The following is an 83,689-nucleotide window of genomic DNA, read 5'->3' as shown; positions in this document are numbered from 1 at the left end:
TTGATAAAGGAGGGAGTACCAAGAATCTAAAAATTATTTTAAATTCTCATAGTTCCCCTCTTTTGTAAAAGAGGGGTTAGGGGAGATTAATAAGAGGAGGTTTGCAAATCACAATTGGCTTTGAATGTAATTCTCAATACCTACACTTTCAGTTAAATCGAGTTGAGTGGTTGTCCAATCCCAATATTCTTCTTCTTTTTCAAGAATTTCTTGCACTAAATCACGAGTGACGTAATCTAAACTTTTTTCCGCCAAATCAACAGCAGCTTTGAGTGCTTCAATATTCTCTTTCACTTTGCGTACATCACAGTTTAAAACTTCAACTGTATGTTGACCGATGTAGAGTTTGCCCAAATGTTGTAGGTTGGGTAAGCCTTCTAAGAACAGAATACGCTCGATAATTTTATCGGCGTGTTTCATCTGACGAATCGATTCTTTATATTCAGCAGAACCGAGCTGTTCAATTCCCCAATCATTAAACATGCGTGAATGAAGGAAATATTGATTGATTGCAGTCAAGTGGTGATAGAGCACTTGATTGAGTTGGTTGATGACGTCTCGATTGCCTTTCATGGTCAAAGCTCCATTCAGTTGTGTGCCTTAAAACGTTAAGGCAATCCATATCACTATCTTAATCAAATTTATCAATAGTTTCGAGTAATTTATGGAACGGCAAATGAAAATCGCAATCAAAAACAATTGGTATATTTTTATTAACTTAGGGTCTAAATAAAAATAAACCCGCTTTGAGTCGAAGCGGGGGAGGAATATGATTCGAAGATCATGAATAAACTTATTATCGTTATTGAGGTTATTTACAAATATTAGGCGGCAATGGAAATACGTGCTGCAATTTCTGCCAATTCTTCATTGATAATACTTTTCGCTTCTGGTGCACAACGACCACAGCAAGTACCTAAATCTAAAAGATCACGAATTTCACGATAGCTCTCTGCACCATTAGCCACAGCATCTTTAATATCTTGATCTGTAATACCACGACACAAACAAATGTACATTAGAGTAAACCACAAAGTTAAATGCGATAACTAGTATTATTGATAATTATTACCATTTGTCAATAAAATTCATTTAAAAAAGGATTTATCTTGATTGAGTTTTTGAATAAAAAAATACCACCTGATCGGTGGTATTTTTGATTAATTTTTAAACATATTAAAAATCAATTATTTGCTTAATTTGCTTTAAATATGATTATTGATTAATAACGGCAATAGCATCCATTTCAACCAAAGCATTTTTCGGTAAAGCTGCAACACCTAAAGCTGCACGAGCTGGATAAGGTTGTGCAAAATATTCACCCATAATTTGATTGACCAACTGGAAATGTGAAAGGTCAGTAAGGAAAATATTCAATTTTGCAATATCAGTCAATGAACCACTAGCAGCTTCACAAACGGCTTTGATATTATCAAAAGAACGACGGATTTGTGCTTCAATGCCTTCTACAAGTTCCATGCTGTAAGGATCTAATCCAATTTGCCCTGAAAAATATAAGGTATTACCGACTAAAATAGCTTGTGAATAAGTACCAATTGCAGCAGGGGCATTCTCAGTGTGGATCACTTGACGGGACATTGATTTCTCCTTGATTTCAACTCATTTCATCATAATGGATGAAGGGGATACTTGAAAGCAGCATCGATTAAACTGATCAGTCAGCATGATTAACATGCTTTTGCTTTGATATTGTCATTAATCACAATAGGCATCAATAAGCGCTCAATGCGAGGGAAGCCAAATTGCATACGTAGCTCTCGAATGATTTGAGCAATCTGTTTGCGGTTATTCACAACAATATTGACATAAGTTTTGTCTTCGTGGGAGCGTACCGACTCGACCCCAGTTTTAGCTTTACGGCATAAATAAATCAGTTCTGAGATTTGTTCATCATTCAACACAAGGTCAATACTTAAGTAAGCATTGAAGTTCACGTCTTCTTCTTGTTCGAATGTCCATTGTAAAGACATGATGTTTTCAGGATGTAAGTGCTGTTCATGGATCAAGTTGTGGCAACGTTCGCGATGCACAATTAAACCACGACGAGATAAATGTCCTTGAATTTGATCGCCAAATACAGGGTTGCAACAATGTGCATATTTAACATCAACACCATCTGTACCTTGAATTAAGCGTTCAGAAACTGTGTGATCATTGGGTTGTGATTGAGCAAATAGGTGATTGGCAACCAATTGAGGTAATAAATCACCTACGGCAATTTGTTCAAACAAAGCATCTTTGTCTTGAATGTGACGCCATTGCAATAAATCAATCCAATCGGCTTCTGATAAATCTTTGACAGAACGATTAAACAATTTTAATGCACGATTTAAAGCTTGTTGCCCAACTAAGCGCTGTTCTTCTAAATCTTGATCTCGCAAAATATTTTGAATCGCACGACGGGCTTTTTGAGTATTGATAAAACTGAGCCAATCAGGATTTGGTGTGGCCAATACATCAGTAATGATTTCAATTACTTGACCACTGGCTAAAGGGGTTGAAAGTGGTTTGATTTCATTGTTAATCTTCGCCCCTACTGCATGGTTGCCAAGAAATAAACTGGCTGAATAAGCAAAATCAACAGCAGTTGCGCCTTGCGGAAGTTCATGTAATTGACCATGAGGGGTATACACCCAAATTTTTTCTTGATGTAAATAATCAAGCAAATCATTAAAGGTGGTTTTTGCACATTCGCCACCGACAAGAATGTCTAAATTCTTCATAGAGGCTTGAATTGCAGAACGACAGGCTTGAGGTGCATTTTCACCCAGTACCACGCCAAAGCGAGCTGCTTTGCGCATCAGCTCAGTTTGAATGGTTAATGACAGGGTTGTACGCTCACCTTTAAGCTTGATCATCAAAGATTGATTGCCGCCGGGTAATGGGCGACGAATATGATCTTCATAAGACAGCACTTGGAAATTTTCACGGAGTGCATCAACAAAGCGGTCACAATCGGCGATGCTTTGTAAAATGATTTCAAAAGCGTGGCTATGCGTCAATTCTTGTAGGTCAATTTCATTTTTAACAAAGTGACGTAATAACTCGATATTATTATTTTTCTTTTTAATACGACCAGCAATATTATAATTATTTAATAAATCAACGAGATTCTGTTCCCAAAGCGACTGATACTTACAGCGTTCTGGTTTGGTTTTGAGTAAGGATTCTTGAACATCGTTATACATATCAAGATCAAGATTCTGATAACACAAATGCTCTAAATTATCCGCCATTTCGTTCATACCGACCAAACGGGCCATTGGAACGAAAATATCAAAAGTTTCTTGTGCAATACGTGCGCGTTTATCTGGACGTAATGCACCTAGCGTCGTCATGTTGTGATAACGATCGGCGAGTTTGATAATGATTACACGTGGATCTTGTAGTGTGGCTTGCAAGATTTTACGAAAGGATGCGGCTTTATTATATTCTTTATCGCTTGAATGACTCAGTTTAGTCACGCCATCAACCAATTCAGCAACAGTTCGACCAAACTTTTCGGTAATGTCTTCTTTGGTAAAATCTGTATCCTCAATCACATCATGCAGAAGTGCTGCCATCAGTGTTTCAGGATCCATACGCATATGCGCCAGAATACAGCTCACTGCAATGGGGTGAAGAATATAAGGTTCACCACTTTTACGGGTAATACCATCGTGCGCAATATCAGCATAATCACAAGCTGCAAGAACCCGCTCGACATCGCTCGGTTTTAAGTAAGCGTCGATAATCACATTGAGCTGCTGCTTGGCTTGACTGACCTCTTGGCCTGGCATAAAACACCTATCATTAATTGCGAATTTGAACGATTTTTCCCAATCCTTTAATGAAAAGCATATTGAGTCACTTGTCAATTTCTAGAAATAAAAAATATCTATTTTTTTTAACAAATATTTAGGATTTTGTCGATGTGTTGGCAAAATTATTTACGATAAATTTGCAATAAAAAAGCCTAGTATAAAAACTAGGCTTTTTAAGAAAATTTAACTTATTGGAAAGAAAAACCTTCAAGATTGAGATTGTTTGCAGAAAGAGCAAGGTCAAGACTCGACGTTTGATAATCTTGATCACGTTGTTTCAAGATATCTTTAGTCACATGACCAATCGCAATTTCACGTAATGCAACAACAGTTGGTTTGTCATTGTCCCACTCAACAGTAGGTTCGATACCTTGACGTGCCAATTGACGCGCGCGTTTGCTTGCCACTAGTACAAGCTCAAAGCGGTTGTCCACATGGTCTAAACAATCTTCAACGGTTACGCGTGCCATAAGAATTCTCGTTTGAATACAAATTTTTTAAATAGACTGTGCAGTATAAAATGCTTTCACTTTAGACTCAAGTTTTAATCGACAGCGAACCTAAGATTGTGGTGTGATCAACTTTTCAATCAGGACCTGATGGCGACTGGCTTGTTGCTGTATTTTTAAACGATTGGCGTTAATTACAGACTCCAAATCGTGCAATGCCTTATTGAAGTCATCATTGATAATAATGTATTCAAAATTAACATATTGCTGCATATCTGCAACAGCACAGCTTAAACGATGCTCAATCACATCAACAGAATCTGTACCACGATTAGACAAACGCTGACGTAAGTCAAACTGTGTTGGAGGGAGAATAAAGATTTGTTTAGATTCAGGAAAAATCTTACGAACTTGTTCAGCACCTTGCCAGTCGATCTCTAAAAGTACATCATGACCTTTTGCTAACTGATCTTTTACTGTGGTTTGCGCTGTACCATAATAATTACCAAAAACTTCAGCATATTCGATAAAACCACCTTGATTGACTTGATCAAGAAAGTTTTCTTTTGAAGTAAAATGATAATGAACACCGTCGAGTTCGCCAGGTCGTTGACCACGAGTCGTATGAGAAACTGAAACATGCAAATTGCTGACACGTTCAAGTAGCGCTTTAACGAGAGATGTTTTGCCTGTTCCCGATGCCGCAGAAACGACAAACAATAGACCCGACATGATATTTTTCCTGATATGATAAAATATCTTCTCTATTTTAGAGTAGACGGCACACAAACAAAACAGTTTTTAACGGTTTTTATTTTTGTTTGTGCGTTATCGATTAAATTTATCCAAGCATTTAAGTGAGTATTGAGGGTTCTATGGAAATTGTATTGGCCAATCCGCGTGGATTTTGTGCAGGTGTAGATCGTGCAATTGCCATCGTCAATCGTGCGCTTGAATGTTTTAATCCGCCCATTTATGTACGCCATGAAGTTGTACATAACAAATTTGTGGTCGATGACTTACGTCAACGAGGGGCGATTTTTGTCGATGAACTCGATGAAGTTCCAGATGATAATATTGTTATTTTTAGCGCACATGGTGTTTCTAAAGCCGTACAACAAGAAGCGGAACGCCGTGGCTTAAAAGTTTTTGATGCAACATGCCCTTTGGTCACTAAAGTACATATTGAAGTGACCAAGTATGCACGTGAAGGTACAGAAGCCATTCTCATTGGCCATGAAGGACACCCAGAAGTCGAAGGGACGATGGGGCAGTATGATAAAAAAAGTGGCGGTGAAATTTACTTAGTTGAAGATGAAGAGGATGTGGCTTCTTTAACGGTCAATCACCCAGAAAAAGTGGCTTTTGTCACACAAACTACACTGTCTATAGACGATACTGCAAAAGTCATTGATGCTTTACGTGCAAAATTTCCCCAAATTCAAGGGCCACGTAAAGACGATATTTGCTATGCAACACAAAACCGCCAAGATGCTGTTCGGGATTTAGCGGAACAATGCGATGTAGTTTTGGTCGTAGGTTCACCGAACTCTTCTAATTCAAACCGATTGCGTGAGCTGGCTGAGCGTATGGGAAAACATGCATACCTTGTCGATAATGCAGATGAGCTTCAACAAGATTGGTTCAAAACGACAGATAAAATAGGGGTGACAGCAGGTGCTTCTGCACCTGAAATTCTGATTAAACAAGTGATTCAACGTCTACAAGAGTGGGGTGCAACAGCACCTCATGAGTTGAATGGACGTGAAGAAAATATTACATTTAGCTTACCTAAAGAGTTACGCATACAAGTCACGCAAGCTTAAATTTAATCTAATTTTTTTAAGCAGATAACTGAATTTTTCAGTTATCTGCTTTTTTATGCCACTTATCCAACTTGTATTGGTTTTGTAATGAATTGGTCTATGATTTTAAATAGGGTAAAGTTTTGTTGCGATGGAGTTGCGATGCGAAATAATCGAGGATTCACCTTAATTGAGTTGATGGTGACAATAGCTGTTTTAGCGATTATAGCTTCAATTGCAGCGCCTTCTTTTTCAGATCATATTGCTAAACAAAGTCTTGATAATAGTGGTATGGAAGTATTGTCCGCTCTAAATGAAGGGCGGAGTAAAGCCATAGCATTAAGAGCTGTAGTTGTGGTTTGCCCAAGTAAAGATAGTGCAGGTGCGAAAATCACTCCAGAACAATGTGTAACAAAGACAATATCTGGTGCCGATGGCGATAAATTTGTGGAGCAAAATAGAGTACTTCTTGCAAATATTATAGATAGTACTGGTGTGACATCAACAGTATCAGGAGTGGTTTTTTTACCTACAGGTAATGTTCGGAATGCACAAACCTTTACATTGTGTGCAAAGAACAAGTCTAAAAACATCGTTGTTGCCGCTACAGGTGCTTCTGATATTTTGGTAGGAACTTGTTAATGAAAATTATAAATAGACAGGCTGGTGTTGGTATGGTTGAAGTACTTGTTGCTTTAGTTTTACTTGCTTTAGGTGTTCTCGGTTTTACCGCTTTGCAGCTTAGAGCTGTAGAGGCAGGCGATGAAGCGTTGGTTCGATCGCAAGCTACACTTTTGTTGAGAGGTTTGAGTGAGAGCATTCGAGCAAATCCAGAAGGACAATCATTTTACCGTGCTAATGTGCAAGCTTATGCTGGAATAAGTACAAGTCCAAATACTAATAGAAGTTGCCTGGATGCTAATTGTACGCCACAGCAAATGGCCGCTTATGATGCATTTTTAGTGGCAAGATCTGCATTTAATGTTGGTGTAAATATCACTATGGCGGCTTGCCCAGGCACAACGAATAGACAATGTTTATTCGCAGGTTGGGGAGGGACTAAGTTTTCAGCTGGAGACTATAGCACTTGCATGAACTCTTCTGGAAAGTATGTGAATAATGCTCAATGCCTGATGATGGAGGCTTATTAATATGAAAAGCAAACTTCAACAAGGCTTCACCTTAATTGAGCTAATTATTGCTTTGGCATTAGGATTAATAATCAGTGCTGCTGCCTTGCAATTATTTGTCGGTGGTTTGATTACTACTCGATTACAACAAGCTAGTGCAGAATTGCAAGATAGTGGTGTTTTTGGCTTAGAGTATATGGCGCATGATATTCGCTTAACTAACTATGGAAATATTAGTCATCCTGAATTAAATGATACAACAAATTTAGGCGGGCTTGTTTTGACGAGTGGTCTTACAGGTAATGTTAATTTACCTATAGCTTTAGATACAAAATTTTTAACTACTTCTGGTGGTGTATCGAATGTTAATGCGAAAAGTGATCAATTAACTATATTATTTACAGCGCCTGAAGCTATGTTTAATTGTGAAGGTGCAGAAGTTGCAGCAGGTGAGTTTGTACTTCAGCGCTATTTTTTGAGAAAAGATGATAATGCAAAAAATGATACGGATTATGCATTAGCTTGCGATGCAAATAGACCACCAGCGAACACAATAGCGCAACTGACTGAAGTTGGTGATAATGGTAAAAGCCAAATTATTATGCCGAGAGTAGATCAATTAAGGTTTTATTTAGGTACTCAAAATGCTAATAAAACAAACTTGGCTTATTATACGATTAATCAATATAAAGCTGTAGCCAAAGCAGCAGCTACGGCAAATATTAAACCTCCAAGAATTGTTTCGATTAAAGTAGGTGCTTTAGTCCGTTCAAAAGATGATTTAAAAAATAAGCTCATTGATCCAACTAAGGCTATTCAGTTTTTAGATGGTGATGTAAGCCTTACAAACACAACTAATAAGTATTTACGAAGAGAATATACAACAACGATTGCTTTAAGAAATGCTATGGGGGAGCCTTTATGAAAACTATATCAAAAGCTACCTCACAAAAAGGAGCTACATTGATTGTTGTTTTATTTATGTTAATTCTTTTAACACTGGTTGGTGTTTTTGCAATTAGAACTGCGATGACAACACTAAATATTGCAACAAATACACAAGTAGGGCAACTCTTAAGTCAAACTGCAGATACGCCTTTAAATCAGGTTTATGCCTCAGATTTATCTAGAATGGTTGATTTAAGTGGTGTTGTTGGTTTTGCAATGCAAGATAGTAAACAAGAACCAGGTAAGGAGTATATTTTTTGCTACAAACCGACTTCAAAAGCAAAATTTGGAGCTTCTTTTAGTGTGGCAACACTTCGTCCTCCTGCAAGTAAAACTGCTAAAGCAACAGTTGCTTCGGGAGGAGCTGCGGCATTTTGTGATTTAACTAAAGATTTTGGTAGTAGTCGTGAAGCGGTTGTAACGCAAGTTTCAGTGAAAATACCAAACGATGCAACAGACTTGCCTGTAGGTGCTTTATTGGGGGAAGGGTCAGATGCAAGTGTGGGGGCACCTATTGCTAAAAATGTAGTTGAACAGCAAAGAATTAGAGTTACCACTACATCAATTTTTCCTGCATTTGCTAAGGATATAAAAGTTGCTCAGGCTTGTATCGGGGTAGATGGGGCGAATCCTGGTTATATTAGTGATAATACAAGTAAGGATACAAAAGGATTTAGAACTATCGCAAATTGCTTAGCGGATTTGGGAGTTCCTGTAAATAGCCAAACACAGGAATTCCATTTACAAACTTTGCTTACACAAACTGAAAAACCTTGAGATGTGGAGGACGGAAATGGATAAGTTAATTAAAAGAACCTCGCTAAGTAAAAAGGTTAAATATTTAAATGATCAAAAGTTAATAGCTTTTAGTTTTACTTTTGGTTGTACGATTTTACTTACTTCAAGTGTGGTTCAGGCAACAGATTTACAAATATATGCGGCACCTTCTGCAGGCCAAAAAACGATCGTTATGATGCTGGATACCTCTGGTAGTATGGGGTCGATGAGATCTCCGACAGATAGGGATGGAAACTTTCTTGGTGGGTATAGTTATGTTGATGATTACGGATTAACGACTTGCGGAACAAGTTCGCAAACAGCATTAGCAACATTAGTAACAAGTATATTAGGGCTTGTAAATAATACTGCTTATAGAGTTAGCTCAGGAACAACACCGAGTTATGATAGAAATTTTTGTTATGTTTCTGCGAGTAGTGCAAAGGGAAATAGTTTAGTTACCAATAGTGTTTCTGGATGTAATCCTCAAAAAGATGCAAAAGGTAATATAACGGGTTACCAGTGTTTTGATCGGTTGACTCGTTTAAAAGATGGGATGTTTAGTTTATTGGATAGTACTGACGAAGAAGCGAGAAAACTGCTTCAGGATAGCAGTACTAGTACGGCAAATTTATCAAATACATATATTGGTGCTGGAAATTTTTCGGCAAATGGTGATGGTCGGACTGCACAAATTTTAGTGCCAGCAAAGAAACTAGGTGAAGTTGGAAGTTCGCAAAGAATTGCTTTAAAAACAGCTATCGCTAAATTGGAAGCTCGAAATGGTACTCCTTCTGCACATGCTTATGCTGAAGCTGCGAGTTATTTGCTTGGTACAAATACTAATATGAGTTTACAGCGTTATTTTAAAATAAGTAATTCTAATTATTATGCGGAATGTGATTCATGGGATAGTGGTGGTAAGTGTAATGTGAATTGGAAGGGATGGTATTCTAATTTTAGCAGTTCAACTTCAAATACTAGATTAGGGGAATCGGGAAGTTTAAGTGGATATAATGGGAATTATTATTATGCGGATACAGAAGATTCGGGTTTTTCTAGTTCTGCAATAGATACTAAAACATCATCGAATACATATTCATCACCATTGCCAGCAGCCGATAAAAAAGCAAGTTGCGATGGTCAAGGTGTTTACTTTCTTTCTGATGGTGCTGCAAATAGTAGTAGCGATAATCGAGCATGGATGGTCATGCAGAAGTCATTAGATACTAAAGGCTCTTTATTTTCGTGTTCAAATGATCTACCTAATGCTGATTCTAGCAGTGCTTGGCGCTGTATGGGAGCATATTCTAAAGCATTGTTTGATCCTACTAAAAATCCAGTTCAGCGTTCGATTCAAACTGCATTTGTTGGCTTTGGGAGTACTTTTTTTACTGAAAATATTTTAACGGCAAACCAAGATACTAAAAATGCTTGTCGTTTAAGCTCTCGAGCGTATAAAGATGCAGCAACAGGTAAAGAACCAAATGATAAATGCTCACCAGGATATAGTGGGGCTTTATCTGTACCTAAGCCAACAGAAAGCACTTCAGGTACCGGACGAAGTGATGGGTATAATTATGATGGTGGGTTTGGTAATGGTGGATTTTTCCAAGCTTCTAGCTCATCAGATGTTACCAAAAGTGTAGTAGAATTTATTAATTCACTTGGAATAGTTCCACCTGATCCACTATCAACTGGAGCGATTTCTGTACCAGTAGATGCATTGAATCCAAATGGTTTTCAGCCTTATGGTTATTTGAGAGCATTAAAACCTGATCCAGGTAAAAACTATTTAATCTGGCAAGGAAATTTAAAAAAATACGGTATTAAAGGTGGTGCTTTAAAAGATGGTACTGTAACGGTTTTCAACGAGTTAGGTGCTTTAAATAAAAATACTAAAGATTTATGGAATGCTTCGAATTCTGCAGATTTAGGTTTAGTTGAGAATGGAGGCGTTTATTCAAAATTATCACTTCCTACTACAGCAAATCCAAATGCATTTAGACCATTGTTTACAGATGTATCTAGTGCAAGCAATGGTAACCTTGTAAAAATGTCTGTAAAAAATAGCAATCTATTGGCAGTGACAAATAGACCTATAGCAGATAGCGTTGCCTTATTAGATAAGTTTAATACACAAACAACAGTAAAAGATTTTTCACCATTGCTTAAGATTAAGTTGTTAAATTATCTAGGTTATGACTTGAATTTATCAACTACAACTTCATTACCAACTTCGTTAACATCTCCAAATTTGCCTTTTACTGCAATGGGAGGAAGTATTCATTCTTTGCCTGTTCAACTCACTTATTCTGGAGATTTGGATGAGTATGGTGATTTGACTTCAGCTCGTTCACAATCAGTTTTATATTCAAGTATGGAGGGTGGATTGCGGATTGTTGATGCAGTAACTGGAACAGAGCAAATGGTTTTTGTGCCTGCTGATATTTTATTGAATGATGATGCTTCTCGAGCCTTACGTAGAAGTGAATCTGGTGGTGCGACCTATGGTATTGATGGAACATGGGTTGCCGATGCTGCATATGAGTTTGGAGAAGGAGCTACTGCTGGGACAATGTCTGTTAAAGCAAAGCAGATGAATGTTTATGGCGGAATGAGAATGGGGGGAAATAGTTTTTATGGTTTAAATGTACTTGATCCTAAGAACCCTAAATTTTTATTTAGAATTGGACCTGATTTAGGTGGTAAATACGCTCGTATGGGGCAATCATGGTCTAAACCTGTTATTACGAATGTTCGCTATGGCGATAAAATCAAACGTGTCATGATTATCGGTGGTGGATATGATATCTGTTATGAAAACCCACGATTTAAATTAAACACAGCGAATCCAACGGAATATGGTGGTGCAGCATGCAAAAAGAACCAAGCAGACGGAAATGCTGTTTATATTATAGATGCAACGGATGGTACTATTTTATGGTCAATCAGTAATGCGGGAGCTGATACTAATGTCGTATCTATGACTCATAGTATTGTAAGTCGTATAAGTGCATTAGATCGTGATGGTGATGGTTTAGTGGATCATCTTTATTTTGGTGATTTAGGTGGGCAAGTGTTTAGAGCGGACCTGAATAATACTAAAGGAACGACAACTTCAGCTTTTGGTAAACGAGTGGTTCGTTTGGCAAATTTAGGCAGTACAACAATTTCTGCTGGAGATCAACCTAGGTTCTATCAAGCACCTACTCTAACGAAACACACGCAGGGAGCTGATACTTTTATTTTGGTTGGAATAGCTTCAGGTGACCGTAGTACTCCACTAGATGTTAGCCCTCTGACTGGTCGCGAAGGTATTTTACCTACAAATGCTTTAACTAATCGTCCAACAAATAATGTCTATGGGTTAATTGATCGTGACTTTAGTAATAAGGATTTAATGACAATAGGGGATAGTGATTTAAAAACTGTTGATTTAACACTAAGTAACTTAAAGAAAAATCCGCAGTCTTTATCTGGAACAATATCATCTAACTTTTTCCCATATAATAAAACAACAGGCCTACAAGGTTGGTATCGTTCACTTTCAAGCGATCCTACAGGAAATGATGTATCAGGTAGAACTTTGGGTGGTATGAAAGCTTTGGAAGATGGACCTATTGCCTTAACTAATTATTTATATGTGCCAGTTTATGACCCTGAAGGAACAGGGATAGTACAACAAGATCCTTGTAAACCACGTATTGTGGGAGAAACCAATACTCAACAATTTTGCTTACCATATGGCGTATGTTTAAAGTTGGATGGAAGCAAGGATGAAACTGAGGAGAGAAAAACTGGTTTCCAAATAGCAAATGGTAAGAACTTAAATATTTCTGGTGCGGGTATCCGAGGGATTACTTTAGGCCCTGATGATCCTGATCCTGATCCTAACCCTAAAAAAAATAGCTGTGGTGGCTTGACGATGGTAGGGAATCTGAAGGGCTTTGGTAAATGGGAATGTACACGTATTCTTAACCCTGTACGATGGTATGAAAAATATGTTTCAGCTAATTAAATCGGAAACTAAGTTGCCTACTATACAAGTTAGTAGGCAAAAAGGTCCTCAATTAGGTTTTACCTTAATTGAAGTCATGATTGTAGTCGTGATAATTGCTATTTTGGCTGCTATTGCTGTACCTGCTTATACTGAATATACCCGAAAGGCAGTCGCCTCGACTGCCCAGCAGGAAATACAGAAAATTGCTGAGCAATTGGAGCGTTACAAGGCTAAAAACTTTACTTATAAAGGCTTTGATCCTAATTATATATATGGTCAATCCTCAGCAATGAATGAAATCATATTACCTAAAGGTGCAAGCGGAGCAGATATCAAATATAGAATTACACTTCAAGACCCAGTTTCAGGAAAATTATTATCATCAACCGATGTTACTAATAGAGGAAGAAATTGGGCAATTAAAGCGGAAAGTACGGATGTGAAAAATTATAACTTATTGATGACAAGTGAAGGGCTTCGTTGTAAAACAACAGATAGTGTCACTTATATAGGTTGTTCAGGTACTAAAGTCATATCATGGTGACGCATATGAAACAAAAAGGATTTACATTAATTGAATTGTTAATTGTAGTTGTAATTATAGGAATTTTAGCGGCTATCGCTTATCCTTCATATCAAGGTTATACCATTAGGACAAATCGAGCTGATGTACAAAGCGAAATGCTAACAATAGGCCAGAGTTTAGCAAATTATAAAATGGCTAAAGGTACTTACAAGGATGCACAACTTGCAAATGGCTCATTTGAAGAAAATTACCCGAATACAGGAGTTGCTAATTATAAAGTTAAATTAGAAATTTCTGCTGATAATTTATCATGGTCTTTAACTGCTTCACCAATCTCAGGCTCTAAACAAGATGGGAATGGTTCGGTCTCTTTAAATAATCGGGATCAAAAGTGCTGGATTGAAGGTACTTCTTGTACTCCTTCCGCGGCTACAAACTGGAACACAAAATAAAAACAAATTCAAAATTGTGGATAAATAAATTTTGATCTTTCTTTCGTTGTAAAGATAACGTAAAATACTGCCCTCTATGAAAGGGGTTTGAAATGTATCGATGGTCGGTACAGGGATAATCCGTAAAAACTATAAGGTTCTATCATGGTTGTAATTCGTCTAGCACGCGGTGGTGCTAAAAAACGTCCGTTCTATCAAGTAATCGTAACTGATAGCCGTAATGCACGTGACGGTCGTTTCATCGAACGTATTGGTTTCTTTAACCCTACAGCTCAAGGTAAAGCAGAAAAACTTCGTTTAGATGCTGACCGTTTTGCTCATTGGATCGCTCAAGGCGCTCAACCGTCTGAACGTGTTGCTTCTTTAGCTGCTCAAGCTAAGAAAGCTGCTGCTACTGCATAATTAAATATTTAATTAGGCAGTAAGCCCATGACACCAGCACAGAATGTGCCCGAAGATCGTATTCAGATTGGACAGCTACGTTCAGCATATGGATTAAATGGGTGGCTCTGGGTCTATTCCAATACAGAACCTATGAGCAATATTTTTGACTATCTGCCTTGGTACATAGAAACCAAAGCAGGTTGGCAAACTATAGATGTAAAACGTTGGAAACCACATGGCAAAGGCTTGGTTGTTTCGTTGAAAGGTGTGAGTGATCGTACCGCAGCGGATAACTTAGTGGGTGCAAATGTTTGGATTTCAAAATCGCAACTGCCTCAAGCAGGTGTGGATGAGTATTACTGGTCAGATTTAAAAGGCTTAACAGTGTTAGGTCTAGATGATGAAGAACAGGAAGTAAATCTCGGTCAAATCCATGAACTATTTGAAACAGGTGCTAATGATGTGATGGTGGTTCGCGCAACCCCAGAAAGCATCGATAGCGAAGAGCGAATGATTCCATGGCATAAAGATGTGGTACAGCGTGTTGATCTCGAAGCTGGTCGTATCTACGTGAATTGGGGCGTAGATTACTAATCCTTAAAGGATGAACGCAGCAGGAAAATAGAGGAGTCTGCGATGTTTTTTGCAGTCATTACGCTTTTTCCTGAAATGTTTGAAGCGATTACAGCGTACGGAATTAGCGGGCGCGCAGCAAAACGTGAGCTTATACAAGTCCATTGTATCAACCCACGAGAGTTTGCAGAGGGTAACTACAAAAGAGTGGATGAACGTCCATTTGGTGGTGGTCCTGGTATGGTGATGATGGCTGAGCCTTTGGCAAAAGCAATTCACCGTGCTAAAAAGCTTGCAAAGCAAGCAGGTGCAGTTCATGTTCCTGTGGTGTATATGTCACCGCAAGGAAAGACCTTAAACGAAGCTGCAGTACAGCAATTTGTTGAATATGATGGATTGATTGTATTGTGCGGACGTTATGAAGGTGTTGATGAGCGTTTGATCCAAAAATATGTTGATCAAGAATGGTCAATAGGAGATTACGTATTATCAGGTGGAGAGTTACCTGCGATGGTTTTATTGGACAGTATTATTCGACGTTTGCCGAATACGATGTCAGATGAACAATCAGCGATACAAGACTCATTTGTGGATGGTCTTTTAGACTGCCCACAATATACCAAGCCAGATCATTTTGAAGGTTTGGATGTGCCCGAAATATTGAAATCAGGGCATCATGCAAATATTGAAAAATGGCGGTTTTTGCAGCGTTATCAACGCACTTTAGAACGCCGACCTGAGTTGGTTGAAAAAGTTGAGTTGACGAAGCAGCAAAAAAAATGGCTAAAAGATAAGTAAGGGTAAGCAAAATTTAATGATGTTTGCCTAAGCACAAAACGAGAAGCATTGCTTCGAGTTGGTATTTAAACAAAGCTTTAAATACTCTTTAATAGGCTTTTTATGCATTGAAGTGGTCAAGCATAGAGAGAAATATAATCGGGTTGATATGCGCTTAGCCTCTATCCCCAGCGGAATTCAGACCTCTTCTGAGCCGCAATATTGGAGATTCCCACAATGAGTGGTAAACATCCTTTAGTTCAAGCTGTTGAAAATGCACAGTTAAAACAAGACATTCCTGCTTTTGCACCTGGTGACACAGTTATCGTTCAGGTTAAAGTAAAAGAGGGTGATCGTGAACGTCTTCAAGCATTTGAAGGTGTTGTAATCGCGAAGAAAAATCGTGGTTTAAACTCTGCTTTCACTGTTCGTAAAATTTCTAGCGGTGTTGGTGTTGAACGTGTTTTCCAAACACATTCACCAGTTGTTGCTAAAATCGAAGTGAAACGTCGTGGTGACGTTCGTCGTGCTAAACTTTATTACCTACGTGAATTGTCAGGTAAAGCTGCACGTATTCGTGAAAAGTTACCAGCTCGTAAACAAGGTTAATTTTAACTTTGTTTTAAAGCAGAAAAATGCGCCATTTGGCGCATTTTTTTATGCCTATAAATTTTATAAGCCTTGTAATTTAAGGCGATTGGCGTGCTGACGATAAAGCGATACTGGATCTGGAGCAAACACATCACGTAATCCTAAAACAAGATTAATTTCATCGAGATGTGTGAGTTTGTAATCATCACGAATCACTTTACCAAAGTGTGTACTACAGCGTGGAACAACGCCGTCATTGTCTAAATTTCTGTATGCAATTGGTGCGAGAGTTGAAATAGCCATATCAATCACATCTAATACATTGGTGACTTGAGCTGTACCTGTCCAAGAGTAGTAATATCGTCCTTGATTTGAATAAGCACCATTTTGATCGCATGAACTGGCAAGTGCAGGGGTTGGATATTTCGCATTAAACTCAGCAGATCCTGCTTCACTAACCGATACTAAGCCTCGGTGCATATTGATGGTCGTATATGGATTATGGGATGCCCAAGTCAGGATAGGGCCAACTAAATGATCAACCATAATACTGGATATTGGATTAGTCACTGGATTTTCTAAGGTCATGTCTCCAATTCTCGATCCTCGGAATGTTGCACCTACACCTGTGAGTGAGGCAACATATTCTGGTTTGATGGCTTCAACATAACGTATTGTTGATCCTGCATGACTATGTCCAATCAAGTTAACTTTGGGTTTCCCTGTGATGGCAATAATTTCTTCGACTTGTCCAATCAATTGTTCTCCACGAATTTCAGAAGATTCAACTGGAGATACCTGAGTGGCAAATGTAGTTGCACCATGGCGAGCTAGATCGGGTAAAATTTGATAGAAATAATCCATACCAAATGACTCAAAGCCCAAGCGTTCAAAACCAAACATACCGTGAACGAAAGCAATAGGATATTGAGTTTTAGCATAGTCTGAGGTGGTCGAGGATGGTATGGCTTGTTGTATGACATTCAGCGCCGAAGCTGATTGTGTTGCTATACTCAATCCAATGATACTGATGAAAAGTAGTCCTTTTTTCATAGAAATTCTCACATTATTTATTTTAATTGAACAATAAAAATCTCACATTGTTTTGAATTAAACAGCATATTCTTTTTGATTTTATTCATTATTACATGTATTGAATTGTATCAAGAGCATGCTTCTGCAAGAGGTCTAATTTTTTATTGTTAAAAATATAGTATAGAAAAACTAAATAAAAATCTAAATGAAGCAGATAGGTGGTTGGTATTTGGTCAAGTTTTAAAAAACCAAATATTGCAGATCACAATATTTGGCTTTGATGTTTTTAGAAAGATTATAAGCCTTGAAGTTTAAGTCGATTGGCGTGTTGACGATAAACAGAAACAGGATCCGTAGAAAATAAGCCTCGAATTCCTAGGACTTGATTGACTTCATCAAGGTGATTCCAGCCGTAATTATCACGAATGACTTTACCGAAACGAGCATTACAGCGTGGAACTAAGCCATCATTGTCCAAACTACCATAGGAAATTGGCCCTAAAACAGAGATCGCACTGTCCACAACATCTAATATATTGGTGACTTGTGAAGTTCCAGTCCAAGAGTAGTAGTAGACACCATTACGAGATGCTGCACCATTTTGAGAACAACTGCTGGCAAGGGCAGGCGTTGGGTAGCGTTGATTGAAAGCACTTGAACCTTGTTCGCTAATGGATTTGAGTGATGCATTCAAATTACTTTTCAGTCCTGAATTGCCTTGAGAAAAAGCAATAACTGGACCTACAATATAATCTGTTGCAATACTTAGAAATTGAGATCCTCCTCTATTTGCTAATAGATCATCTGCAACTTTTGATCCTCTAAATGTTGCACCGACACCTGTTAAAGATGCGACATATTGAGGTTTAACCACTTCTATATAACGGATGGTTGGCCCACCGTGACTATGACCAATCAAATTGACTTTGCTTTTGCCTGTTAAGGCCATGACTTCTTCAACTTGAGTGAGTAATTGTTCTCCTCGAACTTCTGTAGACTCAAGTGGTGAAATTTGAGCAGCAAATACCGTTGAACCATTGCGGGCTAAATCAGGTAAAATTTGATACCAATAATCTAGTCCAAATGCAGCGACACCTAAGCGACTAAATCCAAACATCCCATGTGTAAATAAAATTGGATATTTAGTTTTTGCATAGTCCGATTGAACCGATGCTGTAACACGCTGTACGCCTGCATGCGCAGAACTCATGCCTATTGCGCCACAAAGGGCTAACATAGAACAAGCGAGCGCATATTTTTTGTTTTTTAACATTTGTATTTCATCCTGAAAAAATGTTGATTGTCGATGAATCAGCTTAGGGCATAATCATCCCTAATCGGCAAATGGTAATTTCCCTCCTTCGTCATGAACTGTTTCAAATGTTTGTAATCGTATCTGGTCTTGTTGATTATTAAACTGTTGTGCTTTTAATTGTGATACAGCACTTTGCTTTGCTGTATCGCTCATTGAACTGTTCATGATCGTGTCACGTTCAGCTAAGTATTGATTAACTTTGCTTTTCCAGTCACTACGTTGTACATCAAGTGTTTCTAAACGTTGAGTTGCTTCAGCACCGACCAAATTGGTACGCATTTGGTGTAATTCTTCAGCCGAACCGCCACGTGCTTTTATTTCAGAAGTTAGCTTTCTGAGGTCTTCAAGCTGAGAAATTTGTTGTAAATTTTCTTTCCAATCTTCTGGAAGTTGATTAAACAATTGTTTTAATTTTTCAGCTTTTTCGGTTGCAGACAAATTTTTATTATTCATGATCTCCATACGATCAAGCGTGTATTGATCATAAGTATCTTGAGTACCGAATAAGCCTTGAATTTCATAGTCTGAAAAGAATTTTTTTCTTAAGTTTTGGGTATTACTCACAATCTGCTGATAATACTGAGCACTGTCTTTATCTGCTACAGGAGGCTGTAGATCGCCCAATTTAGCCCGATAATCCACATAACGTGACCATAAGTCACTTAGTTGAGATAGAACTGGCTCTTTATAACTGGCTTTACTGTAAGCGAGAAAGTCAGTCTTAATTTGGTCAATAGTTTTTTCGCCGTATTGAGTAATAAAATACTCAAAACAATCTTTAGTCTGTTCATTGACCATCAAGCGATTTGAATCATCTACACGAATTTGACAATTGATTTGGATATCTTGTTGGCTCTTGCTTGCAAAGGACTGTGCTTGGGTATTTGAGATTGTCGCAGGCACAATTTGCCCTGCTTGTTGCTTAGCAAATGTTTCTGCCGATGTTTGCTGATCATTATTGGATGTGTTTTGCGGTTTTAACCAAAAAATAAAAGCAAAAACAATCACAATAATTACTGAAAATGCAATCCATAGCATATTTTTACGTGCTTTCTGCATGTAAATCCTTTGATTTGTATTATTTTTTTTGATCAGAAAATAATCTGCCATAAATATTTATTTTGCATAGCAGAAATTTGTAAAAATAGATAAATGGATTTGTTAGAATAAGCAAACATTGTCCTGATCAATTCAATATGTCTGCTAAATCGCCCAAAATTCAACGTCGCCATATCAGTGGCGTTTTTTTATTGAATAAACCTCTAGGAATCAGTTCAAATGCAGCTTTGCAAAAAGTGCGTTGGCTCTATCGGGCGCAAAAAGCAGGGCATACTGGTGCATTAGATCCGCTTGCATCAGGGTTATTACCGATCTGTCTGGGCGAGGCGACTAAGTTTTCTCATTATTTACTCGATTCAACGAAGCGTTATCTCACCACTATTCAGCTTGGACACAGCACCACGACGGGTGATGTAGAGGGTGAGGTGCTGTTGGAAAAAGCAGTTCCTGTTTTAACTGAAGATCGCATCCATCAGGTATTGGCTCAGTTTATCGGTGATATTCAACAAGTTCCGCCGATGTATTCTGCATTGAAGAAAGAAGGCCGTCCGTTGTATGAGTTGGCACGTAAAGGGATAGAAATTGAACGAGAAGCACGTCCAATTCACATTTTTGCTATTCAGTTAATTGAATTTTCAGAAAATACAATGACTTTAGATGTGACATGCTCGAAAGGAACTTATATCCGTGTATTGGGTGAAGATATTGCTCAAGCGCTTGGTGGTTATGGTCATTTGATCTATTTGCATCGGACTCAAACTGGGCATTTTGAATTGAATCCAAGTTATACCATTGAATATTTGGAAAGTTTAACCGAGCAAGAGCGTGAAGCATTGCTATTACCTGTTTATGCGCCGATTGACCATTTTACTAAAATTCAAGCGCCTGAAGGTCGTGCGGAATATTTCAGCCGTGGCATGGAAAGTAATATTGAACATGAAGCAGATGCAGAAGTTCTGGTCTTTGATGGTGAGAAGTGCCTAGGTTTGGCTGAAATCACCGATAAAAAGCGTTTAGTGCCTAAACGTGTATTAAACCTCTAATCTGAGTAAGTTGTATGGAACTGGACATTATTATTAGCCTGATTTTTTTCGCTTTTTGCGCAGGCGCAATTGATGCGGCTGTTGGTGGAGGAGGGTTAATACAGATTCCAGCTTTGATGGGAGCATTGCCACATTATCCAACTGCAACAGTTTTTGGTACCAATAAGCTTGCTTCAATTTGTGGTACGGCTTCGGCTGCATTTTCTTATTTAAAACAAGTGAAAATCCAATGGAAACTTTTGGCGGTGATTGCAGTCACTGCATTCATTAGTTCTTTTGGTGGCGCGGCTTGTGTGTCGTTGATTCCACAAGAAATTTTACGTCCATTCGTATTGTTCATGTTGATCGTGATTGCGATTTATACATTTTTTAAAAAGCAATTTGGACAAGTGCATTTTCAGCAAGAAATCACCAATAAAATGCTGTTGATTGCAGGTGTTGGTGGCTTAGCCATTGGTTTTTATGATGGGATTTTTGGGCCAGGAACAGGTAGCTTCTTTATTTTCTATTTTATTCGCTACTTAAAAGTCGATTTTTTACACGCATCAGCATTGTCTAAAATCGGTAATTTTATGACCAACTTCGCGGCTTTAAGTTTCTTTATTCCTACAGGACATGTGCTGTTCCAACTGGGTTTAATGATGGCAGCTGCCAATGTATGTGGTTCATTGGTTGGGGTGAAAATGGCGTTGAAATACGGTAGTGGTTTTATTCGTATTCTCTTTTTAATTTTAGTCAGCATTTTAATTTGTCGTTTGGCATATCAAATGTTTACGGGATAATTCACGCTTAGTTTAAGTATCCAGATACAAAAAGTTTCATTTAATGACGATGTTTATTTGATCACTCTTTTATGATATTACGTCTATTGAGTCAATTTTTATTGAGCTGAATGATGGAAGGATAATGAAAAGAGGGATTTGAATGAATATTTTTGAAGCACTAAGTATAAGTCATGATGTGCAACGGGATTTATCTGGAAAATTGGTTGAAACATCAGGTGATACTTCTGAGCGCCGTAAGATTTTTGCATTACTTAAAAATGAATTATTTGCACATGCGGTTGCAGAAGATCGTTATTTCTATATTCCATTGATGATGACAGATTCAGGCTTAAATCTTACACGCCATGCGCTTTCTGAACATCGTGCAATGGATGAAATATTAGGATCATTAACTGAAACTGATTTTAGTCATTCTCGTTGGTTGATATTGGCTAGACGATTATTTGAAACAGTGCATCAGCACTTACAGCAAGAGGAATATCACTTTTTTCAGCAAGCAAGTAAAATCTTAGATGAAAATCAAAAACTAGCACTTGCGAAAAAATATATGGCTGAATATAAAAAATATAAGGCAAAGTTTAAAGATGAGCTTATAGACGAATTCAAATGATTTTAAATTCTGTAGTCATAAAAAAACCTTTGGAAAGATAGCGTATTCAATCTTTTCAAAGGTGAAAAATATTCAAGAAGATTAACATTAAACATTATAAGAAACATTATAAGTCATCTGGATCTTGTTTAGACCTAAACGTCACACCAATAGATGCAAGCATGATACAAATCAAAGCAATACATTGCCATAAGCTAATCTGTTCTTTTAATAGGAAAAATCCTGCAATTGCGCCCAATGCAGGAGATAAACTAGAAAGTGTGCCGTAACTGAGTTTGCTTAGGCGCTTTAAAGCCATTAAATCCAATGCATATGGGATCGCTGTTGCTAATAGAGCAATGAGTAAGGCTTTGCCCCAATATTCAGTTTTAAGCAAGGCTTCGGGGTTGTGTACCGCGCTGATGGGTAACATGACCATGGCGGATAATACGATGGCAATACTGAGCGCATGCATACCAATATTTTGGCGAACAACCCTTTGTCCATAATAAATATAAATTGCCCAACAAATCCCTGCGCCAAGAGCAAAAGCAGCGCCTAGATATGAAAAGTTGTGTGCAGTTGCATCTTGCCAAGGCACCATTAATGCAACACCAATAATGGCAAGCAATACCCAGAGATAATCACTTTTATGCTTAATAGACAGTAAAGCTAATGTGAGCGGGCCAAGAAACTCTAATCAACCGCAATGCCTTGTGGCAACTTACCTAAAGATGCGTAGAACAATACATTCATCAAACACACAGAGCCGCTATACAGCAATAAATCCTTCCATTTTAAATAAGGTAAACGCTTAATGATTTTCCACGATCTAAACATTAAAATAATCAGAATAGATGCAAAACATAATCTTAAAGTCACCACTGTCAGTGGATCTAAAACTTCAAAAAGTTGTTTCGCAAATGATGCGCTGATCTGATATGCGACCATGGATAAAACCATAAAGAGCACAGCAGTGAGTTGAGTGTTCGGCATAAGTATAAAAGTGTAGGATTCTGGCGCGATTTTATCATTTGTCGATAATAAAGCGACTATTTATAAAGTTTATATCGAAAGATAAAATATTTGCTTGGAGATTGAAAATTCTACGCTATGATGATGAGAATAAATGATAGATGCATCGCATAAATTAAATTTTAAAAGATGTAAGTAGGGTGGTTAATGATGAACTTAGAAAGAATAGATCAGGTTTTACTAAAACAAGCTGAATCGGGAGATCCCGCGGCACAATTTGAAGTTTCTATGCAGTTACCGCCAGAGCATGAACAACATATCTCATTGTTGAAATCTGCGGCACAAAATGGACATGAGCAAGCAATACTGTGTATGGCAACGCATGAACGGCAGCAGCAGAATATTGATGGCACTTTATTTTGGTTGAATCAGGCAAAAGATTTAAATAACGCAAAAGCCTATTTTCTTTTGGCTGAAATTTTTAAAGCAGGCGAAGGTGTCGCTTTGGACTTAAATCAAAGCCTTGAGCACTATAAAAAGGCCGCAGATTTGGGTGATATTGATGCTGCTTTTGAATTATTCAAAATCTACAATGAAGGCATTGGTGTTAAAAAAGATAGAGAAATTGCTGAGAAATATTTAAATCTGGCAAAACAAAATCAACATATCGAAGCAGCTTCTATTGAGTTGTAGTTTTACGAAACTAGAATTCAGAACTGAATACGAGTTTTGATTCATAAATCTCTTAGCTGATTCACGGTTAAGAGATTTATTTTTTTGCGCGTTGAACGGTCATGGTACACCCGATCGATGCACTAATAATTGTGGCTAAAGCCAACCATTGCGTCCAAAGCAATTGTTCACCTAAGAAAATAAATCCTGAAAATGCAGCCACAGCAGGTTCTAAGCTCATCAGCGTACCGAAGCTTAAAGCAGATAGATTTCGTAAAGCAATCATTTCTAAAGAGAAAGGTAATGCGCTGGCTAAGATTGCTAAAGCAACAAAATAGATCAAATTGGATGGCTGAAAAACTGTTGCGGACATGCCTGAAAATAAAGCAATTGGCATTAAACACAGCATACCAACAAACATGCCCAAACAAACCGTATGATTACCTGAAACGCCCGAAGGTTTCTGTCCCGCAATAATATACAATGCCCAACATGCTCCAGCGCCCAGTGCCAAAGCGATGCCGATGGGGTCTAATCGATGAGCAGCTTGGTCAAAAGGAAACAGTAAAACCAAGCCTAAAATTGCTAATCCGACCCAAATAAAATCAAACTTTTGCCGTGCATGAAACAGTGCAACACTCAATGGGCCAATAAACTCAAATGAAACGGCAATGCCTAAAGGTAATCGTTCAATCGACAAATAAAAGAGGGCATTCATGCCAGCTAAAGCCACGCCATAACTGATAATCGCTGACCACTTGATATGTTTAAAATTAACCTGCCAAATTCTAAAAATAATGGCCAAAATCAATGAACCCATCAGTAGACGCATAGCGGAAATGGTCAACACTGGGAAGTGTTCAAAGAGCACTTTGGCAAGCGCACCACTGCTTTGCATACTCACCATCGCAATAAACAGTAGAATCAAAGCTTGAAGATGAGGTGCTGCTTTTAAATTTGGCATGTTTTAGAACGTTTTAGCTTTAAGGCTTTTCGGAAGAGAAATGAGAGTGCTCAATAAATCAAATATATATGATTAAAATAAAAAAACCACAGGCAGTTGCCTGTGGTTTTTAAAATCAGAAATGCTTAGAACAATACGCGAACGCGGATTGTACCTTCAACATCACTCAATGTATCAAGCGCTTCTTTAGATGCAGTTGCATCAACGTCCATCACTAAGTAACCAACATCACCTTTCGTCATTAATGATTGACCAGAAATGTTGATACCGTGTTCAGCGAACAAGTTGTTGATCTTAGAAAGAACACCTGGCACGTTTTTATGAATGTGAAGTAAACGATGTTTACCTTCAGTCAATGGAAGTGCGATTTCAGGGAAGTTCACAGCAGATAAAGTCATGCCTTTATCTGAATAAGCAACAAATTTCTCAGCCACTTCTAAACCGATGTTCGCTTGCGCTTCCATGGTAGAACCACCGACGTGAGGCGTTAAGATCACGTTGTCTAAACCACGAAGTGGAGAAACGAATTCTTCACCATTGGCTTTCGGTTCTTTCGGGAATACGTCAACCGCAGCACCCGCAATGTGACCAGATTTGATCGCATCTGCAAGGTCTTCGATGATCACACATGTACCGCGTGCAGCATTGATGAAGATAGAACCTTCTTTCATTTTCGCAAATTGTTCTTTAGTAAAGAAATTACGAGTAGAAGGAACATCTGGAACGTGTAAGCTTACAACATCAGCATTGGCAAGAAGTTCATCTAAAGAACCCACTTGACGTGCATTACCCATCGGTAATTTAGTCACTGCATCATAATAAATCACGTGCATGCCCAAGCTTTCAGCTAAAACTGAAAGTTGAGAACCGATAGAGCCATAACCCACGATACCTAAAGTCTTACCACGTGTTTCAAACGAACCTACAGCAGATTTGTTCCAACCACCACGGTGAGTAGAAGCAGATTTAGCAGGTACACCACGAAGTAAAAGAATAGCTTCAGCAAGTACCAGTTCAGCAACTGAACGAGTATTTGAGTAAGGTGCGTTAAATACAGGAATACCACGAATCATCGCTGCATTTAAATTCACTTGGTTTGTTCCGATACAGAAACAACCCACTGCGATCAATTTATTCGCAGCTTCAAAGATTTCTTCAGTTAATTGTGTACGGGAACGAATACCAATGAAGTGTGCATCTTTAACCGCTTCTTTCAACGCTTCACCCTCAAGCGCAGTTTTACGGGAATCGATATTGGTATATCCAGCAGCATTTAGAGTGTCAATCGCGTTTTGATGAACGCCTTCTAACAACAAGAAACGAATTTTATCTTTTGGTAGTGAAAGATGTTGGCTCATTACGGCTCCGCTACAAAGGCCAAATTTAGTCGCAGTATGATACCATAGACACTGTTCTATAGATATTTCGTTTGTCATAGTAAAGCGGATATTTTATCTACGATTTCTGATAAGCATTATATATAAATCAAATAGATCGCTAATTTATTGATTTTTATAGCGCTTGAACAATGCTTTCGATATGACGTATGGGTCACGCAATATAAAACTATGCTTTATCCATCGTCATCAACTAGGTAAAATACTGCTGAAATCAGTAAAGTTGACGATTTTGACTGTATTTGACTCTAAAAAAATGCTGAAAAATTTTCACTGACTGATTTAAAATTTTGCATGTTGTAGTACCCACAACCTTATTTTCTACTTGCTAGGCCCGCAAAACGATGAATGCTCCAGTAACGATAGCACCTGAATTATTGACCCAATTGACGGAAATTGTTGGTGAAAACCGCATTAAAACCGATGCTGATAGCTTAGAAAATTGGGGTAAAGACCACACTAAGCATTTCGATCCAAATCCATCAGTCATTGTTTTTCCATCGTCTACTGAACAAGTTCAGGCGATTGTTAAACTTGCCAATCAATTTAATGTTGCGATTACCCCATCAGGTGGTCGTACAGGTTTATCTGCGGGTGCTGTGGCTGCCGATGGTGAAATTGTCATTAGCTTTGACAAGATGAATCAAATTTTAGAATTCTATCCTGCTGATCGTATGGTACGTATCCAAGCAGGGGTAGTGACTGAGCAATTACAAAATTATGCCGAAGAGCAAGGTATGTATTATCCAGTCGATTTTGCTTCTTCTGGTTCATCGCAAATGGGTGGCAATATTGGTACCAATGCAGGCGGTATTAAAGTTATTAAATACGGCATGACACGTAATTGGGTACTGGGTCTGACTGTTGTGACAGGTAAGGGCGATGTATTACGTTTAAACAAAGGCATGATTAAAAATGCGACGGGTTATGCCTTGCAGCATTTATTCATCGGTGGTGAAGGGACTTTAGGTCTAGTCACTGAAGCTGAAATTAAGCTGGAACGCCAACCGCATGATTTACAAGTATTGGTCTTGGGCGTTCCTGATTTTGATGCGATTATGCCTGTGCTACATGCATTCCAAAGTAAAATTGACCTGACTGCATTTGAGTTCTTTGGTGAATTGGCAATGCAGAAAGTTTTGGCACGTGGACATGTTCCTCGTCCATTTGAAACTGAATGTCCATTCTACGTATTGCTTGAGTTTGAAGCGCCGTATGAACCAATTATTGATGCTGCGATGGAAATCTTCGAGCATTGTATGGAGCAAGGCTGGGTACTTGATGGCGTGATGAGCCAAAGTCTTGAACAAGTACAGAGCTTATGGCGTTTACGTGAAGATATTTCTGAAACGATTGCACCGTTTACACCGTATAAGAATGATATTTCAGTATTAATCACGCATGTTCCTGCATTCATTAAAGAAATTGATAGCATTGTTGCAGAAAACTATCCTGATTTTGAAATTTGCTGGTTTGGTCATATTGGTGACGGTAATTTACATTTAAATATTTTAAAACCTGAAAATTTATCTAAAGATGAATTCTTTGCAAAATGTCAGGTTGTAAATAAGTATGTATTTGAAACTGTACAAAAATATGATGGTTCGATTTCAGCAGAGCACGGTGTGGGCATGACGAAAAAGCCTTATCTTGAATACACACGTACTGCTGAAGAAATTGAATATATGAAAGCGTTGAAAAAAGTGTTCGATCCAAACGGGATTATGAACCCAGGAAAATTGTTTGATTTGTAAACTTTTTTAGATCGTATTTAGATCACAGAAACATAGTTTCAATAGTGTAAAGTGAAAAGGTATTGCATGATATGTGTAATACCTTTTTCTTGTTATAGGGGGAACAATAACAATGAATCGTTTGATTTTAACTTCTGCTTTATGTGTAGCAGTATTGTCAGGTTGTGCAACGACACAGAATTTAGTGAGTAAAGTGGGTGGTGGCTCTGAAACACCTTTGGCTCAGGTGTTGAATGAGCGTAGTGATCTGCGCAAAGATCTGTCTACTTTAGAAATTCGTCAGTATTTTAATAGTGTTGAGTCACCGACTGTGGCGGAAGTGAAGTTGACTGAAACAGGTTTGATGGATGATTCGGTCAAGTCGATTCGTACGGTTTACCGTTTTAAAAAGGTTGATAATGACTGGACACGTGTAGATACGCAAAAAGAATATCAATGTTTACGTGGTAAAAATACCAAGAGTTTTCAGAAGGCAAAGTGTCCTTGATCAGTGATTCGTTTCTAGATATTGATAATGAAATAATTTGAGAATTTTAAAATGGCTAAAATTAGAGTCGGGATTATATTTGGCGGTAAATCATCAGAGCATCGTGTTTCATTACAATCTGCACAAAATATCATTGATGCAATTGATCAGCAAAAATTTGATATTAGTCTGATTGGCATAGATCAAGATGGTGGTTGGCGTATTTTAGACACAACTCATTACTTAGAAAATGGTAATGATCCTAAATTAATATCACTTGCACCTCGTGAAAATTCTGATCAGCAACATACGAGTCAATCTCAAATTTTTGAAATTGAAAATGCTCAAGGACTTCCAAAAATAGATGTAGTCTTTCCAATCATCCACGGTACTTTAGGGGAAGACGGAGCATTGCAAGGCATGCTTAAAATGCTAGATCTGCCTTTTGTAGGTTCAGATGTGCTTAGTTCGGCTGTATGTATGGATAAAGATGTGACCAAGCGCTTGTTACAAGGTTCAGGTATTGCTGTCGCACCATTTTTAACAGTGCATTCGTATAATCCTTATGAAATCAGTTTTCAGGAAGTTCAAAATGCTTTAGGACTCCCAGTATTTGTTAAACCTGCAAATCAAGGTTCTTCTGTAGGTGTGAGCAAAGTTGAAAATGAACAAGAGTATTTAAAAGCATTAGATTATGCTTTTGAATATGATAACAAAGTCTTGATCGAGAAATTTATTAAAGGACGTGAAATAGAGTGTGGCGTTCTAGGAAATTATTATCCTAAAGCCAGTGTTTGTGGTGAAGTGGTTGTTAAATCAAGTTTTTATTCTTACGAAGCAAAATATATTGATAATCAATCTTCTGAGGTAGTTATTCCTGCATTAATTTCAGAGGAAGAAAGTAAAAAGCTGCGAGATATTTCAATCAAGGCATTCAAAGTTTTAGGTTGTTTAGGTCTTGCACGTGTAGACTTTTTCTTAACTGAAAAAGGCGAGATTCTATTAAATGAAGTAAATACTTTGCCCGGTTTTACCAATAACAGCATGTATCCAAAGCTTTGGGAAAATACAGGAATAAGTTATTCTGAATTGATTACTCAACTTTTAGAATTAGCATTAGAACGCCATGAACATTCAACAAGAAATTCAAAACTTATTTAAAGATAGAGATGACTATCCACTGTTTTATATCGAAAGTGGCAGTCGTTTATGGGGGATGGCAAGTCCAGACAGTGACTATGATGTACGTGGTTTTCATCTACCTTCAAAAGCACAATATTATGACTATCGAAAACACCGTGATTTAATCGAAATCATGGATGGTGATTTTGACTTTGTCTCCTTTGACCTGAATAAAATGTTTGGATTACTTGCGAAAAGCAATCCTACTGTTTTGGAATGGGTACGAGCACATATCGTCTATTTTAATGAATTTCCTGAATGGGAAAGTTTTAGAGATGGTTTACTGGAACGAATAGATTATAAAGCATTGTATTATCATTACTTATCACTTGCTAAAGGCGGTATGGATGTGATGCAAACCGCTGATAATTTTACCTATAAAAAAGTGTTCTATTCGATTCGTGGTTTGATGTCAGCAGAATTGGCAACACAGCAAATCATGCCTGAACTATTGATTACGCAACTGTTTGAGCAAATTAATGCCAATGATCCATTACGACATTGGGCAGAAGATTATTTAGAAATTAAGAAACAACAGAAAGAAAAAGCACAATTACCTGAAATTGAACAAGCGCAAATTCTAAAATTGTTGAATGATAAAATTGAAGCTTTAAATTTACGTGCGATTGAACCGACCAATGATATTGAAAAGTTACAGCGTTATTTAACCGAATATAGTTTTAGCCTAAAACAACATTTTTATGGTTAATATTTTTCTGACTAAGAGAAAAAATACAGTATGAAAACCCTCGCTTTTATCCATCGCAATGACACATTGTTTTCTGTTGGGGATTTTCATCCAGTCAAAACCATTTTTTCACATCATGAGTTGGGAAATACCGTTTCACCATTCTTATTACTCGACCATCTCGGACCGGGAATTTTAAAACCTACACATTTACGCAAAGGCGTGACAGAGCATCCGCATCGAGGTTTTGAAACCGTCACCATCATGTTTAAAGGTGAATTGGAACACCGTGATTCTACTGGCGGAGGTGGCATCATTGCCGAAGGCGATGTGCAATGGATGACCGCTGCATCAGGTGTGATGCATAAAGAGTTGTTTAGTGAAGCATTTTCAAAACAAGGCGGTGCTTTTGAAATTGTGCAACTGTGGGTCAATTTACCTGGCAAAGATAAATTGAAACCTGCTCGTTATCAAAGTTTAAGTCGAGCTTCTATTCCAACGGTTCAGCTAAAAAATGAACAACATGAAATTAATACAGTGCGAGTCATTGCAGGCGAATATGCAAGGCAGACAGGGCCAGCCAAAACACACAGCCCTATAGTCTTGTTAGATATTCATTTAAAAGCAGGGCAAAGCGTAGTATTACCTGCTAAACAAGGTGACAGCACCTTAATTTTCTTACGCACTGGACGTTTACAGTTTAGTCCCGAAGATGACCAACTTGATGACCAAGCGCTTGCTGTAATGTCCAGCCACGGTGAACAAGTCGAAATCACAGCACTTCGGGAGAGTCATTTTTTATTTATGAGCGCTGCGCCACTGAATGAACCGATCAATGCCAAAGGCTTCTTTGTAATGAATACTTATCCTGAAATTTTGCAAGCTTATGAGGATTTAAAGGCTGGAAAATTTATTCAGCCTGTGGGATCTGATTAAATAGAATCGTTCTTGTTATTCAATTTTGCTTATATTAACGTCAGTTCGGGATAAACTTTGATGTAAGTTATTGAAAAGATAGATCCGGCACAGCAGAGTCTTACCGTTTAAAGTCAAATGTAAGGATTAACCTTCGGTTCGACCTACTTTTCTTTCGGGAAAAGTAGGCAAAACCATTTGTCAGTCGCGAACTCGACAGATACTATCAAGTACCTAATATATTGCAAAAACAGTATATTACAGATGTAGTCCTGCCTCGAACAATGCGACTGACGTTTCCGCGTCTCATATAGCTGAAAACATATCTTATTCCGGACTCAGGTTATATTATGATCTTTGCAAATCCTTACTCGTCTTCACACCTAAATTTTGCTAAAATCTCGCCAATCAGCAAGATGGGTGTATTTTGCTGAACTTAAAATCTCACAATTATTGTTTTATCTTTTGCTTTTTTATCCATTGATTTAGACACCTCGTGAATACGGTGTTTAACCGCTTTATTTCAAAGCAAATTCCACAACTTATTATTTAAATTCTCAGTGCTTGTCATTGGGCTGTCGCTTATCTCCCAAAAAATAGTGTTCAGCCAAACAAGCCAACAATTATATGTAGAAAACAATGCAAAATTTAATGCAAAAAGAACAGACCACGACATTGAGTCGTGCCACGCTAATGTTTCCATTAGCTTTGGTACTGTTCGAATTTTCAGTCTATATCGGCAATGACTTGGTACAACCCGCCATGCTTGCGATTACCAAAGAATTTGGTGTGAGCAGTGTTTGGGCACCATCTTCAATGTCCTTCTATTTATTAGGAGGAGCCTGTGTTGCATGGCTCATGGGGCCATTGTCAGACCGACTTGGGCGTAAAAAAGTCTTATTGGCAGGTGTCGCATTCTTTGTCATCACTTGTTTACTGATTCTATTCACGCATACCATTGAAAGCTTCTTGGCTTTAAGATTCCTTCAAGGCTTTGGTTTATCGGTGATTGCTGCTGTGGGTTATGCTGCGATTCAAGAAACTTTTGAAGAACGTGATGCCATTAAAGTCATGGCATTGATGGCAAATATTTCCTTACTCGCACCCTTATTAGGGCCTGTATTCGGCGCATTCCTCATCGACCATGTGTCATGGCATTGGGGCTTTATTGGCATTGCATTTCTGGCCTTTCTCAGTTGGTTTGGGTTAAAAGCCAAAATGCCAGATCGTAAAGTGAGTATTCCCAAACAACCTTTAAGTTATATCTGGGATGACTATAAACAAGTCTTTAAAAATAAGACCTTTATCGGGCTAACGCTCGGTTTACCCATGCTCGCCATGCCGTTAATGTTGTGGATTGCTTTGTCACCAGTAATGCTCGTAGAAGAGTTGGGGTTAAGTAGTGTGCAATATGGTTTGGCGCAATTTCCAGTTTTAGGGGGATTGATTGTTGGTAATATTGTGCTCATCAAAGTGATTGATCGTTATGCCTTGGGGAAAACGGTATTGGTTGGTTTGCCATTGATGTTGATCGGTACGCTCATCGTATTTTTAGGTGTGATTTGGCAACAATATTTCCTGTACTGCGTCATTCTCGGCATGACTTTAGTCAGCTTTGGTGAGGGAATTAGTTTCTCTGTACTGTATCGTTTTGCACTGATGTCTTCTGAAGTGTCTAAAGGTACGGTTGCTGCGGCTGTTTCAGTATTGATGATGTTTACTTTTTTCTTTGTAATTGAATTGGTTCGTGTGTTGTATGAGCATTTTCATCTATGGGCTTATGCTTTGTCATGCTTAACGTTGATTATTTTATGGTTCACGTTCCCACGAAGAATATTGCAGGAAATTATGCGTGGTCGAGCTGAACGAGGAGAGTTTTAAGTCTTTCTTTATAGAAGAACTTAGTTGTTCTAAAAACAAGGGAGAATACTATCTCCCTTGTTTGCGATAATTCTGCATAAACTGATAAAACAATATTGGTGAACTAAAAACAAAAAATGAACGATGTTAATAGAAGCTTAGCTACGCTCAAATTGCTTTAATTTATGATCAAAAACAAATGGCCCAAACGGTAAAATAGAAGCAATTAATCCCAGAATAAACATTTTGATAGACCACTTTTGCTTTTCACAGACGACAAATAAAACTGCAAGAAATGCAATGAAAAGCACACCATGTCCCATGCCGACATATTTGACTAAAATAGGATTACCCCAAATATATTTCATTGGCATAGCAACAAAGAGGAGAAGAAGGAAAGAAAGCCCTTCAAGAAAACCCACAATACGTAAAGATTTGATATTCATGGTCACTGAGTCAAAATGTGAATGCGTTGCGAGTGTAACGGAATTCACTGAAAAGTTGGATAAAATTATTCAGTGTCTGTAAATTCGATTTTTCTAAGCACTTATTTTGGAAAAATAAAATATTCTCCAAAATAAGCGCTGAGCACTTTTCATCGCACATTATTTAATTTCGAGTTCAAGCAATGTGGTTTTAAGTTTTAACAACTCAGGTAAGGTTTCTAATAACAAACTGATTTGTTTTAAAGCCAATAAAAGGTCTTCAGACAAATTTTCCTGCTCACTCAATTGACTAATTTCCAATAATTTTTTTTGAATTGATGCTTCATCTAAAGGTATTTGATTGAGTAAAACATCATTCAATGTTTGTTTACACCACAGCATTAAATCCAAAATCTGTTGATCATGCACCTGTTCACGGTGGCTACCTAGAGCTGAAACATAACTCAGTTGACTATGACTATAGACCAAATAGCGGAATGCATGATGAATTAAATCCTGTTTGGGATTCGGTTCAGTGCTTAAACTTGAGATCATCGTGGATAATTCGATTTGAGCATTGTGCGCTGAGCGACGTGCTTTGCGATAATCAATACTGTTGTTTTTACCCTGTTGATATTGCTCAACAATTGCATCGAAATAATCTAAAGTCGCTTGAGTACTTTTGAGAATGTTATTGGAAATATTACGGAAGTTCCAATCTGGCCAAATAAAACTGACCGCAAAGAATGCAATTAAACAGCCTAAGATGGTATCGATAATTCTTGGTAAAATAATGGCATAGCCTGCACCTTTTAAATTAAAGATCAATAAAACCATTAAGGTTGCCATCAGTGTTGCCATGGCATATTTTTTTGAGCGTAGATAGAAGAAATAGACCCCACAAATAATGGTCAGTACCAATTGACCTTCTACACTGGGTACAAAATAGAGAAGGGGAATGCCTAAAATAACCCCTAAAATCGTCCCTAAGGTTCGTAGTTTTAAACGGCTTTTGGTCGCAAAATAACTGATTTGGCAGACAAATAAACTGGTGAGCAATATCCAATAGCCATTTTTAGCAAAGGGCAATAATGAAATGCAATATCCCACAGCAAAAACAAAAGCGATGCGTACAGCATGTCGAAATAGTGCAGACTTCGGTGTTAAATGCTGTTTAATTTTAAGCCATAAATCTTGGATGTCCTGAATATCATCATCCAACAAATTTAGGTTATCGTGGTGTTGACTATAACTTTGTTGATAGCTGTCTTGTTCAATACTGAGGTTAATAAATTGTTCTTGTACGTTCTTTAAATTCTTTAAAACCAACAACAAATTCTTCACTTCTATATTATGCGGATTCTGTTGAATCCAAGCCTTCATTGAAAGTTCTAAATTTTCTAAGACTGCCGAATTTTCTGAATGAGTTTGAAAAACCTGATGTTTTAAAATGTTTTCAGAGAGTTTTTGACAATTAATTGCTTGTAAGCGCACATTTTTTTGAATGCGATAAATTAAATCAGTACGGCTAAAATTCTTATGAATATTCTCATAATGTAGATAGTTTGAAGTAACTTGTTCGTGAATATCTTGCGCCAAGAAATATAAATTAAGCCAGTAAATGGTATTTTTATTGGCACGAGATGCTTTTAAACGTGTGAGTAAAGATGCTTTTGCTGTATTTAAAGTTTGTACGACTGCGCTATTTTGTAGAGATAAATCATATAAAAGTCGTTCAACATTATCAGTATTGTCAGGGTCAAAAAGCCGAGCCTTGGTCATCAATAATTGTGCTAAAGCATTAAAACTTTGCGACAAATTTTCTTGAACGGCTTGGGTAGGTTTAAGTAGGTAGAAAAGGATTGAAGTAAAACCATACCACAGCGTGCCCATGACGAAATAGCTGGGTTGTTGATACCACTCATTGTATTCACCCAAACCAAACATGGTGTAAATGGACAATAAGACTGTGCCAAATGAAATGGTGGCATAACGTTGTCCAAGCGCACCCATTAAAATAAAAGCGGCGCTAGAAAGCGATAAGTAGATTAAAAAGAAGAGTTTATAAGGCGCGAGAAATTCAAGAATACTGCTGACACTGAAAAAGAGTATGCAAACGAAGCCAAGATTGCGTAAACGAATGGTCAGCCGATCATCAAAATCTGTCAGTGCTGTGGCAATTGCACCTAACGTGATCGGGACAATTAAATGATCATAACCAAGAAAATAAAGCCCAAGCGTTGTTCCTGTAAGAACAATAAAAATTTGTAAGCAATAGATCAGTATGGAATTGGATTTGAAACTCAGCAACAGGTCTTTAAAACTATTCACAGAGATTCTCTAGGTAAAAAAGCAGTTTATTATAGCTTGATCAGCTTTAAGATAAGTGCGCTGATCGCCGTAGTTTAAATACCCATGTGGATAAGTCTTGGCTTATCCACATGGATGAAATGATTGAATCATATATTGCTTTGATTAACTCGGTTTTGATTATTGTTTTCATCATCTGAGAAGCTGCGTAGATATGTCTACACAACTTCTCAATTATCGAATCACACCACAAGCAATACGATCACCGCCACCGCCAAGTGGTTTAGGATGATCTGAATAATTGTCACCACCTGCATGAATCATAATCGCAAGCCCTTGAACATCTGCCAATTTAAGACGGGGTGCAATTACGGTGGTATTGGCATTGCCATTCGAATCAACATTCAGCACAGGTAAGTCACCCAAATGTCCTTCATTCGGTGTGCCATGTCCAGTATGATTTGGATTGAAATGGCTTCCTGCTGCCAATGCTGCGCCCATTTTCCCATCTTTTTCGGCAGGATCGCATGAGCCTTTCTCATGGATATGAAAACCATGAAAACCAGAAGGTAATGTTGATAACTTTGAAGTGATACTTAAACCTTTTGCTGTATCTTGAAAGCTAATTGTGCCAATTTTATTGCCAATGCCTTGAGCTGATACGCTATGAATGTCGACCACTTGTTGTGGTGACTTAGATGGTTCTGTGTCGTTTGGGTTCGTTGCACAACCCACTGAAATTAAAGCAAACAAAGAACAAAAAAGTGATGTTTTAAGGAGTTTAGATGTCATGTACAGCATCCTAATCATTTTGAAATTATTGCTTCTATTGCAACAAAACTTAGGACACGAAACAATGCGCTTTAAAGATTTGATTGTATAAGTTTATTAACCAAGTTAAGTAATTTTTCATTTTATTTTTATAAAAACTTATCAATTCACTGTGAATTGATAAGTTTAAGATTTTAAATGCTAAAGTTCTTTAGATTCATCATCAAGATCGTATGCCAATGACGTTTTAGGCAAGGGTTCAGGATCGAAGGTTTCATGTAACCATTCACGCCAGATGGCTAATAGAATCGCCAAAATTACTGGACCGATAAATAGCCCCACTAAACCAAAACTAGCCAAGCCACCTAAAACACCGAACATAATCAATAAGAAAGGAATTTTAGTTGCACCTGAAATGACCAATGGTCGAATCACATTATCCGCTGTACTGACAATACAAACGCCCCAAGCCATGACGCCAATCGCTTCCACAGTTTGACCTTGTGAGAATAACCAGAGCGAAATCGCACCATAAGCGACAGGCGGGCCAAAAGGGATTAATGCCATCAGGAAGGTAATGAGGGTCAGTACCATTGGATTGGGTACACCCGCAACAAAATAACTGATTCCTGCAAGAATCGCTTGTGCCACAGCAGTCAAACCCACTCCGTAAACAACTGCACGAGTGGTTTCAGAAATTGTGTCAAGATAATGGTGAATACGAGGGCCAATCAACATTTCTAAGGCTTTGCTGACTTGTCCTAAAATGGTTTGTCCGTCACGGTAAAAGAAAAATAATGACATGACTGCAAAACACAATTTAATGATATTTTTAGTAATTTCATTCAAAACCAGTTTGCCGTAATTTAAATGCCCTTGAATCCACATCCCGATGTTTTGAGAAAGACTGGTTGGATCTGCATTAATTTCACGAACAGTACGGCTAATTTCTTTCCCAATAATGGGTAATTCACGAATAAAATCTGGAACTGTTAAATGACCTGAGGATAGCTGACGCTGTAAATCGAAGAACAGGTTGCGGCCTTCATGTTGCAAGATAAAAATTGCAAAAGTTAATGGAACGCCAACCACCAATATCACCAGTGCAATCATGATTGAGGCACTGAGTGTAGGGCGATGTGTTCCGAATATTCTTAAGACGCGTTTATACATTGGCCAAGTCATATAGGCGATAATGGACGCCCATAGCACAGGTACAATAAAGTATTTGAGAATATCATAACCTAAAAATATTAGGATAAATAATAAACCAAACAACAAGATACGTTGTATGTTCGAAGAAAAATCTTGCACTAATTACTCTGAATAAAATGCTGAGTTAATCACCCAATATTAACTGAAAAATTGAATGTGGCAAATTTTACACCACATCCACATTATCTTTTATTAAAACAGTTTTAAAACCAATCGCTTGGATCATCAATCAGTGCGTCTAAAAGTGGTTGCCATTGCTGTTGAATAACTAAGAAATTCTTTTGCGTTTTATCAAAAACAGTTAAGCCTTGCATTGCCAATTGACCATAAGCACTACGCTCTGAAATCCATGCCACAGGCTTTTGCTCAATTTTATCAAAAAATTGCTGAATATCCTTTGCACTGGCACTGTTCGGTTTCATACGGTTTGCCACCAAATGCACGGCAACCTTGCCTTTGCGAATCTTTTTAATATCTTGAATATGTTTAAGAAAACGTTTGGTACTATCAATATCAAAAAATGAAGGTTGGAGTGGCGTTACAACAGCGTGACATTCACTGATTAACTGTTCTGCATGCTCACCTGTCAAAGCACCAGGTGCGTCGATCACCAAATAATCTAAGCTTTTAGGTGCATCACCAATCGATTTTTCATGTCGCCAATCTAAACTTTGAATTCGAGCAGCATCTTCAGGACGCTGTTTTACCCATTGCATTGCTGATTTTTGTGTATCCGCATCGGCTAGAGCAACTTTATAACCTTTCTGTGCAAGCGCAGAAGCTAATGTTATTGCTGTAATTGTTTTACCGCAGCCACCTTTTAAATTTGCAATGAGGATCGTTTTCATGAGTTGACAATTTTTAGGCAAGTGATTGTTTGCCTTAGCTTAGCATTAATTTGTTATGCATAGGTTATACATGACAAAAGACTTGTAGTTGTTTACATTGTGCAGTGTGTTGTTTTTGGAAGTAAAGCATGTCCATTTGGATGGCAATGTTAATTGGTGCATGTATTGGCATCGTTTTAACCACGATTGTTTTGTCGAGTACGCGTAATGGCAAAATTAAAGCAGAATATGAGCAATATATTTCTGAATTAGAATTAGAGCATCAACAGGCTTTGGCAAGTGCGCAAAAGCGTAGTGTGAATACCAGCCGCGCCGTTTTAAAAGGCAAGATGGCGGAACAAATGGCACCGATTATGCCTGAATTTCGCTATTTACCCAGTGATGCTAAATTTTTAGGCGATCCTATTGATTATGTTGTATTTGATGGTTATACCGATTTCCGTGATGGTGATGGTTTAGCAGAAGATATTGAAGTGGTGTTGATTGATATCAAAAGTGGTGGGGCACGTTTAACCAAAGGTCAGCAAGCGATTGCTCAGGCGATTCGTGAAGGGCGAGTGCGTTTTGAAACCATTCGCATTGATTTTGAGGATTAGGGTTTTGGTAGGGGCATCCGAAAAATTATCATAAAAAATTAACTTAAAGATTACTTACAGGTGTTCCGTATTTGAAACGATATACACAATCTAAAAGTCTAACATGATAAATCGCTTAGCAGAGTCTTACATTTAAAGTTTATATTTAGGGTTAAGCCCACTGCGTCTTGCGTTACGGTTAAAGCAGTGCTTTAACCGAGCTCAGGCTCGACCTACTTTTCTTTCGGGAAAATGAGAAGTGGAACTTCGCAAGAAAACCACCTTGCGGAGCTTTGCCCCTCACCGCTGAACTCGTTTAATATCCTCTTATTAATCAGATTTATCGCAAAAACATTCTCATTCAAATGTAGCTCTGTCTCAAACAATAGCGGATGACGTTTACGCGTATCAATTAATGATTTTGAAACAAATTAAAAAATTTAGACTATTACCGCGTGACAATTACCCATTTAAAAATTTCAATGATTCAGTTATCTATGATGTAAGGCAGAGAGCGGGAACGATTATAAAATCTCTAAAACTCAACCTTTTGTGCTCTTGCCATAAACATCCGTCGGCCTATTCTTGGAAGATCATCTGCATCAAAATAATATTTTTCTAAAAATTTAAAATTTGCATTCAATAGCTCAAGTTCAATATTTCGATTGAGATGGCAACCATCGGCAAGCACTTTTTGCACAGGGGTGAGTGCATCTTGTAATTTTTTCAAGACTTTATTGTCTTGATATTGAACATGTTCAATTAAATGAAATGTCCCATTTGGCTTTAATACACGATGTATCTCTAGTAAGGCTTGGTCCAATTCAACAATGCTACAAAGCGTCCAAGTGCTGACGATGCTATCAACAGAATTGTCTGCGAAAGGAAGTTTTTCAGCACTGGCTTGAATATGTTGTACGTGAAAAGGAGCATCTAAAACACGCTTCTGCGCCAATTGATAAATATCTCGATTGGGTTCAAGTGCATAAATTTGATCAATTTCTTGGTAAAAAGGCAAATTCAGTCCTGTACCAAAACCGATTTCAAGCACATCACCACGAACTTTGCGAAGTAACTCTGAACGCCCTTGCATTAAACTGGGTGTCTGCATGACCTGATTGAGTAAGTGTGGAAAAATGCGTTGTTGATAAAATTTATAAATCATATCTTTGGCTATTACATTGCGATTACTTCGATTCTAGCGAAAGCGTGTACTGAATATAAGACAAAAATATGACGGAATTTCTGTATTTTGTTACTGAAACTCAATTTTTATTTTGAACATTGGCGTTAATATTAAACATAAGCCTTTCTCTTTTTCAGCATCGTCATTTTATCTAAAAATTGAAGATATTTTGAATTGGAAATGTTGGAAGGCTTATATTTAGGGCAATGACAGAGAGGGCATGTGATGACCAAAAAAATTATTTATGCAGCAGCGTTGCTTCTGAGTGCATTTCAGGTCAATGCTTCTCAATCGATTAATCTATCTCCAGAATTTAATATTGCCAATGGTTTAGCACCTGTCGATCAGTCGCAAAAAATTTCAGTTTTAGAACCATTTCATGGTGATTTTCGCATTTTAGGGTCTAAAGAATATAGCCATGATGAGCAGGCTAAGTTTTCTCCTATTGATTATGCAGTGACTCGTGGTTTATTCACAGCTCCTGACATTGCACGTCAAATTTCGATTAATCAGTATGATCGTTATCTAAATTGGAGTATGGCTAAACCACCAATTCCTGCTCAATATGCCACTCAGTTGGTCAGTAATATGCACATTATCCCTGCCAATCCTGATATCGCCAAAGCCATTAAAAAAGTGAAACGTGGTGATTTGGTACGTTTAAAAGGTGATTTGGTTCAGGTGAATGATAAAAATTTGGTTTGGAAATCTGCACTCGATTGGAATGGTGTAGGGGATGGTGCATGCAAGCTCATTCGAGTAGATTCGATTCAATGGATTGAAAAGCAAAACATCTAAATTCAGATTTGAGCCTCTAGCAAGAAGGTGATATGGTGTGTGCTGAAATGATAAGCAAATACTGTTAAAAGAGTGGATAAATGAAAGGTTTAGTGTGTTTTGGTTTCGTTTTTTTGAGTTTAGGAATGTCAGCTTGTCATGCGCCTTCTTCAACCGTTGTTAAAACACATGAATACACAGCAGAGCAAAAGTGCGCCACTTTAAAAAATATGAAAGTTGGTGAGGTACTGGTATTTAATGCGCCTGAAAATCCAAGCACAGGTTATCAGTGGAAATTACTGCAACCTTTAAAAATTTTTAAAACAGAAGAAACGTATTTACCGAGCAGTGCCGATGAAAAAGTCGTTGGTGCTGCTGGTACTAAAACGTTCCGTTTCACTGCTGAACAACCAGGGCAGGATTATATTGAATTGGTTCATGTCCGTGCGTGGGAATCATCTAAAGAACCTGATCAAAAATGGCAATGTCGTATACGTGTGTCTTGAATAATTTTTGAGTGAATTTTAAAAGAGTCTTATTTTAATACTGATTTAATTAAACGTAATGGTATTCATTTAAAGTTAATATATAACTAAAAAATGGACATTACCTTAGATAATATTGAAAATTTAAATTAATTTGCATAGGTGATGCTTTACCTTGCGCTGCAAACAAGGCAATGCTTTGTTTTTGCTCAGGATGAAAAGTAACAAAAATCCTTTGTTGGTCAAAGGGGATATCCTATCGCCCTTGACCAACGGCGGCATCCATGCCGCCTACACGGTAGCAATACCATGTATATCAATAGGTGGAAAAAGCAGTTTTATATATACAAGTTAATCATATTGATCGAAATTAGCTTTTTGGCTGTGTCCCTTTCCAATGTTCTAGTTGATCATCCGCAGTCAGCATATCTCCCATGCCTTTTACCGCATCAGCAGGATTTTTAAGCTCGGCATCGGTAGACTGTTTTTTAGCATCATAGACTTTGGCTTGATTTTCCCAGTATTGATAATACAAACCTTGAATATAGCGTCCTTGTTCTGTTTTTAAATCCAGTTCTTTGAGCATGTTTAATGCAGACTCAATACCATCTCGTTTTAGTTGATGGTCAATTTCTGCTGTTAAATTACCGTCAACACTACGTTTCTTTAAATCAGCCTCCAACGCATTATTATTTTCAGTAAATGTCTGCTGATATTTTTCGAGTACGGCAATATCGTGAGCATCATCTGCTGTATTTGGAAAGTTTTGGATTGGTCTCGTTTTAAGTTGATCCATAACCTCATGTTCAGATTCTGAAACAGGATTCTCTTGAGTATCATTTTTAGATGTACATGCTGTCGTAAAAAGAATCGTACAGAACAGCCCTGAGATGAATATTGGGCGGAAAATTTTCTGGGTCATATTCACACTATTGTTTCCTTCGGGTCTGTTATTGTTCTAACTTTTTAAAGTTATATACATAAGTTTCATAAGGGAAGTCGATTTCATCTTGAGCTTGTTTTCCCGTATATTCAAAAACAATCTGTTCAAATTGTTGTTTTAATTTTAGCTGTTCTTGTTCAGGCATGGCAGCAATGAAACTAGTCGACAATAATCGTTTACTGACCACATTTTCCACTGTACCCGTTTGGACTTGTGAGAAAACTTGAGTGCTTTCCAGTTGGAATAAAAATTGGTTTTCAAAGACCTGTTTCCATTGTCCACTGTGGTAGCGAGGGGTGTCTCCTTCAATGGGGGAGAGCACATTGGTCAATGCCTTAACCCAATCTACATGTTCATTTCGCTGATTCCAAATCAATCCTAAATGCCCATTCGGTTTGAGGATTTGATGGATTTCATTTAAGGTTTCAATATTGGCAAACCAATGAAAAGATTGGGCGCATAAAACGGCGTCAACACTTGCAGAATTTAGTGGAATTTGATCACTCTTGGCTTGTAGTATTTGTACATCAGGATGTACTATTTTCAACTGTTCCAACATTTCTGTGACTGGTTCAATCGCAATAATATGTGGTGTGATTTGTTTGAGGTAAGGTAGGAATTTTCCAGTGCCTGCGCCTAAGTCAATCACGCTGGAATTCGCATTCAGTTCTAAGTCTTGTTTTAGCCATGTGACTACGTCTTGTGGGTAATTGGGACGTACTTGTTGATATAACTCAGCAGCAGAACTGAAACCTTTTTGAGCAGCAGGATGTAAGGAATGTGTCATATTTTGCGCTTTTTTATCTGATCAGATTCTATAAAATATGACACTTGATGCAATGAATAGGCAAGCAGTCTATTTATTTAATTTCAGCCAAAATCAGAGAGCCTAAGCTCGGTGTGAGAATGGATAAGCAAATAATTTTTGAAGATGATCATATTAGAGCGATCTATTTACAAGGCGATTCAGATACTTTAGTTCTCTCATTTGGTGATTTGATCACACGTGCCAAAGGGCTTTCCATCAATGCTGAAAAATCATTGATGAAATATGATTATGCTGTCGTTGGCATTATGCCGAAGCAAAAGTCATGGTTTCCTGCATCAAGCATGTCTGCATTATTGGAACAGCTCCAACCCATTTTAAATCAATATAAAAATATTGTGGGCTATGGTGGTTCAATGGGGGGCTATGCAGCCATTAAATACGCCAGATCTTTGCGAATGAATCGTGTTGTAGCGATGGTACCGCAATACTCGATTGATCCTGCTGAAGTTGAAGATAAGCGTTATACCGATTTTTATGATGCTGAGTTGAATGCAGACATGCGGATTCAAGCACACGATATCGTTGCAGATTGTGAATATATTATTGTTTATGACCCTTATTTTGAAAATGACAAAGAGCATTATTTAAAAATCAAACCATTGATTCCTCAATTACATACCTTGCATTTACCTTATACAGGACATGATGCGATTGCTGTTCTCGCAAATTCTGCCTTATTGCATGATTTTATTGAACGTCCTTATGATCAAACTTATTTTTATAAGCAAATTCGTGAGGTGAAGAAAAACAGTAAATTCTATTATCGTAGTGTCATTGCACGGTTACTTGGAACACATAATGAAGCGCTAGGAAAAATCCTAAAAGGAATTGATATTCAACTCGATAGTGCTTTTTTTGATGCAAGTTTAAAGCAAACCATTACCCGTATTTTATTGACCAATAAACGTGTCGATGAACAAGATTTACAAAAACTAGGTATTCAGGTCAATCTTGCATTTGAAGATAAGAATCAACTCACAGATTACTATGGAAATATTCTAGTTTTTAATGTGATTACACAAAAGCTAGAAAGTTATGATCAACAAGTGATTGATGTCAATGGAAAATATATTATTCCATTGCATGTTGAAAATAGTGGTTTGGCGCAAGTTGAGATCAAAAAGCAAACCTATTTGATTTGTATGAATGATCGCCGTGTGACGAAACTGTTTAAGCAAGATGATGCTTTGTCTTTGGATATGAATCCTATCGTGATACGAAAATGTGCTGATTTCTATGTGCTTTCATATAAAGACTTATATATGAGTTGTGATGTGCAAGGGCAGGTCAGTTTTGATGATGAAAGTTTAAATGAGTTTTGTCACTTTAAAATTTCTTAAAGTGGCAGGACTCTGTGGGTTCTAGCTCAAATATTGTTTATTACTAAGCATTGTTTATTTCCAAGAATTTCTATTCGCAAGTCTGGTTTATTTAGATCGTTATTTACATTGATTTAAAAGATTTAAAACATTTTTTGAGAATAAATCTTTATAGTTTTTAAAGTCTTGTTGAACTTGCGGATCATCTAATTTCAAAACAGTATTTGAGTCCAGATAAACATCAGTGACATGCATGAATGAACCTTCTTCACCTTTTTTATAATGATATTTAAAGGTTTGAAGTGCTGTTTTACTGAGTTGTTGATTGTTATTTTTGAAAAAGTAATGATATAAATGATTTTCATTAGATAAATAGAAATGTGCATCGATACGGCAGCCTTGATCAAGTTGGATGAGTGTAAAACTATTCCCTTCATGTGTTGGGTATTTTTCAATATTTTCAAATGATTGTAATGTTTTTTCTTGTGCAAAAGTTTGTGCATTGAATAGTATTAAACTGATCAGAAATATGCTTTTTTTTATTTTTTGCATGCTCTTATAGAAAGTCGTAAAAGTAGATAATATAGATTTAAAAGCCAAGTTTTGGAATTGAAACGGGCTATATTTTGATTTTATTTTACATGAAAAGTCGAATAGTTCTTTGTGCTGAGTCAATATCAGTTATGATAATAGTGATAAGGATATCATTTTATAAAGCTTGTCAGCATTCTTAGGATTTCCAAATGCAAAAAAAAATGACGAAGAAAGTAATAAATCAACCAAAACAAGAACGTACTCAGAAGCGTATGGAAAAGGTAATTGCGACGACACAAGAGTTGCTTTTAACCATTGGAATTGAAAAAATTTCTATTCCTGAGATTGCCAATGCATCTGGTGTTCCTCGTACCAGTATTTACCAATTTTTTCCAAGTAAATACGATCTTTTACGACATATTGCTTTGATACATTTAAATGTTTTGCTTAAACAATTGGGACAAGCCGCAGTACGTGTATTAACTGAAAGCCCCAAAACATCAATTGAAGAAAATGGGAAACTATTAACAGCAAGTTTGATTCGTACTACAGCCAATTTTTTTAATGAATCAGAAGTCGCCAGTCTGATCATTCTCAGCGGGCCATTTACTCGACAAGCATATTTGGAATACCAAGTTGAACTGCAACAGTTGAGTGACGGAGTACGTAAAGCTTTGGAAATCATCAAAGTAGAGAGTTACGTTCCACAAAATCCTGATGTATTAACCATTCTCATGGAACTGATTTTTACCTACATGAAACATGGTTATTATAATGATAATTATATTTCGGAAGAGATCATGCAAGAGGCGTATCGGATGGCGATCGCTTACTTGGGCGCATTAAAAAATAACTCATATCCTATTTCACAAGTGTAATATTTACGGTAGTTTTACTATAAATGAAAAGTAGTAAACTGAAATCAACCCTACATATTGTAAATGTTGCAAATGGATAAGTGAGTATATCGATGAAAGCTGTTTTTTTAGATTATGAATCTTTAGATAAAAATGATTTGGATTTTTCCCAGTTAAAAACAGCTTTTGACGAACTCATTCTTTATCCATCGACTACACCTGAACAAGTTTTAGAGCGTGTTCAAGATGTTGATGTGATCATCAGCAATAAAGTGATGCTTGATGCAAATACCATTGAGCAGTGCCACCAATTAAAGTTGATCTTAATTTCAGCAACAGGGACCAATAATGTCGATTTAGTCCAAGCCAAATCTCAAGGTGTGGTTGTGTGTAATTGCCAAGGTTATGGCACTTCAGCAGTCGCACAGCATACGATTGCACTGATGTTGGCATTAGCAACCTCGTTATTAAAATACGACCAAGCGGTGAAACAAGGGCAATGGAACAACTCGCCAATTTTCTGCTTACTGGATTTTCCAATTATTGAATTATCAGGAAAAACACTAGGTGTCATTGGTTATGGTGAACTTGGCAAAGCTGTTGCTAAACTTGCCGAAGCGTTTGGTATGAATGTACTGGTCGGAGCTTTACCAAACCGTAGCAGTGATGAAAAGCGAGTCCCTTTTGCTGAATTGTTGCCTCAAGTAGATTTCTTAACTTTACATTGCCCATTAACCGATGAAACTAAAGATTTAATCAGCGCTCCACAATTTGACCTAATGAAAAACTCTGCATTTTTAATCAATTGCGCACGTGGCGGTATTGTCAATGAACAGGCGCTTGCAGATGCATTAAGACAAGGCAAAATTGCAGGTGCAGCAACCGATGTGCTTTCAATAGAACCACCAAAAGAAGGCAATGTGTTGTTGGCTGAAGATATTCCTAACTTAATTATTACCCCACATAGCGCATGGGGCAGTGTGCAAGCACGTCAGCGTATGGTGAATCAGTTGTTTGAGAATGCTGAAGCATTTAAGCAAGGACAGCCGATTCGTCAAGTGAATGGGTAAATCTTATCTTAAAGGCTCTCCCTATTGTTTTGTAGAAAGAGCCTTTAAGGTTATATTTCGAAGTTATATAAAGCAGAAATGATAAGTGCGAATCAATTTAATTAACGAGGAATGCCTGCTTCATCATCGGATGGTTTATTTACATTTGAATCGGTAGGAATTGAATTATTTTCAATAGGTAAAGACTGCTTCTTAATTTCAGGTTCTTCTTGAACTGTATTTTGCACGTTTTGTGGCGCTACCTGTTGTGCTGGCGGAGCCATGACATGTGTTTCAGTGGCGGCACTTGGTGTTGAAACAGGTGCTACATGATTCATGGTACTGCTTGGCGGTGTAGAAGATTGACTTAAGCTGCCTTGTTCAATCGGTACGTTTGAGTCGGTTTTACCCAGTATTCTATCTTTGGTCTGTTCTACTTTTTTAACTGTTTTATCAATGCCTTCACGAGTATTGTCACGGGCAATCGTTGCTTGTTCTGTAGTATAGGTTTTTGTATTTTCAACAGTTTCATCAATTTTAGGCTTTATCTTTTGAATCCCTTTTTCAGTGGCATTGCCAACTTTTTCAGCCGTATTTTGAATTGCTGAACCTGTTTTATATGCCAATACTTTAAAAATGTTCGGGTTATCACCATAGGGTGGTGTCTGATTGGTATTTTCTGTTTGAGCAAATAATGATGATGACATTAGAACAGCAGTACTGACGCATAAACCTTTGATTATTTTCATTAACTCTTTCATCTCTCTATGCTGACTGCTGTTGAGCCATCAACTAAAATAATATTGTGACTATGCTACTGTGTTATTGATCCAATAGATGGATTATTAGAAAAATGAGTACAGAAAAATACATATCTATACATTGGAAATATTAAAAACGCTTGTTGTAAAAAAGCTCACCGAAGTGAGCTTTGACTAAACCTGAAATTAAAACCTTATTTTGTTCCAGCTTTTGCTTCAGTTGACACACCAACTTTGGCACTAGCAACAGGTGTTTTCACTTGAGCTTGTGAATTCACATTTACATTTGTAGATTTTGGCTTAACAACATCTTTGGTTTTTTGCCAAGTTTTGCTTGTTGCTGTTTTGGTATTTTTAGCTGCTTTAGAGCTTAGTTCCTTGGTGTTTTTCCAAGCGCCTTTAGTTGCAGCTTTACTTTTATCGACACCTTTTTCAATGCCATGACCTGCTTTATCAGCAACATTTTTAGTGCCGTCCCATGCATCTTTAGACACATCAACAGTTTTATCGACACCTTTTTCAATGCCATTGCCTACTTTGCCTGCCACATTTTTAGTGCCATCCCATGCATCTTTAGACACATCAACGGTTTTATCGGCACCTTTTTCAATGCCATTACCGACTTTGCCTGCCACATTTTTAGTGCCATCCCATGCATCTTTAGACACATCAACAGTTTTATCGGCACCTTTTTCAATGCCATTACCGACTTTGCCTGCCACATTTTTTGTGCCATCCCAAGCGTCTTTAGATACATCACGGGTTTTATCAACGCCTTTTTCAATACCACTACCGACTTTATCGGCAGTATTTTGAATCCCTTGACCAATGTTATGTATCAGACCACCTTGGGTATTGGTGTTTACTTCAGCAGATGCATTTACACTACCATTTACGGCTGTGTTTGCAAAAAGAGGAGAACTCGCAATAAGTGCTGTTGCGATAACTGTTGTTTTAAGCATTTTCATAATTGCTTTTATCCTGTGCTTGAATCACATCTAGTTTAAGTCAGCGTCATATTAATCGGAAATGTTGTGGAAAACAGGTTTTGAGATAAAACATCAACAGCTTATCTACAGAGTTTTAACAAAAATGAAAGAATTGTGAATGGAGTTTACACAGCAAGCATTTTTAAATCATTGATTTATAGGTTTTCAATCCATTTTATTCTTTTTTAAAGTTACAACTGTAGTCAGTGTTGTTTAGAAATTCTTGAATAGATAGGTGGTACGTGAATAGTCAGAGTCCACAAGAATCACTTAATCATGATGAGATCATGTTTAAGTGATTCTTGCTATTTTAATTACATTTTTCTAAATTTGATGTCTTAAAATTATTTTTCAATGAATTGAAATTCTTGGTTTTTTCAGGGCTTTGCACATCAAAAACAGTTTGAGTATTTTCGACATCAGCTTTTACATTGGAAAATGCTGAAATCAATTGGTCTCCGTTAAAGATCCAGTATTCAGTGGCTTTGCCTGTTTCAAAGTTACCTGTGAACTCAATAAGGCAGTTGTCTTTTTGTTTAATCAGACGAGCTAAGTTGTGTTTTGTTGTAGGTTCAGCAGAGATGTTTTTATGCTGTTCTAAAACCACGGGGGCGTTGGGATTGGTCGGTGTGGTTGAGCAAGCGGTGAGGGTGAATGTGATTAGTAAAGAGGATAATACAATTTTTGGATTCATTGATTTTTGATCTTGAGATGAATTTAATAGCTTCAGTTTATATGTACTTAGATAAAAATTTAAATTGATTTGGTTCTAGATTGGTAATTATATTGATGTTGGATAATAAATAGGGGGTACTATAAATAAAGAAAATTAATAAACTAACTTAGATCACTCCAACGATTATGTAATAAGTGAAAATGTTCATAATATGACGAAGACTTATTTCTTAAATCATCCAAGACTTCTTTGAAGGTTTTATGTGTTCTGATTACTTGAGATCGCATCATACTTTTCACTATTTCTTCTTCAAATTCGCTATATCGGATACTAATAGCAACTGATTCATAGTAATTCAAAATATAGTGTACGACTGATTTTTCTTTAGGAGATAGTGAATTATATTTATCCAATGTTAAAGTTTCATCATTCGCTAAAATTCCATAAATACTATCAAATTTTTCATTATAACATTCAGATAAGCGCGCATTCATAATGGTTTGAATAGAGTGGTTTTTCATATTGCTATGAAGTTGGCTTCTTACGGTATAAAGCCAGCCAATTACAGCTAAAACAACACCAAGGAAAGTGATAAATTTATCATTGAAGAAGATAGTTTCCTTTGAAATTTTCAAACCTAAAAAGAGATAAGTATAAAAATAAGAATTCCAAAGAATAAATAGAAAAGATGTTAAGAAACAAATAGAAATTAAAAAATCTATCTTAAAGTAACTTTTCTTTCTGATAAAGAAAGCATCATTATTAAATACATATTTAAAAAATAAAAAAGTAGAAATATATGGAATTAATAAAAGTAAAGTTTGCAAAAAGTTGAAATTACTCATTCTTATTCTGCTTAATAAAGGAAAAAAGAAGTCTTACAATAACCTTTTCTTAGTTGCTAAGATAATTAGCATAATTAATCTAAGGCTTAAATAAGTAGCATTAAAAACCCCACTTATTTAAGCAGGGTTCTCATTTTATTTCAAATATTTGCTTAATGCTGCAACACCGAAATATCCGCAACACTGGTAAACAAATCACGCAACTGAGCCAGTAAACGTAAACGGTTCGCTTTCAATTCAGCATCTTCCGCCATGACCATTACACCTTCAAAGAAAGCATCAATTGGTGCACGCAACGCAGCTAACTTAGAAAGTGCTTCTGTGTAGTCTTTCGCAGCCAAAAGTGGTTGAACTACAGGTAGAACATTTTGAATCTCTGCATAAAGTGTTTTTTCAGCATCTTCAACTAACTTAGACTCAACAATCTCACCTGTAGGCGCAGCTTCTTTCGCCAAGATATTCGCAACACGTTTATTCGCAGCAGCCAAAGCAGCAGCTTCAGGCAAACTACGGAAATGATTCACCGCAGTTACACGCTTATCAAAATCAAGAGGTGATTTTGGCGAAAGCGCTTGAACCGCTTGAATCACATCAACAGCAACGCCTTGGTCTTCATATTTCGCACGGTAACGACCTTCAAGGAACGCAACCGCATCTGCCAAAGTCTTGTCGTGGTCTTTTAATACATCACCATAAGCAGCCAAAGCAAGCTTGATCAATTCTTCAATCGAAACATCAAGATTATTTTCAGTGACTAAACGCAAAATACCAATCGCAGAACGACGTAAAGCAAACGGGTCTTTCGAACCTGTCGGCGCTTGACCAATACCGAAAATACCAGTCAGCGTGTCTAAACGATCCGCAAGGGCAATCGTAGTACCAGTTTTAGTTTTTGGTAAAACATCACCCGCAAACTTAGGTAAATATTGCTCACCTAAAGCTTCCGCAACTTCATCATTCTCGCCTTCAATACGTGCATAGTAAGTGCCCGCAATACCTTGAAGTTCTGGGAATTCGCCAACCAATTCAGAAGTTAAATCACACTTTGCAAGAAGTGCTGCTTTTTCAGCATCCGCAGGGTTTGCACCTGTGATAGCAGATAAAGCCACAGCTAATTTGGCAATACGTTCAGATTTATTCCAAAGCGTACCTAACTGTGCTTGGAAAACCATATTGGCGAGTTTTTCTTTACGAGATGCAAGCGGTTGCTTTTGGTCTTGTAAGAAAAAGAATTCAGCATCAGACAAACGAGGGCGTACAACTTTCTCATTGCCTTCAATAATTTGAGTCGGATCTTTAGACTCAATATTTGAAACGGTAATGAAATAAGGCTGTAATTTGTTATCGCTATTCACTAAACAGAAATACTTCTGATTGTCTTGCATCGTCGTGATTAACGCTTCTTGAGGCACAGCAAGGAAACGTTCTTCAAAGCTGGCACGAAGCGCAACAGGCCATTCAACCAATGCGGTTACTTCATCACGAAGGTCGCTTGGAACAATCGCAATCGCATTCACTTCATCAGCAAGTGCTTTAACTTGTTGGTCAATGATTGCTTGGCGTTCTTCAAAATTCGCTACAACTTTTGCAGTGCGAAGCGCATCTAAATAAGCATCCGCATTGGCTAAAGTAATCGCTTCAGGTGCATGGAAACGGTGACCATAAGTCACATTACTTGCTTTATGATCCTGAATGGTAGCATCAACAACATCATTGTCTTTTAACAACACAACCCATTTTACAGGACGTACAAATTCAGTACGGCTTGCCGCAGAACGCATACGTTTTGCAATAGGAAGATTATCTAAAGCAGTTTGTAAAATTTGTGGTAGTAAAACATCAAGACTTTGACCTTTCACATCTTTTAGGTAGCAAACTTTTTCAACTTTACCCGCTTGGAAAGTTGAAACTTGATCCGCAGTAATGCCTTGACCACGCATAAAGCCTTCAAGTGCTTTGGTTGGTTTACCTTCTGGATCATAAGCAGCTTGTACAGCAGGGCCGTCAAAACGTTTTTGAGTATCTGCTTGAGCACCATCTACATTGATAATTTTCAATGCCAAACGACGAGGCGCTGCATAAGCTTCGATAGAATCAAAAGCTAAGCCTGCATCTTTTAAGCCTTTTTCTGTTTCAGCTTGCAATGCGTCGCGTAAAGTTTTTAAGCTTTTTGGAGGAAGCTCTTCACAGCCAAGTTCAAATAAAACTGTATGTTTAGACATTATTTGTTCTCCGCTGATTTTTCTGCTTGAGCCGCTTCTGCTTCAACCTGAGCTTTCAATTGAGCTAAAACTTCATCACGTAAATGTGGTTCTGCCATTGGGAAACCAAGCTTGGCACGAGCAGCCACATAACTTTGCGCAATTGAACGCGCCAAAGTACGTACACGTAAAATATAACGTTGACGTTCAGTCACAGAAATTGCACCACGTGCATCGAGTAAGTTAAAGCAATGAGATGCTTTAATGACTTGTTCATAGGCCGGCAGTGGAAGTTCAGCCTCCATTAAGCGCGTTGCTTCAGCTTCATAGAAATCGAATAATTCAAACATTTTTTCAACGTTGGCATATTCAAAGTTATACGTTGATTGCTCAACTTCGTTTTGATGGAATACATCGCCATAAGTCACAGTACCAAACTGACCTTTGGTCCAAACAAGATCGTAAACAGAATCGACACCTTGTAGGTACATGGCCAAACGTTCAAGACCGTAAGTGATTTCACCTGTTACTGGGTAACATTCAACACCACCGACTTGTTGGAAGTAGGTAAATTGAGTCACTTCCATACCGTTTAACCAAACTTCCCAACCTAAGCCCCATGCACCGAGCGTTGGAGATTCCCAGTTGTCTTCTACGAAACGAATATCGTGAGTAAGGGTATCAATACCAATGGCTTTTAACGAGTCTAGGTAAAGCTGTTGGATATTGTCTGGGTTTGGTTTCAGTACCACTTGGAATTGGTAATAGTGTTGCAAACGGTTTGGGTTTTCGCCATAACGACCGTCTTTAGGACGACGTGATGGTTGAACGTATGCTGCGTTCCAAGTTTCAGGCCCAAGTGCGCGTAAGAATGTTGCAGTGTGGAATGTCCCTGCACCCATTTCCATATCGTAAGGTTGTAAAATGACACAACCTTGTTCAGCCCAGTAGTTTTGTAAGGCAAGAATTAAGCCTTGGAATGTATCAATATGCGATATGGCGCGACTCATGCAGCATCCATTATAAATATAAGAAAAAATTGGTTCTAAGTATAAGGATTTTGCGAGTGAGTGGCAAAGGAGTTATGAGAATATCTTTTATTGTTTTCTATAACTTTGTAACGATGATTTATCAACTAACTCGATCTTAATGGCGGCTCAGGAATACCATTTTGTTTTTTGTTGATGTTATGTTATAACATTTCAATTATAAAAATGATCATTCTATAGGAGAATTAAAATGATGATTTCTCAAAAAATGCTGATGGGGTTACTGTTTAGCAGCGTTTTACTAGCAGGGTGTGGGGATGATGATTCAGATACTCAGCGTTCCGTCACTCAGCCATCCGTTCCTAAAACAGACCATCAAGGACGTTTGGTGATTGCAAATGCTGATACTGAAAGGCCATTACTTTCCATATATGATTTAAATGATAAAAAGAATATCAATACAATCGCACTTACCACCGCACCTGCTACGATATACAGTAGTCCACAATCGCGTTTTGCTGTCTTATTAAGCCGTAATGAAGGTGTTGTTCAGTTTGCAGATAGTGGTATTTTCCTTAAAGATAATCAATTGCAGATCAATACGCCTAATTTACTGACCTATCAGTTTAAAGGCGCTAAACCTACACATTTCCGTAGTTTTAATGGGCAAGCTGCAATTTTTTATGATGGTAACGATACAGAAACGTCTAAATTTGACTATTTCAATGATCTTGCCATTGAGAAACAGTCAATTGCTACTCAGCAACTGCCTGTAAAACATCATGGTGTTGCAGAGCCTCGTGGGAATTATGTTTTAAGTACATATTTACCCAAAGATTCTAATCTTTTAAGTATGGTCAAAAGCTATGAATTGCATGGAGACCATTTTCATGAAGAACAAACTTTGCTTAATCCATGTGATAAGTTGCATGGTGCAGGATCGATTGCAAATTATACGGCTTTTGGATGTCTAGATGGCGTATTGGTGGTTGAGCAAAAGGGCAATACATTTACCGATAAAAAAATTCCAATTGATCAACGTATTACAACTATCGTTGGACATGAAAAGTTAAATCAATTGGTTGGATTTGCGACAGGCACAGGGGATATGTTTATCATTGACCCTAAAAATTTAAATGCAATGAATTTTGACTGGGCTAAAGGCGCAACACAAAGTGATGGAGTCACCCCAGTTAAGCGTTTACAGCATGTGATGAATGCGGTTGGAAAATATTTTGTTATTTTAGATAGCGTAGGAACATTGCATATCATCGATACAACACATTGGAGTGTGGTTGGGAAGCTGAATGTTATTGAAAATCCAGTCGCTACTGAGTTAGCCAAAAGCCGTTTGGTGGTCAATGCAGCCTCTGAAAGCATTTTTATCAATGATACAAAAGCAAAGAAAATTCTTGAAATAGATTTGAAAACGCCAAAAATTGTACAAAGTATTCAATTGACGGATGTCCCAAATGCATTTACTTGGGTAGGTAACCCAAGCAGGTAAAATAACTTTGTTGAGTTAAATGATGATTTAAAAACCTATGAATTTTCGTAGGTTTTTATTTTATTACTTGTTTTTATTGGCTGGTCTTTATTGTTTAGCCTGAATAGGACGTGAAAATAATTTTAAACCCGACCAATAACAACAACCGACCAACACCGCAATCACATAAAAATACCATGTTGAAACCCATTCCAATATTGAAGTGGGAAGCGAGCCAATAAAAACCAAATAACCGATGATCGTGACTATGAGCCACATCAGCACTGAACCCATCACAATCGTAAAAAAGTTGAGCCAGTTTTTCCGTGCTAACCACATTGAAAAAACATAAGCAATTGGAACAGTCAGAACACAATAAACCATATAAATCAGCAGGCTAATACCACCTACGGTAAGTAAAGACTGTAAATTAAATTCATGATTTATAAAAATAAATAGAATAGCGAGTAAAAGCTGAATCAGGATGGGTGCAAAAAATAAGGCTTTTAAAATGGTTTTGTTATTATATTGACTCATGATCCAAAACAACGAAAGGATTTGAAGATGAATAAAGCATGCATGATAACCATTATTTTATCTACAGTTATTTATTCCACATTTGCCTATGCAGGTGATCAAAATACCTCAGATGATGCCTATAGTCGATGCGTAGATCAGACCATTGAAAAGTGGGAGTTGGGAGGTATCAATAATGCTGTTGTGGAGTCATGTAGTAACCAAACCAAGGTTATCTATGAAAAGCAAATCGTAAAATTGTTAGATCAAATTAAACAGCAAAGTGCAAAATACCAACAGCCTGAACGCTATAAAGACATCATGAAATCACAACAGCTTTGGAAAAGTTATGTTGACCAAGAATGTAGCAATGCTGGTGCCTATATTGGGTCACCAATGTATGGGTTTTGCCCGATGACCGAATATGGAAAAAGAGTGGAACAGCTACAAGAGTATGCAGGTAATTGAAAAATAAATTAATTTAAAATACTTATCTAGCTCAGCACAAATACTCATCAAACTAAGATAGATAATAAATGCATCTTATAAGCACAACATCGTATAATTGCGCACTTCAAAAGTGCAAAAGCGAAGGATTGTCGTGTTCCATACGCAACTTGAATGGTTAAATACCTTAAAGCCTAATTTTAAAGTTTTACCGCTAAAAGATCGCTTAGTCTGTGGTATTGGGGCCTTAATTGGTTTGGCAATATCATCGCTGATCAGTTGGTATGTGCTTGGCGATTTCAACGCATGGTACATTGCACCAATGGGTGCTTCATCTGTACTGTTATTTGCAGTACCCGCTAGTCCATTGGCACAACCATGGAATATGGTGGTTGGCAATACCATTGCAGGAATCATTGGTGTGACCTGTGGTATGTATATTCCCAATCTAACCGAAGCGTTTAGTGTTGCGGTTGCATTGGCCATTTTTCTCATGATGACCACAGATTCATTGCATCCACCGAGTGGGGCAGTCGCAATTACAGCAGTATTAGGTGGAGAATCTGTTCATCAACTGGGTTATTACTTCATTTTTTATCCAGTGCTTTTAAACTCAGTATTACTTTTAGTGATTGCAATTATTTTCAACCGTTTATTGGGCAAACAATATCCACAAGTTGCTCAATTGAATACACGTTCTAAAGATCCAACGCCTACGCAAAAAGTCACGATTCAACCGCAAGATATTCAGGAAGTTTTAGAGCATCAAACAGAACTACTCGATATTAGTGAATATGACTTACAGAAAATTATTTTAGAGGCGCAAGAAAAAGCCAATGCTCGAGCTGTGAGTCAATATCTTTGCCAAGATATTATGACCAAGGACGTGATTTGCCTACAAGAACAAGAAGATATTCAGAATGCATTGGAAAAATTTAAACATGTGAATTTGATGAGCCTCCCCGTGATCAATAAAGAGCATCAATTGGTGGGTACATTGGCACTTTATGAAGTGGTGGAATGGTTTAAACGTACCGCGGATCCGAGAGCTCCATGGGAACATTTAGTGAAGCAAATTATGGATCGTAAGGTGGTGACGGTACAACCGACTCAACCGATACAAGATTTAGTGCCTTATTTCGTGGAGCGTTCCTTCAACTACATTCCTGTGGTGGAAAATCAAAAGCTGGTTGGGATTATCAGTCGAGCAGATATGATAGCTGTGATGCAACAGCAACTTAATCGTGTTACACATCCAAATTAATGGTTTGATTGGGCTTTTATTATCAGACAAAAAAGCATAAAAAAAGCTACGTCAGTTTGGGGGAACTGGCGTAGCGGAAAAAGAAAATCTAAATTGGTATTAAATCAATTATCTTGATCTTTCATCAACAATCGTACGAACTTGATGCTGATAGCCCTGTGGGCTGTCTAGTCTAAGCTCTTGTTTTGGGATAAGTAACCAAAGTACCAAATACACAATAATCCCAGGGAAAGCGGCACTTAAACACGATACCAAAACAAAGATGATACGTAGCAATGTGACATTCCAACCAAAACGTTCAGCAATACCGCCCATTACACCGGCGATCATGTTATGTCGGCTAGAACGATATAAACCAGAATTGGCCATCAAAGTCTCCTTTAGCATTTAAAAAGATACAACATGAATTTGTCATATAACTATTAAATGGTGATAGTGTGAATTTATTAAAGGGTAATCCGCAGATTATTTGTAAATATTGTGTAAACTTTTGTAGATTCAGCATCTTGCATAAAATATGGGTCGATTTATCTGTACTGTACTTTTTTATACTTTTGTAAAAAATAGTTTGAGATCATTCCGTGAATCGAAACAACACAATACTATACTGATATTCACAATCAAAATTTGATATGTATTTACTCAGCATAATGTGGTTTTGGATTCATGTACTTAAATTTAAATAAAGTAGGATTTTTTCGAATACTGAGCATGAGTATTTGTCTAGGGTTAGTTGCTTGCGATTCACAAGACTCTATAGATCAAGAACATACTGCGGATAGTCAAAATTCATTAAGTAAAGTTGAATCAGAAAGCCCATCACAACGTGCAAATTCAGCAAAAAGACTGACCGAAGTTGCAGGGCAAGCCACATTACCCGCTGCTTCAGAACTTAAAGGTGTAGATCAGCAGACACCGTTATCTGCAAAAGCAGAGTCATTCGTAGGGCGTTATCATACCCAAATTAGTTGTGCAGATCGTTTCGTCAATTGTGAAAAAGGCAATGCTGAATTTATTATCAATCTACTGCCCGATGGAACAGCACATCGCAATATTGTGTATATGGGAAAAATGACTTATGAGAATAATGAAATAAAGCCAAATCGCTCATATCAAAAAAATACATGGGTTTATGATGATGTGAATCATCAGATTGTGATCAATCGTATAGAAGGCATACAATTTTTCTATAAAGTGAATGTTGATGGTAATTTAGTCATGGATTTAGATAGAATTTTAAATAGTAGCGAAAGCAATCGACTTTATTTCAATCAAAATAATCCTGCACCAGAAAAAGCCTATGTTCTTACAAAGTTGAACAATTAAATCGTATAGATTGCATGATTAAAAATTAAACATGACATTAGAGATAACGTCAGTTCGGGATAAACTTTGATGTAAGTTATTGAAAAGATAGATCAGGCACAGCGGAGTCTTACCGGTTAAAAGTCAAATGCAAGGATTAACCTTCGGTTCGACCTGAGAGGTATTACCTCGCAAGGCTTTCGGGAAAAGTAGGCAAAACCATTTGTCAGTCGCCAACTCGACAGATACCATCATGTATCTAATATCTTGCAAAAACAGTATATTTCAGATGTAGTCCTGCCTCAAACAATGCGACTGACGTTTCCGCGTATCAGATAGTTGGGAACATATTTTATCTCGAACTCAGGTTAGAGATACTATTAGATAGAGTCGTGAGCTTAGATCGTATTTTAGTTCACGACTAATTGGATGAGTATTTTATATCCTTGTTATTGAACATAATATAAGAACATTTAAACTATTTCACTTCATCTGAAAATCTAAGAATTATAAAAAACAATTAAAAATGAATAAATTATGGTTTTTTATTGGCTTCGATAAATCATTGGTTTCTAGTGCTAGTATCAATCCAATTTTACTCACGTGATTTTACTGTATGCAAAATCAGACGCCTGAAAAGGCAAGTACTTCAATATTGACACTGGCTGCGTTGGGTGTAGTTTTTGGTGATATTGGAACGAGTCCACTCTATGCACTCAAAGAAAGTTTTCATGCAACACATGGTATGCCGATTAACGAAATCAATATTTTAGGGATTCTCTCATTAATTTTTTGGACGATTACGCTCATCGTTTCATTGAAATACGTCTTGGTGATCATGCGGGCGGACAATAATGGTGAAGGGGGGATCATGGCATTATTGGCTTTGAACCTTCGTCAAAACGGATTATCCAGAAGAACAAAACTAATCATTACTGCTTTAGGCTTTATTGGTGCATCTTTATTTTTCGGGGATGGAATCATTACTCCAGCAATGTCAGTATTGTCTGCTGTTGAAGGTTTATCTGTTGCTACACCGACATTATCAAAATTTATTTTACCGATTAGCATTGGTATTTTAACAGCCTTGTTCTTGGTACAAAGACATGGCTCAGCCATCATGGGGAAATTTTTTGGCCCGATTACGTTAGTATGGTTTCTAACCATAGGCGGTTTAGGAGTGCTGAGTATTATTCAAAGTCCTTCAATTTTGGCCTTTTTGAGCCCGCATTGGGGAATTTCGTTTATTCTCACCAATCCAATGATTTCGTTCTTTGTGATGGGCGCGGTTGTCCTTACTGTCACAGGTGGCGAAGCACTTTATGCCGATATGGGGCATTTTGGTGTATTACCAATTCGCCTAGGTTGGTTTCTGATTGTTCTTCCTTGTTTGGTTTTGAATTATGCAGGACAGGGGGCTTTACTTCTTAGAGATCCTTCGGCGATTTCTAACCCATTTTATTTACTGGTTCCGTCATTGTTGCTTTATCCAATGATTGTACTGGCTACTGCTGCCGCTGTTATTGCATCACAAGCGCTGATCAGTGGTGTGTTTTCAATGGCAAAGCAAGCGATTCAATTGGGATATTTACCACGGTTAACTGTATTGCATACTTCTGAGTCAGAAGTCGGACAGATTTATATTCCGTTATTAAATTGGTTATTATTCATTTCTATTATTGTGGTGGTTTTACTGTTTAAAACCAGTAGTCATTTGGCTGGTGCATATGGATTAGCGGTAACGGTCACCATGTTCTGCGACACGCTCTTGGTTGGGTTCTTGGCCTATAGTTATTGGAAATGGAAGACATGGAAGCTGGTGTTGTTTATTGTCCCATTCATTTTAATTGATTTAGTGCTTTTAAGCTCAAACCTACTTAAATTCTTTATTGGCGGATGGATGCCTGTATTAGTTGCGACAGTGGTCTTTACTTTGATGGTCATTTGGAAGAATGGTAAGACAACATTACAAGCTAAATTACAGAGTGACACTTTACAGTTAGAGATGTTTATTCAGTATTTGGGTGATGAGGTAAATAGAGTCGTAGGAACGGCGGTATTCCTGACAGGATCACCAAATGTGGTGCCTCATGCACTACTACATAATTTAAAACACAATAAAATTCTGCATGAACGGAACATATTGGTTACTGTTGATGTTCAAGACATCCCTTATGTGCCGAGTGAAGCAAGATATGATGTAGAAATACTCGATAAAAATTTCTATCGTATTCACTTGAAATATGGTTTTAAAGAACAGCCAAATATTCCAGCTGTACTGGAAACAATTTTCAATGCATACGGTTTTGAATTTAATTTGATGGAAATCAGTTTCTTTGTTTCACGTGAACGAGTTGTTTCTAAGCAGCAAACACTTTTAGCAAAATGGAAAGAGCAGGTATTTTCGACAATGCATAAAAATACCAGTCCAATTAGTGATTTTTATCAGATTCCTTCAAACAGGGTTGTTGAGATTGGTAGTCAAATCGAAATTTAAATAACGTTCTCATCAAAGTTAGAAGTCGGAGTGGATACTCCGACTTTTTTTGATATTCAATAAGTGTTGATGATGGGCGATATGAAGTTTGTTTTAATGCTTGTATATCAATACGTAAAGCGATTTGAACGATGTGGTGGGTTGTGTGGGGTTCGAACCCACGACCAATAGATTAAGAGTCTACTGCTCTCCCAACTGAGCTAACAACCCGCAACAGACATTCAAAAATCATTTAAACATGTATGAGAAGTAGCAAAATTTTGAGAATGGTGAATCATCTAAAACAGATGTTTGGTCTTCTTTAGAACGTTTACAGATGTGCTTTCTATAATCGGTATTATAGTCTTAATTAGATAACACAGAAAGTTAGATTATTTAGAAAGAAACTTTGACAATCAGAATTTGAGAATAACAATGAATGGTGGGTCGTCCGCGATTCGAACGCGGGACCAACGGATTAAAAGTCCGCTGCTCTACCAGCTGAGCTAACGACCCTGAGCGAGGTATAACGAAAAAATATTCGTTGAAGTTTTTAGAAAAGGGATTTTCTTAAAACATTCGACCTGAGCAGGTATGTAAAATTAGATTTTACAAAGAGATGGTGGGTCGTCCGCGATTCGAACGCGGGACCAACGGATTAAAAGTCCGCTGCTCTACCAGCTGAGCTAACGACCCATCAAGGAATCAAAATAAGTGGTGGGTCGTCCGCGATTCGAACGCGGGACCAACGGATTAAAAGTCCGCTGCTCTACCAGCTGAGCTAACGACCCACATATATTTAAGTTTTCACTTAAATATGCAGTGCAAAATGAATTTTAACACTACTTTGTTTTGATGGAGCGTATTTTAGCAAGTTATTGATAGAGCGCAAGCAAAAATTAATAAAGTTTGCAACGTTCGGTTATAAATAACACAAATTTAGCCATTTCACAGGAGAAATGGCTTGAATTTGACTTAGAAACGATATTGATATGCTTCGATATTAGCAATAATCTCTGCATTTACATCACAATAAGCTGTTTTGCTAGGCAGTAAAACCAATAAACGATCAGATGTTTTTTTCGGATCGAACGCTTGTTCTTTCAGTTTATTCTTCTGATATTTAAAGGTTCCCGTAGTTTCAACAGTTTGTTGTACACGTAAAAAAACGGGTACAGCATAAGCAGGGAGGTGTTTTCTAAACTCAACCACCATTTGCGCTAAGTCCTCATTGTTTAGGCATTCACCCTCATGTAGTGTGATTGCCGCCATACCCGCACGACCATTGGTATTTGGGATCTCAACGCCATAAACCACGGCCTCGGTGATTTTAGGGTATTCACTAACAATGTTTTCAACTTCCGTGGTCGATACATTTTCACCTTTCCAGCGGAAAGTATCACCTAAACGATCTATAAATTGTGCGTGGCGAAAACCAATATCTCGTACCAAATCACCCGTGATAAAATAAGAATCTCCTTTTTGGAAGACATCTTTCATAATCACGGATTTATTTTTTTCAGGATCTGTATAGCCATCGAAAGGGGAGCGACTGGTAATTTTTCCAATCAGTAGGCCGACTTCACCTTTTTTAACTTTGCAACAATTGCCTTTTTGATCACGGATTGCTTCATTTTTATCTTTATCAAATTGAATAATCGCATACGGTGTTGGAGAGAAACCAACAGTATTGTCAAAGTTGAAAATATTGCTGAAGCCTACATTGCCTTCACTTGATGCATAGAGTTCTAAAATTTCTTTTACACCAAAACGTTGTTTGAATTTGCCCCAAATATTTGGGCGCATACCATTTCCAATCATTTTGGTGACACGGTGAGAACGGTCTAACTCAGATGGCGGGGCATCAATCAAATAACGGCATAATTCGCCGACATAACCAATGGCAGATGCATCGAATTTTTTAACATCAGACCAGAAAGAGGATGTAGAGAATTTACGACGAATCGCAAGTGCTGAACCACCAGCGATGACACCACACCAGCAAACCACCATGCCTGTTGCATGGTAAAGCGGTAGGGTGCAATACATTACATCATCTTCGCCTAAGTTTAAAATATGACCATACGTTCCATAAGCGAGCGTCCAACGGCTGTTGGTGAAGATTACGGCTTTAGGTAAACCTGTTGTTCCAGACGTATAAATATAAAATAAACCATCTTTCCCTTTTACGCTGTGGGTCGTTGATGGATTAAATTTAGGGAATTGATCAATTTGTTCAGCAAGGTTAATAAAGCCTTGAGGTGCAGTACCTGGTTGTTTAAATGTATCTTGGTCTGCAAACCAATGGAAACGATCTGGGGCAATGTTTAAGTCTTGGCGAATTTCATCAATTGCTGCACGGCATTCTTCACCAGCGATAATTGCGACAGGATTTACCAAGTTAATGCTATGCGTTAGCACTTTGCCCGTTTGTGAAGTATTGACCAATGCGGTAGTCACACCAATTTTTGCTAGTGCAACAACAGAAGCAATCAATTCTGGGCGATTTTCGATCATTACGGTGATCACATCGCCTTTCTTGATTCCTTTTGATAAATAGAAATGAGCAATTTGGTTTGCCCAATTGTTGAGTTCTTGATAACTATAACGTTGGTTTTCAAATAACAGCGCGTCTCCATACGGATTGTGTTTTACAGCACGTTCAAAAGCTAAACCTAGGCCTGTTGGTGTTTTTGGCGTTCTGATATACGCTTGTTTAAGACCTGTCAGTATATTGGGAAGTTTGCTTATTAACTGTGGTAAGCGTTCTGCTACATCTGCAAATCCGATGAGATCGGTCTGTGTTGTTTGACTCATATCAATCCTATTTATTTTTCGTAATCCGATACAATTTTTAGAGCATCATAAACTTAATATGTTTATTTCATATTTTGAGCTCAAACAAAATATGGAAATAAAGTAATCCAATTTACATATGTCTTTTTAATGGTTTTGGTCTAGTGCAATCAACCTAATCTGACAAATGTATTTATAATTCTTCTAAAATAACAAAAAAACCTAGCCATCGAAATGACTAGGTTTTCTTTTCTCGCTATATTTTATGCAAATAATAGCCAGTTATTCTGCCGTTGGTGGCGTCGTTTTCTTTGGCGGACGTCCACGTGGGCGACGAGGACGAGCAGGTTTTTCATCAGTTGAAACTTCTGACTCGTCTTTATTGCTTGCTTTTTCCTTTGACGCTGTGTCCAAAGCTAAAGACTGTTGAGTTTCTTCACTTTGATTTGAACTAGACGCTTCAGATTGAACCTCTACTTCAGGTTGAGCCTCAACGACTGCTACTGTTTCTTTAACCTCAACAGTTTCAACAGCTGCTTCACGTACTTCCGCAGTTGTTTGAGTTGCTGTATCTAGGATAACAGTTTCAGTTGGTGCTTCAGTTACAGTACTTTCAACTGATCCTTCTGCTTCACTTTCATTCGTCACTTCAACAACAGGTTGTGCTTGAGCTTGATGATTCTCAAGTTCAGCCTGATGTTCTTGCTTTGCTTGAACCGCTGCTTGTTTGGCTAAACGACGACGTTCACGCGGATCATTGGCAACCCGTAGATCATTCACAGCTTTAGGCGGTGTCAAATCTAGCATTTCTGCTGGTTGTGCTTCATGAGCAGCTTTAGTGATTGCAACATCACGTGTTACAGGCTTCTTCTCTTGCACTTCAGGGTTTGCAGCAACAATTAACGTTGCAGCATATTCTTCGGTGAATTTAAGCAATGCACGGTTAAATGTTGGAATTAAACCGAATTGCTCGATCAGCACTGCACAATCATCACCATAAACAGCACGGATTAATGTTCCTACTGTGTACTGATTTAAAGTCGGTACTTGTGATGGTGTGATTTTCGGTGCTGTTTTCGCTTGAGCGACATTGCGTTGATCACGGCGTTTTTGACGCGGATCATTGCTCGCACGTCGAACTGGCTCTTGAGCATCTACAGTTGTTTCAGCGACAACAGCTTCATTTTTCGCTTCAACAACAGCTGGTGTAGTTGCTTCAACTGGTTTATCCGTTTTAGCTTCTACTGGTGCAGGCTTTTTCGTTTTCACAGGTGCTTTAGGCTGTTGTTGATTCAGCGCTAAAATTTCACTTTGTGCTTGATCAACATTTACAACCAATGCTGTTGTTAATGGCGCAGGTTGTGGCGCATCAATCACTTCAACTTTAAGTTGTTTTTCTGATGGCGCTTTGCTGAGCTCAGATGCTGCGTTTGTATTTGCAGGTTGTTGTTCATCATTAAACACGCTGTGATCGCGATGGCGATTTGGGCGGTTTGGTCGTTGATTGTTGTGACGATCACGACGAGGAACAGATTGCTCTGCATTTACTTCAGGTTGTTGATCATGTTGCTGACGCTGTTTTTGTTGACGGCGTTGATCACGTTGTTCCTGACGCTGTTCTTGGCGTTGCTCTTGATGTGATACTTGAACAACTTCTTCAATCATCTGATTTTGTTCAGTTGATTGCTCACGTGGCTCTTTGTGCTTATTGCGCTTTTTATTGTTGTTATTATTACGTTGTGTTTTTTCTTCTTTCTCTGCTGACTTTTCATATTCACGCTGTTCTTGTTTTTGAACAGGGTTTTGTGAAAGGTAAGCATTGGTTTCAGGAACAACGCGCGCTTCAATCGCTTGAGCAGTATTTACTTGGCCAAATTGACCACGGCTGACTGCACCACCATTGATCATTTGTTCAATCGCTGCAGCTGCATTGTTTGCAGAACGTGATTGATCAACTGTCGCTGCTTGCTTTTGTACAAACAAGTTTTCTAACCAAGCACATGGGCTTGATGATGCTTGCGCAACTTGAGCTTGAACATTAGCTGGTTTAGCTTGCTGTTGTTGGTTTTGTTGTTTTCTTTGTGGCTTGTTGTTTTGAGCAGGAGTGCCTGCGTGTTGCGTTGGTTCTTCTTCCAAATGCCATTCAGAAGATTCATAACCCAATTCTTTTTCACTTGAACGTGTCGCTTCGGTACGTTCATAGCTTGTCGGTGCAAAACCTTCTGGGTTATACGAAATTTCGTAATGTGGTGTTTCTAAATGTGGATGTGGCAATACAGTCACACGTACATTTGAAGTTTGTTCCAAGTAAACAAGGCTGTGACGCTTTTCATTCAATAAGAATGCTGCGATTTCTACAGGAACTTCGACTTGAACTTCACCATGACGTTCGCGAAGAGCAATTTCTTCCACTTTACGCATGATTGAAAGTGATAAAGAGCGTAAGTCACGAACCATACCTGTGCCATGACAGCGAGGGCAGACATAACCTGTTGCTTCTTCTAAAGATGGACGTAAGCGTTGACGGCTCATTTCCATTAAACCAAAGCGAGACAATTGTCCAAACTGGATACGTGCACGGTCACTTTGAGTTGATTCACGAAGTTTTGCTTCAACCATACGTTGATTGCGTTCTTTGGTCATGTCGATGAAGTCGATCACGACTAAACCGCCAATATCACGTAAACGAAGTTGACGTGAAATCTCTTCTGCAGCTTCTAAGTTGGTGCTTAGTGCAGTTTCTTCTACATCGTGACCACGGGTAGATTTTGCAGAGTTAATATCAATTGAAACCAAAGCTTCAGTTTGGTCAATGACAATAGAGCCACCAGAAGGAAGTTTTACTTCACGCTCATAAGCAGTTTGAATTTGGCTTTCGATACCAAAATGAGCAAAAAGTGGTTCATTTAAAGTATAGGTTTTAAGCTTATCTACTTGATTCGGCATCACTGCTTTTACGAAGTTATAAGCTTCGTTATAAGCTTGTTCAGAATCGATGAGAATTTCAGTCACGTCATCACGTAAATAATCACGGATTGCACGAGTCACGACACCCGCTTCTTGATGAACTAGCATTGGTGATGGACCAGAACTTGCAGTGCTTTGGATTTGTGCCCAAAGATCTAACAAATGCTGTAAATCAAGTTGTAATTCTTCTTGAGAGCGACCGATACCCGCAGTACGTACAATAACGCTCATACCGCGTGGCGTATTTAATGAAGCCAACATTTCTTTCAATTCTTCACGAACTGAGCCAGAAATTTGACGACTAATACCACCACCCTTAGGGTTGTTTGGCATGAGGACTAAATAACGACCTGCTAAAGAAATATAAGTTGAAAGGGCAGCGCCTTTATTCCCACGCTCTTCTTTTTCAACTTGAACTAAAAGTTCAGTCCCTTCTGTGATTAACTCACGGATATTCGAAGTTTGACGAGGGTCAGCTTTATAATAAGTATTGGCAATTTCTCGCATCGACAAGAAACCTTGACGACCTGCTCCATATTCTACAAATACTGCTTCTAACGAAGGTTCAACACGGGTAACGTGACCTTTGTAGATATTGGCTTTCTTTTGCTCACGAGTACGATTTTCTAAGTCAAAATCGTAAAGGCGGTGACCAGTGATGAGTGCAACGCGAACTTCTTCGGCATGTGTTGCATTGATCAACATACGTTTCATGGGTGTAACACCTAGTAGTGATTCACACCAACAACTCGCTATCTATTTAAGTGAAGCGACATCTATAAAGTTTGGATCAATCTTCAAAGCATGGATACATCTACATGTTTTGAGCATTTACCAACCTGTTTTTCAAAAGGTTTGGATTCGATACCTATTGATGTTGCAATACTTCTTTAATCTTTGCACAATTAAAGTTTTGAGCTTTTCACTGGCACTGAAAGTGGTGCATTGGATGACTTATTTTGTTCGTCTTTCACTGTCATATTGCTCGAAGATCAACTCTACTCATGGGTAAGAGCGTCTTGATACGGAATGATCATCGTATCTTTACAAACTATGCAGTTCCAATGCCTCAAACACTTATGTCCTGAATAATACTCTAAAGCGACTTGTTTGGCGTGTATCAGTTTATGTTTAAAAACCAACGTCTAGGTTGGCGACATATATTTTTAAACAAACCGATTTCTGTACTTTAAGTACAATTAAACGCAACAGTTTGTCTTTTTGCCGATATAATAAAGCCTTCGGCGTCGGCATATTCTTTTGGGACCTTTCCGAGCTGGTGGTGAACTTTTACGATGTATTTTGCTTTCCAAGTTTTTGAAAAGCTCACAGTAAATTTCACTTACGGCGGTATCCGTGCGCTGACTATAGCAAACCTTGCATCATCTGCCTATGGGCTATACGCTTATTTTGTATGAAAAGCATAGTCCAAATGATCAGTTTTTAATCAAATTTTCGTTTTTTATTGGATCACGTAACTGTATGAATTCTACGCAACAATGGCAAAGTGTAACTTGGTTTGAAGTCGACGAGCACCAAGAAGGCCAACGTATCGATAACTTCTTATTTACGCGTTTAAAAGGCGTACCTAAAAGTCGTATTTATCGTTTGATTCGTGAAGGTCAAGTTCGGGTCAATAAAAAGCGCATTAAGGCTGAAACCAAACTGGCGATTGGTGACCAAATTCGTGTTGCACCGATTCGTTTTGAGCAAAAGGATGAAAGTGCGCCAGTATCCGATAAGGTTGCTCAAAGCTTACTGAGTCGTGTGGTCTATGAAGATGAAGGCTTAATGGTGGTCAATAAACCTTCTGGAATCGCAGTACATGGTGGTAGCGGTGTGGCTTATGGTCTAATCGAAGGTTTGCGTGCTGCTACAGGTAAAAAATATCTAGAACTGATTCATCGTATTGACCGTGATACTTCTGGTTTGGTGATGATCAGTAAAAAACGTAGTGTTTTAAAAACGCTACAAGATTTATTGCGTGAACATAAAATCCGTAAAACCTATGCTGCTATTGTGAAAGGGCAAGTCAGTTTGGATGACCAACTTATTGATCAACCTTTATTGCGTTATGAATTGGCCAATGGTGAACGACGTGTTCGTGTGTCAAAAGATGGTAAAGAATCTAAGACACAATGGAAAGTCGCCGAGCGTTTTATGCATGCAACTTTGGTTTATGCATCACCGCTTTCAGGTCGTACGCATCAAATTCGTGTGCATGGGTTAAGTATCGGTCATCCGCTTGTAGGTGATGATAAATATGGGCATGAAACTGAATATAGAGGACCAAATCCACGTCGTTTATGTTTACATGCAATGCGTTTAGATATTCCTGGTTATCAGACGATTGAAGCACCTTTACCTGAGGATATGCAGAGTTTGGTGGCGCAGTTAAGGGCGCAGAAGAAGGATTAATTTGTGTTTTAAAATGTAATGAACTAGCACGACGGAGTCTTTTCAATTGAGCTTTAATGATTGGAAATAACCTTCGGTTCGACCTACTTTTGTTTCGGCAAAAGTAGGCAAAACCATTGTCATCCGCAGAACTCGTTCACTACTGTTTTTTGATTGATATTTCGCAAAAACATTATTTATTTGATTTAGCCCTGTCTCGAACAATTGCGGATGACGTTTCCGCGTATCAGATTTAGCTTTGAATAAGATGTTTAAGCATGATTGAACTAAGGGTGAAATATGCAAAAGCCTGTAGAACTGATTGTCTTTGATTGGGATGGAACATTATTTGACTCTGTGGGACAAATCGTAGCGAGTTTATTGTTTGCTGCAGAACAGTTCCAGCAACCGTTAACACCTGAAGCTGCAAAAAGTATTATTGGATTAGGGCTACCAGAAGTCGCCCAGGTTTTATTTCCAAATGTTCCTGAATTACATAAGGATATTCTAAAATGCTATGGCGATCACTATGTTGAACATTCAAAAGGTGATCAGTGGTTTTCAGGCATTGCAGATATGTTGTATGGTTTAAAAAATCAAAACATTAAGCTTGCTGTGGCAACAGGGAAAAGTCGTCGAGGTTTAGATCGTGTATTGGGTCAAACCAATAGCCGTGATTTATTTGAAATTACCCGAGCGGCCAGTGAAACTAAATCGAAACCTGATCCACTCATGCTTGCAGAAATATTAGATTTTACAGGTGTAAAGGCTGAACGTGCGATTATGGTTGGTGATACATCTTATGATTTAGAAATGGCGCAAAATATTGCCATGCCACGTGTCGGCGTGAGTTATGGTGTGCACAGTGTTGATGTGTTGCAACGTTTTAATCCATTAAGTATTGCCCATGATGTAAATGCTTTGCACCAGTTTTTAAATGCTCAGGTCAATAAAACTGAGGTGGCTTAAACCTTTACAAGGCGTATACGGATATACGTCTCAATGAAAATTTAATTCAATCGAATCGTCGCAACATAATAAGAATATAGCCTATGAGCCGTTCTATTCGCCTACTCAATTTATTACAACTTTTACGTGAACAACGTTATCCGATTACGGCACAACATTTAGCTGAGCATTTAGAAATAAGTGTGCGGAGTGTTTATCGAGATATTGAGAGTTTACGTGAGCAAGGTGTGAATATTGAGGGGAGTGCAGGACTCGGATTTCAACTGAAAGAGAACTTTCTCTTGCCGCCAATGAGTCTGAATGAAACTGAAGTTGAAGCTGTTTATTTGGCATTGCAGTGGGCGAAGTCAATACCAGATGATGCCTTACAACACGCTTCCCATTCCGTATTGTCCAAACTTAAAGCGGTGTTGCCACAGCAAAAACAAGCCTTTTTAAATAATACCTATTTGAGATCAATTCATTCTTGGGTCGCTGTGGATCAGTCGATTGTGCAGCAAGTTCGTCTTGCCATTCGTATGCAAGTTAAGTTGAAAATTGATTATATAGATGAACAGCAGCAGGTTTCCGCACGACAATTATGGCCATTTGCATTGGGCTATTTTAATGACAAAATGTTGGTGGCTGCATGGTGTGAATTGCGTGAAGATTTTCGTAATTTTCGCTTGGATCGAATCCAGAAATTAGAATTAACAGAGCAACATTATCCGCAATTCAAACGTCATCTTTATGAGCAATGGTGTCAAAAAGAAAACGTGAAAGCGGTAACAACGTTAGAAAAAGAATACACTACTGACAAAAGCTGACACAGCATCCCCCTACACTCGATTGAGAACAAAACAACAGAGGGTAAAACAATGGCTTTAATATTATATACAAATACGCAATCTCGTGGTGTCGTCGTAGATTGGTTGCTTTTAGATCTTGGGATTGAAATTGAACACAAAGAAGTGGCTTATGGCACGGAAATGAAGTCACCAGAATTTTTAAAATTAAATCCTTTTGGCAAAGTCCCAGTTTTAGTTGATGACGAAGTGGTGATTTATGAACTTGATGCAATATGCGCTTATTTAGCGGATAAGTTTTTTGAAAAGGGTTTAGCCCCTGCACTCGACGATCCTAAACGTGGTTTATATTACCGTTGGTTGTTCTTTGGTGCAGGGCCTTTGGCTGCTTCATCAGATAATGAATATCTAAATGTCAAAGTGACAGCAGAGCAAAAAATGCATGTGGGTTATGGTGACTATGCCGATGTGTATAACGCTTTGATTCAAGGTTTAGAACAAGCTTCACCTTATTTATGTGGTGAACAGTTTACAGGTGCAGATATCAGTGTCGGGGCGATGATTTTATGGCAATTGAAAATGGGTAAACTTCAATCACATCCAGCTATTGAGCGTTATGTCGCTGCATTACAACAACGTGAAAGTTTGCAAAAACATCAGGCAATTTTTGCATCATAATTAAAGTTTGCATTTTTAACGTTTGCATTAGCATCTAAAACTGAAGATAAGTTGCTGGTCTAAGTGACTTATCTTTCGTTTTATTTATTAACTTGAGTTCGAGATAAGATATGTTCCCAACTATATGATACGCGGAAACGTCAGTCGCATTGTTCGAGGTAGGGCTACATCTGTAATATACTGTTTTTGCGATATATTAGGTACTTGATAGTATCTGTCGAGTTGGCGACTGACAAATGGTTTTGCCTACTTTTCCCGAAAGAAAAGTAGGTCGAACCGAAGGTTAATCCTTGCATTTGACTTTTAAATGGTAAGACTCCGCTGTGCCTGATCTATCTTTTCAATAACTTACATCAAAATCTATCCCGAACTGACGTTAATTATAGTACGTTGGTATTATGCTGATATTCAAGATAATTTAATTATTGTTAAACGTTAAGTCATAATAAAACTGGCTGCGACATTGATACAGATTGCGAGAATTGTTGTATTAAAACCGTACGCTAAAAGAATATGTAAAATATTTAAAACACGCATAGAACGAGAGGTAATGGATACATCTGCCGTTTGTGCAGAAGTTCCAATCACATAACTAAAATAAATAAACTCAGGATAGGTTGGTTCTGCTGTTTTGGGAAAGTCTAAACCACCATCATCTCGCTTTGCCACAGCCAAGTAAAAGTCATGTGCATAGTGAATTGCAAATACGGTATGCATAAATAACCATGCAAAAATAATGGTTAAAATTGAAAGTGCTAAATGACCGTATTTGACCATCGTGATATTGGGTAAGTGACTGAGTTCGACAATAATCGCAATAAAACACATGATTAAAGACATCACCACGAGTAATAGAATAATCCACTTACTCGCATCTTGCTGTTGAGCATGTTTTAAAATATGAGCACGATCAATTGTCCATAGCACTCGCATAGTCAAGATTAGGTAAATAAAAATTGAGATATTCCAACCCAGTAGTAACTGTGTTGACCATGTCCAATCGGTGAAGAAATCAATCACAATATAGAAAATAGCAGTAAGAAGAAAAGCAATAAAGAAATAAGGACGAGATTGCAGGCTAGATCGGATCTGATGAATCGTGCTGTATTTAGACATAAAATCCTCACCTGTTAGAATTTTTATTTACCAACAACGAGATCAGTTCACGAATTAAACGTAATAACTTAATAAATAGTCGCTAAAAAGAGCTGTCCTTTAGCTTTTATTTTTTAACATTGTAGGTCTATCCATGAACGGTTTTTTTGTTGATTCATTATTGAATATATTTTCTCAACTTCGGGCATTATTGTAAAAATGAATGATGCTGAGAGAAGCCAATATAGCATTTAAATATCATAAATATCGGTACGATTCATATCTAAATAGAAGACTTTGTCTAATTGCTCAATAAATTTCTGTACAGCACTCGATGTTAAATTTTTACGGTAGCTGACATACAAATCAAGATAAGGCAGATCAATATCTAAAGGGCGAATCACCGTATTGTTTAGGGTTAATGGTGCAATGTATGCAGGTAGAATGGTACAACTTAACCCCATACCAATAGAGTTGATATTAAACAGAATATTATCGACTTTTTGCACAATGTTGAATTCGATACCTTGTGCTTTGGCAAAGTCTAAAATAAGGTCATGCAAAGTACCCGATTGCTCTTCTACAGGAAGAATAAAGTCAATTCCATTTAAAGCTTTCACTGGAATCCGCTCATATTTTGCCAAAGGATGGTCTTTGGATAAGATGAAGTTGAGTGGATCTCTTAAAACAAATTTGCTTTCGATTTCATCATTGTGAAAATTGTGACGGGTAAAAGAAATATCCAGTTCGCCTTTTTTCATTGCTCGCATTTGTTCAAGATTATTTAAGCTTTGCAATTCAATTTTAAGCTCTGGGTTTTGAACACGTAAGTTAGGCAATACATAAGGAAAAACTTTGATTTCAGCTACAGGCACAAATCCGATACGTAATAATTGCTGTTTGGCTTGAGAGACTTGCCTCGCCATTGCTACAGCTTTCTCCGCTTGAGCCAAAGTTAAGCGAGCTTGCTCAAGGAATACTGCACCTTCTTCGGTCAGCTCTACTTTACGTTTTGTACGGTTTAAAAGTCTGACGCCAACATCTTCTTCAAGGTCCTTGATTTGCTGACTCAGCGAGGGTTGAGCCGTATAAAGTTTCAATGCAGCCCTACTAAAATTAAGTTCTTCAGCAACAGCAATGAAGTATCTAAGGTGTCGTAATTCCATATAACCTTTCCAAAGAGTAATCCAAAAAATGTCTTACTGTGAATTCACATAAGTATAATCTATAAACAATAACACGGTGAAGCTGATGTAATATTTTAAAAATAAATGATTAATTTTTAGGTATAGTTATTTTTATATGAAAAAGTCGATCTGAGTAATCTATAAAAAATATTAATCACAAAGCATTTTCTATGCGTTAGATGAACTGAGTTGTTAAGTCAATTTATACAATTGAGTTTATGAATAATTTACCCAATAACGTGAACATTAATGGCATGGCTGAAAATTCTGCTGCACTTGATCGTCATTTGAAAAAGGCATTGCTTGTTTTTTACATTTTAAATGTAAAATTGGGAAGGGATTACCTTCAGCATCAAATTCAGAGCGGGCAACTTGTTCAAAACCATGTTTTTTATAAAAACTTAAAGCATTTGGATTTTGTTCATTGACATCAACTTCGTATGCATCCAAAGACAGTGCATGCTGAATCAATAGTGAACCAATGCCTTGATTAAAAAAATCAGGATCAATAAACAGCATTTCTATCTTGTTATAGGCAAGCCCCATAAATCCAACAATCTGTGCATTTCGTTCCACATGAAACAGTTGTACATGGTCAAAATAATGATGTTGGATGATTAATGCTTTGATTTGTGCAATATGTTGTTCATTTAAAAAGGCGTGTGTTGCACGTACAGAAGCCTCCCAAATCTTTAATAACTGGGAGTGAGATTTTGAATGAGTATGTAAAATATTGCTTAGAACAGGTTCCATATCAAATTCATTCAATCGTGAAAAGCAACAAAAAATAAAGAAAAATCACAGCTTATTTGGTTAATATGAATGAAGATCGGTATAAAAATCAAATCTATATATTTGATGAGAAAAAACAGGACAATAAATGTCAGATTCCAACAAAATTGTCGTTTATGCAGCACTTTTGGGTAACCTAGCCATTGCCTGTGTAAAATTCATTGCAGCCTATATAACAAATAGCTCAGCGATGTTAAGTGAAGCTGTACATTCGGTCGTTGATACGCTCAATGAAATTTTATTGCTATATGGTTTGAAAAAATCACAACAACCAGCCAATCATAAACATCCATTTGGCTATGGTCGTGAGCTCTATTTTTGGGCATTTATCGTTGCTTTATTGGTCTTTGCATTAGGTTCTGTCGTATCTATTTATCAAGGTATTCAACATATTCAGCAACCTGAGGAAATGAAATCACCTTTGGTGAATTATGCTGTGCTTGGGTTCGCCATTCTCTGTGAAGGAACATCATGGTTTGTTGCATTGAAATCATTTAAGAAAATGAAAGGCAGTATGGGCTATTTTGAAGCATTTCGACGCAGTAAGGATCCAACCACATTCACGGTATTATTTGAAGATTCAGCAGCGTTGATCGGCTTATTGATTGCTTTGGTTGGTATTTTCTGTGCACATCAATTGAATATGCCTGTGTTAGATGGCGTTGCTTCTATTCTCATTGGTGTGGTTTTAGCGATTTCAGCCCTGCTTTTAGCAAGAGAAACCAAAGGATTGTTATTGGGTGAAACGGCAGATCCTCAATTGCGACATAATATTTTAAAAATTGCTCAAGATGACCCAGCAGTTTACTCTGCCAATGGTGTGTTGACTGAACAAATGGGTGCACATCAAGTGATTGCTTCTTTAAGTTTAGAATTTAAAGATAATCTTACTTCAGATGAAATAGAAACCTGCGTCAATCGGATTGAAACCAAAATTAGGAGCATTCATCCCGAAATCGTGGCATTATTTATCAAACCACAAACCAAGTTAGTTTGGCTCGAAAGAATGAAAGGGCGTTTAGAGTAACCATGTCGAAGCAAACGGAAAATGTTGGTATTGAAGATAAGACAATATCAGATAAAGAAGTTCTACCAGAGAATATTAAACAATTACATTATCGTTTAGTGACTGAAAACTGTATGTCACATACTTGGTCTAAGCCATTTTTTAAGGTGATTGGTTCTAATCATCACAATGGTGAACGCTTCTATAATGAAACGCCTAGACCAGAAGGGCGTAGCCGTTGGGATTTATTAAAATGGTTAGGGACTCGTAAATCATCTACGTGGAATGTTGATAGTCAAAAGGAATCAGCAGAATTCTATGCGACAAAACGTGTATTACCACAAAATCGCCCTGATGCAGATTTAAATGATTGGCAAGTGTGGTTTGTTAGCCATGCGACTGTTTTGGTTCAGATTGGGCCGTACAATTTTTTAACTGATCCAGTGTGGGCGGATTATGTCAGCCCGAAAGATGGACGTGGCCCGAAACGTGTGATTCCAGCAGGAATTGCCTTAGAGCAATTACCACAAATTCATGCTGTTTTACTGAGTCATAATCATTATGATCATATGGATTTGGCCTCACTGCGTTGGTTACACAATAAGTTTGCGATGCCTATTTATACAGGTCTCGGAAATTCACATTACTTGCCAAAAGAATTCCATGTGATTGAAATGGACTGGTGGCAGTCCGCACTATTCAAAGATCTCAAAATTATTTACACACCTGCACAGCATGGTTCTGGTCGTGGTTTACGTGATCAAAATGTGGCATTGTGGGGTGGCTTTTCAGTGGTTTCACAACATGGTCATTTCTTCTTTGCAGGAGATACAGGCTATGCATCACATTTCAAAGAGATTCAAAAACGTCTAGGTGCGCCACGCATTGCCTTATTACCCATCGGTGCTTATGAGCCACGTGCACTGATGAAATATATGCATATGAATCCACAAGATGCCTTTCAAGCACATTTAGATTTGCAGGCGAAGCGTTCATTGGCGATACATTATCGAACCTATCAACTGACCGATGAAGCGCGTGAACAACCTGAACATGACCTACAAAAAGCGATGAAGCATTCTTCGAAAATGGTCAATCCGTTTTATTGCATCAAAGAAGGCCGTAAATTGGTGGTGTAACTTTAGATCAATGGATGAGATAAATACCAAAGAGGCAAACTGATGGTATTTATCTCAAACCTTATTGATTTGGAAATATAAAATTATCTGAATTCAAGCGTTATGCTTTTTTTTGCAACAGTTGAATTGCAACAATTGACAGTCCGATCATGGCAAGATTCATTACAAAAGGGTTAAAGGAAGATGTGAAATAAAGTGGATAAATCACAGCCACAACGATAGTTAAAGCAATTAGCCCTAAAATATTGAAGACATGTAGAATTTTGGATCGTCGAAAAATTAGAAATAACAGACCAAACATAATTTCGATGTAACCTGAAATTTTAATTAAAAATAGCATCGATAATTCATCTATACCCAAATATTGCCAGAATTGCTGTTCCTCAACGGTGTGATAGATGATTTTAGGCACTAAGCCTTGGTAAATCCATAACACAGCCAGTGTGACATGAATAGTGAGTAAGGCATGATCTACGGTTTTAGGTGTATTCATAAACTGCACTATCCAAAAAATGCTTTTTATTTTCGTGAGATGGAAGTAGGCATTGATCTGTTGTACCAAATAAACAATAACGATTTAAAGCGATTCTACGGTACAAAAAATCTCGAATAAATTTTGGAATCAAATAACCTATTTTCAAACAAGAAAAAGGCAAGCCGAGTTCTTCAATGACTTTTAAAAATGCAGTTGATTCTGAGTAAACTTGAGTATTTTTAATCACTAACATTGTGTCAAAGTGGTCAGTGGGCATTGCATAATATTTTAAAATTTCTTGCCCCAATGGGGATTGAACGGAAGCCAATTTAAATCGTGCCTGTGAGTCATGTTGGATTAAAAACTTAGCCCAACCATTACAAAGCACACAAATTTCATCGAATAATACAATGTCATGTTGTTGAATGATTTCTTGGATATTTTTAGACATCGACATACAGACTCGAAGCATCTTTACATTCACTATACATCAAAAAATATGTTTGCAAAATAAACAGATGATCCCGCCTATAACATTATTGTCAGCAATTATCAGCACTGAAAAACATGATTAAAGTCATGCACTGTCGCAATATGAAAAGTGAATGAAGAATAGAAAAGCGTACCCGTTTAATATCACTGAAATTCTTTAGAATTGAAGATCTTGAATTGAATAAATCGATTGTTTTTATTCGTTAAATTCGCTTTAGCTTATGCTGAAAACAGGCTATGTTGAATAAGTAAGCTGAGTATTAAGCGGTTAAAAAGTGAATTGAACTTTGATCAAGTTTGGAGAATAAACATGGATAATAATTCGCAAGCATCAGGTAAATGCCCATTCCACCCAGAGGGCTCGAATACCAATGTTGCCAGCTCAAATGATTGGTGGCCAAACGCATTAAACCTCGACATCCTTTCACAGCACGATAAAAAAACCAATCCAATGGATCCTCATTTTGATTATGCAAAAGCATTCAAATCTTTGGACTTGGAAGCCATTAAGCAAGACCTACGTGAACTCATTAATAGTAGCCAAGATTGGTGGCCATCCGATTATGGCAGTTATATCGGAATGTTCGTACGAACAGCATGGCATTTAGCAGGATCGTACCGTAAACAAGATGGCCGTGGTGGCGCAAATACAGGGAACCAACGCTTTGCTCCATTGAATAGTTGGCCTGATAACGTCAATACAGACAAAGGCCGCCGTTTACTTTGGCCGATTAAAAGAAAGTATGGTAATAAAATTTCATGGGGTGATTTAATCGTTTTGGCAGGTACAGTTGCATATGATGTTGCTGGCTTAAAAACTTTTGGATTTGCTGGTGGGCGTTTAGACGTTTGGCATCCTGAAAAAGATATTTATTGGGGCTCAGAACATAAATGGTTAGATGCGACCAAAAACCGTTATGAGAATGATCAAGATCGTAAATCTCTAGAAAATCCTTTGGCTGCGGTACAAATGGGTTTGATCTATGTCAATCCTGAAGGGGTTGATGGCAATCCTGACCCATTAAAAACAGCACAAGATATGCGTGTGACCTTTGACCGTATGGGAATGGACGATGAAGAAACGGTTGCATTAACTGTCGGTGGTCATACTGTTGGTAAGGCACATGGGAATGGTAAAGCAGATCTGTTAGGTAAAGATGTTGAAGGTGCAGATGTTGAGTTCCAAGGGCTTGGTTGGCATAACCCAGAAGGTACTGGAAATGCAGGCAATACCATGGTCAGTGGGATTGAAGGTGCGTGGACGACACATCCAACCCAATGGGACAATGAATTCCTACATTTATTATTAACTTATGATTGGGCATTGACCAAGAGTCCAGCAGGTGCACATCAATGGGAACCTGTGAATATCAAAGAGGAAGATAAACCTGTTGATGCACACGATCCAAATGTACGCCGTAATCCAATGATGACAGATGCCGATATGGCGCTGAAAATCGATCCTGAATATCGTAAAATTGCCGAACATTTCTATCAAAACCCAGATGAATTGGCAAAAGTCTTTGCTCGCGCATGGTTTAAATTAACCCATCGCGATATGGGGCCGAAAACACGTTATTTGGGTGCTGATGTGCCTAAAGAAGATTTAATTTGGCAAGATCCAATTCCAGCAGTGGATTACACACTTTCTGATGTGGAAGTGAGTAATTTGAAGGTTAAATTATTGAACAGTGGTTTGACCTCTGCCGAGCTGATTAATACAGCGTGGGACAGTGCACGAACATATCGTGGTTCTGACTATCGTGGTGGAGCAAACGGTGCTCGTATTCGCCTTGCGCCTCAAAAAGATTGGCAGGGTAATGAGCCAGAACGTTTAGCGAAAGTTTTAGCAAAACTCGAAGAAATCCAAGCGGGCTTAGTGAAAAAAGTCAGCATTGCAGATTTGATTGTATTGGGTGGTACAGCCGCAGTTGAAAAAGCTGCACAAGCTGCGGGTGTTAATGTAAAAGTACCATTTACAGCCGGACGTGGTGATGCAACGCAAGAGCAAACAGATGTGTATTCATTTGAAGATCTTGAACCTAAAGCAGATGGTTACCGTAACTTTGTAAAAGCAGATTATGCTGTTCAACCTGAAGAAATGTTACTCGATCGTACTCAATTGATGGGCTTAACTGCACCAGAAATGGTGGTTTTAGTTGGTGGTATGCGTGTATTGGGTACCAATTATGCCGATTCTAAGCATGGTGTATTTACAGACCGTGTTGGCGTGCTAAGTAATGATTTCTTTGTCAATTTGACCGATATGGCAAATACATGGAAACCTACGGGCAAGAATTCTTACAACATTGTCGATCGTGCAACTGGCAATGTGAAATGGACGGCAACTCGTGTGGACTTGGTATTCGGTTCTAACTCGGTACTTCGTTCTTATGCAGAAGTTTATGCTCAAGACGATAATAAAGAGAAGTTTGTGCATGACTTTATTGCTGCATGGACGAAAGTGATGAATGCAGATCGTTTTGATGTAAAGTAATCGCTTAGATACAAAAAACCGCCTGAGGGCGGTTTTTTGATTCAGTGATTATTTTGATAAAAAAATCAGATTATGAAATTTGAGCTATAGCAATAGGAGTGAATAAAAGTGAGGGAGGAAAATGAAAAATAAGATTGAACCAAAGATTGAAATCGTAGTTGCGGGCTCTCTAACTTCTCAGAATGAATACCAGCTTATTTCTCAGTGGCTTGACTCGCAGTTTTATCATTCTCTTGGTATTACGGTATTTTTCGAACAAATGCAAACCGTTGATGTTCAATCGCACCTCTTACGCTTATATGACTCAAAGACACCAGATGTATTGTTAGGTGTTGCAGTCGTATTTGCAGGAGGAACGTGTTTTTGGCTACCAGCAGAGACTTCTATGGCAAGATTGCTCTGTACAGCAATTTTAGGCTTTGAGCCACGTCGAATTGTCACCACCTCAATTGGGCGTGATTTATTACGTAGTGCTGCGGTGGAGCAAGCGCTCTTGGTGAGAGATTATAATCAATGGATCATGGTTTGTACACGCCGTTTCCCGAAAGCGAGTGGGCGTATGGCAAGACCATCAGACATTACTCGTCTTGTTGAATATCAACTTCAATATAATGAGGAGCGTTCAGTTGAAGAGACATCGGATTGGGAAGGGCTTATTGCACAGGAAAAGGTTGCTGTGTATGAAGCCGATGGTCAGATTGTTTCTATCGTTCGATTCGGGATTGAAACCAGTCGGCTCGTATCGATCGGTGGGACTTATACATTTCCTGATTATCGTCGACAAGGTTTTGCTGAACGTGTCATTGAATTTGCTGTAGATCGAATCGTCGCAACTGGGCGTACTGCTCAGTTGATTGTCGATATTGATAATACCCCCGCAGTCGAACTTTATCGTCAAATGGGTTTTGAGTGTGTTGGGTCGTCTTATGTCTGCTATCCAGAATATTAATAGTAATAGAGGATGATGAAATAATGACATCATTTATAATTGAATTATTATTCTTTAATACATATTAAATGCTTCATGGTTTGAATAATATCCTCCTCCAAAACCTGCCAATCGCTAAACTCAGGTTGCATCAACAACGTCTGAGATACAAAGCCATAGCAAAGCCTTTGCACATTTAAACTCATTTGTTGCAGTTGCTCATTCTTCTGAATAAAAGGCTTAAGAATGCTTTGCCACATCTGAACCATCATGGCATAACTTTTTTGATAACTTTCAATGCTCGAAACTTGACGTTCTAATAAAAAAGACTGAGCCCATAAAAACTGTTGAGCTTGAATTTCCTGTAATTGAAAATGAATCACTTGCTGTAAATATTCGGAAAACTCTAAATTTGTGGATAACTCATATTGACTTTGTGCATAACTTTTTAAGCTTTCCGCATTATTTTTGACATGCTGATGAATGGTTAAAGCAATCAAATCTTCCTTCTTAGAGAAGTACTCATAAAATGTACCTAAACCTACACCAGCAAGGTCAGTAATTTCACGAATGGTGATTTCATTGGCGGAACGCTCAGCCAAAAGCCGAACAAAACTTTCCATCAATGCTTCTTGCGTGATTCTAGCTCTTGATTGGCGTGGCTTACGACGTACTTGAATCTCAATATTTTTCATAAAACCCTTTACCGAAGAAAGCCGAACACATTCACAAGACATTTCTCTTATACTGAATGCAATGAGATAAAACAACAAGGTGAAGATTCAGGATGAATACGGCACAAAACTGGCAAACCCATGAAGTGAGTAATCAATTTGATGAGTTGCAGAATTATAATTTATTCAGTACAGATCAAGTCTTGCAAGAAATTTTGCAACGTTATGGAAGTCAGGATCAACAGCGACTGACTGAGTTTGCACAAATTGTTGGTTCTACTGAATATTATCAATATGCAGATCTTGCCAATAGACATACTCCTGAATTACATAGCTTTGATGCACGTGGTCGCCGTCAGGATTTTCTAGAATTTCATCCTGCATGGCATAAATGGATGGGCTTAAACCGTCAATTTGATACCCATGCCTACCCATTTAATCATCCAAACTCATCTTCAAAATGGGTCGATTGGGCAGCACGTTTTTTCCTGAGTGGACAAGTGGAAGCGGGGAATTTATGCCCAAATTCCATGACAATGGGCAGTATTCCACTTATTCAGAACGAAACTGAGCTATGGGCGAAAATTGGAGAGAAATTGCTTTCCAATGAATATGATGAACGTGATGTTCCAATTAGCCAAAAAAAATCCATTTGGATGGGTATGGGCATGACAGAAAAGCAGGGTGGTTCAGATGTACGTGCCAATGAAACCTTTGCTATTCCTATCGCTGAGTCAGGACGTGGACAGTCTTATTTACTCACAGGGCATAAATGGTTCTTCTCTGCGCCCATGTGTGATGCACATTTAGTCGTTGCTAAAACTGAACAAGATGGTTTGGCATGTTTCTTTGTTCCACGTTGGTTGGACGATGGCACCAAGAACACAGTTCAAGTTCAACGCTTAAAAGATAAAGTTGGTAATCGCAGTAACTCTAGTTCGGAAGTAGAATTCAAAAATGCTTGGGGCATCATGATTGGTGAGGCAGGGCGAGGCATTCCAACCATTATCGAGATGGCAAACTACACACGTTTGACATGTTCTGTTGGCTCAAGTGCTATGCTACGTCAAGCTTTGGTGCAATGTATTGCCTATACTCGTCAACGTAAAGCTTTTGGAAAGCATTTAGCTGAACAACCTTTGATGCAAGCAGTTTTAACTGATCTAGCTTTAGAAACTGAGGCTGCAATGCAACTTAGTTTCCATCTGGCACATTGTTATGAAAACGATGATGAATTGTCCTTGGCGTGGAAACGCATCATGACACCTGCGGCTAAGTTTTGGGTGTGTAAACGAGCTGTTGAATTGACTGGTGAAATGATGGAAGTCTTTGGTGGTAATGGGTATGTCGATACAGGCATCATGGCACGTATTTTCAAAGAAGCACCTGTGAATACCATTTGGGAAGGTTCTGGCAATGTCATGTGTTTAGATGTATTACGTGCAATTCAACGTGATCGTGAGTCGATTGAAATATTGTTTAAATCCTTTGCCGAAGTGGCAAGCCAAGATGTAATTTTACAAAATGAACTACAAGCTTTATTTAAATTATTCAGCAGTTTGCAAGCAGATGAATTGCAATTCATGGCACGGGGATTAGTTAGTCGTTTAGTGATTATTGCTCAAGCGATTTTACTTAAACAATATGCGCCTGATTTTGTTGCTGATGCTTTTATTCAAAGTCGTTATAGTGAATTTCATGGGCGTGTCGTCGGCATGGTTGATTCAAAAACTGTCGATGTTGAGCGAATATTGGAAAGAGCTTTGGCGAGTTGTTAACCTAAATATGATTAATCT

General features: G+C 37.9%; 78 protein-coding genes, 4 tRNA genes and 1 pseudogene. 42 read left to right on the top strand and 41 right to left on the bottom strand.

All coding sequences use genetic code 11. From position 1 onward, the window contains the following. Positions 1-108: 108 nt before the first annotated feature. From bfr to gmk, 6 genes are all read right to left on the bottom strand, one after another. Positions 109-573, bottom strand: a complete 465-nt coding sequence (bfr, locus tag GGG_RS0107260; protein ID WP_010113450.1) for a bacterioferritin — start codon at positions 571-573, stop codon at positions 109-111. Between the two features lie 251 nt (positions 574-824). Continuing rightward, on the bottom strand, positions 825-1,019 hold the full coding sequence (locus tag GGG_RS0107255; RefSeq protein WP_010113449.1) for a bacterioferritin-associated ferredoxin: 195 nt from the start codon (positions 1,017-1,019) through the stop codon (positions 825-827). 196 nt (positions 1,020-1,215) lie between these two features. Continuing rightward, positions 1,216-1,599 carry a RidA family protein gene (locus GGG_RS0107250; RefSeq protein ID WP_010113448.1) on the bottom strand — a complete coding sequence of 128 codons (384 nt, stop codon included), beginning with the start codon at positions 1,597-1,599 and terminating at the stop codon, positions 1,216-1,218. Positions 1,600-1,688: 89 nt separating this feature from the next. Continuing rightward, positions 1,689-3,800: a bifunctional (p)ppGpp synthetase/guanosine-3',5'-bis(diphosphate) 3'-pyrophosphohydrolase gene (locus GGG_RS0107245; protein ID WP_010113446.1), complete on the bottom strand. Its 2,112-nt coding sequence runs from the start codon at positions 3,798-3,800 to the stop codon at positions 1,689-1,691. Positions 3,801-4,012: 212 nt separating this feature from the next. Next, positions 4,013-4,294, bottom strand: coding sequence for a DNA-directed RNA polymerase subunit omega (gene rpoZ, locus GGG_RS0107240; protein ID WP_004718302.1), 282 nt, complete (start codon positions 4,292-4,294; stop codon positions 4,013-4,015). A 90-nt stretch (positions 4,295-4,384) separates the two neighbouring features. Then, entirely contained in the window at positions 4,385-5,005 is a 621-nt protein-coding gene (gmk, locus tag GGG_RS0107235; protein ID WP_010113440.1) for a guanylate kinase, read from the bottom strand. A 143-nt stretch (positions 5,006-5,148) separates the two neighbouring features. On the opposite strand from gmk, the gene ispH reads away from it, so the two are divergent. The 12 genes from ispH to rplS all read left to right on the top strand — a co-directional run bounded on the left by ispH (position 5,149) and on the right by rplS (position 16,257). After that, positions 5,149-6,099, top strand: a complete 951-nt coding sequence (gene ispH / locus GGG_RS0107230) for a 4-hydroxy-3-methylbut-2-enyl diphosphate reductase (protein ID WP_010113438.1) — start codon at positions 5,149-5,151, stop codon at positions 6,097-6,099. A 141-nt stretch (positions 6,100-6,240) separates the two neighbouring features. Beyond that, positions 6,241-6,720 (top strand): GspH/FimT family pseudopilin, encoded by a 480-nt coding sequence (locus GGG_RS0107225; protein ID WP_034599006.1) that lies wholly within the window; start codon positions 6,241-6,243, stop codon positions 6,718-6,720. Further along, complete coding sequence (gene pilV, locus GGG_RS0107220) at positions 6,720-7,229, top strand: type IV pilus modification protein PilV (RefSeq protein WP_010113434.1); 510 nt, start codon at positions 6,720-6,722, stop codon at positions 7,227-7,229. Before GGG_RS0107225 ends, pilV begins: the two co-directional genes overlap by 1 nt. 1 nt (position 7,230) lies before the next feature. Beyond that, the gene (locus GGG_RS0107215) at positions 7,231-8,133 is read left to right on the top strand and encodes a PilW family protein (protein WP_010113432.1); all 903 of its coding nucleotides are present in this window, start codon (positions 7,231-7,233) and stop codon (positions 8,131-8,133) included. After that, positions 8,130-8,933, top strand: coding sequence for a hypothetical protein (locus tag GGG_RS0107210; RefSeq protein WP_010113430.1), 804 nt, complete (start codon positions 8,130-8,132; stop codon positions 8,931-8,933). Before GGG_RS0107215 ends, GGG_RS0107210 begins: the two co-directional genes overlap by 4 nt. Positions 8,934-8,949: 16 nt before the next feature. Next, a complete protein-coding gene (locus GGG_RS0107205; RefSeq protein ID WP_010113428.1) occupies positions 8,950-12,954 on the top strand; it encodes a PilC/PilY family type IV pilus protein in 4,005 nt (1,334 codons plus the stop codon). A 13-nt stretch (positions 12,955-12,967) separates the two neighbouring features. Then, positions 12,968-13,480 (top strand): prepilin-type N-terminal cleavage/methylation domain-containing protein, encoded by a 513-nt coding sequence (locus GGG_RS0107200; protein ID WP_319795935.1) that lies wholly within the window; start codon positions 12,968-12,970, stop codon positions 13,478-13,480. A gap of 5 nt (positions 13,481-13,485) precedes the next feature. Further along, positions 13,486-13,914, top strand: a complete 429-nt coding sequence (locus GGG_RS0107195; RefSeq protein ID WP_010113424.1) for a type IV pilin protein — start codon at positions 13,486-13,488, stop codon at positions 13,912-13,914. Between the two features lie 144 nt (positions 13,915-14,058). Beyond that, on the top strand, positions 14,059-14,316 hold the full coding sequence (gene rpsP, locus GGG_RS0107190; RefSeq protein ID WP_010113423.1) for a 30S ribosomal protein S16: 258 nt from the start codon (positions 14,059-14,061) through the stop codon (positions 14,314-14,316). A 27-nt stretch (positions 14,317-14,343) separates the two neighbouring features. Next, the gene (gene rimM / locus GGG_RS0107185; protein WP_010113421.1) at positions 14,344-14,892 is read left to right on the top strand and encodes a ribosome maturation factor RimM; all 549 of its coding nucleotides are present in this window, start codon (positions 14,344-14,346) and stop codon (positions 14,890-14,892) included. Positions 14,893-14,934: 42 nt separating this feature from the next. Beyond that, positions 14,935-15,669 carry a tRNA (guanosine(37)-N1)-methyltransferase TrmD gene (gene trmD / locus GGG_RS0107180; RefSeq protein WP_010113419.1) on the top strand — a complete coding sequence of 245 codons (735 nt, stop codon included), beginning with the start codon at positions 14,935-14,937 and terminating at the stop codon, positions 15,667-15,669. Positions 15,670-15,885: 216 nt separating this feature from the next. Further along, entirely contained in the window at positions 15,886-16,257 is a 372-nt protein-coding gene (rplS, locus tag GGG_RS0107175) for a 50S ribosomal protein L19 (RefSeq protein WP_010113417.1), read from the top strand. Positions 16,258-16,320: 63 nt separating this feature from the next. On the opposite strand, the gene GGG_RS0107170 is transcribed toward rplS, so the two are convergent. The 3 genes from GGG_RS0107170 to GGG_RS0107160 form a co-directional block, all read right to left on the bottom strand. Then, on the bottom strand, positions 16,321-17,292 hold the full coding sequence (locus GGG_RS0107170; protein ID WP_010113415.1) for a triacylglycerol lipase: 972 nt from the start codon (positions 17,290-17,292) through the stop codon (positions 16,321-16,323). Positions 17,293-17,569: 277 nt separating this feature from the next. Next, positions 17,570-18,547 carry a triacylglycerol lipase gene (locus tag GGG_RS0107165; RefSeq protein ID WP_010113413.1) on the bottom strand — a complete coding sequence of 326 codons (978 nt, stop codon included), beginning with the start codon at positions 18,545-18,547 and terminating at the stop codon, positions 17,570-17,572. 60 nt (positions 18,548-18,607) lie between these two features. Further along, complete coding sequence (locus GGG_RS0107160) at positions 18,608-19,648, bottom strand: lipase secretion chaperone (protein WP_029574488.1); 1,041 nt, start codon at positions 19,646-19,648, stop codon at positions 18,608-18,610. Positions 19,649-19,785: 137 nt separating this feature from the next. Between GGG_RS0107160 and truB the strand changes: the two genes are divergently transcribed. The 3 genes from truB (at position 19,786) to GGG_RS0107145 (ending at position 22,086) form a co-directional block, all read left to right on the top strand. After that, positions 19,786-20,691: a tRNA pseudouridine(55) synthase TruB gene (truB, locus tag GGG_RS0107155; protein WP_010113411.1), complete on the top strand. Its 906-nt coding sequence runs from the start codon at positions 19,786-19,788 to the stop codon at positions 20,689-20,691. 14 nt (positions 20,692-20,705) lie between these two features. Beyond that, a complete protein-coding gene (locus GGG_RS0107150; protein ID WP_010113410.1) occupies positions 20,706-21,473 on the top strand; it encodes a TSUP family transporter in 768 nt (255 codons plus the stop codon). Positions 21,474-21,615: 142 nt separating this feature from the next. Further along, positions 21,616-22,086, top strand: a complete 471-nt coding sequence (locus GGG_RS0107145; RefSeq protein WP_010113409.1) for a hemerythrin domain-containing protein — start codon at positions 21,616-21,618, stop codon at positions 22,084-22,086. A gap of 106 nt (positions 22,087-22,192) precedes the next feature. Here GGG_RS0107145 and GGG_RS19580 read toward each other — a convergent pair. Then, positions 22,193-23,061: pseudogene (locus GGG_RS19580) on the bottom strand (DMT family transporter). Positions 23,062-23,247: 186 nt separating this feature from the next. On the opposite strand from GGG_RS19580, the gene GGG_RS20435 reads away from it, so the two are divergent. Next, positions 23,248-23,733, top strand: a complete 486-nt coding sequence (locus tag GGG_RS20435; protein WP_010113408.1) for a tetratricopeptide repeat protein — start codon at positions 23,248-23,250, stop codon at positions 23,731-23,733. A 76-nt stretch (positions 23,734-23,809) separates the two neighbouring features. On the opposite strand, the gene GGG_RS0107130 is transcribed toward GGG_RS20435, so the two are convergent. Next, the gene (locus GGG_RS0107130; RefSeq protein WP_010113406.1) at positions 23,810-24,676 is read right to left on the bottom strand and encodes an EamA family transporter; all 867 of its coding nucleotides are present in this window, start codon (positions 24,674-24,676) and stop codon (positions 23,810-23,812) included. A gap of 125 nt (positions 24,677-24,801) precedes the next feature. Continuing rightward, positions 24,802-26,034 (bottom strand): phosphoglycerate dehydrogenase, encoded by a 1,233-nt coding sequence (serA, locus tag GGG_RS0107125; RefSeq protein WP_010113404.1) that lies wholly within the window; start codon positions 26,032-26,034, stop codon positions 24,802-24,804. Between the two features lie 383 nt (positions 26,035-26,417). Here serA and GGG_RS0107120 point away from each other — a divergent pair, with 383 nt between their 5' ends. From GGG_RS0107120 to GGG_RS0107095, 6 genes are all read left to right on the top strand, one after another. Then, the gene (locus GGG_RS0107120) at positions 26,418-27,827 is read left to right on the top strand and encodes an FAD-binding oxidoreductase (protein WP_010113402.1); all 1,410 of its coding nucleotides are present in this window, start codon (positions 26,418-26,420) and stop codon (positions 27,825-27,827) included. A 112-nt stretch (positions 27,828-27,939) separates the two neighbouring features. Beyond that, complete coding sequence (locus tag GGG_RS0107115; protein WP_010113401.1) at positions 27,940-28,314, top strand: hypothetical protein; 375 nt, start codon at positions 27,940-27,942, stop codon at positions 28,312-28,314. Between the two features lie 51 nt (positions 28,315-28,365). Next, positions 28,366-29,454, top strand: a complete 1,089-nt coding sequence (ddlA, locus tag GGG_RS0107110) for a D-alanine--D-alanine ligase (RefSeq protein WP_010113400.1) — start codon at positions 28,366-28,368, stop codon at positions 29,452-29,454. Beyond that, the gene (locus GGG_RS0107105) at positions 29,420-30,184 is read left to right on the top strand and encodes a nucleotidyltransferase domain-containing protein (RefSeq protein WP_010113399.1); all 765 of its coding nucleotides are present in this window, start codon (positions 29,420-29,422) and stop codon (positions 30,182-30,184) included. Before ddlA ends, GGG_RS0107105 begins: the two co-directional genes overlap by 35 nt. Before the next feature lie 30 nt (positions 30,185-30,214). Next, on the top strand, positions 30,215-31,099 hold the full coding sequence (locus GGG_RS0107100; protein ID WP_010113398.1) for a pirin family protein: 885 nt from the start codon (positions 30,215-30,217) through the stop codon (positions 31,097-31,099). A gap of 630 nt (positions 31,100-31,729) precedes the next feature. Continuing rightward, positions 31,730-32,959, top strand: coding sequence for an MFS transporter (locus GGG_RS0107095; protein ID WP_010113397.1), 1,230 nt, complete (start codon positions 31,730-31,732; stop codon positions 32,957-32,959). A gap of 137 nt (positions 32,960-33,096) precedes the next feature. Here GGG_RS0107095 and GGG_RS0107090 read toward each other — a convergent pair whose 3' ends face one another. The 5 genes from GGG_RS0107090 to GGG_RS0107070 form a co-directional block, all read right to left on the bottom strand. Beyond that, entirely contained in the window at positions 33,097-33,384 is a 288-nt protein-coding gene (locus GGG_RS0107090) for a DUF3817 domain-containing protein (protein ID WP_010113396.1), read from the bottom strand. 159 nt (positions 33,385-33,543) lie between these two features. Continuing rightward, positions 33,544-35,694 carry a YccS family putative transporter gene (gene yccS, locus GGG_RS0107085; RefSeq protein WP_010113395.1) on the bottom strand — a complete coding sequence of 717 codons (2,151 nt, stop codon included), beginning with the start codon at positions 35,692-35,694 and terminating at the stop codon, positions 33,544-33,546. A gap of 213 nt (positions 35,695-35,907) precedes the next feature. After that, entirely contained in the window at positions 35,908-36,465 is a 558-nt protein-coding gene (sodC, locus tag GGG_RS0107080) for a superoxide dismutase family protein (RefSeq protein ID WP_010113394.1), read from the bottom strand. Between the two features lie 180 nt (positions 36,466-36,645). Beyond that, a complete protein-coding gene (locus GGG_RS0107075) occupies positions 36,646-37,758 on the bottom strand; it encodes an AI-2E family transporter (protein ID WP_010113393.1) in 1,113 nt (370 codons plus the stop codon). A 104-nt stretch (positions 37,759-37,862) separates the two neighbouring features. Continuing rightward, the gene (locus GGG_RS0107070) at positions 37,863-38,507 is read right to left on the bottom strand and encodes a ParA family protein (RefSeq protein WP_010113392.1); all 645 of its coding nucleotides are present in this window, start codon (positions 38,505-38,507) and stop codon (positions 37,863-37,865) included. A gap of 128 nt (positions 38,508-38,635) precedes the next feature. On the opposite strand from GGG_RS0107070, the gene GGG_RS0107065 reads away from it, so the two are divergent. Continuing rightward, a complete protein-coding gene (locus GGG_RS0107065; protein ID WP_010113391.1) occupies positions 38,636-39,103 on the top strand; it encodes a Holliday junction resolvase-like protein in 468 nt (155 codons plus the stop codon). A 514-nt stretch (positions 39,104-39,617) separates the two neighbouring features. Here the strand turns inward: GGG_RS0107065 and GGG_RS0107060 are convergent. Then, positions 39,618-40,247 carry a class I SAM-dependent methyltransferase gene (locus GGG_RS0107060; RefSeq protein WP_010113390.1) on the bottom strand — a complete coding sequence of 210 codons (630 nt, stop codon included), beginning with the start codon at positions 40,245-40,247 and terminating at the stop codon, positions 39,618-39,620. Between the two features lie 246 nt (positions 40,248-40,493). Between GGG_RS0107060 and GGG_RS0107055 the strand changes: the two genes are divergently transcribed. Both GGG_RS0107055 and GGG_RS0107050 read left to right on the top strand, forming a co-directional pair. After that, positions 40,494-41,066, top strand: coding sequence for a hypothetical protein (locus tag GGG_RS0107055; RefSeq protein ID WP_010113389.1), 573 nt, complete (start codon positions 40,494-40,496; stop codon positions 41,064-41,066). Positions 41,067-41,146: 80 nt separating this feature from the next. After that, positions 41,147-41,551, top strand: a complete 405-nt coding sequence (locus GGG_RS0107050) for a protease inhibitor I42 family protein (RefSeq protein ID WP_010113388.1) — start codon at positions 41,147-41,149, stop codon at positions 41,549-41,551. Between the two features lie 349 nt (positions 41,552-41,900). Here GGG_RS0107050 and GGG_RS0107045 read toward each other — a convergent pair whose 3' ends face one another. Next, positions 41,901-42,452, bottom strand: coding sequence for a hypothetical protein (locus GGG_RS0107045; RefSeq protein WP_010113387.1), 552 nt, complete (start codon positions 42,450-42,452; stop codon positions 41,901-41,903). A gap of 28 nt (positions 42,453-42,480) precedes the next feature. Further along, entirely contained in the window at positions 42,481-43,260 is a 780-nt protein-coding gene (locus GGG_RS0107040; RefSeq protein ID WP_010113386.1) for a class I SAM-dependent methyltransferase, read from the bottom strand. A 119-nt stretch (positions 43,261-43,379) separates the two neighbouring features. On the opposite strand from GGG_RS0107040, the gene GGG_RS0107035 reads away from it, so the two are divergent. Then, complete coding sequence (locus GGG_RS0107035) at positions 43,380-44,642, top strand: hypothetical protein (RefSeq protein WP_010113385.1); 1,263 nt, start codon at positions 43,380-43,382, stop codon at positions 44,640-44,642. Positions 44,643-44,741: 99 nt separating this feature from the next. Here the strand turns inward: GGG_RS0107035 and GGG_RS19570 are convergent, their stop codons facing one another. Next, on the bottom strand, positions 44,742-45,173 hold the full coding sequence (locus tag GGG_RS19570; protein ID WP_010113384.1) for a hypothetical protein: 432 nt from the start codon (positions 45,171-45,173) through the stop codon (positions 44,742-44,744). Positions 45,174-45,364: 191 nt separating this feature from the next. Between GGG_RS19570 and GGG_RS0107025 the strand changes: the two genes are divergently transcribed. Continuing rightward, positions 45,365-46,033, top strand: coding sequence for a TetR/AcrR family transcriptional regulator (locus GGG_RS0107025; protein ID WP_010113383.1), 669 nt, complete (start codon positions 45,365-45,367; stop codon positions 46,031-46,033). 92 nt (positions 46,034-46,125) lie between these two features. Next, complete coding sequence (locus tag GGG_RS0107020; protein WP_010113382.1) at positions 46,126-47,082, top strand: 2-hydroxyacid dehydrogenase; 957 nt, start codon at positions 46,126-46,128, stop codon at positions 47,080-47,082. Between the two features lie 101 nt (positions 47,083-47,183). Here GGG_RS0107020 and GGG_RS0107015 read toward each other — a convergent pair whose 3' ends face one another. The 6 genes from GGG_RS0107015 to glyQ form a co-directional block, all read right to left on the bottom strand. Continuing rightward, a complete protein-coding gene (locus GGG_RS0107015; RefSeq protein WP_010113381.1) occupies positions 47,184-47,810 on the bottom strand; it encodes a hypothetical protein in 627 nt (208 codons plus the stop codon). Positions 47,811-48,016: 206 nt separating this feature from the next. Further along, positions 48,017-48,790 carry a hypothetical protein gene (locus GGG_RS0107010; protein ID WP_010113380.1) on the bottom strand — a complete coding sequence of 258 codons (774 nt, stop codon included), beginning with the start codon at positions 48,788-48,790 and terminating at the stop codon, positions 48,017-48,019. Positions 48,791-49,121: 331 nt separating this feature from the next. Continuing rightward, the gene (locus GGG_RS0107005) at positions 49,122-49,505 is read right to left on the bottom strand and encodes a hypothetical protein (RefSeq protein ID WP_010113379.1); all 384 of its coding nucleotides are present in this window, start codon (positions 49,503-49,505) and stop codon (positions 49,122-49,124) included. Positions 49,506-49,648: 143 nt separating this feature from the next. Then, on the bottom strand, positions 49,649-50,332 hold the full coding sequence (locus tag GGG_RS19565) for a DUF4760 domain-containing protein (protein ID WP_010113378.1): 684 nt from the start codon (positions 50,330-50,332) through the stop codon (positions 49,649-49,651). 152 nt (positions 50,333-50,484) lie between these two features. Beyond that, positions 50,485-52,554: a glycine--tRNA ligase subunit beta gene (glyS, locus tag GGG_RS0106995; protein WP_010113376.1), complete on the bottom strand. Its 2,070-nt coding sequence runs from the start codon at positions 52,552-52,554 to the stop codon at positions 50,485-50,487. Beyond that, a complete protein-coding gene (gene glyQ, locus GGG_RS0106990) occupies positions 52,554-53,543 on the bottom strand; it encodes a glycine--tRNA ligase subunit alpha (protein ID WP_010113373.1) in 990 nt (329 codons plus the stop codon). Before glyQ ends, glyS begins: the two co-directional genes overlap by 1 nt. A gap of 229 nt (positions 53,544-53,772) precedes the next feature. On the opposite strand from glyQ, the gene GGG_RS0106985 reads away from it, so the two are divergent. Beyond that, on the top strand, positions 53,773-55,029 hold the full coding sequence (locus tag GGG_RS0106985; protein WP_010113372.1) for a hypothetical protein: 1,257 nt from the start codon (positions 53,773-53,775) through the stop codon (positions 55,027-55,029). 87 nt (positions 55,030-55,116) lie between these two features. Here the strand turns inward: GGG_RS0106985 and GGG_RS0106980 are convergent, their stop codons facing one another. Beyond that, a complete protein-coding gene (locus GGG_RS0106980; RefSeq protein WP_010113371.1) occupies positions 55,117-55,545 on the bottom strand; it encodes a hypothetical protein in 429 nt (142 codons plus the stop codon). A 27-nt stretch (positions 55,546-55,572) separates the two neighbouring features. On the opposite strand from GGG_RS0106980, the gene GGG_RS0106975 reads away from it, so the two are divergent. Both GGG_RS0106975 and GGG_RS0106970 read left to right on the top strand, forming a co-directional pair. Further along, positions 55,573-55,992 (top strand): lysozyme inhibitor LprI family protein, encoded by a 420-nt coding sequence (locus tag GGG_RS0106975; protein ID WP_010113370.1) that lies wholly within the window; start codon positions 55,573-55,575, stop codon positions 55,990-55,992. 133 nt (positions 55,993-56,125) lie between these two features. Next, positions 56,126-57,235 carry an HPP family protein gene (locus tag GGG_RS0106970; RefSeq protein ID WP_010113369.1) on the top strand — a complete coding sequence of 370 codons (1,110 nt, stop codon included), beginning with the start codon at positions 56,126-56,128 and terminating at the stop codon, positions 57,233-57,235. Positions 57,236-57,343: 108 nt separating this feature from the next. Here GGG_RS0106970 and GGG_RS0106965 read toward each other — a convergent pair whose 3' ends face one another. After that, positions 57,344-57,604 (bottom strand): PspC domain-containing protein, encoded by a 261-nt coding sequence (locus GGG_RS0106965; protein WP_010113368.1) that lies wholly within the window; start codon positions 57,602-57,604, stop codon positions 57,344-57,346. A gap of 342 nt (positions 57,605-57,946) precedes the next feature. Between GGG_RS0106965 and GGG_RS0106960 the strand changes: the two genes are divergently transcribed. Then, positions 57,947-58,561: a hypothetical protein gene (locus GGG_RS0106960; protein WP_010113367.1), complete on the top strand. Its 615-nt coding sequence runs from the start codon at positions 57,947-57,949 to the stop codon at positions 58,559-58,561. A 595-nt stretch (positions 58,562-59,156) separates the two neighbouring features. After that, on the top strand, positions 59,157-61,037 hold the full coding sequence (locus tag GGG_RS0106955; protein WP_010113365.1) for a potassium transporter Kup: 1,881 nt from the start codon (positions 59,157-59,159) through the stop codon (positions 61,035-61,037). Positions 61,038-61,171: 134 nt separating this feature from the next. Here GGG_RS0106955 and GGG_RS0106950 read toward each other — a convergent pair. From GGG_RS0106950 to GGG_RS0106925, 6 genes are all read right to left on the bottom strand, one after another. Next, positions 61,172-61,247, bottom strand: a tRNA-Lys gene (locus GGG_RS0106950). Positions 61,248-61,456: 209 nt separating this feature from the next. Continuing rightward, positions 61,457-61,532, bottom strand: a tRNA-Lys gene (locus GGG_RS0106945). 104 nt (positions 61,533-61,636) lie between these two features. Next, positions 61,637-61,712, bottom strand: a tRNA-Lys gene (locus tag GGG_RS0106940). 19 nt (positions 61,713-61,731) lie between these two features. Further along, positions 61,732-61,807 (bottom strand) — tRNA-Lys (locus GGG_RS0106935). 184 nt (positions 61,808-61,991) lie between these two features. After that, positions 61,992-63,833: a long-chain-acyl-CoA synthetase gene (locus tag GGG_RS0106930; protein ID WP_010113363.1), complete on the bottom strand. Its 1,842-nt coding sequence runs from the start codon at positions 63,831-63,833 to the stop codon at positions 61,992-61,994. Between the two features lie 261 nt (positions 63,834-64,094). Continuing rightward, a complete protein-coding gene (locus GGG_RS0106925) occupies positions 64,095-67,493 on the bottom strand; it encodes an Rne/Rng family ribonuclease (protein ID WP_010113361.1) in 3,399 nt (1,132 codons plus the stop codon). Between the two features lie 768 nt (positions 67,494-68,261). On the opposite strand from GGG_RS0106925, the gene GGG_RS0106920 reads away from it, so the two are divergent. The 4 genes from GGG_RS0106920 (at position 68,262) to GGG_RS0106905 (ending at position 71,608) form a co-directional block, all read left to right on the top strand. After that, the gene (locus tag GGG_RS0106920; RefSeq protein ID WP_010113359.1) at positions 68,262-69,197 is read left to right on the top strand and encodes an RluA family pseudouridine synthase; all 936 of its coding nucleotides are present in this window, start codon (positions 68,262-68,264) and stop codon (positions 69,195-69,197) included. A gap of 279 nt (positions 69,198-69,476) precedes the next feature. Then, the gene (locus GGG_RS0106915) at positions 69,477-70,145 is read left to right on the top strand and encodes an HAD-IA family hydrolase (protein ID WP_010113357.1); all 669 of its coding nucleotides are present in this window, start codon (positions 69,477-69,479) and stop codon (positions 70,143-70,145) included. Positions 70,146-70,228: 83 nt separating this feature from the next. Next, positions 70,229-70,951, top strand: coding sequence for a YafY family protein (locus GGG_RS0106910; protein WP_010113356.1), 723 nt, complete (start codon positions 70,229-70,231; stop codon positions 70,949-70,951). A 51-nt stretch (positions 70,952-71,002) separates the two neighbouring features. Continuing rightward, positions 71,003-71,608 carry a glutathione S-transferase family protein gene (locus GGG_RS0106905; protein WP_010113354.1) on the top strand — a complete coding sequence of 202 codons (606 nt, stop codon included), beginning with the start codon at positions 71,003-71,005 and terminating at the stop codon, positions 71,606-71,608. A 435-nt stretch (positions 71,609-72,043) separates the two neighbouring features. Here the strand turns inward: GGG_RS0106905 and GGG_RS0106900 are convergent, their stop codons facing one another. From GGG_RS0106900 to GGG_RS0106890, 3 genes are all read right to left on the bottom strand, one after another. Continuing rightward, complete coding sequence (locus GGG_RS0106900; RefSeq protein WP_010113352.1) at positions 72,044-72,724, bottom strand: DUF1345 domain-containing protein; 681 nt, start codon at positions 72,722-72,724, stop codon at positions 72,044-72,046. 230 nt (positions 72,725-72,954) lie between these two features. Next, complete coding sequence (hcaR, locus tag GGG_RS0106895) at positions 72,955-73,869, bottom strand: DNA-binding transcriptional regulator HcaR (protein ID WP_010113350.1); 915 nt, start codon at positions 73,867-73,869, stop codon at positions 72,955-72,957. 267 nt (positions 73,870-74,136) lie between these two features. Then, positions 74,137-74,643, bottom strand: coding sequence for a GNAT family N-acetyltransferase (locus GGG_RS0106890; protein ID WP_010113348.1), 507 nt, complete (start codon positions 74,641-74,643; stop codon positions 74,137-74,139). A 127-nt stretch (positions 74,644-74,770) separates the two neighbouring features. On the opposite strand from GGG_RS0106890, the gene GGG_RS0106885 reads away from it, so the two are divergent. After that, positions 74,771-75,709, top strand: a complete 939-nt coding sequence (locus GGG_RS0106885) for a cation diffusion facilitator family transporter (protein WP_010113346.1) — start codon at positions 74,771-74,773, stop codon at positions 75,707-75,709. A 2-nt stretch (positions 75,710-75,711) separates the two neighbouring features. Continuing rightward, positions 75,712-76,827 carry an MBL fold metallo-hydrolase gene (locus GGG_RS0106880; RefSeq protein WP_010113345.1) on the top strand — a complete coding sequence of 372 codons (1,116 nt, stop codon included), beginning with the start codon at positions 75,712-75,714 and terminating at the stop codon, positions 76,825-76,827. Between the two features lie 100 nt (positions 76,828-76,927). Here GGG_RS0106880 and GGG_RS0106875 read toward each other — a convergent pair whose 3' ends face one another. After that, a complete protein-coding gene (locus tag GGG_RS0106875; protein ID WP_010113344.1) occupies positions 76,928-77,320 on the bottom strand; it encodes a DoxX-like family protein in 393 nt (130 codons plus the stop codon). Next, positions 77,307-77,753 (bottom strand): thiol-disulfide oxidoreductase DCC family protein, encoded by a 447-nt coding sequence (locus GGG_RS0106870; protein ID WP_010113343.1) that lies wholly within the window; start codon positions 77,751-77,753, stop codon positions 77,307-77,309. The genes GGG_RS0106875 and GGG_RS0106870 overlap by 14 nt, the downstream gene beginning before the upstream one ends. 351 nt (positions 77,754-78,104) lie before the next feature. Here GGG_RS0106870 and katG point away from each other — a divergent pair, with 351 nt between their 5' ends. Then, the gene (katG, locus tag GGG_RS0106865) at positions 78,105-80,291 is read left to right on the top strand and encodes a catalase/peroxidase HPI (RefSeq protein ID WP_010113342.1); all 2,187 of its coding nucleotides are present in this window, start codon (positions 78,105-78,107) and stop codon (positions 80,289-80,291) included. 121 nt (positions 80,292-80,412) lie between these two features. After that, positions 80,413-81,240 carry a GNAT family N-acetyltransferase gene (locus GGG_RS0106860; RefSeq protein ID WP_010113340.1) on the top strand — a complete coding sequence of 276 codons (828 nt, stop codon included), beginning with the start codon at positions 80,413-80,415 and terminating at the stop codon, positions 81,238-81,240. Positions 81,241-81,287: 47 nt separating this feature from the next. On the opposite strand, the gene GGG_RS0106855 is transcribed toward GGG_RS0106860, so the two are convergent. Beyond that, positions 81,288-81,914 carry a TetR/AcrR family transcriptional regulator gene (locus tag GGG_RS0106855; RefSeq protein WP_010113339.1) on the bottom strand — a complete coding sequence of 209 codons (627 nt, stop codon included), beginning with the start codon at positions 81,912-81,914 and terminating at the stop codon, positions 81,288-81,290. A gap of 92 nt (positions 81,915-82,006) precedes the next feature. On the opposite strand from GGG_RS0106855, the gene GGG_RS0106850 reads away from it, so the two are divergent. Next, positions 82,007-83,671 (top strand): acyl-CoA dehydrogenase family protein, encoded by a 1,665-nt coding sequence (locus GGG_RS0106850; protein WP_010113338.1) that lies wholly within the window; start codon positions 82,007-82,009, stop codon positions 83,669-83,671. The last annotated feature ends 18 nt before the right edge of the window (positions 83,672-83,689 follow it).

The sequence above is a fragment of the Acinetobacter sp. P8-3-8 genome (genome assembly GCF_000214135.1).
Lineage (GTDB): Bacteria > Pseudomonadota > Gammaproteobacteria > Pseudomonadales > Moraxellaceae > Acinetobacter.
Note: the sequence above shows the minus strand (reverse complement) of the source record. Positions and strands in the feature narration are given on the sequence as shown.

What these genes read in the sequence shown, in the direction of transcription:
- bfr (WP_010113450.1), bottom strand. Translation starts at nt 573, where the DNA reads ATGAAAGGCAATCGAGACGTCATCAACCAACTCAATCAAGTGCTCTAT.
- GGG_RS0107255 (WP_010113449.1), bottom strand. Translation starts at nt 1,019, where the DNA reads ATGTACATTTGTTTGTGTCGTGGTATTACAGATCAAGATATTAAAGAT.
- GGG_RS0107250 (WP_010113448.1), bottom strand. Translation starts at nt 1,599, where the DNA reads ATGTCCCGTCAAGTGATCCACACTGAGAATGCCCCTGCTGCAATTGGT.
- GGG_RS0107245 (WP_010113446.1), bottom strand. Translation starts at nt 3,800, where the DNA reads ATGCCAGGCCAAGAGGTCAGTCAAGCCAAGCAGCAGCTCAATGTGATT.
- rpoZ (WP_004718302.1), bottom strand. Translation starts at nt 4,294, where the DNA reads ATGGCACGCGTAACCGTTGAAGATTGTTTAGACCATGTGGACAACCGC.
- gmk (WP_010113440.1), bottom strand. Translation starts at nt 5,005, where the DNA reads ATGTCGGGTCTATTGTTTGTCGTTTCTGCGGCATCGGGAACAGGCAAA.
- ispH (WP_010113438.1), top strand. Translation starts at nt 5,149, where the DNA reads ATGGAAATTGTATTGGCCAATCCGCGTGGATTTTGTGCAGGTGTAGAT.
- GGG_RS0107225 (WP_034599006.1), top strand. Translation starts at nt 6,241, where the DNA reads ATGCGAAATAATCGAGGATTCACCTTAATTGAGTTGATGGTGACAATA.
- pilV (WP_010113434.1), top strand. Translation starts at nt 6,720, where the DNA reads ATGAAAATTATAAATAGACAGGCTGGTGTTGGTATGGTTGAAGTACTT.
- GGG_RS0107215 (WP_010113432.1), top strand. Translation starts at nt 7,231, where the DNA reads ATGAAAAGCAAACTTCAACAAGGCTTCACCTTAATTGAGCTAATTATT.
- GGG_RS0107210 (WP_010113430.1), top strand. Translation starts at nt 8,130, where the DNA reads ATGAAAACTATATCAAAAGCTACCTCACAAAAAGGAGCTACATTGATT.
- GGG_RS0107205 (WP_010113428.1), top strand. Translation starts at nt 8,950, where the DNA reads ATGGATAAGTTAATTAAAAGAACCTCGCTAAGTAAAAAGGTTAAATAT.
- GGG_RS0107195 (WP_010113424.1), top strand. Translation starts at nt 13,486, where the DNA reads ATGAAACAAAAAGGATTTACATTAATTGAATTGTTAATTGTAGTTGTA.
- rpsP (WP_010113423.1), top strand. Translation starts at nt 14,059, where the DNA reads ATGGTTGTAATTCGTCTAGCACGCGGTGGTGCTAAAAAACGTCCGTTC.
- rimM (WP_010113421.1), top strand. Translation starts at nt 14,344, where the DNA reads ATGACACCAGCACAGAATGTGCCCGAAGATCGTATTCAGATTGGACAG.
- trmD (WP_010113419.1), top strand. Translation starts at nt 14,935, where the DNA reads ATGTTTTTTGCAGTCATTACGCTTTTTCCTGAAATGTTTGAAGCGATT.
- rplS (WP_010113417.1), top strand. Translation starts at nt 15,886, where the DNA reads ATGAGTGGTAAACATCCTTTAGTTCAAGCTGTTGAAAATGCACAGTTA.
- GGG_RS0107170 (WP_010113415.1), bottom strand. Translation starts at nt 17,292, where the DNA reads ATGAAAAAAGGACTACTTTTCATCAGTATCATTGGATTGAGTATAGCA.
- GGG_RS0107165 (WP_010113413.1), bottom strand. Translation starts at nt 18,547, where the DNA reads ATGTTAAAAAACAAAAAATATGCGCTCGCTTGTTCTATGTTAGCCCTT.
- GGG_RS0107160 (WP_029574488.1), bottom strand. Translation starts at nt 19,648, where the DNA reads ATGCAGAAAGCACGTAAAAATATGCTATGGATTGCATTTTCAGTAATT.
- truB (WP_010113411.1), top strand. Translation starts at nt 19,786, where the DNA reads ATGTCTGCTAAATCGCCCAAAATTCAACGTCGCCATATCAGTGGCGTT.
- GGG_RS0107150 (WP_010113410.1), top strand. Translation starts at nt 20,706, where the DNA reads ATGGAACTGGACATTATTATTAGCCTGATTTTTTTCGCTTTTTGCGCA.
- GGG_RS0107145 (WP_010113409.1), top strand. Translation starts at nt 21,616, where the DNA reads ATGAATATTTTTGAAGCACTAAGTATAAGTCATGATGTGCAACGGGAT.
- GGG_RS20435 (WP_010113408.1), top strand. Translation starts at nt 23,248, where the DNA reads ATGATGAACTTAGAAAGAATAGATCAGGTTTTACTAAAACAAGCTGAA.
- GGG_RS0107130 (WP_010113406.1), bottom strand. Translation starts at nt 24,676, where the DNA reads ATGCCAAATTTAAAAGCAGCACCTCATCTTCAAGCTTTGATTCTACTG.
- serA (WP_010113404.1), bottom strand. Translation starts at nt 26,034, where the DNA reads ATGAGCCAACATCTTTCACTACCAAAAGATAAAATTCGTTTCTTGTTG.
- GGG_RS0107120 (WP_010113402.1), top strand. Translation starts at nt 26,418, where the DNA reads ATGAATGCTCCAGTAACGATAGCACCTGAATTATTGACCCAATTGACG.
- GGG_RS0107115 (WP_010113401.1), top strand. Translation starts at nt 27,940, where the DNA reads ATGAATCGTTTGATTTTAACTTCTGCTTTATGTGTAGCAGTATTGTCA.
- ddlA (WP_010113400.1), top strand. Translation starts at nt 28,366, where the DNA reads ATGGCTAAAATTAGAGTCGGGATTATATTTGGCGGTAAATCATCAGAG.
- GGG_RS0107105 (WP_010113399.1), top strand. Translation starts at nt 29,420, where the DNA reads ATGAACATTCAACAAGAAATTCAAAACTTATTTAAAGATAGAGATGAC.
- GGG_RS0107100 (WP_010113398.1), top strand. Translation starts at nt 30,215, where the DNA reads ATGAAAACCCTCGCTTTTATCCATCGCAATGACACATTGTTTTCTGTT.
- GGG_RS0107095 (WP_010113397.1), top strand. Translation starts at nt 31,730, where the DNA reads ATGCAAAAAGAACAGACCACGACATTGAGTCGTGCCACGCTAATGTTT.
- GGG_RS0107090 (WP_010113396.1), bottom strand. Translation starts at nt 33,384, where the DNA reads ATGAATATCAAATCTTTACGTATTGTGGGTTTTCTTGAAGGGCTTTCT.
- sodC (WP_010113394.1), bottom strand. Translation starts at nt 36,465, where the DNA reads ATGACATCTAAACTCCTTAAAACATCACTTTTTTGTTCTTTGTTTGCT.
- GGG_RS0107070 (WP_010113392.1), bottom strand. Translation starts at nt 38,507, where the DNA reads ATGAAAACGATCCTCATTGCAAATTTAAAAGGTGGCTGCGGTAAAACA.
- GGG_RS0107065 (WP_010113391.1), top strand. Translation starts at nt 38,636, where the DNA reads ATGTCCATTTGGATGGCAATGTTAATTGGTGCATGTATTGGCATCGTT.
- GGG_RS0107060 (WP_010113390.1), bottom strand. Translation starts at nt 40,247, where the DNA reads ATGATTTATAAATTTTATCAACAACGCATTTTTCCACACTTACTCAAT.
- GGG_RS0107055 (WP_010113389.1), top strand. Translation starts at nt 40,494, where the DNA reads ATGACCAAAAAAATTATTTATGCAGCAGCGTTGCTTCTGAGTGCATTT.
- GGG_RS0107050 (WP_010113388.1), top strand. Translation starts at nt 41,147, where the DNA reads ATGAAAGGTTTAGTGTGTTTTGGTTTCGTTTTTTTGAGTTTAGGAATG.
- GGG_RS0107045 (WP_010113387.1), bottom strand. Translation starts at nt 42,452, where the DNA reads ATGACCCAGAAAATTTTCCGCCCAATATTCATCTCAGGGCTGTTCTGT.
- GGG_RS0107040 (WP_010113386.1), bottom strand. Translation starts at nt 43,260, where the DNA reads ATGACACATTCCTTACATCCTGCTGCTCAAAAAGGTTTCAGTTCTGCT.
- GGG_RS0107035 (WP_010113385.1), top strand. Translation starts at nt 43,380, where the DNA reads ATGGATAAGCAAATAATTTTTGAAGATGATCATATTAGAGCGATCTAT.
- GGG_RS19570 (WP_010113384.1), bottom strand. Translation starts at nt 45,173, where the DNA reads ATGCAAAAAATAAAAAAAAGCATATTTCTGATCAGTTTAATACTATTC.
- GGG_RS0107025 (WP_010113383.1), top strand. Translation starts at nt 45,365, where the DNA reads ATGCAAAAAAAAATGACGAAGAAAGTAATAAATCAACCAAAACAAGAA.
- GGG_RS0107020 (WP_010113382.1), top strand. Translation starts at nt 46,126, where the DNA reads ATGAAAGCTGTTTTTTTAGATTATGAATCTTTAGATAAAAATGATTTG.
- GGG_RS0107015 (WP_010113381.1), bottom strand. Translation starts at nt 47,810, where the DNA reads ATGAAAATAATCAAAGGTTTATGCGTCAGTACTGCTGTTCTAATGTCA.
- GGG_RS0107010 (WP_010113380.1), bottom strand. Translation starts at nt 48,790, where the DNA reads ATGAAAATGCTTAAAACAACAGTTATCGCAACAGCACTTATTGCGAGT.
- GGG_RS0107005 (WP_010113379.1), bottom strand. Translation starts at nt 49,505, where the DNA reads ATGAATCCAAAAATTGTATTATCCTCTTTACTAATCACATTCACCCTC.
- GGG_RS19565 (WP_010113378.1), bottom strand. Translation starts at nt 50,332, where the DNA reads ATGAGTAATTTCAACTTTTTGCAAACTTTACTTTTATTAATTCCATAT.
- glyS (WP_010113376.1), bottom strand. Translation starts at nt 52,554, where the DNA reads ATGTCTAAACATACAGTTTTATTTGAACTTGGCTGTGAAGAGCTTCCT.
- glyQ (WP_010113373.1), bottom strand. Translation starts at nt 53,543, where the DNA reads ATGAGTCGCGCCATATCGCATATTGATACATTCCAAGGCTTAATTCTT.
- GGG_RS0106985 (WP_010113372.1), top strand. Translation starts at nt 53,773, where the DNA reads ATGATGATTTCTCAAAAAATGCTGATGGGGTTACTGTTTAGCAGCGTT.
- GGG_RS0106980 (WP_010113371.1), bottom strand. Translation starts at nt 55,545, where the DNA reads ATGAGTCAATATAATAACAAAACCATTTTAAAAGCCTTATTTTTTGCA.
- GGG_RS0106975 (WP_010113370.1), top strand. Translation starts at nt 55,573, where the DNA reads ATGAATAAAGCATGCATGATAACCATTATTTTATCTACAGTTATTTAT.
- GGG_RS0106965 (WP_010113368.1), bottom strand. Translation starts at nt 57,604, where the DNA reads ATGGCCAATTCTGGTTTATATCGTTCTAGCCGACATAACATGATCGCC.
- GGG_RS0106960 (WP_010113367.1), top strand. Translation starts at nt 57,947, where the DNA reads ATGAGTATTTGTCTAGGGTTAGTTGCTTGCGATTCACAAGACTCTATA.
- GGG_RS0106955 (WP_010113365.1), top strand. Translation starts at nt 59,157, where the DNA reads ATGCAAAATCAGACGCCTGAAAAGGCAAGTACTTCAATATTGACACTG.
- GGG_RS0106930 (WP_010113363.1), bottom strand. Translation starts at nt 63,833, where the DNA reads ATGAGTCAAACAACACAGACCGATCTCATCGGATTTGCAGATGTAGCA.
- GGG_RS0106925 (WP_010113361.1), bottom strand. Translation starts at nt 67,493, where the DNA reads ATGAAACGTATGTTGATCAATGCAACACATGCCGAAGAAGTTCGCGTT.
- GGG_RS0106920 (WP_010113359.1), top strand. Translation starts at nt 68,262, where the DNA reads ATGAATTCTACGCAACAATGGCAAAGTGTAACTTGGTTTGAAGTCGAC.
- GGG_RS0106915 (WP_010113357.1), top strand. Translation starts at nt 69,477, where the DNA reads ATGCAAAAGCCTGTAGAACTGATTGTCTTTGATTGGGATGGAACATTA.
- GGG_RS0106910 (WP_010113356.1), top strand. Translation starts at nt 70,229, where the DNA reads ATGAGCCGTTCTATTCGCCTACTCAATTTATTACAACTTTTACGTGAA.
- GGG_RS0106905 (WP_010113354.1), top strand. Translation starts at nt 71,003, where the DNA reads ATGGCTTTAATATTATATACAAATACGCAATCTCGTGGTGTCGTCGTA.
- GGG_RS0106900 (WP_010113352.1), bottom strand. Translation starts at nt 72,724, where the DNA reads ATGTCTAAATACAGCACGATTCATCAGATCCGATCTAGCCTGCAATCT.
- hcaR (WP_010113350.1), bottom strand. Translation starts at nt 73,869, where the DNA reads ATGGAATTACGACACCTTAGATACTTCATTGCTGTTGCTGAAGAACTT.
- GGG_RS0106890 (WP_010113348.1), bottom strand. Translation starts at nt 74,643, where the DNA reads ATGGAACCTGTTCTAAGCAATATTTTACATACTCATTCAAAATCTCAC.
- GGG_RS0106885 (WP_010113346.1), top strand. Translation starts at nt 74,771, where the DNA reads ATGTCAGATTCCAACAAAATTGTCGTTTATGCAGCACTTTTGGGTAAC.
- GGG_RS0106880 (WP_010113345.1), top strand. Translation starts at nt 75,712, where the DNA reads ATGTCGAAGCAAACGGAAAATGTTGGTATTGAAGATAAGACAATATCA.
- GGG_RS0106875 (WP_010113344.1), bottom strand. Translation starts at nt 77,320, where the DNA reads ATGAATACACCTAAAACCGTAGATCATGCCTTACTCACTATTCATGTC.
- GGG_RS0106870 (WP_010113343.1), bottom strand. Translation starts at nt 77,753, where the DNA reads ATGTCTAAAAATATCCAAGAAATCATTCAACAACATGACATTGTATTA.
- katG (WP_010113342.1), top strand. Translation starts at nt 78,105, where the DNA reads ATGGATAATAATTCGCAAGCATCAGGTAAATGCCCATTCCACCCAGAG.
- GGG_RS0106860 (WP_010113340.1), top strand. Translation starts at nt 80,413, where the DNA reads ATGAAAAATAAGATTGAACCAAAGATTGAAATCGTAGTTGCGGGCTCT.
- GGG_RS0106855 (WP_010113339.1), bottom strand. Translation starts at nt 81,914, where the DNA reads ATGAAAAATATTGAGATTCAAGTACGTCGTAAGCCACGCCAATCAAGA.
- GGG_RS0106850 (WP_010113338.1), top strand. Translation starts at nt 82,007, where the DNA reads ATGAATACGGCACAAAACTGGCAAACCCATGAAGTGAGTAATCAATTT.